The organism is Avibacterium sp. 21-594 (genome assembly GCF_026226815.1).
In the GTDB taxonomy this organism is placed as follows: Bacteria; Pseudomonadota; Gammaproteobacteria; order Enterobacterales; family Pasteurellaceae; genus Avibacterium; species Avibacterium avium.
The window spans coordinates 1,993,469-2,108,811 of the sequence record NZ_JAKKOC010000001.1; the positions used below are offsets into that span (position 1 = coordinate 1,993,469).

General features: G+C 39.8%; 103 protein-coding genes and 2 pseudogenes (2 of these 105 running past the window's edge). 54 read left to right on the plus strand and 51 right to left on the minus strand.

Translation table 11 applies throughout. The features are described from left to right. Positions 1–646 carry the 5' end (the start) of a ribose ABC transporter ATP-binding protein RbsA gene (rbsA, locus tag L5B76_RS09680; protein ID WP_265755242.1) on the minus strand. 842 nt of this gene lie to the left of the window's left edge, so 646 of the gene's 1,488 nt are visible here — the first part of the coding sequence; it begins with the start codon at positions 644–646; the stop codon falls past the left edge of the window. Positions 647–655: 9 nt separating this feature from the next. Beyond that, complete coding sequence (rbsD, locus tag L5B76_RS09685; RefSeq protein WP_103852508.1) at positions 656–1,075, minus strand: D-ribose pyranase; 420 nt, start codon at positions 1,073–1,075, stop codon at positions 656–658. A 179-nt stretch (positions 1,076–1,254) separates the two neighbouring features. Between rbsD and uriH the strand changes: the two genes are divergently transcribed. From uriH to ilvA, 6 genes are all read left to right on the plus strand, one after another. Then, positions 1,255–2,187, plus strand: coding sequence for a uridine-preferring nucleoside hydrolase UriH (gene uriH, locus L5B76_RS09690; protein ID WP_265755243.1), 933 nt, complete (start codon positions 1,255–1,257; stop codon positions 2,185–2,187). Positions 2,188–2,515: 328 nt separating this feature from the next. After that, on the plus strand, positions 2,516–4,162 hold the full coding sequence (gene ilvG, locus L5B76_RS09695) for an acetolactate synthase 2 catalytic subunit (RefSeq protein WP_265755244.1): 1,647 nt from the start codon (positions 2,516–2,518) through the stop codon (positions 4,160–4,162). 22 nt (positions 4,163–4,184) lie between these two features. Then, positions 4,185–4,403: an acetolactate synthase 2 small subunit gene (gene ilvM, locus L5B76_RS09700; protein WP_264244412.1), complete on the plus strand. Its 219-nt coding sequence runs from the start codon at positions 4,185–4,187 to the stop codon at positions 4,401–4,403. A 67-nt stretch (positions 4,404–4,470) separates the two neighbouring features. Next, positions 4,471–6,312 carry a dihydroxy-acid dehydratase gene (gene ilvD / locus L5B76_RS09705; RefSeq protein WP_265755245.1) on the plus strand — a complete coding sequence of 614 codons (1,842 nt, stop codon included), beginning with the start codon at positions 4,471–4,473 and terminating at the stop codon, positions 6,310–6,312. A 93-nt stretch (positions 6,313–6,405) separates the two neighbouring features. Further along, positions 6,406–7,083: a DUF1345 domain-containing protein gene (locus L5B76_RS09710; protein ID WP_265755247.1), complete on the plus strand. Its 678-nt coding sequence runs from the start codon at positions 6,406–6,408 to the stop codon at positions 7,081–7,083. A gap of 10 nt (positions 7,084–7,093) precedes the next feature. Next, a complete protein-coding gene (gene ilvA, locus L5B76_RS09715) occupies positions 7,094–8,641 on the plus strand; it encodes a threonine ammonia-lyase, biosynthetic (RefSeq protein WP_265755249.1) in 1,548 nt (515 codons plus the stop codon). Positions 8,642–8,777: 136 nt separating this feature from the next. On the opposite strand, the gene L5B76_RS09720 is transcribed toward ilvA, so the two are convergent. The 5 genes from L5B76_RS09720 to wbaP form a co-directional block, all read right to left on the minus strand. Then, positions 8,778–9,050 carry an HU family DNA-binding protein gene (locus tag L5B76_RS09720; RefSeq protein WP_115248624.1) on the minus strand — a complete coding sequence of 91 codons (273 nt, stop codon included), beginning with the start codon at positions 9,048–9,050 and terminating at the stop codon, positions 8,778–8,780. 167 nt (positions 9,051–9,217) lie between these two features. Further along, positions 9,218–9,808: a YjaG family protein gene (locus tag L5B76_RS09725; protein ID WP_265755250.1), complete on the minus strand. Its 591-nt coding sequence runs from the start codon at positions 9,806–9,808 to the stop codon at positions 9,218–9,220. Positions 9,809–9,817: 9 nt separating this feature from the next. After that, positions 9,818–10,882 carry a uroporphyrinogen decarboxylase gene (gene hemE / locus L5B76_RS09730; RefSeq protein ID WP_265755251.1) on the minus strand — a complete coding sequence of 355 codons (1,065 nt, stop codon included), beginning with the start codon at positions 10,880–10,882 and terminating at the stop codon, positions 9,818–9,820. Positions 10,883–10,893: 11 nt separating this feature from the next. Beyond that, positions 10,894–11,718: an NAD(+) diphosphatase gene (gene nudC / locus L5B76_RS09735; protein ID WP_265755556.1), complete on the minus strand. Its 825-nt coding sequence runs from the start codon at positions 11,716–11,718 to the stop codon at positions 10,894–10,896. 110 nt (positions 11,719–11,828) lie between these two features. Continuing rightward, positions 11,829–13,268, minus strand: a complete 1,440-nt coding sequence (wbaP, locus tag L5B76_RS09740; protein WP_265755252.1) for an undecaprenyl-phosphate galactose phosphotransferase WbaP — start codon at positions 13,266–13,268, stop codon at positions 11,829–11,831. Positions 13,269–13,402: 134 nt separating this feature from the next. On the opposite strand from wbaP, the gene rfbB reads away from it, so the two are divergent. Genes rfbB through L5B76_RS09790 form a run of 10 tightly spaced genes read left to right on the plus strand, consistent with a single transcriptional unit; the run spans position 13,403 to position 23,336 of the window. Next, on the plus strand, positions 13,403–14,470 hold the full coding sequence (gene rfbB, locus L5B76_RS09745) for a dTDP-glucose 4,6-dehydratase (protein WP_265755253.1): 1,068 nt from the start codon (positions 13,403–13,405) through the stop codon (positions 14,468–14,470). A gap of 11 nt (positions 14,471–14,481) precedes the next feature. Then, positions 14,482–15,351, plus strand: a complete 870-nt coding sequence (gene rfbA, locus L5B76_RS09750; protein WP_265755254.1) for a glucose-1-phosphate thymidylyltransferase RfbA — start codon at positions 14,482–14,484, stop codon at positions 15,349–15,351. Between the two features lie 2 nt (positions 15,352–15,353). Continuing rightward, positions 15,354–16,235, plus strand: coding sequence for a dTDP-4-dehydrorhamnose reductase (gene rfbD, locus L5B76_RS09755; protein ID WP_265755255.1), 882 nt, complete (start codon positions 15,354–15,356; stop codon positions 16,233–16,235). Between the two features lie 15 nt (positions 16,236–16,250). Beyond that, entirely contained in the window at positions 16,251–16,793 is a 543-nt protein-coding gene (gene rfbC / locus L5B76_RS09760) for a dTDP-4-dehydrorhamnose 3,5-epimerase (RefSeq protein WP_265755256.1), read from the plus strand. Between the two features lie 13 nt (positions 16,794–16,806). Beyond that, positions 16,807–17,589: an ABC transporter permease gene (locus L5B76_RS09765; protein ID WP_265755557.1), complete on the plus strand. Its 783-nt coding sequence runs from the start codon at positions 16,807–16,809 to the stop codon at positions 17,587–17,589. A 2-nt stretch (positions 17,590–17,591) separates the two neighbouring features. Next, entirely contained in the window at positions 17,592–18,320 is a 729-nt protein-coding gene (locus L5B76_RS09770; protein WP_265755258.1) for an ABC transporter ATP-binding protein, read from the plus strand. After that, positions 18,310–20,292, plus strand: a complete 1,983-nt coding sequence (locus L5B76_RS09775) for an HAD-IA family hydrolase (RefSeq protein ID WP_265755259.1) — start codon at positions 18,310–18,312, stop codon at positions 20,290–20,292. Before L5B76_RS09770 ends, L5B76_RS09775 begins: the two co-directional genes overlap by 11 nt. A gap of 5 nt (positions 20,293–20,297) precedes the next feature. Continuing rightward, positions 20,298–21,509, plus strand: coding sequence for a glycosyltransferase family 4 protein (locus L5B76_RS09780; RefSeq protein WP_265755261.1), 1,212 nt, complete (start codon positions 20,298–20,300; stop codon positions 21,507–21,509). A 4-nt stretch (positions 21,510–21,513) separates the two neighbouring features. Then, positions 21,514–22,392: a glycosyltransferase family 2 protein gene (locus tag L5B76_RS09785; protein ID WP_265755262.1), complete on the plus strand. Its 879-nt coding sequence runs from the start codon at positions 21,514–21,516 to the stop codon at positions 22,390–22,392. Positions 22,393–22,424: 32 nt separating this feature from the next. Continuing rightward, complete coding sequence (locus tag L5B76_RS09790; RefSeq protein ID WP_265755263.1) at positions 22,425–23,336, plus strand: glycosyltransferase family 2 protein; 912 nt, start codon at positions 22,425–22,427, stop codon at positions 23,334–23,336. A gap of 33 nt (positions 23,337–23,369) precedes the next feature. On the opposite strand, the gene L5B76_RS09795 is transcribed toward L5B76_RS09790, so the two are convergent. From L5B76_RS09795 to L5B76_RS09810, 4 genes are all read right to left on the minus strand, one after another. After that, positions 23,370–23,927, minus strand: a complete 558-nt coding sequence (locus tag L5B76_RS09795; protein ID WP_265755264.1) for an acetate uptake transporter — start codon at positions 23,925–23,927, stop codon at positions 23,370–23,372. 343 nt (positions 23,928–24,270) lie between these two features. Continuing rightward, entirely contained in the window at positions 24,271–28,533 is a 4,263-nt protein-coding gene (gene rpoC, locus L5B76_RS09800; protein ID WP_265755265.1) for a DNA-directed RNA polymerase subunit beta', read from the minus strand. Between the two features lie 98 nt (positions 28,534–28,631). Next, a complete protein-coding gene (gene rpoB / locus L5B76_RS09805; protein ID WP_103854417.1) occupies positions 28,632–32,660 on the minus strand; it encodes a DNA-directed RNA polymerase subunit beta in 4,029 nt (1,342 codons plus the stop codon). A gap of 355 nt (positions 32,661–33,015) precedes the next feature. Next, positions 33,016–34,530 carry a CoA-acylating methylmalonate-semialdehyde dehydrogenase gene (locus L5B76_RS09810; RefSeq protein WP_265755267.1) on the minus strand — a complete coding sequence of 505 codons (1,515 nt, stop codon included), beginning with the start codon at positions 34,528–34,530 and terminating at the stop codon, positions 33,016–33,018. Positions 34,531–34,751: 221 nt separating this feature from the next. On the opposite strand from L5B76_RS09810, the gene iolB reads away from it, so the two are divergent. Continuing rightward, positions 34,752–35,576 carry a 5-deoxy-glucuronate isomerase gene (gene iolB, locus L5B76_RS09815; RefSeq protein WP_265755269.1) on the plus strand — a complete coding sequence of 275 codons (825 nt, stop codon included), beginning with the start codon at positions 34,752–34,754 and terminating at the stop codon, positions 35,574–35,576. 116 nt (positions 35,577–35,692) lie between these two features. On the opposite strand, the gene L5B76_RS09820 is transcribed toward iolB, so the two are convergent. From L5B76_RS09820 to iolD, 7 genes are all read right to left on the minus strand, one after another. After that, positions 35,693–36,649: an ABC transporter permease gene (locus tag L5B76_RS09820; protein ID WP_115248633.1), complete on the minus strand. Its 957-nt coding sequence runs from the start codon at positions 36,647–36,649 to the stop codon at positions 35,693–35,695. Between the two features lie 34 nt (positions 36,650–36,683). Further along, entirely contained in the window at positions 36,684–38,204 is a 1,521-nt protein-coding gene (locus L5B76_RS09825) for a sugar ABC transporter ATP-binding protein (protein WP_265755270.1), read from the minus strand. Positions 38,205–38,268: 64 nt separating this feature from the next. After that, a complete protein-coding gene (locus L5B76_RS09830; RefSeq protein ID WP_265755271.1) occupies positions 38,269–39,207 on the minus strand; it encodes a substrate-binding domain-containing protein in 939 nt (312 codons plus the stop codon). A gap of 390 nt (positions 39,208–39,597) precedes the next feature. Next, a complete protein-coding gene (locus L5B76_RS09835; protein ID WP_115248636.1) occupies positions 39,598–40,740 on the minus strand; it encodes a Gfo/Idh/MocA family protein in 1,143 nt (380 codons plus the stop codon). A gap of 218 nt (positions 40,741–40,958) precedes the next feature. Next, positions 40,959–41,969: an inositol 2-dehydrogenase gene (iolG, locus tag L5B76_RS09840; RefSeq protein WP_265755272.1), complete on the minus strand. Its 1,011-nt coding sequence runs from the start codon at positions 41,967–41,969 to the stop codon at positions 40,959–40,961. 15 nt (positions 41,970–41,984) lie between these two features. Continuing rightward, the gene (iolE, locus tag L5B76_RS09845; protein ID WP_265755273.1) at positions 41,985–42,881 is read right to left on the minus strand and encodes a myo-inosose-2 dehydratase; all 897 of its coding nucleotides are present in this window, start codon (positions 42,879–42,881) and stop codon (positions 41,985–41,987) included. A gap of 32 nt (positions 42,882–42,913) precedes the next feature. Beyond that, entirely contained in the window at positions 42,914–44,848 is a 1,935-nt protein-coding gene (gene iolD, locus L5B76_RS09850) for a 3D-(3,5/4)-trihydroxycyclohexane-1,2-dione acylhydrolase (decyclizing) (RefSeq protein ID WP_265755274.1), read from the minus strand. Positions 44,849–45,169: 321 nt separating this feature from the next. On the opposite strand from iolD, the gene L5B76_RS09855 reads away from it, so the two are divergent. Then, positions 45,170–47,074: a bifunctional 5-dehydro-2-deoxygluconokinase/5-dehydro-2-deoxyphosphogluconate aldolase gene (locus tag L5B76_RS09855; RefSeq protein WP_265755275.1), complete on the plus strand. Its 1,905-nt coding sequence runs from the start codon at positions 45,170–45,172 to the stop codon at positions 47,072–47,074. A gap of 59 nt (positions 47,075–47,133) precedes the next feature. Here L5B76_RS09855 and L5B76_RS09860 read toward each other — a convergent pair whose 3' ends face one another. The 7 genes from L5B76_RS09860 to yejK form a co-directional block, all read right to left on the minus strand. Continuing rightward, entirely contained in the window at positions 47,134–47,961 is an 828-nt protein-coding gene (locus L5B76_RS09860) for a MurR/RpiR family transcriptional regulator (RefSeq protein ID WP_265755276.1), read from the minus strand. 259 nt (positions 47,962–48,220) lie between these two features. Beyond that, the gene (gene rplL, locus L5B76_RS09865) at positions 48,221–48,592 is read right to left on the minus strand and encodes a 50S ribosomal protein L7/L12 (protein WP_103854416.1); all 372 of its coding nucleotides are present in this window, start codon (positions 48,590–48,592) and stop codon (positions 48,221–48,223) included. Between the two features lie 51 nt (positions 48,593–48,643). Continuing rightward, positions 48,644–49,135 (minus strand): 50S ribosomal protein L10, encoded by a 492-nt coding sequence (gene rplJ / locus L5B76_RS09870; RefSeq protein WP_103854415.1) that lies wholly within the window; start codon positions 49,133–49,135, stop codon positions 48,644–48,646. A gap of 296 nt (positions 49,136–49,431) precedes the next feature. Then, the gene (cpxA, locus tag L5B76_RS09875) at positions 49,432–50,832 is read right to left on the minus strand and encodes an envelope stress sensor histidine kinase CpxA (protein ID WP_265755278.1); all 1,401 of its coding nucleotides are present in this window, start codon (positions 50,830–50,832) and stop codon (positions 49,432–49,434) included. 14 nt (positions 50,833–50,846) lie between these two features. Further along, positions 50,847–51,554, minus strand: a complete 708-nt coding sequence (locus tag L5B76_RS09880; RefSeq protein ID WP_265755279.1) for a response regulator — start codon at positions 51,552–51,554, stop codon at positions 50,847–50,849. 43 nt (positions 51,555–51,597) lie between these two features. Continuing rightward, positions 51,598–52,008, minus strand: a complete 411-nt coding sequence (gene bamE, locus L5B76_RS09885; protein ID WP_115248643.1) for an outer membrane protein assembly factor BamE — start codon at positions 52,006–52,008, stop codon at positions 51,598–51,600. A gap of 64 nt (positions 52,009–52,072) precedes the next feature. Then, the gene (yejK, locus tag L5B76_RS09890; RefSeq protein WP_115248644.1) at positions 52,073–53,089 is read right to left on the minus strand and encodes a nucleoid-associated protein YejK; all 1,017 of its coding nucleotides are present in this window, start codon (positions 53,087–53,089) and stop codon (positions 52,073–52,075) included. A 118-nt stretch (positions 53,090–53,207) separates the two neighbouring features. Here yejK and L5B76_RS09895 point away from each other — a divergent pair, with 118 nt between their 5' ends. The 6 genes from L5B76_RS09895 (at position 53,208) to asd (L5B76_RS09920) (ending at position 59,937) form a co-directional block, all read left to right on the plus strand. Then, complete coding sequence (locus L5B76_RS09895; RefSeq protein ID WP_265755280.1) at positions 53,208–53,429, plus strand: YejL family protein; 222 nt, start codon at positions 53,208–53,210, stop codon at positions 53,427–53,429. Positions 53,430–53,433: 4 nt separating this feature from the next. Further along, positions 53,434–55,179: a DUF3413 domain-containing protein gene (locus tag L5B76_RS09900; RefSeq protein ID WP_265755281.1), complete on the plus strand. Its 1,746-nt coding sequence runs from the start codon at positions 53,434–53,436 to the stop codon at positions 55,177–55,179. A 300-nt stretch (positions 55,180–55,479) separates the two neighbouring features. Continuing rightward, positions 55,480–56,469, plus strand: coding sequence for an amidohydrolase family protein (locus L5B76_RS09905; RefSeq protein ID WP_265755282.1), 990 nt, complete (start codon positions 55,480–55,482; stop codon positions 56,467–56,469). 183 nt (positions 56,470–56,652) lie between these two features. Next, positions 56,653–57,303 (plus strand): cell division ATP-binding protein FtsE, encoded by a 651-nt coding sequence (ftsE, locus tag L5B76_RS09910; protein ID WP_265755283.1) that lies wholly within the window; start codon positions 56,653–56,655, stop codon positions 57,301–57,303. Between the two features lie 279 nt (positions 57,304–57,582). Next, entirely contained in the window at positions 57,583–58,497 is a 915-nt protein-coding gene (gene ftsX / locus L5B76_RS09915) for a permease-like cell division protein FtsX (RefSeq protein WP_103854426.1), read from the plus strand. A gap of 324 nt (positions 58,498–58,821) precedes the next feature. Then, the gene (gene asd / locus L5B76_RS09920; RefSeq protein ID WP_265755284.1) at positions 58,822–59,937 is read left to right on the plus strand and encodes an aspartate-semialdehyde dehydrogenase; all 1,116 of its coding nucleotides are present in this window, start codon (positions 58,822–58,824) and stop codon (positions 59,935–59,937) included. Positions 59,938–60,146: 209 nt separating this feature from the next. Here asd (L5B76_RS09920) and purL read toward each other — a convergent pair whose 3' ends face one another. The 19 genes from purL to asd (L5B76_RS10010) form a co-directional block, all read right to left on the minus strand. Next, a complete protein-coding gene (gene purL / locus L5B76_RS09925) occupies positions 60,147–64,040 on the minus strand; it encodes a phosphoribosylformylglycinamidine synthase (RefSeq protein WP_265755285.1) in 3,894 nt (1,297 codons plus the stop codon). Positions 64,041–64,219: 179 nt separating this feature from the next. Then, a complete protein-coding gene (gene fis, locus L5B76_RS09930) occupies positions 64,220–64,519 on the minus strand; it encodes a DNA-binding transcriptional regulator Fis (protein WP_103855173.1) in 300 nt (99 codons plus the stop codon). Continuing rightward, positions 64,500–65,498, minus strand: coding sequence for a tRNA dihydrouridine synthase DusB (gene dusB, locus L5B76_RS09935; protein WP_264244438.1), 999 nt, complete (start codon positions 65,496–65,498; stop codon positions 64,500–64,502). Before dusB ends, fis begins: the two co-directional genes overlap by 20 nt. Positions 65,499–65,813: 315 nt before the next feature. Beyond that, a complete protein-coding gene (locus tag L5B76_RS11645; protein WP_442780795.1) occupies positions 65,814–66,020 on the minus strand; it encodes a hemagglutinin repeat-containing protein in 207 nt (68 codons plus the stop codon). Between the two features lie 30 nt (positions 66,021–66,050). Next, a complete protein-coding gene (locus tag L5B76_RS09940; RefSeq protein WP_265755286.1) occupies positions 66,051–66,704 on the minus strand; it encodes an IS1595 family transposase in 654 nt (217 codons plus the stop codon). Positions 66,705–66,753: 49 nt separating this feature from the next. After that, positions 66,754–67,122 (minus strand): hypothetical protein, encoded by a 369-nt coding sequence (locus tag L5B76_RS09945; protein ID WP_265755288.1) that lies wholly within the window; start codon positions 67,120–67,122, stop codon positions 66,754–66,756. A 181-nt stretch (positions 67,123–67,303) separates the two neighbouring features. Further along, positions 67,304–68,185, minus strand: a complete 882-nt coding sequence (prmA, locus tag L5B76_RS09950; RefSeq protein ID WP_265755289.1) for a 50S ribosomal protein L11 methyltransferase — start codon at positions 68,183–68,185, stop codon at positions 67,304–67,306. A gap of 17 nt (positions 68,186–68,202) precedes the next feature. Continuing rightward, positions 68,203–69,630, minus strand: a complete 1,428-nt coding sequence (gene panF, locus L5B76_RS09955) for a sodium/pantothenate symporter (protein WP_265755290.1) — start codon at positions 69,628–69,630, stop codon at positions 68,203–68,205. A gap of 13 nt (positions 69,631–69,643) precedes the next feature. Further along, a complete protein-coding gene (locus tag L5B76_RS09960) occupies positions 69,644–69,907 on the minus strand; it encodes a YhdT family protein (protein ID WP_265755292.1) in 264 nt (87 codons plus the stop codon). 290 nt (positions 69,908–70,197) lie between these two features. Next, positions 70,198–71,544: an acetyl-CoA carboxylase biotin carboxylase subunit gene (accC, locus tag L5B76_RS09965; RefSeq protein WP_265755293.1), complete on the minus strand. Its 1,347-nt coding sequence runs from the start codon at positions 71,542–71,544 to the stop codon at positions 70,198–70,200. A gap of 57 nt (positions 71,545–71,601) precedes the next feature. Then, positions 71,602–72,063, minus strand: coding sequence for an acetyl-CoA carboxylase biotin carboxyl carrier protein (gene accB / locus L5B76_RS09970; protein ID WP_115248653.1), 462 nt, complete (start codon positions 72,061–72,063; stop codon positions 71,602–71,604). 166 nt (positions 72,064–72,229) lie between these two features. Further along, positions 72,230–72,682 (minus strand): type II 3-dehydroquinate dehydratase, encoded by a 453-nt coding sequence (gene aroQ, locus L5B76_RS09975; RefSeq protein WP_103853692.1) that lies wholly within the window; start codon positions 72,680–72,682, stop codon positions 72,230–72,232. A gap of 89 nt (positions 72,683–72,771) precedes the next feature. Further along, positions 72,772–73,764: an o-succinylbenzoate synthase gene (gene menC / locus L5B76_RS09980; RefSeq protein ID WP_265755295.1), complete on the minus strand. Its 993-nt coding sequence runs from the start codon at positions 73,762–73,764 to the stop codon at positions 72,772–72,774. Between the two features lie 12 nt (positions 73,765–73,776). Continuing rightward, positions 73,777–74,232 (minus strand): hypothetical protein, encoded by a 456-nt coding sequence (locus L5B76_RS09985; RefSeq protein ID WP_115248656.1) that lies wholly within the window; start codon positions 74,230–74,232, stop codon positions 73,777–73,779. Continuing rightward, positions 74,232–74,552 carry a nucleotidyltransferase domain-containing protein gene (locus L5B76_RS09990; RefSeq protein WP_265755296.1) on the minus strand — a complete coding sequence of 107 codons (321 nt, stop codon included), beginning with the start codon at positions 74,550–74,552 and terminating at the stop codon, positions 74,232–74,234. Before L5B76_RS09990 ends, L5B76_RS09985 begins: the two co-directional genes overlap by 1 nt. Further along, entirely contained in the window at positions 74,531–74,944 is a 414-nt protein-coding gene (locus L5B76_RS09995; RefSeq protein WP_265755297.1) for a nucleotidyltransferase substrate binding protein, read from the minus strand. The genes L5B76_RS09990 and L5B76_RS09995 overlap by 22 nt, the downstream gene beginning before the upstream one ends. Before the next feature lie 81 nt (positions 74,945–75,025). Continuing rightward, positions 75,026–75,883 carry a 1,4-dihydroxy-2-naphthoyl-CoA synthase gene (menB, locus tag L5B76_RS10000; RefSeq protein ID WP_103853695.1) on the minus strand — a complete coding sequence of 286 codons (858 nt, stop codon included), beginning with the start codon at positions 75,881–75,883 and terminating at the stop codon, positions 75,026–75,028. A gap of 125 nt (positions 75,884–76,008) precedes the next feature. Then, positions 76,009–76,641 (minus strand): FKBP-type peptidyl-prolyl cis-trans isomerase, encoded by a 633-nt coding sequence (locus tag L5B76_RS10005; RefSeq protein ID WP_265755298.1) that lies wholly within the window; start codon positions 76,639–76,641, stop codon positions 76,009–76,011. Between the two features lie 47 nt (positions 76,642–76,688). Continuing rightward, positions 76,689–77,579, minus strand: a complete 891-nt coding sequence (gene asd, locus L5B76_RS10010; protein WP_265755299.1) for an archaetidylserine decarboxylase — start codon at positions 77,577–77,579, stop codon at positions 76,689–76,691. A gap of 350 nt (positions 77,580–77,929) precedes the next feature. On the opposite strand from asd (L5B76_RS10010), the gene L5B76_RS10015 reads away from it, so the two are divergent. The 15 genes from L5B76_RS10015 (at position 77,930) to L5B76_RS10085 (ending at position 91,002) form a co-directional block, all read left to right on the plus strand. Beyond that, complete coding sequence (locus tag L5B76_RS10015; RefSeq protein ID WP_265753833.1) at positions 77,930–78,877, plus strand: transposase; 948 nt, start codon at positions 77,930–77,932, stop codon at positions 78,875–78,877. Between the two features lie 113 nt (positions 78,878–78,990). Further along, positions 78,991–80,280 (plus strand): adenosylmethionine--8-amino-7-oxononanoate transaminase, encoded by a 1,290-nt coding sequence (bioA, locus tag L5B76_RS10020; protein ID WP_265755301.1) that lies wholly within the window; start codon positions 78,991–78,993, stop codon positions 80,278–80,280. Next, positions 80,273–81,442 carry an 8-amino-7-oxononanoate synthase gene (gene bioF / locus L5B76_RS10025; protein ID WP_265755303.1) on the plus strand — a complete coding sequence of 390 codons (1,170 nt, stop codon included), beginning with the start codon at positions 80,273–80,275 and terminating at the stop codon, positions 81,440–81,442. Before bioA ends, bioF begins: the two co-directional genes overlap by 8 nt. Before the next feature lie 5 nt (positions 81,443–81,447). Further along, positions 81,448–82,152, plus strand: a complete 705-nt coding sequence (locus L5B76_RS10030) for a DUF452 family protein (protein WP_265755304.1) — start codon at positions 81,448–81,450, stop codon at positions 82,150–82,152. After that, on the plus strand, positions 82,152–82,913 hold the full coding sequence (bioC, locus tag L5B76_RS10035) for a malonyl-ACP O-methyltransferase BioC (RefSeq protein WP_265755306.1): 762 nt from the start codon (positions 82,152–82,154) through the stop codon (positions 82,911–82,913). The genes L5B76_RS10030 and bioC overlap by 1 nt, the downstream gene beginning before the upstream one ends. Before the next feature lie 10 nt (positions 82,914–82,923). After that, complete coding sequence (bioD, locus tag L5B76_RS10040; protein WP_265755307.1) at positions 82,924–83,574, plus strand: dethiobiotin synthase; 651 nt, start codon at positions 82,924–82,926, stop codon at positions 83,572–83,574. Positions 83,575–83,654: 80 nt separating this feature from the next. After that, positions 83,655–84,179 carry a 23S rRNA accumulation protein YceD gene (gene yceD, locus L5B76_RS10045; protein WP_250364115.1) on the plus strand — a complete coding sequence of 175 codons (525 nt, stop codon included), beginning with the start codon at positions 83,655–83,657 and terminating at the stop codon, positions 84,177–84,179. A gap of 17 nt (positions 84,180–84,196) precedes the next feature. Beyond that, entirely contained in the window at positions 84,197–84,367 is a 171-nt protein-coding gene (gene rpmF / locus L5B76_RS10050) for a 50S ribosomal protein L32 (RefSeq protein WP_005544470.1), read from the plus strand. A 23-nt stretch (positions 84,368–84,390) separates the two neighbouring features. Next, positions 84,391–85,422 (plus strand): phosphate acyltransferase PlsX, encoded by a 1,032-nt coding sequence (plsX, locus tag L5B76_RS10055; protein WP_265755309.1) that lies wholly within the window; start codon positions 84,391–84,393, stop codon positions 85,420–85,422. Between the two features lie 142 nt (positions 85,423–85,564). Next, positions 85,565–86,515 (plus strand): beta-ketoacyl-ACP synthase III, encoded by a 951-nt coding sequence (locus L5B76_RS10060; RefSeq protein ID WP_265755310.1) that lies wholly within the window; start codon positions 85,565–85,567, stop codon positions 86,513–86,515. 47 nt (positions 86,516–86,562) lie between these two features. After that, positions 86,563–87,507, plus strand: coding sequence for an ACP S-malonyltransferase (gene fabD, locus L5B76_RS10065; protein ID WP_265755312.1), 945 nt, complete (start codon positions 86,563–86,565; stop codon positions 87,505–87,507). 23 nt (positions 87,508–87,530) lie between these two features. Then, positions 87,531–88,259 carry a 3-oxoacyl-ACP reductase FabG gene (gene fabG / locus L5B76_RS10070; protein WP_115248669.1) on the plus strand — a complete coding sequence of 243 codons (729 nt, stop codon included), beginning with the start codon at positions 87,531–87,533 and terminating at the stop codon, positions 88,257–88,259. A 312-nt stretch (positions 88,260–88,571) separates the two neighbouring features. Further along, positions 88,572–88,802 carry an acyl carrier protein gene (gene acpP, locus L5B76_RS10075; protein ID WP_005544465.1) on the plus strand — a complete coding sequence of 77 codons (231 nt, stop codon included), beginning with the start codon at positions 88,572–88,574 and terminating at the stop codon, positions 88,800–88,802. Positions 88,803–88,972: 170 nt separating this feature from the next. Continuing rightward, complete coding sequence (locus tag L5B76_RS10080) at positions 88,973–89,683, plus strand: 7-cyano-7-deazaguanine/7-aminomethyl-7-deazaguanine transporter (protein ID WP_265755314.1); 711 nt, start codon at positions 88,973–88,975, stop codon at positions 89,681–89,683. 14 nt (positions 89,684–89,697) lie between these two features. Beyond that, positions 89,698–91,002, plus strand: coding sequence for an MFS transporter (locus L5B76_RS10085; protein WP_265755315.1), 1,305 nt, complete (start codon positions 89,698–89,700; stop codon positions 91,000–91,002). Between the two features lie 53 nt (positions 91,003–91,055). Here L5B76_RS10085 and trkA read toward each other — a convergent pair whose 3' ends face one another. The 3 genes from trkA to fmt all read right to left on the minus strand — a co-directional run bounded on the left by trkA (position 91,056) and on the right by fmt (position 95,287). Then, on the minus strand, positions 91,056–92,432 hold the full coding sequence (gene trkA, locus L5B76_RS10090; protein ID WP_265755316.1) for a Trk system potassium transporter TrkA: 1,377 nt from the start codon (positions 92,430–92,432) through the stop codon (positions 91,056–91,058). Positions 92,433–92,981: 549 nt separating this feature from the next. Continuing rightward, the gene (gene rsmB, locus L5B76_RS10095) at positions 92,982–94,328 is read right to left on the minus strand and encodes a 16S rRNA (cytosine(967)-C(5))-methyltransferase RsmB (RefSeq protein WP_265755318.1); all 1,347 of its coding nucleotides are present in this window, start codon (positions 94,326–94,328) and stop codon (positions 92,982–92,984) included. Then, complete coding sequence (gene fmt, locus L5B76_RS10100) at positions 94,328–95,287, minus strand: methionyl-tRNA formyltransferase (RefSeq protein WP_265755319.1); 960 nt, start codon at positions 95,285–95,287, stop codon at positions 94,328–94,330. The genes rsmB and fmt overlap by 1 nt, the downstream gene beginning before the upstream one ends. 277 nt (positions 95,288–95,564) lie before the next feature. Between fmt and L5B76_RS11625 the strand changes: the two genes are divergently transcribed. Beyond that, positions 95,565–95,729 (plus strand): hypothetical protein, encoded by a 165-nt coding sequence (locus tag L5B76_RS11625; protein ID WP_326938263.1) that lies wholly within the window; start codon positions 95,565–95,567, stop codon positions 95,727–95,729. A gap of 5 nt (positions 95,730–95,734) precedes the next feature. Here L5B76_RS11625 and L5B76_RS10105 read toward each other — a convergent pair whose 3' ends face one another. Beyond that, positions 95,735–96,334 carry an alpha/beta hydrolase gene (locus tag L5B76_RS10105; RefSeq protein ID WP_265755320.1) on the minus strand — a complete coding sequence of 200 codons (600 nt, stop codon included), beginning with the start codon at positions 96,332–96,334 and terminating at the stop codon, positions 95,735–95,737. Between L5B76_RS10105 and L5B76_RS10110 the strand changes: the two genes are divergently transcribed. Together L5B76_RS10110 and L5B76_RS10115 are read left to right on the plus strand one after the other, a co-directional pair. After that, positions 96,329–96,733 (plus strand): LysR substrate-binding domain-containing protein, encoded by a 405-nt coding sequence (locus tag L5B76_RS10110; protein ID WP_265755322.1) that lies wholly within the window; start codon positions 96,329–96,331, stop codon positions 96,731–96,733. The two genes, L5B76_RS10105 and L5B76_RS10110, sit on opposite strands and share 6 nt — an antisense overlap. Positions 96,734–96,774: 41 nt before the next feature. Beyond that, positions 96,775–96,879: pseudogene (locus L5B76_RS10115) on the plus strand (helix-turn-helix domain-containing protein); the annotation flags it as partial. 182 nt (positions 96,880–97,061) lie between these two features. On the opposite strand, the gene ssb reads toward L5B76_RS10115, so the two are convergent. After that, positions 97,062–97,598, minus strand: a complete 537-nt coding sequence (gene ssb, locus L5B76_RS10120) for a single-stranded DNA-binding protein (RefSeq protein ID WP_265755324.1) — start codon at positions 97,596–97,598, stop codon at positions 97,062–97,064. Between the two features lie 438 nt (positions 97,599–98,036). Here ssb and uvrA point away from each other — a divergent pair, with 438 nt between their 5' ends. From uvrA to mreD, 5 genes and pseudogenes are all read left to right on the plus strand, one after another. Continuing rightward, positions 98,037–100,865 carry an excinuclease ABC subunit UvrA gene (gene uvrA / locus L5B76_RS10125; RefSeq protein ID WP_265755325.1) on the plus strand — a complete coding sequence of 943 codons (2,829 nt, stop codon included), beginning with the start codon at positions 98,037–98,039 and terminating at the stop codon, positions 100,863–100,865. Between the two features lie 62 nt (positions 100,866–100,927). Further along, positions 100,928–101,713 (plus strand): annotated as a pseudogene (locus L5B76_RS10130) (ATP-binding cassette domain-containing protein); the annotation flags it as partial. Positions 101,714–101,861: 148 nt separating this feature from the next. Next, positions 101,862–102,908 carry a rod shape-determining protein gene (locus L5B76_RS10135; protein WP_194750583.1) on the plus strand — a complete coding sequence of 349 codons (1,047 nt, stop codon included), beginning with the start codon at positions 101,862–101,864 and terminating at the stop codon, positions 102,906–102,908. An 83-nt stretch (positions 102,909–102,991) separates the two neighbouring features. After that, complete coding sequence (mreC, locus tag L5B76_RS10140) at positions 102,992–104,035, plus strand: rod shape-determining protein MreC (RefSeq protein WP_115248678.1); 1,044 nt, start codon at positions 102,992–102,994, stop codon at positions 104,033–104,035. Beyond that, positions 104,035–104,523, plus strand: a complete 489-nt coding sequence (gene mreD, locus L5B76_RS10145) for a rod shape-determining protein MreD (RefSeq protein ID WP_265755326.1) — start codon at positions 104,035–104,037, stop codon at positions 104,521–104,523. Before mreC ends, mreD begins: the two co-directional genes overlap by 1 nt. A gap of 453 nt (positions 104,524–104,976) precedes the next feature. On the opposite strand, the gene L5B76_RS10150 is transcribed toward mreD, so the two are convergent. Next, entirely contained in the window at positions 104,977–105,825 is an 849-nt protein-coding gene (locus L5B76_RS10150) for a GntR family transcriptional regulator (protein WP_265755327.1), read from the minus strand. A 215-nt stretch (positions 105,826–106,040) separates the two neighbouring features. Between L5B76_RS10150 and L5B76_RS10155 the strand changes: the two genes are divergently transcribed. The 7 genes from L5B76_RS10155 (at position 106,041) to def (ending at position 113,654) form a co-directional block, all read left to right on the plus strand. Next, positions 106,041–107,048 carry a zinc-binding alcohol dehydrogenase family protein gene (locus L5B76_RS10155; RefSeq protein WP_265755329.1) on the plus strand — a complete coding sequence of 336 codons (1,008 nt, stop codon included), beginning with the start codon at positions 106,041–106,043 and terminating at the stop codon, positions 107,046–107,048. Between the two features lie 40 nt (positions 107,049–107,088). After that, the gene (locus L5B76_RS10160) at positions 107,089–108,075 is read left to right on the plus strand and encodes a C4-dicarboxylate TRAP transporter substrate-binding protein (RefSeq protein WP_265755330.1); all 987 of its coding nucleotides are present in this window, start codon (positions 107,089–107,091) and stop codon (positions 108,073–108,075) included. Positions 108,076–108,134: 59 nt separating this feature from the next. Further along, on the plus strand, positions 108,135–108,623 hold the full coding sequence (locus L5B76_RS10165; RefSeq protein WP_265755331.1) for a TRAP transporter small permease: 489 nt from the start codon (positions 108,135–108,137) through the stop codon (positions 108,621–108,623). 3 nt (positions 108,624–108,626) lie between these two features. Continuing rightward, the gene (locus tag L5B76_RS10170) at positions 108,627–109,919 is read left to right on the plus strand and encodes a TRAP transporter large permease (RefSeq protein ID WP_265755332.1); all 1,293 of its coding nucleotides are present in this window, start codon (positions 108,627–108,629) and stop codon (positions 109,917–109,919) included. Between the two features lie 21 nt (positions 109,920–109,940). Continuing rightward, complete coding sequence (locus tag L5B76_RS10175; RefSeq protein WP_265755333.1) at positions 109,941–111,410, plus strand: tagaturonate reductase; 1,470 nt, start codon at positions 109,941–109,943, stop codon at positions 111,408–111,410. 1 nt (position 111,411) lies between these two features. Next, entirely contained in the window at positions 111,412–112,899 is a 1,488-nt protein-coding gene (locus tag L5B76_RS10180) for a UxaA family hydrolase (RefSeq protein ID WP_265755334.1), read from the plus strand. 248 nt (positions 112,900–113,147) lie between these two features. Beyond that, positions 113,148–113,654 (plus strand): peptide deformylase, encoded by a 507-nt coding sequence (gene def, locus L5B76_RS10185; RefSeq protein ID WP_194750588.1) that lies wholly within the window; start codon positions 113,148–113,150, stop codon positions 113,652–113,654. 961 nt (positions 113,655–114,615) lie between these two features. Here def and L5B76_RS10190 read toward each other — a convergent pair. After that, on the minus strand, positions 114,616–115,343 hold the final stretch of the coding sequence (locus tag L5B76_RS10190; protein ID WP_265755335.1) for a DUF927 domain-containing protein. It continues 1,462 nt past the right edge of the window; only the last 728 of its 2,190 coding nucleotides appear in the window; its start codon lies off the right edge, out of view — the gene reads right to left on this strand; it ends in the stop codon at positions 114,616–114,618.

Here is a 115,343-nt window from a genome sequence, read left to right on the forward strand (position 1 = left end):
CGCGTAAAATAGTAACATCATCACAAATGGTAAAAATATCTTGCATTCGATGAGAGATAAATACGATCCCACAACCTTCCGCCTTCAATTCTCGAATGACGTCAAACAGGGCTTGAGTTTCAGAATCGGTTAAAGCATCAGTTGGCTCGTCCATAATAATCACCTTGGCATCAAAACTTAATGCTTTGGCGATTTCAATCATTTGCAACTCACCTAAGGAAAGTTTTGCGACAGGTGTTGAAGGGTGATGTTTGACTTTCAAACGTTGCAGTAATTTTGCGGATTCTTCCGTCATTTTAGCCCAATCAATACCGCCAAATTTATGGGTAAACTCTCGCCCTAAGAAAATATTTTCGGCAATGGTTAAATTAGGAATAATATTGAGTTCTTGATGAATAATACTGATTCCCGCTAACTGAGAAAATTTCGGATTTTTATACCGCACTTTCTCTCCGTGAAAATAAATCTCTCCGCTATCTTGCTGATAAATCCCGGTGAGAATTTTCATCAAGGTTGATTTGCCTGCGCCATTTTCGCCCATTAATGCCATCACTCGCCCCGCATAAACGGACAGGCTTGCATTATGCAATGCACGCACGCCGGGGAAGGATTTACAAATGTTGTCTAATCTTAAAATGGGTTTCATCACGCCCCCTTAAAATGGTACACCTGAAACAAGAATGATATTGGCATAAGGCGTACATTCGCCCGAACGCACTATAGCTTTGCTCTCTTGGCTCAAGGCTTTAAATTCTTCGTGGGATACATAATCCACTGTAATTTCGTTGTTTTGTTGTCGCGCTAATTGTTCAAGTTTCTGCAATAACGCTTGATGAATGCTCGGATTTTGGCGTTCAATTTCTTTGGCTAAAATCACTCGCTCCACAAAACATTCACCCACTACGGCATCAAAAACCGATAAAAAACTTGGAATCCCGGCACTCAAGGCAAGATCTACGGTTTCCATTCCCATTGGAATGGGTAAGCCTGCATCACAAATTGTTAAAAAATCCGTATGCCCTAGCTGTGCTATTTGTAATGACAGCGGTGCATTCAAAATTCCTGTTTTCTTCATATTGCCTCCCTAAAAACCATATCGAAACGTTTCGATAAAATAAAAATAAAACAACTTAATAAAATTTAAAAGAAAGAATATTTAAATTTGTGAACTAGCTCAAAAAATTTATCTTATCGCCTTAGCAAAACAAGAAAAAATGGAATAATGAATAAAATATTAATGTTAAGGAGAAAAATATGGGCAAAAAAATTATCTTAGATTGCGATCCTGGTCATGATGATGCAATTGCTATGTTATTGGCTTACGGTAATCCCGAGATTGACTTATTAGCCGTTACAACCGTAGTTGGTAATCAAACCTTAGAAAAAGTATCTAATAATGCGCTCGCAATCGCAGAAATTGCAAATATACGAGAAATTCCCTTTGCCAAAGGGGCTGATCGTCCACTTATCCGAGAAGTTGAGATTGCCCCATCAATTCATGGCGAATCTGGATTAGATGGCCCAACTCTCCCTAAACCTAGCCAATCTTTTCATTCTTCACACGCAGTACAACTTATTATTGATTTAGTTATGTCTCACCCCGCTAAAACTATCACGTTAGTGCCCACTGGGGGACTAACCAATATTGCCCTTGCTGCACGTCTTGAGCCTAGAATTATCGAGCGAGTAAAAGAAGTCGTATTAATGGGTGGAGGTTATCACACTGGTAATTGGAGCGCTGTAGCGGAATTTAACATAAAAATTGATCCAGAAGCCGCACACATTGTATTTAGTGCCGGTTGGCCAGTAACCATGGTGGGATTAGATCTGACACACCAAGCACTAGCTACACCAGATATTATTGAGCGTATTGCGCAAATTGGTACTAAACCAGCCCAATTTGTCGTTGAACTATTAGAATTCTTTGGCAAAATGTACAAACAAGCACAGGGCTTTGATGCGCCCCCTGTACACGATCCTTGCGCGGTAGCCTATGTTATTAATCCTAATTTAATTGAAACACAAAAAGTCCCTGTACATATTGAATTGACAGGTACGCATACGTTAGGTATGACAGTCGCAGATTTTCGTTATCCACCTAAACCATGCAATACTCAAGTTGCTACGAAATTAGATCGCGAAGGCTTTTGGGATTTGGTAATTGATGCAATTAGACGCTTAGCCTAATAAAAATAGCAGTATTTTGCACCGCACTTTTCTTTTCCCATGTTTTAAAGAAAACGATTGCGAAATGTAAAAAATTCCTTGATTTCTATTTTGAATGTGGTATCAATAACAGCCTTAAAAGCGGAATGCTTAAATCGGATTCAGACAATGACAAAATTTTATTCTCTTATTGGCATTATTATTAACCTCGTGGTGGTGAACACTGCGGGGTTTTGGCTTGCTAACAAATAGAATAAATTTATAACTCAATTTGTATATAGAAAGCCCCTCGCAGAGCCCCTCGAGAGGCTTTTTTTTATAAGTGATTAATCAATGAAGTAGGTGAAAGATGAATGGTGCAAGATTAGTAACAGAATGTTTGAAAGCCCATAATGTTGATGTGGTGTTTGGCTACCCGGGTGGGGCGATAATGCCTGTTTATGATGCCATTTATGATTCAGGGCTTGAACATATTTTATGTCGTAACGAACAAGGAGCAGCGATGGCAGCGATTGGCTATGCCAGAGCAAGCGGGAAAACGGGGGTGTGCATTGCTACCTCAGGCCCAGGTGCGACTAATTTAATCACAGGATTAGGTGATGCGTTAATGGATTCCATTCCTGTGGTGGCTATCACCGGCCAAGTTGCTTCGCCATTGATTGGTACAGATGCCTTCCAAGAAGCCGATGTTCTGGGCTTATCCCTTGCTTGTACGAAGCATAGTTTTATTGTGCAAAGTATTAATGAATTGCCAGAAATTATTGCTAAAGCTTTCCAAATCGCCCAAAGTGGTCGCCCTGGTCCCGTGTTAATTGATATTCCCAAAGACGTCCAATTTGCTGAAACCGATCTCAAACCCTTCACCATTCCTGTTGAAAAACCGACCGCACTTGATCCTGCTGAATTGGAAAAAGCGGTGGAATTATTGAAAAATGCCAAACGCCCTGTGGTGTATGTTGGCGGCGGCGTGGGAATGGCGAACGCGGTGCCTGCCTTGCGTGAATTTTTGGCTGTGAGCGAAATCCCAAGCATTTCAACGCTAAAAGGCTTGGGGGCGATTTTGCCTGATACGCCTTATTATATGGGAATGGTTGGAATGCACGGCACCAAAGCTGCCAATTTAGCGACACAAGAATCGGATTTATTATTGGTGTTCGGGGCAAGATTTGACGATCGAGTAACAGGGAAATTAGACACCTTTGCCCCAAATGCTAAAGTGATTCATTGTGATATTGATGTGGCAGAATTAGGCAAACTACGCCGTCCTGACGTGGCATTGCGTGGCGATCTCAGCGAAATTTTCCACGCCCTCACGGTGAAGTTGGATCTTGCGGATTGGCATAAGGAAATTAATCAATTAAAACAACAATTTGATTTCCGTTATGCAGAAAATCACGGCAACCAACCAATTAATCCTTGGTGGTTAATCCACAGCGTTTCACAACAGAAAGATAAAAACGCCATTGTTACCACGGACGTGGGGCAACATCAAATGTGGTCGGCTCAGCATATGCAACATTATGCGCCTGAAAATTTCATCACCTCCGCAGGCTTCGGCACAATGGGCTTTGGCTTGCCCGCAGCGATTGGGGCGAAAAAAGCCCGTCCACAAGATGAAGTGATTTTGGTAACGGGCGATGGTTCATTAATGATGAATGTGCAAGAACTCGGCACAATTAAACGAGCGAAAACACCAATCAAAATAATTTTGCTGGATAACCAACGCTTAGGAATGGTGCGTCAGTGGCAAACCCTGTTTTTCCAAGCGCGCCATAGTAATACGATTTTAGATGATAACCCTGATTTCGTTACCCTCGCCTCAGCCTTTGGCATTCAAGGGGAACGCATTGAACGGGGCGAGGAAGTGCAGGCGGCGTTAGACCGTTTGTTCGCGAGCGAAGGGGCGTATTTATTACATATTTGTATCCCTGCAGAAGAAAACGTATGGCCACTTGTGCCACCCAATGCGTGCAATGTGGATATGTTAGAACAATAATGGAATAAAAAGTGGGGAAATTATGCAACAATATCAATTAGTTATTACAGCGAATCGCCGCCCAGAAACCTTAGAGCGTTTATTGCGTGTGGTGCGTCATCGTGGCTTTGAAGTGGTTTCATTACACAGCGAAACGCAAGAAAAAACGCTCCATTTACAGCTCAAGGTGCAAAGTGAAAGAGCGGTTGAATTGCTTATTAATCAATTAGTTAAATTGCCCGACGTGCTAGATTTACACTAAGTTTATTGTTGGGCGGAATGTTCGCCCGCAAACACAAATTATAATATTAATAAAGTTTGGAGAGATTATGCCTAAATTACGTTCCGCGACCAGCACACAAGGTCGCAATATGGCAGGGGCGCGCGCATTGTGGCGTGCCACAGGAATGAAAGAAAATGATTTTGGTAAGCCAATTATCGCCGTAGTCAATTCTTTCACCCAATTTGTACCGGGCCACGTTCACCTAAAAGATATTGGACAATTAGTGGTGCAACAAATTGAGCAAGCCGGCGGTGTAGCGAAAGAATTTAACACCATTGCCGTTGATGATGGTATCGCAATGGGACACGGCGGAATGCTGTATTCCTTGCCTTCTCGCGATTTAATCGCCGACAGTGTGGAATATATGGTAAATGCTCATTGTGCAGACGCAATGGTGTGTATTTCTAACTGCGATAAAATCACCCCGGGAATGTTGATGGCCGCGCTGCGCTTGAACATTCCAACAATTTTTGTTTCTGGCGGCCCGATGGAAGCGGGAAAAACCAAACTTTCTGATCAAATCATCAAGTTAGATTTGGTGGACGCTATGGTGCAAAGTGCGGATAAAAATGTGTCAGATTCTGATGTAGAAGCCATTGAGCGTTCAGCCTGCCCAACTTGTGGTTCTTGTTCAGGAATGTTCACCGCAAACTCAATGAACTGTTTAACTGAAGCCTTAGGCTTAAGCCTGCCGGGTAACGGTTCTTGCTTGGCAACCCACAAAGATCGTAAACAGTTATTCTTAGATGCAGGCAAACAAATTGTTGAACTTTGCCAAAAATATTATCAGCAAGATGATGAATCCGTATTGCCACGTTCCATTGCTACTAAGCCTGCGTTTGAAAATGCAATGAGCTTAGATATTGCAATGGGTGGCTCAACCAATACCGTATTGCATTTATTGGCAGCGGCGCAAGAAGCGGAAGTGGATTTTACTATGGCAGACATTGACAGACTTTCTCGCCGTGTGCCTTGTTTAAGCAAAGTGGCGCCGAACACCGCCAAATATCATATGGAAGATGTACATAGAGCGGGTGGAATTATGGCAATTTTAGGCGAGTTAGATCGTGCAGGATTGCTTGATAACCAAACTCGCACCGTATTAGGGCTAAGTTTGGCTGAGCAAATTGCCAAATACGACATTATGCTCACTCAAGATGAAGCCATTCGTGAATTCTATCGTGCTGGGCCTGCGGGTATTCGCACCACTCAAGCCTTCTCACAAGATTGCCGTTGGGACAGCCTTGATGACGATCGCGAGAACGGTTGTATTCGTAGTAAAGCCTTTGCTTATAGCCAAGACGGCGGATTAGCAATGCTTTCCGGCAATATCGCCTTGGACGGTTGTATTGTAAAAACCGCAGGGGTAGATGAATCTATCTTAAAATTCACCGGCAAAGCCATTGTTTTTGAAAGCCAAGAAGATGCGGTAAACGGTATTCTCGGCGGCAAAGTGCAAGCGGGACACGTTGTGGTTATCCGCTACGAAGGACCAAAAGGTGGGCCGGGTATGCAAGAAATGCTTTACCCAACCAGCTATTTAAAATCAATGGGCCTAGGCAAAGCCTGTGCCTTATTAACGGACGGGCGTTTTTCGGGCGGCACATCGGGGCTTTCCATAGGGCATTGCTCGCCAGAAGCCGCAGCAGGCGGGACAATCGGCTTGGTGAAAGACGGCGATACCATTGAGATCGACATTCCAAATCGTTCAATTCAATTAATGGTGAGTGATGAAGAATTGAGCGTACGCCGAGCAGAGCAAAATGCCAAAGACTGGAAGCCTGTAAATCGTCAGCGTGAAGTGTCTTTCGCACTCAAAATGTACGGCTATTTCGCCACTTCTGCTGATAAAGGTGCAGTGCGAGATCGTTCCAAATTAAGCGACTAAATAAAATGACCGCACGATGCAAATCAAAGTGCGGTCGTTTTTTCGCAGATTTTTATAATTTCTGCCTAACTTTAGGCATACAAGGAAAGCAAAATGCAAAAAATGCTAAAACAGCATATTAAATTTTTCACCAGTTTGATCTTGGTGGTTCTCTCTTTTATGGCATTTTGCCTGCTCTCGCAAGGCGATATTAGTACCGATCTCATTTATTCTTGGGATATGGGAATGAGCTTATATTTATTTTGGACATTTTGGACTATTCGCCAACAACATCGCCACCGTGAACAAATGACCGCGATACTTCAAGAACGTCAAACTGGCACAAAAGCAATGTTTTTAATTGTAAGTGTGATTATTATCGCCTGTATCGTGGCATTGGTTCGCTTAGTGAGCATTGCACAAAATCTCCCGCCAATGGAAAAAGCCTGGCATATCACTTTGGCGATTATTTCCATTTTCCTTTCTTGGTTGGTTATCCATATTCTGTTTGCGATTCGTTACGCCCATTTATTCTATCACGCGAAAGTCAGCGGCGACCCAATGCCACTGCAAATTCCGCAAAGTAACGGGCAAAATGGCTATCAAACCGAGCCAAATTACTATGATTTTATCTACACCGCCTTGATTATCGGCACATCAGCACAAACGGCCGATGTGATGTTTTCTTCAAGAGCGGGGAGAATTTTGGGCGGAATTCACAGCATTGTCGCCTTTATTTTCAACGTAACCGTGCTTTCCTTATTAATTAACATTATTTCTGGTTTTATTTAAGGATAATAAAATGACAACCCTTGCATTTAACAATCCAACCCCAAGCGGAGATGATTATTTAAAAACCATTTTGAAACTGGGATCTGTGGTGTATCAAGCCGCGCAAACAACCCCCTTACAGCCAATGGATAAACTTTCCGCGAGGCTGCACAATCAGGTTTTAATTAAGCGTGAAGATCGCCAGCCTGTGCATAGCTTTAAATTGCGTGGCGCTTATGCAATGATCGCCGCCTTAAATGATGAACAACGCCAAGCTGGCGTGATTGCGGCCTCTGCGGGCAACCACGCGCAGGGCGTGGCGCTATCCGCCAAATTACTGGGCTTGAAAGCATTAATCGTGATGCCACAGAATACACCGAGCATTAAAGTAGATGCCGTGCGCCGTTTTGGGGGCGAAGTGCTACTTTACGGCGCAAACTTTGATGAAGCCAAAGGCAAGGCAATTGAACTTTCTAAAAGTAAAAATATGACGTTTATTCCCCCTTTCGATCACCCTTTAGTGATCGCAGGGCAAGGGACATTGGCGCTTGAATTGTTACAACAATCGTCCAATATCGACCGCGTTTTTGTGCCAGTGGGCGGGGGCGGCTTAGCCGCAGGGGTTGCAGTGCTAATCAAACAATTAATGCCAGAAATTAAAGTAATCGGCGTGGAAAGCAAAGATTCCGCCTGCCTGTATCACGCCTTAAAAGCTGGGCAACCAGTGGATTTAGAGCGAGTGGGGTTATTTGCCGATGGCGTGGCAGTAAAACGTATTGGCGATGAAACTTTCCGCTTATGCCAGCAATATCTTGATGATGTGGTGCTAGTGGACGGCGATGAAATTTGTGCCGCAATGAAAGATATTTTTGAAAATGTACGTGCAATTGCTGAGCCGTCAGGGGCGGTTTCGCTGGCTGGGCTAAAAAAATACGTCAAAGAAAATAATATTCAAGGAGAAACCTTGGTGAATATTTTATCGGGCGCCAACTTGAATTTCCACACATTGCGTTATGTGTCTGAGCGTTGCGAAATTGGTGAAAAACACGAAGCAATGCTTGCGGTAACCATTCCTGAAGAAAAAGGCAGCTTCTTGCGTTTCTGCCATTTGCTTGGCGATCGCGCTGTTACGGAATTTAACTACCGCTATGCAGATCAAGCGCAAGCCTGTATTTTTGTCGGGGTGAGAATTCGCGGTGAAGATGAGAAAAATGAAATCATCGCGCAGTTGCAACAACAGGGCTATTCCGTGATGGATCTGTCTGATGATGATGTGGCAAAAACTCATATTCGCTATATGATCGGCGGACGCTCATCAAGCAAGGCGAAAGAACGTTTATACAGCTTTGAGTTTCCAGAACAAAAAGGTGCGTTACTTAAATTCCTCGAAATGCTTGGCACGCACTGGAACATCTCACTGTTCCACTACCGCGCTCACGGCGCAGACTACGGCAATGTGCTTGCAGGCTTCCAATTAGATGAAAACGATGAAATTCGCTTCAACAGCCATCTCGAAGAACTCGCCTACACCTATCAAGATGTAACAGATAGCCCAGCGTATAAGTATTTTTTAGGGTAAGTTAAAACCCAAAAAGAAAAACCACGGCAACGAAAGTGCGGTGGTTTTTTTATTATTTTTTAATAAAAAATCTGCTCTTTAAAAAACTTAACTTTAAAGAGCAGATTAAAATAGAATATTTAAATCAAACAATAAATTATTTTAACGCGTCTTTTAATGCTTTACCAGCAACGAACGCAGGTACTTTAGATGCTGGGATTTGGATTTCCGCACCAGTTTGTGGGTTACGTCCTGTGCGTGCTTTACGCTCACTTACTTTGAATGTACCGAAGCCGATTAGCTGAACAGCATCACCCGCTTTTAAGCTTGCTTCAATTGCAGCTAGAGTTGCTTCTAACGCTGCTTTAGCTTGTTTTTTGTTTAATTCTGCAGCACTTGCAATTGCATCAATTAAATCCGTTTTGTTCATAAATTAGTACCTTCTTTATTTCAATTACATTAATAAAACTTGAATATTTTTCACTGAAAAGATCCAAGCCCTGACAATAAGAAAACTGCATATACAGCGTGCTTAAGGATAGATCAAGTTGTGCATAAATTAAAGCGATAAATAGCAAAAATGTAATCTAAATCACATTATTGACTAATTTCTATACCAATATTTGAGATTCCTTCTGCGCGAATTTCATTTTTAAGCGCTAAAATCAAGGAAACATCGCGTTCTTCGCACTCTCGCAGCGCACGGTAGATCTGCCATTGCACATCTAATTCTTGTTCAATTTCTTCACTTGCTTTGAGTTCTTGCTCGGATAATTCGCGGTCTAAATTAGTTTCCAATAATCCGATAACGGTTTGCAAAGAAATCAAACTCACTTGCACGGCGTGTTCTAAGGTTTCGCCTGCAATTAGGCTATGCAATAATTCAGAAAGTGCTTCGCACGCTTCAATCGCGGGTACAACGCCGTAAAAATCATAATTGTTCACATCAGGGATAATCGCCTCAAATTTTTCGAGCTGATTATCAAAATTGATGTGGGCATCTTTCACGGTTAAATATTCCCAGGTTAAATTCAGAATATTTTGATAAATTCGGCTTTGCGCGGGTTGTTCCGTAACTTGGCAAAAAAGCTGAAAATTCGGCAACATTCGTTCACATAGGCACGCCATAAAAGTGATATGCTGCCAACTTGCTAAATGTTCTAAGCGTTTATGAATAGGATTACGCATTGTTTGCCCTTATTTATGATAAGACTGAGAATAATGATGAATCGCATCAACGAAAATCTTCGGACTGATTTCAGGTACATCTTGATGAATACCATGACCAAGATTAAAGATATGCCCGCTTCCTTCACCAAAATCCGCCAAAATTGACCGCACTTCTTGTTCAATGCGTTCAGGAGAAGCATAAAGCACGGAAGGATCCATATTACCTTGTAGCGCCACTTTATGCCCGATACGTTTTTTCGCATCTGCAAGATCCACTGTCCAATCTAAGCCAACCGCATCACAGCCTGTATTGGCAATATTTTCTAACCATAAGCCGCCACCTTTGGTAAAGAGGGTCACTGGCACTTTGCGTCCTTCATTATGCCGAATGAGATTTTCCACAATTTTCTGCATATATTGCAGCGAAAACTCAAAGTATTCACGATGAGCTAGCACACCGCCCCAAGTATCAAAAATCATTACCGACTGCGCTCCCGCTTTGATTTGTGCGTTGAGATAAAGAGCGACCGCATCGGCAAGTTTATCTAATAATAAATGCAAAGTTTCTGGCTCGGCATAGAGCATTTTTTTGATTTTGGTGAAGGCTTTGCTGCTCCCACCCTCAACCATATAGGTGGCAAGCGTCCAAGGGCTGCCAGAAAATCCAATTAACGGCACTTCGCCTTTGAGTTCACGGCGAATGGTTCGCACCGCATTCATCACATATTGCAATTCTTGTTCAGGATCAGGAATCGGCAAATTTTCCACCGCACTTCTATTTTCTATTGGATGGGCAAATTTTGGTCCTTCCCCAGCCCCAAAGCTCAAACCTAGCCCCATTGCATCTGGAATAGTGAGAATATCAGAAAACAAAATTGCAGCGTCCAAATTATAACGGCGTAAAGGTTGTAGCGTAACCTCACAAGCCAGCTCGGCATTACGACAAAGGGACATAAAATCCCCTGCTTGCGCACGTGTGGCTTTATATTCTGGTAAATAACGCCCTGCTTGACGCATCATCCATACTGGGGTCATATCCACTGGTTCACGCAGAAGCGCACGTAAATAACGATCATTTTTTAATTCAGACATCTTAACTTCCTTTATTTTTCTACCGCACTTTTATCATCAGCGGCACAAAGTGCCAGTGTGGCATTAATTAACTTCAACGCAATAGTGCCTTGCGGTGGCAAATTTGGCAAGGGTTTATCATAATCAAACCACTGTGCATCTTGAATCTCTGTCTCTTGCACACGAATCTCCCCCGAAACATAATCAGCTAAAAACCCCACCATTTGAGAATTAGGAAATGCCCAAGGCTGGCTACCAAAATAGCGAATATTTTTTACCTTGATTCCCGTTTCTTCAAACACTTCACGTTTTACCGTTTGCTCAAAACTCTCCCCCGCTTCCACAAAGCCCGCCAAGGTAGTGTACATTTTTTCTTGTTGATGACGCTGATGATTAGCGAGCAAAATCTGCCTACCACGGCGAACTGCCACAATAATCGAAGGGCAAATCACGGGATAAGTGCGGTATCCACAGGCAGAATTTTCACACTGTACGGCCAATTCTTCTTTTGTCATTTCCATTTTTGAACCGCACTTCCCACAAAAACGATGGGTTTTCAGAAAATGATTAATCTCCACGCCACGATTAAGCAAATTAAATTGTACTTCTGGCAAATGAAGCTGGCTACGCAATGAAGCATATCCTCGACCATCGTCCTGCTCTGCTCTCTGGTCTTCTTCCCGCTCTGCAACAAGCCAAAGCGGTGCGCCATTCCAACGCCCGATTTCCATCACCAAACGCCCCGTCAATTGGAAATCTTCCGCCTTTCCTTCGGGCAATTTTCCCTCGATAAGAAAAATATTCGATCCTTGGGTTAAAAGCCAAGCACCTTGTGTTGTTGGTTCAACAGGTCGCATTGAAAAACTCATAAAAATTTCACCGCACTTTGGTTTTGGTTGTTTAAGATTTGGGGCCATTTTACAGGGTTACGCTCATTTTGCTATGAAAAATACATTTTCTTACGCAGTTAATAAGCACCTGTTTTTTCAAATACAACTCTTGCTGTTTTAAATAAAATTGTTATGTCATTCCAAATTGACCAATTTCTTACATACCAAGCATCGTAATAAACCCTTGTGGAATAATCAATATTATTTCTTCCACTAATTTGCCATAGCCCCGTCATTCCAGGACGAGTCATCAAATAATAATCTAACTCATCTCTATATCTTATTAATTCTTGGCGAACAATTGGACGAGGGCCAACTAAACTCATATCACCTTTAAGCACATTAAATAACTGTGGCAGCTCATCTAAACTTGTCTTACGCAGAAAATGGCCTATTTTGGTGATTCTAGGATCATTTTTTAATTTAAAATCTTTTTCCCACTCAGCCCTGGCTTCAGGATTGTTTTTTAATAAATTACGCAACACTTCATCAGAATTAAGAACCATTGTTCTAAATTTTAAACAACCAAAAACTTTTTTATTCATTCCAACACGCTTATGCGCATAGATTGCTTTCCCACCATCTTTTGCCACAAGATAATATAACCATAATAAAAAAGGTGAAAGTACAATAACTAAAGATAAGGAAATAAAAATATCCATTGCTCTTTTTAAGATTCTAGAGCTACGTTTAGCTAACCTATTCTGTACACGCAATAACATAACTTCGTGACTAAAAATAAAGGAAATATCCGTGTTATACAACGGCAATCCCTTTAAACTCGGCACAATAGAAATGGCTCGACAATGGTGCTTTGCTAGCAGCCGAACCCAATAATCCAGTTCATCAGCTTGATTTTCTTCCAATGCCAAAATAAATTGGGTAGTATCCTTATCTACCAAAGAAAATAAATTATGTTTATCAGGATATAAAATAGGAATATTTAAATGCTTCAAATACTTATTAAAAGAATCACCAGATGAAGCATTCACATCAATAAAATACTTCACATCAGCCCCTAAGAAAAATTCACTCTTAATAGCTTGATAAGCTTCTACCGCATTTTCTTGCGTACCAATAATAACTGTTTCTTTTCTATACTTCCCATTTTTTATTAAAATAAATTTTACTATAAAACGAACTAGGGGGAATAATAAAAATATACTCCCCCACATCAGCATAAAGAAAGTACGAGAAAAGGTAAGTTTTAAGAATGCAATCAGGGATAATTCAATGATACAAAACAAAAATAATGTATATATTACTTCTCTTAACTCAACCCAGAACGTTTTTCTATAGGTATAATGTCTTAACTTTAGCCAAAACCATAAAATACAGAAAAAAGTAATAAAAAAATGTATAAATGATTGCTTATAAATAGAATAATTAGGAATTAATGAAGTTACATTAGGATAAAAAATGTTTACCAAACACAATACGAGAAAAAAAGGAACAAAAACCGAACAAAAATCAAGCAGCATAAAGGTTGCTTTATAGTAAAAATCTTTTTTTTGCATTAATGGATGCCTCAACTCAAAGAAGTCTGTACGATTATATTATCGCACCACACAAAAAGCAAAGCGCTCTCCTTATTCTTGCTAGACATTTAGAGAAACAGTAGAATAGCTACAAAAAACTAAGAGTGATCGATATGAAAATTTTAGTTACTGGAGGCGCTGGTTTTATTGGTTCAGCGCTTGTTCGCCATGTCATAAAAAACACTTCACATAGCGTTATTAATGTGGATAAACTCACTTATGCTGGGAACCTTGAGTCACTTGATGAGATTTCGGATAATGCTCGCTATGCTTTTGAACAAGTAGATATCTGTGATCTTATCTCATTACAAAAGGTTTTACAAAAGCACCAACCTGATGCAGTAATGCATTTAGCAGCAGAAAGCCATGTTGATCGCTCTATTGACGCTCCAGCCGCCTTTATTGAGACAAATATTGTTGGCACTTACACGCTGTTGGAGGCAGTAAGGCAATACTGGTCAGCAATGCCCGAAAACCAAAAGCAAGATTTTCGTTTTCATCACATTTCTACAGATGAAGTGTATGGAGATTTGCATAATACAGATGAATTATTCACAGAAACAACGCCTTATGCACCAAGTAGTCCATATTCAGCATCAAAAGCCTCAAGTGATCATTTAGTGCGAGCTTGGCATCGCACATTTGGATTGCCTACAATTATAACCAATTGTTCAAATAATTATGGTCCCTACCATTTTCCAGAAAAACTAATTCCTTTGATGATTCTGAATGCCCTAGATGGCAAACCATTACCGGTTTATGGTGATGGTCAACAAATCCGAGATTGGCTGTTTGTTGAAGATCACGCTCGCGCACTCTACAAAGTAGTGACAGAAGGCCAAATTGGAGAAACCTATAATATTGGTGGACATAATGAAAAAACCAATTTAGAGGTTGTTAAAACTATCTGCGAATTATTAGAGGAGCTTGCACCGAATAAACCTGAAGGTGTAACTCATTATTCTGATTTAATTACCTTTGTGACAGATCGACCAGGACATGACTTACGTTATGCTATTGACGCTAGCAAAATAGGAAAAGAACTAGGTTGGTATCCTGAAGAAACTTTCGATACGGGCTTACGTAAAACTGTAAAATGGTATCTCAATAATTCTAAATGGTGGAAAAGAGTCTTAGATGGTTCCTATAATTTAGAACGTTTAGGTTCCAAAAGTTTATAAGGGTAAAATAGATGAAAGGAATTATTTTAGCAGGGGGATCTGGTTCGCGTCTCTACCCTATTACTCGTGGTGTATCGAAACAGTTATTACCTGTTTATGATAAACCAATGATTTATTATCCTCTTTCTGTACTAATGCTAGCAGGAATTAGAGATATTCTAATCATCACGACACCTGAAGATAACGAAAGCTTTAAACGACTTTTAGGTGACGGGGGTGATTTTGGGATAAAGCTTAAATATGCAGTACAACCTAGTCCAGATGGATTGGCACAAGCCTTTCTAATTGGAGAAGAATTTATAGGTAATGATCGCTGTTGCTTAGTTTTGGGTGATAATATCTTCTATGGTCAACATTTCAGTCCACTCCTTTATCAGGCAAGAGAACAGCAATCTGGGGCAACGGTATTCGGCTATCAAGTAAAAGACCCCGAGCGTTTTGGGGTTGTGGAATTTGATGCAAATTTCAAAGCCTTATCAATGGAAGAAAAACCAGAACATCCAAAATCCAATTGGGCAGTAACTGGACTTTATTTTTATGATAATCGTGTTGTGGATTTTGCAAAACAAATTAAGCCTTCTGCGAGAGGGGAATTAGAAATTACTACCTTAAATCAAATGTACTTGGAAGATGGTTCATTAACAGTGCAGCTATTAGGTCGTGGATTCGCTTGGCTAGATACTGGCACATATGAAAGTCTACATGAAGCATCTTCTTTCATTCGTACAATAGAGAATATTCAAGCTCTCCAAATTGCTTGCTTAGAAGAAATCGCTTGGCGTAATGGTTGGCTAACAACAGAACAGTTAATTCAACTTGCCACTCCGATGAAAAAAAATCGCTATGGTCAATATTTATTACATTTAATTGGAGAGCAATAATCATGCCTCGGATTCTAGTTACTGGAAGCAATGGACAAGTAGGTCAATGCTTAGTTGAACGATTGAAAGATAAAGTAGATTTACTTGCCCTTGATCGTGATCAACTAGATATAACCGATATAAAAGCGGTAAATCATACAATTAAACAATTTAGACCGGATGTTGTGATTAATGCAGCTGCATATACTGCAGTAGATAAAGCTGAATCAGATCAAGAAATGGCTAAATTGATCAATGTTAATGGAGTGAAAAATCTAGCCATTGCTTGCGAAGAAATATCTGCTGCTTTATTGCATATTTCTACAGATTATGTTTTTGATGGCAATAAAAATCTTATGTATGCATATACAGAAGAAGATGAGACAAACCCTCAAAGTGTCTATGGGAAAACTAAATTACAAGGTGAAATAGTAGCCCAGAAATATTGCCAAAAAACAATTATTTTACGAACCTCTTGGGTCTTTTGTGAATACGGTAATAACTTTGTTAAGACAATGCTGCGCTTAGCAAAGACGCATAATGAGTTAGGTATTGTGTCCGATCAATTTGGCTCTCCTACATATGCCGGAGATATTGCTAATGCACTAATCAAAATTTCAGATACTATCATTGCCGAAAAAAATATTTCCTACGGAGTTTACCATTTCTCTGGTTATCCTTATGTAAATTGGTTTGAATTTGCTCAAACTATTTTTACTATTGCATCTCAAAAAAATCTATTGCATCATATACCTCAAATAATCCCCATTAGTACTGAAAAGTACTTTACAAAAGCCAAAAGACCAATGAATTCTAAATTGAAGAATAGTAAGATAAAAAAACAATTTGATATACTACCAAGTAACTGGCAAAATGGATTAGAAGATATTCTAAAATACAGTTAATTATAAAAATTTATCATGGAAATTATTAATACAGCCATTGCTGATGTCAAGATCCTAAATCCTAAAGTTTTTAGTGATGATCGTGGTTATTTTATGGAAACCTTTCGGGATCGATGGTTTAAAAAAAATGTATGTAATCGGACTTTTGTTCAGGAAAATCATTCAAAATCAACTAAAGGTGTGCTAAGAGGTCTACATTATCAGACAAAGAACCCCCAAGGAAAGTTAGTAAGAGTTATCGCAGGAGTAATTTTTGATGTTGCTGTAGATCTTCGTAAAAACTCACCAACTTTTGGTAAATGGGTAGGTGAAATTTTATCAGCTGAAAATAAAAGGCAGTTGTGGATACCTGAAGGATTTGCCCATGGTTTTTATGTTTTAAGTGATGAAGCTGAATTTGTGTATAAGTGTACTGACTATTATAATCCTAACGCTGAACACTCCTTAATTTGGAATGACCCTACTATAGGCATTGAATGGCCCATAATTGGAGAACCTAATTTATCAAATAAAGATTTATTAGGTAACTATCTTAATAAAGCAGTTCTATTTGAGTAAAAGTATTTTAAATATGATAAAAAAAGAGATTTCAGAAATCTATCGTTATAGAGAACTATTAAAACAACTAATAATAAAAGATATCAAACTAAAATATAGACGTAGTTATCTTGGCTATATTTGGAGCATTTTAAATCCACTCATGATGATGCTTGTTTTAGTGATTATCTTTTCTAGTTTATTTAGGTTTGATGTCCCAAATTACCCTGTATATTTACTAACTGGTCAAGTGTTATTTAATTTTGTTGCGGAAGCAACAAATATGTCTGTTTCCTCAATTACCGGAAATGGGGCATTGCTCAAAAAAACTTATGTACCTAAAGCAATATTTCCGATAGCTAGAGTAACCAGTTCTCTGGTTAATTTATTGTTTTCTCTACTTGCATTAGCATTAGTCATGCTTATTACCTCTACATCTATATCTTGGCACACGCTATTAATCCCTATAGTCTTTATAGAAGTTTATTTCTTCACTTTAGGGCTTAGCTTATTATTAGCAAGCAGTGCAGTATTTTTTCGAGATATACAATACTTGTGGGGAGTACTAATTTCTATCTGGTTATATATGACCCCAATATTTTACCCTGTATCAATTATTCCTGATGAGTATCAGACACTGTACCAAAACCTAAATCCTATGTATGGTTACTTATTACAATTTAGAGATCTTGTTCTATATGCCAAACCACTACCAATGGGGTGGCTCTATCAAGGTTCAATTACTGCTATTATAATATTAGTAATCGGATTATGGTTTTTCAACCGTAAGAAAAATCAATTTATTTTATATATATAACTATGAATGATATTATTATAGATATACAGAATGCATCTGTTCGCTTTAACAAATCTACTGAAAATATAAGTGGACTAAAAGAATACGTTATAAAACTTCTTAAAGGTCAACTAATGTTTGAAGAGTTTTTTGCTTTAAAAGACATTAATCTGCAAATTAAAAGGGGAGAATCATGGGGACTCATTGGAAAAAATGGTTCTGGTAAATCAACCCTACTTAAATTGATTTGTGGTATTCTTCAACCTTATACAGGAAAAGTATCTGTATCAGGAACAATAGCTCCTTTAATTGAACTTGGTGCTGGCTTTGATTACGAACTTACTGCAAGGGAAAATATCTTTTTAAACGGCGCATTACTTGGTCATAATAAAAAATTTATGCAATCAAAATTTGATGAGATTATTGAGTTTTCCGAATTATCAGATTTTGTTGATGTTCCTCTAAAAAACTATTCTTCTGGAATGTCTGCAAGACTTGGCTTTGCAATTGCTACAATGGTAAAGGCTGATATTTTAATTGTAGATGAAGCCTTAGCTGTGGGAGATAGCGCTTTTCAAGAAAAGTGTAAAATAAGAATGGGAGAACTTCTCACGAATGGTAGTACTCTACTATTTGTTTCCCACTCCATAGAACAAATACAAGAATTATGTGCTCAATCAATTTTATTAGAACAAGGTCATATAAAGAAAATAGGTTATACTACTGATGTGAGAAAAGAATATGAAAAATAAAGATATCAATAGATTAGATTCTATATGTATAAATGAGAAAGTTAAGGTTATATTTACAGATTTTTTTGATACTATCGTATCTAGAAGCTGTCATCCTGAAGAAATCAAATTATTCTGGTCTGCTGAAATTATCGATTATTATAATATTAATTGTAGCACCACTACGCTATATAAATTACGTAATAAATGTGAACAAGAGATTTGTGATATTAACCTTTCTTTAAATGGTGAATCTGAACTCCAATACTCTGACATGATTATTCTTTTATATCAAGCAATATGCGACAAATTTGGATTTAAAAATAATTTAAATGATTTTATTCAAAAGTGTATAGAAATTGAATTAAGAATAGAAAAAAACAAACAATTTGTTAATAAAGATGTGATTAAATTTCTAGTAAAAATGAAGAAATTAAATAAACCAATCTTTATTATTTCTGATTTTTATTTAGGTAAAGATTTTATTTACAATCTTTTGAAACATCATAAACTAGAAAGTTTAATAAATGACATTTATGTATCATCAGATTATATTAAAACCAAAAGAAGCTCTAATCTATATAAATATGTTATCTCTGATTTAAACCTAAATACTGAAAATATATTGATGATTGGAGACAACATTCACAGCGATAAAGACATTCCTGAAAGTCTAGGAATAAATGCTATCCATATACCAAGAGACATGTCTCGTTATGATAACTCATGGAAGAATAATAATCAGAATAGCTTTAAAGTTGCTATAGATGATTTGCTTCGTAAGAAAAAGTTCCCATTTAACTGGTCTGTAATTGGATACTATCTTTTTATTAAAAAATTACAACAAGAGTGTGATATTAATAATATACATAAAATTAACTTTCTTGCTAGAGAAGGGCAATTCCTAAAGAACTTGTTTGACTTATATTTAAAACATACACAAAAATTTAGTAATATTCAAACGGTTTATTTTTATACGTCTAGAAGATGTACCTACCTACCATCTTTATATGAACTGAACATTGATGCATTTGATCAATTATTAAACCAATATCCGAGTATAAGTTTAGAAAATCTATTGGCAAGTATAGGTCTGGAAAAAAACATCAAAAAGTATTATCAAGAAGATCCCACTATTAATTTTTATGGAAAACACCTTAATTTAAAATTAAGTGAAGATTTTAAGAAATTACTAAAAATAGAATCATTTGTCTCTGACTTCTATTCTGAATCAAGCACACAAAGAAGTCTATTAAGAGATTATACTATAAGCAATCTAAATACAGATGGAAAGCTATACCTTGTAGATGTAGGTTGGAAAGGAAGCATACAAGATAACATAAATAGAGCGACAAATATTACTACAGTGGGATATTATATGGGATTACTAAATAATGCCTATATCTCAATGAATAATATAAAATATGGATTATTATACCGTGCTTTTGGAAGAAAAACGACAAAAAGCTGCTTTAATGAGTTTAGAACTTTATTTGAGGTTTTATCCTCTGCGGATCATGGCTCTGTTATAAGATACACTAGTAAAGCTAATAATGTGGATTTAGACTATAACCAGGAAGAGGAAAAAATTTACTTAGAATATATAAAACCATTACAGAAATACATTGAAATTCTGTTTATTGAGATATTAAAAATAGAAAATATTTATGCTCTTTCCTATAAAGAAAAAATGAAAATACTATCATCTATTTATGAAAAAAAATGCTTACTTCCAACATCAGATGAAATAAAACTATTTTATGATATGGAGTTTTATGAAAACTTTGGGCTGCTAGAACATAATAAATTATCCTATAAGAAGAATATTAAAGAGAAAATTATATTCTTAAAAAATCTAATTAAGAAACCTAAGGATACAATATCAAGATCATTCTGGAAACCATTGATGTTTAATGAATACAACTTGGGAATTCTTTCATATATATATTTTTTATACAAAAAGCTATCTATTTCTAAGAAAACAAGAGGGTAAAATACATGAAAATTTGTTTTTTATTATGGAGTCCTGATATTAGTGGAGGAACAAATGTCATCTTTCAACATGCTATTAGGCTACAAGAAAAATACAATCACAACGTATATATTGTCACTCATGAGGAAATAAATCATGAACAGCTAAATTGGTTTCCTGAAGCTAAAAAGTTAAATTGGATTACTTATGATAAATCCTCTGATATTAAATTCGATATTTGTATCGCAACATGGTGGAGAACTGTATTTTATCTAAAATATATAAATTCTACCCACTATGTATACTTCGTACAATCTATTGAATCAAGATTTTATCCGGACAATGAAGTTGTACTAAGAAATCTTATTGAACTTACTTATAGTTTAGATCTTAAGATAATTACTGAAGCTAACTGGATAAAAAATTACCTGAAAAAGAATTATGATAAAGATTGCTATCTAGTGCTAAATGGTATAAATAAAGCTGACTTTTCAAATAACCTAGTACCTTTTAAAGAAAGAGATGAAAGAAAAATTAGAGTGCTAGTAGAAGGCCCACTAGGAGTATCCTTTAAAAATACGGAACTCGCTATTTCTTTAGCTAAAAAATCCTTAGCTGATGAAGTTTGGTTGTTAACATCAACTGATACGATAGCATATCCAGGAATAGATAAACTTTATTCAAAAATTCCTCACGATGAAGTAGGTAAAGTTTACTCATCTTGTGATATTCTTGTCAAACTATCGACTGTTGAAGGAATGTTTGGTCCACCTCTTGAGGCCTTTCATTGTGGAGCAACTAGCATAACTTATGACGTTACTGGGTATGATGAATATATTATCGATAAAAAGAATGCATTAGTATCTTTTTCAAGAACTGATATTGATATAATTGAAAAAATTAATCTATTAGTAAAAAATAAAGCTCTATTGAAGTCTTTAAAAAAAGAAGCTCTAGAAACGGCTCAAAAGTGGCCATCATGGGACGCTAGTTCTGAGCAGTTTAACAAAGTGTGCCATCTAATTCTTAATAGTGGAGAAACACAAAATATAAAATTAATATCAAAAGAGTCTGAACTATTATGGAATATGTATGAAAATCATATAAATGAAATAAATAATATTAATCAAACAATGAAAATATCTTTAAAAAGAACCATTTCATCTAAATTAGCCAAATACCCTAAAATATTTTCTATAACTAGAAAAATTTATCATACGTTAAGAAGCTATATTTAGAATTATGAATAAGTATGATGTTATCATATGTACATATAATGGTCGGAAATATTTGACAGACCAGATGAATAGTATTTTAGCACAATCTACTTCTCCTCAGAATATTATAATCTCGGATGATTATTCTTCTGATGGAACTGTTAGTTGCGTTAGGAAATTATTAGAAGAAAGTAGATATGTCAATTATTGCATAATACAAGGTCCTCAAAAGGGTATTTCATTTAACTTTCTTAAAGCACTAGAACATACAGATAGTGATTATATCTTTCTAGCTGACCAAGATGATATATGGATTTCGAATAAAATAGAGACTTTCTTCTCTTATATTAATAAGTATGGTTTATCTGAGAATATTCCACAACTTTATTTTAGTGATGCAACACTAATTGATGATGTAGGTAGTCATATTGCGAATAGCTTTTTTGATTACCAAGGAATTACTCCTACAGTTTTAAATGATGATTCTATTATTTATAAAAACTGTGTTCAAGGAGCATCTTGTTGCATAAATAAAGCACTAAAAGACCTTATTTTATCTAGCTTAGATCAAGTAAATATAAAAAATCTATATATGCATGATTGGTGGATTGCACTGTTGGCTAAATATTATGGTGAGAGTTACTTTATTGATCAACCAACATTATTATATAGACAGCATCATAATAATCAAATCGGTACATTTAACAAGAAATGGAAATTATTCTATTATTTCAAACATTTAAGAAAATTTATTGCTAATTTCATGTTAGCAATAAAACAAATGAAAGAGTTAGAAAAATTTAACCATGTTATTCCAAGTTCTATTTTGAAGCCTCGTTCTGAGCGAAAATATAGACATGTACCATTTTTGAAAAGATGCATTATCTATTTATTTAGGCTGTAATTAGTTATACCAATTAACCATATAATTATTTTATGAAAATAGCTCTATTTGTTCCCACTTATAATGCTGGTGAACTGTGGAAATCTTGGATTCAATCTTATCAACAGCAGAAATTAAAAGCAGATAAAGTTATTATTATCGACTCATCTTCTCGCGATAAAACAGTTGAATTATCTGAACAAGCTAATTTTGAAATAACCGTTATTCCTACTCGTGAATTTAATCATGGTGGGACTAGAAATTTATCAGCCTCCTTGTCCAAGGATGCTGATATTTTCGTTTTTCTAACACAAGATGCACTTCTCTCATCTCCCTTTAGCCTGCAAAAAATTATTGAACCATTTTCAGATTCTCAAGTAGCTGCGGTGTATGGACGCCAACTTCCACATAAAGATGCAAATCCATTAGCTGCACACGCTCGCTTATTCAACTACCCAGACAAGACAATAATAAAAAACCAAAAAGATATTGCTAGGCTAGGGATAAAAACAGTATTTATCTCTAATTCTTTTGCTGCATATCGAGCTTCTTTATTTAAAGAACTAGGAGGATTTCCCGATAATGTAATTATGGCAGAAGATATGCATTTAGCCGCAAGAATTATTGGAGCTGGATATAAGATTGCTTATTCTACTGAAGCCACTGTATATCACTCTCATAACTACACTCCTTGGCAGGAATTTAAACGTTATTTTGATACGGGTGTCTTTCAAAAACAAGAAAATTGGATACAAGAAAAATTTGGCAAACCAACAGGTGAAGGCCGGCGATTTGTACTATCTGAAATGAAATATCTAACAAAAAATGCTCCTTTTTGGATTCCTAGAGCAATATTCACAACCTTATTCAAATTTGTTGGATATAAATTGGGTGTTTATTACGGTATATTACCGAAAACGTTCATTCGATTCTTCAGTATGCATAAGCAATACTGGAATAAATAATGCAAATAAACATTATTTATTCCATACAACAAACTAAATCGGTAAAACCTCTCTACCGAAATTTTCGTTAATCATTTCTGCTGCAGCGAGGTAGAAAGCGCTGAGTGCGGTGATTAAGCCTAAACAGCCACCCACTTGTACTAAACCGTGAAGCCCGAATCCATCACCAATCGCTAATGCGTAAAAGGTTAAGACTAAGAAGAAAAAGATCGTGCGTAAGGCTTTTGGTTTGCTGAATGAAGCGATGAACATCATTAAGGTAAATGTTCCCCAAGCGGCAAGGTAGCAACCTAAAAATGCAGGGCTGGCTGTTGGCATAAATTGTACGAACAATGCCCAAGACCACCAAAATGATCCGTAGCTGATAAAGGCGGTGAAACCAAAGGTGTTGCCTTTGCGATATTCCATAATGCCTGCGATTAATTGTGCCGTTCCACCAAAAGCGAATGCCATTGCGAGCACGACGGAAATTCCGTCTTGTTTATCAAAGATACCCGCATTAATTAAGCTTAATAAAAATGTGGTTAATGCAAAACCACATAAACCTAACGGACCCGGATTTGCTAATTTTTCAGTTGTTTGCGTTGTCATAATATTCCTCAGAAAGAGATAAAATAAGAACGCGGATTATGCTAGATATTGCCTTGAAAATAAAGCGATTTTATAGAAATCAAGCAGAAAAATTTGGCGAAGATGATTTTTTAAGTGCGGTGGAAAAATTATGAGTTTTTCACTGCGCTTTATGTGCTTTGTTAAACATACAAAACGTTATGTAATACCAAAGCACACGCAATTATCTTCTGTTCTATCCATTATTAAAATCAGTTTATTGCCAAGTGCGGTAGAAAATTTTTGATTTTTTCACCGAACTTATTTATTCGCACAAATAAAAAAGCCCGACACGATGTTCGGGCTTTTGGTTGCTTGTTAGCGATTATTCTGCATCTTCTGCCATATTTAACATTTCAGCAAGACTTGCGGTTGCATCGTCTGCGGTGAATGTAAATTCTGAAGCAATTTCTTCATCAGAAATGGTTGATGCTTTGGTTACTTGCTCAGGTTCAACGATACCTGCGGCACGGTTTTTCTGGCGTTGTTGGTGATACGCAAAACCTGTACCTGCTGGGATCAAACGACCAACGATAACGTTCTCTTTCAAGCCACGTAATTCATCGCGTTTACCTGCCACAGCTGCTTCCGTAAGCACGCGGGTGGTTTCTTGGAATGAGGCGGCTGAGATAAAGGATTCGGTCGCCAATGAGGCTTTGGTGATACCCAATAACTCACGCTCAAACTCAACCAATGGTTTACCTTCCGCTTCACGTTTTTGGTTAACCATTTTCACACGTGCAACTTCCACTTGCTCACCTTCTAAGAATTCAGAGTCATAAGCCTTCGTGATGATGGCTTTACGCAACATTTGGCGAACGATAACTTCGATATGTTTATCGTTAATTTTTACCCCTTGTAAGCGGTAAACTTCTTGCACTTCGTTAACAATGTAATCAGTTACTGCGTGTACACCGCGCAAACGTAGAATATCGTGTGGCGTTTCTGCACCATCAGAAATCAGATCCCCACGCTCTACCATTTCGCCTTCAAATACGTTGAGCTGACGCCATTTTGGAATCATTTCTTCGTACACTTCACCTTCTGTTGGGGTGATAAGTAAGCGGCGTTTACCTTTGGTTTCTTTACCGAAGGAAACAATACCTGAAATTTCTGCTAGGATTGCTGGCTCTTTCGGTTTACGCGCTTCAAAGAGATCCGCTACGCGTGGAAGACCACCGGTAATATCTTTCGTTCCCGCTGATTCTTGTGGAATACGCGCAAGGGAATCCCCCACGTGAACTTCCGCACCATCTTCAAGGGTTACAATCGCTTTACCTGGTAAGGTGTACTGTGCAGGTATATCTGAACCTGCAACAAGAATGTCGTTGCCTTGCGCATCAACAAGTTTAATGGTTGGACGTAAATCCTTACCTGCTGTTGCACGTTCACCCACATCTTGTACTACGATTGAAGATAGACCAGTTAATTCATCAGTTTGACGAGTTACAGTTACACCATCAGTAATATCTACGAATTTCACGAAACCTGATACTTCAGAAACCACTGGCATTGTATGTGGATCCCAGTTCGCTACGGTTTCGCCCGCGTTCACTTCATCGCCATCTGCTTTGTTTAACACTGCACCGTAAGGCACTTTATAATGCTCTTTGGTACGACCAAATGCGTCAATAATGGTTAATTCAGTGTTACGCGAAGTTAAGACCAATTTGCCTTCTTTGTTCGTTACGAATTTCACGTTGGCTAAACGTAACGTACCGTTATTCTTAACTTGAATGCTTGATTCTTTCGCTGCCGCAGATGCCGCACCACCGATATGGAACGTACGCATCGTTAGCTGTGTACCCGGCTCACCGATTGATTGTGCTGCGATAACCCCCACGGCTTCACCTTGGTTGATAAGGTGTCCGCGTGCAAGATCGCGTCCGTAACATTTCGCACACACACCAAAGTTGGTGTCACAGGTTACAACAGAGCGTACCTTGATACTATCTACGGAATTTTCATCAATTAGATCACAAAGTTTTTCATCTAATAAAGTATTACGCGGAATTAAAACTTCGTCTGTCCCCGGTTTTAAGATGTCTTCTGCCGCCACACGACCTAATACACGATCACGCAGAGGTTCTTTTACATCTCCCCCTTCGATTAATGGGGTCATTACGATACCTTCGTAAGTGCCACAGTCATCTTCGATGATCACTAAATCTTGTGCCACATCGACTAAACGGCGGGTTAAGTAACCAGAGTTCGCCGTTTTTAATGCCGTATCCGCCAAACCTTTACGCGCACCGTGGGTTGAAATAAAGTACTGAAGTACGTTCAAGCCTTCACGGAAGTTTGCGGTAATTGGTGTTTCGATAATTGAGCCGTCTGGACGCGCCATCAAACCACGCATACCAGCAAGCTGACGAATCTGTGCGGCAGAACCACGCGCTCCAGAATCTGCCATCATAAAGATGCTGTTAAATGAAGCTTGTTTTTCTAGCTCACCTTCATGGTTTACCACTTCTTCTTGAGAAAGGTTTTCCATCATCGCTTTGGCTACGCGCTCATTCGCCGCCGCCCAAATATCGATTACTTTGTTATAACGCTCACCTGCTGTTACCAAACCTGATTGGAATTGCTCTTGGATTTCTGCGACTTCTTGTTCTGCGGCTGAAATAATTTCATATTTCTTCGCTGGGATCACCATATCATCAATCCCTACTGATGAACCAGAACGTGCAGCGTAAGCAAAACCGGTGTACATAATTTGGTCAGCAAACAATACGCTCGCTTTCAATCCTAAACGGCGATAGCTTTCGTTAATTAATTTTGAAATCGCTTTTTTGCCTAAGGTTTGGTTGAACAAGCTAAATGGCATACCTTTTGGTGCGATCATCCATAAAATGGCGCGACCAATTGTGGTGTCCACAAGGCTAGTTTGCGGTACAAATTCGTTAGAGGCATCTTTCACATATTCTGTGATACGCACTTTCACGCGAGAATGTAATTCCGCTTGACCTGTACGATAAGCTTTCTCCGCTTCGCGTGGATCTTGCAATAACATTCCTTCGCCTTTACCGTTCACTTTATCACGGGTCATATAGTAAAGACCTAATACAACGTCCTGTGATGGTACGATAATCGGCTCACCATTTGCTGGTGAAAGAATGTTGTTGGTTGACATCATCAAAGCACGTGCTTCAAGCTGTGCTTCAAGGGTTAATGGCACGTGAACCGCCATTTGGTCACCATCGAAGTCCGCGTTGAACGCCGCACACACTAATGGGTGTAATTGAATCGCTTTACCTTCAATTAAGATCGGCTCAAAGGCTTGAATACCCAAACGGTGCAAGGTTGGCGCACGGTTCAATAGGATTGGGTGTTCACGAATTACTTCTGCCAAAATATCCCATACGATAGCGTCTTCACGCTCAACCATTTTCTTCGCGGCTTTGATTGTAGTTGCAAAGCCACGGCTTTCTAATTTGGCATAAATAAATGGACGGAATAATTCCAACGCCATTTTTTTCGGTAAACCACATTGATGTAGATGTAAGTATGGCCCTACGGTGATTACAGAACGGCCTGAGTAATCTACACGTTTACCCAATAAGTTTTGACGGAAACGACCTTGTTTACCTTTGATCATATCCGCAAGTGATTTCAATGGACGGCGGTTAGAACCGGTAATTGCACGGCCACGGCGACCATTATCTAATAACGCATCAACAGATTCTTGTAACATACGTTTTTCGTTACGCACGATAATATCTGGCGCGATCAAGTCTAATAAGCGTTTTAAACGGTTATTACGGTTGATCACACGGCGATATAAATCGTTCAAATCTGAAGTGGCAAAACGTCCGCCATCAAGTGGCACTAATGGACGTAAATCTGGTGGTAACACTGGCAATACGGTCATCACCATCCATTCAGGTTTATTGCCTGATTGAATGAAAGATTCTAATAATTTTAAGCGTTTCGTGATTTTTTTGCGTTTAGTTTCTGAATTGGTTTCTTGCAACTCTTCACGCAAGGTTTCACATTCCACTTCTAGATCCATATCACGCAATAACGCTTGGATCGCTTCCGCCCCCATTTTGGCTTCAAATTCATCGCCCCAACGGTCTTCTGCGTCCATATATTGTTCTTCCGTTAATAATTGACCTTTTTCAAGATCAGTCATTCCCGGCTCAGTAACAATGTAAGATTCAAAATAAAGTACACGTTCAATATCACGCAACGGCATATCTAATAATAAGCCGATACGGGACGGTAAAGATTTTAAGAACCAGATATGAGCAACAGGTGAAGCAAGTTCAATATGCCCCATACGTTCACGGCGAACTTTTGCTTGTGTCACTTCTACGCCACATTTTTCACAAATTACCCCACGGTGTTTTAAGCGTTTATATTTTCCGCATAAACATTCGTAGTCTTTTACTGGCCCGAAAATACGCGCACAGAAAAGTCCGTCACGCTCTGGTTTAAACGTACGGTAGTTGATGGTTTCAGGTTTCTTAACTTCACCAAATGACCAAGAACGGATCATATCAGGTGAGGCTAAACCAATTTTGATCACATCAAAATCTTCGCTGGATTTAGATTGTGCTTTTAAAAACTTAACTAAGTCTTTCACAGATTTTGCTCCTGTCGGAGTTAAACTTATCCAAGTGCGGTGTAAAATTTTGAATTTTTTCACCGCACTTGAGCGTACTTTAGCTTTCGCTTATCAGATTATTCTTCGTCTAAGTCGATGTTGATACCGAGTGAACGAATTTCTTTCATAATTACGTTGAAAGATTCTGGTGTACCCGGATCCATTTGTTGGTTACCGCTCACGATGTTTTTGTACATCTTCGTACGGCCGTTCACATCATCGGATTTAACGGTAAGCATTTCTTGTAAGGTGTAAGCGGCACCATAAGCTTCAAGCGCCCAAACCTCCATCTCACCGAAACGCTGACCACCGAACTGTGCTTTACCACCCAATGGTTGCTGCGTAACAAGGCTATAAGAACCTGTTGAACGCGCGTGCATTTTGTCATCAACTAAGTGGTTCAATTTGAGCATATACATATAACCTACGGTTACTGGACGTTCAAATTTCTCACCTGTGCGACCATCGTATAAGGTAATTTGACCTGAAGTTGGCAACCCACCTAGCTCTAATAAGCCTTTAATTTCTTCTTCGTGCGCACCATCAAATACTGGCGTTGCCAATGGTAAACCTTTGCGTAAGTTTTGTGCTAAACGCATCACTTCTTCATCGGTAAAGGTTGAAAGATCCACTTTTTGTGAACCGCCACCTAAGTCATAGGCTTTTTGGATATAACCACGCAATTTCTCAACATCTTGTTTTTGCTTGATCATTGCATTGATTTGATCACCAATTCCTTTCGCCGCTAAACCTAAGTGCGTTTCAAGGATCTGACCGATGTTCATACGTGAAGGTACGCCCAGTGGGTTCAATACGATATCTACTGGCTGACCATTTTCGTCATACGGCATATCTTCAACTGGGTTGATTTTTGAGATAACCCCTTTGTTACCGTGACGACCCGCCATTTTATCCCCTGGTTGGATTTGGCGTTTCACCGCAAGATATACTTTCACCACTTTCAATACGCCCGGTGCAAGATCATCACCTTGAATAATTTTGCCACGTTTTACTTCAAGTTTATGCTCAAAGTCTTTACGAAGTTCTTCATATTGCTCAGCTAATTGCTCTAACTGGCTTTGTTTCGCTTCGTCTGAAAGGGTTTGTTCTAACCATTTGGTGCGTTCTAATTGATCTAATTGCGCAGCGTCAATTCCGCCTGAAATCAATAAGTTGCGAACGCGAGCAAACAAGCCTGCTTCTAAGATCTCTAATTCTTCCACAAGATCTTTTTTCGCTTGTTTTAACTGCATTTCTTCGATTTCTAAAGCGCGTTTATCTTTTTCTACGCCATCACGGGTGAACACTTGAACGTCAATAACTGTACCAGATACGCTGTTTGGTACGCGTAATGAAGAATCTTTTACATCAGACGCTTTTTCACCAAAGATTGCGCGTAATAATTTTTCTTCTGGGGTTAATTGCGTTTCACCTTTTGGTGTTACTTTACCCACAAGAATATCGCCGCCTTTTACTTCTGCACCGATATACACAATCCCTGATTCATCAAGTTTGCTTAATGCCGCTTCACCTACGTTTGGAATATCTGCAGTGATTTCTTCAGAACCAAGTTTGGTATCACGCGCCACACAAGAAAGCTCTTGAATGTGAATAGTGGTGAAACGATCTTCTTGCACCACACGCTCAGACACTAACATTGAGTCTTCGAAGTTATAACCATTCCAAGGCATAAATGCCACGCGCATATTTTGACCAAGGGCAAGTTCACCTAAATCCGTTGAAGGACCATCAGCAAGGATTTCACCACGCTCAATTGGCTCACCTAATTTCACGCAAGGAATTTGGTTAATACAAGTATTTTGGTTAGAGCGGGTATATTTCACAAGGTTGTAAATATCAATACCGGCTTCACCTGCAACGGTTTCATCTTCGTTTACTTTTACAACGATACGCGAAGCATCAACGTATTGGATTGTTCCACCACGTTTTGCTACAACCGCAACACCAGAGTCTAATGCCACCGGTTTTTCCATACCTGTACCGACTAATGGTTTATCCGCACGCAAGGTTGGTACCGCTTGGCGTTGCATGTTCGCCCCCATCAAGGCACGGTTCGCATCATCGTGTTCAAGGAACGGGATAAGCGCCGCTGCCACAGAAACGATTTGCTGTGTAGATACGTCCATATAGTGAATTTCTTCTGGACGATATAAACCAGACTCACCGTGTTCACCACGACAGGTTACGAAAGTATCGGTAAAGCGTAATTCATCATCTAAGTTTGAGTTCGCCTGCGCAATGATATATTTGCCTTCTTCAATAGCAGATAAATATTCAATTTCTTCAGTAACTTGGCCATTTACCACTTTGCGATATGGTGTTTCTAAGAAACCATAATCGTTAGTACGCGCATACACCGCTAAAGAGTTGATCAAACCGATGTTTGGACCTTCAGGGGTTTCGATTGGACACACGCGACCATAGTGAGTTGCGTGAACATCTCGCACCTCAAAGCCTGCACGTTCACGGGTTAAACCACCTGGCCCTAAGGCTGAAATACGGCGTTTATGGGTTACTTCTGAAAGCGGGTTATTTTGATCCATAAACTGGGAAAGTTGTGATGAACCAAAGAATTCTTTCACCGCTGCCGAAATTGGTTTGGCATTGATTAAATCTTGTGGTGTAACTGCTTCAAGATCGCCTAAAGAAAGACGCTCTTTCACCGCACGCTCAACACGCACTAAACCAATACGGAATTGGTTTTCTGCCATTTCACCTACTGAACGAATACGGCGGTTACCTAAGTGGTCAATATCATCTACTTCGCCACGGCCATTACGGATATCGATTAATTTACGCATTACATTAACGATATCTTCTTTGCTTAAAATGCCGCTGCCAGTGGTTTCTTCAATGCCTAAAGAGCGGTTGAATTTCATACGACCTACCGCAGATAAATCATAGCGATCTGGTGAGAAGAACAGGTTATCAAATAAACCTTCTGCCGCTTCTTTTGTTGGCGGCTCACCTGGACGCATCATACGATAGATTTCAACCAATGCACTTAAGCGATCAGTAGTTGGATCTACGCGTAAAGTATCTGAAATATATGGGCCGTAGTCTAAATCGTTAGTAAATAGGGTTTCGATCGTTTTGTAACCTGCTTGAGCAAGTTTCGCTAAAATCTCTAGCGTAATTTCACCATTGGCAGGACAAATCACTTCGCCAGTTTCAAGATCAACATAATCTTTCGCTGCCACTTTACCCACAATGTATTCTGTTGGCACTTCAACCTGAGTCACATTGTCTTTTTCAAGGGCGCGGATATGACGAGCAGTAATACGGCGACCGACTTCAACATAAGTTTTTCCATTTGCCACAATATCGAAAGTTGCCGTTTCACCACGCAATCTTTCTGGCACTAAGGTCATTAATAATTTGTTATCTTCAATTTGGAAAACAACTTTATCGAAGAATAAGTCTAAAATTTCTTCTGTTGTATAGTTTAATGCACGCAAAATAATGGTTGCCGGCAATTTACGGCGGCGGTCAATACGCGCATATAAGTTATCTTTTGGATCAAACTCAAAATCTAACCAAGAACCACGGTAAGGAATAATACGTGCGTTATAAAGCACTTTTCCTGATGAGTGCGTTTTACCTTTGTCGCTATCAAAGAATACGCCTGGGCTACGGTGTAATTGCGAAACGATTACACGCTCAGTACCATTAATCACAAATGTTCCGTTATCTGTCATTAATGGGATTTCACCCATATAAACTTCTTGTTCTTTAATATCTTTAATTGTGCCTGGCGCGGCATCTTTGTCATAGCTAACAAGACGTAATTTCACACGCAATGGTGCAGCATAAGTGGTACCGCGAATTTGACATTCACGCACATCAAATACTGGCTCGCCTAAGCGATAGCTCACATATTGTAATTCCGTATTGCCATTGTTGCTGACAATTGGAAATACAGAACGGAATGCCGCTTCTAAGCCTTGCTGACCATCTGGATCTCTTTGGATAAATTTATCGAAAGAATCAAGTTGAATAGTTAATAAATAAGGTACATTTAAAACTTGCGGACGTTTGCCGAAGTCTTTACGAATACGTTTTTTCTCAGTATAGGAGTAACCCATTGGTTTTCCTCAGTAAATTTTAGTGAGACCGAGTTGATATAAAAGAAAAGTGCGGTGATTTTTTCACGCATTTTTATCATATCAATGATGAATCCGTTTTCAGATACCGCACTCTGAACCTTACTTCTGATGAGCGGGTTGCCATCAAACTACCAGAAAACTAGCCTGATTCACGCAACAAAACGGTGATTATTCAGTATATTTTTAATCCAAAAAGGTTTGTGAATTAAAAATGGCTGAGTATTATATAATATCTCGCAAGATAAAGTCAATTTACATTTCAAATAATTCGGATATATAAAAGCCCGTTTCTGATTGAAACGGGCGTTATACAAATTATCTTGAAAGATAATCGTTACAATGTTGGCATACTAAAAGCAGCGCCACCATCTCTTACTTTATTGTTAGGCCAGCGGCTAGTTACTGTTTTCATTCTTGTATAGAAGCGAACACCGTCAGGTCCATAAGCATTGAGCGGCCCAAAAATAGAAGCTTTCCATCCACCAAAGCAATGGAATGCCATAGGAACTGGAATTGGGATATTAATACCAACCATACCAGCTTTAACATCATGGCTATATTGACGCGCAGCGTCACCATCACTCGTAAATATTGCACTACCATTACCATATTGATGTGCATTGATCAGATTAATTGCTTCTTGGTAATTTTTAGCACGAACAATGGCAAGAACTGGACCAAAAATTTCTTCTTTATAAATAGTCATATCTGGTGTGACATGATCAAACAAACTACCACCGATAAAATAACCATCTTCGTGTCCTGCTACTTTGTAATGTCGACCATCAACAACGAGTTTTGCACCCTCAGTAACTCCTGAATCAACATAACTAGAGACTTTGTTCAAATGTTCTTTAGAAATTAAAGGCCCCATATCATTTTCTTTTTCACCATCAGGTAAAATACCCGGCCCGATACGTAACGCCTCTACTTTAGGTGCTAAATTCTTAACCAAAAGGTCGGCATAATTATCATCAATAGTAACCGCAACGGATAATGCCATGCAACGTTCACCTGCCGCACCAAAAGCAGCCCCTAATAGCGCATTTGCTGTTGTTTCAATATCTGCATCTGGCATAATCAATGCATGATTTTTTGCCCCTCCAAGTGCTTGTACACGTTTTCCATAGGCAGATCCCGTTTCATAGATATATTGGGCGATTGGGGTTGAACCAACGAAACTTACTGCTTGAACTCGAGGATCTTTTAGCAATACATCTACAACTTCTTTATCACCTTGAACAACATTAAATACCCCATCGGGTAATCCCGCTTCTTTTAATAGCTCGGCTAAACGAATAGAAAGTGAAGGATCTTTTTCTGATGGTTTTAAAACAAACGTATTACCACAAGCTAAAGCAATAGGGAACATCCACATTGGAACCATAGCTGGGAAATTAAAGGGTGTAATTCCTGCGACAACACCTAATGGTTGCATAATAGAAAAGCTATCAATCCCTCTTCCAACATTTGCTGAATACTCACCTTTTAATAAGTGTGGAATACCAGTTGCAAATTCAACAACTTCCAACCCTCGGGTTAATTCACCAACAGAATCAGAATAAATCTTTCCATGCTCATTAGTAATTAGGCGAGCCAATTCATCGAAATGTTCTTCTAACAAAGTTTTAAATTTAAATAATACTCTTGCTCTGCGTAATGGTGATTGCTGAGACCAATCATAGAATGCCTCTTGTGCGGCCCCAATAGCTTGTTCCATCTCACTTGTTGTACTTAATTTAACTTGTTTTGTTTGTTCTCCAGTTGCTGGATTATAAACAAACGCTGTTCTTTGGCTATTGCTTTCCACAAGGCGGCCATTGATAAAATTTGGAATAACTGGTTTCATAATTATCCTCACTCAGTTGATATTAATTAAGTTACTAGTATAGGTAAACATACTATTTTGAAATAAAAATTTCAATTTAAACCGAACTTAAAAATTATTTTTTATTTCATTTTGTGATCTAGGCTACATCTTTAACAATACAAAGTTCACTATCCAGCACTTCTAACCTATACTCTAGTCTCTCTATATCTCACATTTCCCACAAAACAAAGAGGTTTGTTATGAGTAAATTATTAGCAAAATCAAAAAATATTACCAATGGGCTTCGCCAACAAATTACTCCAGAAAATGCTAGCTGGGAGTATGTTGGATTTGAATTACTCCACCTGTCCAAGGATATGTCATATCATATTAAAACAGAAGGAACTGAAATCTGTTTCGTTATGGTTTCTGGCTACGCAACTTTCGAGACCGAAAGACAAGTCTTTTCTAGAATAGGGAATAGGGCAACGCCTTTTGAACGAATCCCACCTTATGCGCTTTATGTTCCTCATAACAAAGAAGTTTTCATTAAAGCAGAAACTGAAACAGAAATTGCAATTTGTAGAGCGCCAAGCCAAGGTACTCTTCCAACAAGACTGATTAAACCTGAGGATGTCGGCGTAGAAAAACGTGGATATGGTAATAATAAGCGCCTTGTACACAACATTCTTCCAGAAACTGAAGCAGCCGATGCGTTACTTGTCGTTGAAGTATTTACCGATGAAGGAAACACGAGTTCTTTCCCAAGCCATAAACACGATCAAAAAAACAGTGAAACTGAAACCTATCTAGAAGAAACCTACTACCACCGCTTTGAACCAAGTCAAGGATTTTGTCTTCAACGGGTTTATACAGATGATCGTAGCTTAGATGAATGTATGGCGGTTTACGATGGTGATGTTGTCAAAGTGCCAAAAGGATATCATCCAGTTGCCACAATAGCTGGTTATAATAACTACTATTTAAATGTGATGGCTGGCCCTGTTCGGAAATGGCGTTTTACCTGGGAAAAAGATCATCAGTGGATTAATACTGAAGAATATGCACATAAATTCGAGGCATAGCGCATTTGTCTTTACCAATACAGCCAGCAAAATTGCTGGCTTATATTTTATAAAAAGTATAAAAATGGCTTACTTGATAATACCAATGTAAGCCATTTTCTTTTAAGTCTTTCTCTTTATCTGCCTTTTTTACGTCTTTTTAAGGTGTCAATCAATACGGCGACGACAATAATCAAGCCTTTAACAATCTGTTGCCAGTATGGATCTACTCCCAACATATTTAGACCTTTATTTGTTGTACCAATGATCAATGCTCCAATCACACACATTGGGATAGTTCCAATACCTCCGCTAAGAGAAACACCTCCGATAACTGCTGCAGCAATGGCATCAAGCTCCCACGCCAATCCATATGACGGATTTCCTGCATAAGTACGAGCTGCTAGCATTGCTCCTGCTAATCCTGATAATGCTCCAGCAAGAACATACACCCAAATTAATGTTTTTGTAGTGTTTATCCCACAAATTTTAGCTGCATTTAAATTCCCACCAACGGCATAAACATGACGTCCAAATGTAGATCGACTTAATAAAATATGAGATCCAATTACAACAAGAATATATAGAATCACCAACCCAGGTAACCCAAAGAAACTCACATCAGAAATCCAAGTAAAAGCTTCCGATGAAGCATCTATCGGTCTCCCATCAGAATAAAGTTGAGCCGCACCACGAGCAATGATCATCATTCCAAGAGTGGCGATAAAAGGAGGAATAGAGCCAATAGCTGTTAATCCACCATTAATTGCACCAAGTAACGCCCCCAACAATATAGATAATGCAAAAGCTAAAAATGCTGCACTGACTGCATCTCCACCTGTCACAACTGATGCTGCAACAACAGAAGTAAGAGCAACAATAGAACCCGAAGATAAATCAATCCCTGTGGTAATAATTGCGAATGTTACACCAATGGCAATGATACCAAACATTGAAACTTGTTCTATAATACTCCAAACAGTTCTTGCGGAAAAAAATCCATCTATTGAAACTGATAACGCCAAAAATAAAGCAATTAAGATAAATACCATTCCATAAGTATTTAGCAATTTTTTAATTGTACTACTAGACATAATAAATTCCTCACATATACATACGATAAAAAGACTAGTTATGAGTCAAGCCAGAAGCCATTTCTAAAACTCGTTCTTGAGACAATTCTTGTCGTGGAATGATCCCAACCTGCTTTCCTTCATGCATAACCATTACTCGATCACTCATTGACAATAATTCAAGCATATCTGAGGTAATCATAATGATTGTTTTACCTTGTTTAGCTAACTCAACCATTAATTTATAAAGCTCCGCTTTCGCTCCTACATCAATGCCTTTTGTTGGCTCATCCAGTATTAAAATATCGGGTTCTAACAATAACCAACGCGCTAATAAAACTTTCTGCTGATTTCCTCCTGAAAGATTATTCGTGATAACCTCAACATTAGGGGCTTTGATTTTCAATTTATCTTTTTGCTCAATAACTGTCTCTTGAGCTCTAGTAATTGAGATTAAAAAATTTTCTAAGTAAGGAGACATTTTGGGCATGATCATATTGTCTGTAATGCTCAAATTAAGAAATAATCCCGTTAATTTTCTATCTTCCGTAACAAAACCTATTTTGTACTTCATTGCATCAACTGGATTTTTTATTTCAACTTTATTACCATGAATATAAAATTCTCCACTTTCAGCTGGCTTATAACCAAACAAGGCCTCTACAACCTCAGTTCTTCCTGCACCAACTAATCCAGCAATACCAAAAATTTCACCTTTATGAATTTTAAAATTAATATCTTGATACACACCTGAACGGGTAAGATTTTTAACCTCTAAAATAACTTCATCTGAAATATCTACTCGTTCTCTTTGAAACATTTCGGACATATCGCGTCCAACCATCATTGAAATTAGCTCATCTTTCGTTACTTCTGAAGCTGGTTTAGTCCCAACATATTGCCCATCTCGAATTACTGTAATTTCATCAGAAACTCGGAATACTTCATCTAATTTATGTGAAATAAAAATAACTGAAATACCATGATTCTTAACCGTTTCAATAATTTTATATAGCTGATCGACTTCAGTTTCAGTTAAAGAAGTGGTAGGTTCATCCATAATGATGACTTTCGCATTATTAGAAACTGCTGTTGCAATCGCTACAAGTTGAGCTTTGGCCACCGAAACCTCGGACATTTTAACGGTTACATCCATAGGGATACCTAGCCCATCTAGAATCTTGGCCGCTTTCTCATTCATTTCTTTTTGATCTAAGAAAAATTTTCCCTTAGTTAATTCTCGACCTAAGTAAAAGTTATCTGCAATGGTTAAATTAGCAGCTGGGGAAATTTCTTGCGGAACCATTGTTAATCCTTTACGGATGGCATCAATTGGACGAGATGGATTAAACGGCTTACCGCTCAAAAATATTTCACTTCCAGGATCCGGAGTATAAATTCCATAAAGAATTTTCATTAACGTAGATTTCCCAGCACCATTTTCCCCCATTAAAGCGTGTACACTGCCACGTTTAACTTTTAGGTTAATGCCGTCTAATGCCTTCACACCAGGAAATGTTTTAGAAACATTATTCATTTCTAAAATATAATTTGATGAATTTGTTGAAATATTCATTATTGACACCTAAACGAATTAAAGGAATTTCAGAAAAGGAAGGGAGAATCCCTTCCCAAAAATATTATTTATATTTTGCTTGATATTCTTCTTTTTTATCTGGCGTAACTAATTCAAATGGTACCCATTTGATCTTATCAACTTTTTCTCCCTTAGCGGCACGATAAGCAATTTCAGCACCAGCATACCCTTGTCCTTTCGCAGATTGGAATACTGTTGCATCTAGTCCTTTACCTAAATATTCTAATGCATCTGGAGTAGCATCAAGACCAACGATAATAATATCTTCATCTTTAATACCAAGCTTACGTGAAGCCAATATTGCACCAATAGCCATCTCATCATTATTGCTTACAACAACATTAATTGAGTTTTGGCCCGCAAGTACATTTTCTGCAATAGCAAGACCTCTATCACGTTCCCATTTACCTTCTTGCTCTGCGACAATACTGATGTTTTTATGCGCGCTCAAAATATCTTTATTACCTTGAGTACGTTTTGTCACTGCATCTTGGCCTAAAGGGCCTAATAAAATTAATGCCTCCCCTTTCTTACCATCTAATGTATTAACAACATAATTTCCTTGAATCCTTCCTCCTTCGATTTCATCAGAACCAACAAAACTAGTTACATATTTATCTAAATCATCATCATTTGGACGACGATTAACAATAATCAATGGGATCCCTGCTTTTTTAGCTTTTCTTCCAATTGCTTTTACAATATTAGGATCATTTGGCACAACTAAAAGTGCATCAACATTTTGGTCGATAAATGTTTCTACATCATTTAATTGACGTGCGGAATCAGCATTTGCATCGGAAAGTTTAAATTCAACATCATCGTGTTGCTTGTCAAACTCACGAATAGCATCCTGAAGATATGTTTGCCATTTATCAGCAAAAGAATTCATTGGCGCACCAATTACATAAGTTTTTGCAGAGGCGATCTGAGAGGTTAATAACAAGCTACTACATAATAAGGTTAGTAATGTCTTTTTCATACGATTAGCCTTTTTAAGTTGAGTTAATCACTATGGAAACAACTATATCCCAAGATAGAAGAATATAAATTCCAAACAAAAACCACTTGAAACAAATGATTCAGTTTATGTATATCATTGGATCAATACTTTTACAAATACCAAGTTAATAATTTGTGAAATATGTCTCATTTTTTATAAGTGCGGTAATATTTTTATCTATTTTTTTGATTTCTTACAAAAACATTTGAAAACAAACGATTTTTTTATCCAAATCAAAAAGATACTTATTACATTGTGAAAAATAAAGAGGGACGCGCTGAAGGCTAAAGATAAAGAAATTAGAAAAGAGAAGTTACCAAAGAAAAGTAACTTCCCATTACAGAAATGTGAGTTAAATTATATTAAATCCTAAGCCTTTTGAAGCTCTGAAACATCAATCCAAGATCTTTCAATAGCAGATTTAGCAATAGACTCTAACACACAAGAAATATGATAACCAACATAAAAATCAGGACTGATTAATTTATTATTTAGTACACCTTCGATTAAATCCCTAATTTCTACTGCTTTCTGATCATTGAATCCAATCCCATGACCTGAACTTATACAAAATGCTTCATAATCGGGATGCTCTGGTCCAGTAAGTAAAGTCTTAAAGCCTTGACGATTAGAAGCATCATTATGTAAATATAATTTTAATTCAGCCATTCTTTCCTGTGTAAAGCTAAGCGTACCTTTTGTTCCAGTAACTACATAGGTTAAACCCATTTTACGCCCACAAGCAATGCGCGATGTTTCCAACGTTCCCATTGCGCCATTTTTAAATCTAACTAGTGCGCTAGCCTGATCCTCGTTTTCAACACGACGCAACAAATTATTATCTTTAGGATCTGGACGTTGTGAGATGACTGTCTGCATATCTCCACAAACTTTTTCAATTTCAGAACCTAATAGATATTCAGCCATATGAACTATATGCGCCCCTAAATCGCCTAGCGCTCCTAACCCAGCCAAATGCTTATAGCAATGCCAATCTATAGGAGTACTTGGGTTTGCTAAATAATCCTCATTGTGAGTACCATAGAAATGGATCACTTCACCAATTTCACCGTTAGCAATGATCTCTCTCGCTAATTGGCTAGTTGGATTTTTAGCGTAATTAAATCCCATTAATGTCTTAACCCCTGCCTTTTTAGCTGCTAAATACATCTCTTCAGCTTCCGATGCAGTTAAAGCTAAAGGTTTTTCAGAGTACACTATTTTTCCATGTTTAATCGCTTCCAGAGCAATATCTTTATGTAAAAAGTTTGGAGTACAAATATCAACAACATCTACGCTAGGATCAGATACTAAACTTCTCCAATCCCCGGTTGAACGCCGAAAGCCAAACTCTTTAGCTCTTTTATCGGCCAATTCTGAATTTACTTCAGCCAAATATTCAAGTTCAATTTTATCTTGCAAATTAAAAACCGTAGGTAATTGCGCATAAGCAATTGCATGACAACGCCCTATGTATCCAGTACCAACTAAACCAATTCGTACTTTATCCATCTTAGACTCCTAAAAATCAACAATATTAATCTCTTGAAAACATACCCTCTAAAAGAGAACTTTTCAATCAAATAAATAAAAAATGAATTTTTTATTTCAAAAATGTGATCTATGTTGCATTTTGCAGAAAAATACCGTATTTACCCATAAAAACAGAAAAGGCATCATAAAAAATATGATGCCTTATTTATCCTTATACACGAAAAATATAGGTGAAATTAAGATACTTCAGTTATTTTAACAGGACGTCCTTCTTCTAGAGATTTTTTGGCCGCCAATGCAATTAATACAGGCTGCAACCCATCATTACCATTAACCAAAGTTGGTTTATCATGAACAATAGCCTCAACAAAAGATCTAATTTCTTCTGCAAAAGATTGCATATATCGCTCTAAGAAAAAGTATTTTGGTTTCTCAGATATTACACCTAACTCACAAGAGTAAACAGCGGTTGAATCTGTGTCATTACTTGTTTGAACCGCACCTTTTGAACCAAAAACTTCCGCTCTCTGATCATATCCATAAACTGCTTTACGGCTATTATCGATAACACCAATCGCGCCATTTGCAAGTTTTAATGTAATTACCGCAGTATCAATGTCTCCGGCTTTGCCAATTTCTGGATTCACCAAAACGCCTCCTGCGGCATACACTTCAACGACTTCACTGCCAGAAAGATAACGAATCATATCGAAATCATGAATGGTCATATCAAAAAATAAACCGCCAGACACTTTGACATATTCAATCGGTGGCGCATCAGGATCGCGAGAAGTTACACGGATAAGATGTGGCTCACCAATATCACCAGCCACAACACGATCGCGAATTGCTTTAAAATTATGATCAAATCGGCGATTGAAACCCACTTGGAATTTAACTCCTGCTTTTTCCACTTCAGCTAATACTTCACGAATTTTATCTTTGTTAGGATCAACTGGTTTTTCGCAGAAAATATGTTTACCTGCTCGTGCCGCCTCAATAGAAATAGGAGCATGCGTATCAGTAGAAGAACAAACTAAAACAGCGTCAATCTCAGGATCGTTAAGGATCTTAGTATAATCATCATAGACGTTTGGAATGCCCATATTATCTGCCCATGTGATTAATTCATCCGTAACTCTAATATCTGAAATAGCTTTAATTTCAGCACCTTTTACATATTTGCTAATACTTTCTGAATGCACTCGCCCAATACGACCTGCACCAATAATACCTACTTTAATCATAACGTCTCCTCATTATTAAATACCAGCAACTTGTTTGATATATTGACGACCTTTCACGGCATATTCAAAGGGATTAGCAACCGAAGGATCTTGCTCTGCTTCTACAACCATCCAGCCTTTATAATTATGTTTATCTAAAATTTCAAAAATAGGTCTGAAATCTATCACGCCATCCCCAGGAACAGTAAACGTGCCTTTTTTTACGCCCTCTAAGAAACTCAGATCATTCTTTCTCACATCTTCAACAATGTCATCACGAACATCTTTTAAATGAACATGCACAATACGATCAATATATTTGCTTAGTACATCAAGCATTGCCTGTTGAGAACCTTCCGAATAATAAAGATGCCCCGAATCGAATAAAAGATATACATCATCATTTGTTATATTCATATATTTATCAATTTCTTCAGGTGTCTGAATACCTGTTCCCATATGATGATGCAAACATACTTTCATGCCCTTCTCAGCAGCTAAACGAGCTAACTCATTATAACCTTCAGCCAACAATTTCCATTCAGAATCACTAAATATCGTTTTTTCCTTAAAAATAGATTTTTCTAAACCTTGGATACTACGACTTTGCTCAGAACATCCTATGACTTTCGCTCCCATGGCATATAAGAAATCACGATGTTTAATAAACTCTTGAATAGTTTCTTCTTTTTTTCCATCAACGAAAAAAGTACTAAACCAAGCATTGCAAATCTGAATTCCTCTCGCATCTAACTTATGTTTCAACACCTCAATATCACGAGGATATTTATTTCCCACTTCGCAACCTTGATAACCTGCCAGAGCCATCTCACTGATACATTGTTCAAATGTATTCTCTTTACCTAATTCAGGTAGATCATCATTTGTCCAACCAATAGGTGCAATTCCAAGTTTTATATTTTCTGCTTTCATTTGTTTCCCCTTTTAGGAAGTGTAAGTTTAAATTAATAACGTCTTGCCTGTTTAATATTTAGTTGAGCTTTTTCATAAGCTTGCTTAACTCGCTCTTTCGTTGAGACTTCAGCAACTCCGACATGCCACCAACTTCCATAACCATGAACCATTGTTTTTGGCAATACTTTAATATCAATAAGTGTTGAGATAGTCTGTTTTTTAGCATCAGCTAAAGCTACTACGAGTTCCTCCTCACTACGAACCGTGTACGTTTTACAACCAAAAGATGCAGCATTCATAGCAAAATCAATCGGAATAAAACCACCATCTAATTTTTGACTCTTAGGATTTCGGAAACGGAATTCCGTACAAAAACTATCCATTCCATTACCTACTTGTAGATTATTAATACAGCCATTGGTCATATTATCAAATAACACAACATTAATTTTTCTATTCTCTTGAATCGCGGTAACCAATTCAGTATGTAGCATTAAATAAGAACCGTCTCCTAATAAGGTATAAACCTCTTTCTCAGGTTCCGCAAGCTTGACTCCAAGAGATGCAGCAATCTCATATCCCATACAAGAATAGCCATATTCTAAATGGTAGCTGTTTTCACCTTTTGATTGCCAAATTCGTTGTAAATCTCCTGGCAAGCTTCCGGCAGCTGCAACGATAACATCATTTTCACCGAATTGTTGATTCAAGATCCCTAGCACTCGACTTTGAGTTAAACAAGATCCTGTTATATTAATAAATTCATTAAAAATGCTTTGTCTATTTGGTAAAGCATCATCAACTTCAGGAGCAAAATTTTCTGTATAAGTAACCTGCGTGACTCGTTGTAATTCTTGCATCATTTTCTGTTTGCTTAATGCAATTTTATCTCTCCAACTATTTTGATAACCTGATAAAAGTGGCTGTAATTGTTGCAATGCTTTTTTCGCATCCGCTGTAATTTGTACGCCATCTAACTTATATGCATCAAACCGTGAGACATTAATATTCAAAAAGCTGACATCTTGATTTTGGAAAATCCATTTAGAGGAAGTTGTAAAATCAGTATATCTTGTCCCAATGCCGATAATTAAATCTGCCTCTTTCGCTAATAAATTAGCCGCTAGACACCCTGTTTCACCAACACCTCCAACATTTAAAGGATGGTCTGAAATAATTGCACTTTTCCCTGCTTGAGTTTCAGCAAACGGAATATTATAAGTTTCAGCAAATGCCTTTAATTCCTGTGCAGCTTCTGAATAGCGAACCCCTCCGCCACAAATAATGAGAGGTTTTTTCTTAGATTTAATCAACATTACAGCTTGTTGCAACATATCTTCTGTGGCTGGCGTTCTTTCGATCCGATGAATTCGTTTAACAAAAAAGCTTTCTGGATAATCATAGGCTTCAGCTTGTACATCTTGCGGTAATGCCAAGGTCACAGCGCCAGTTTCAGCTGGATCGGTTAACACTCTCATCGCATTAATACAAGCGCTCATTAATTGCTCTGGCCGACTAATTCTATCCCAATATTTACTTACCGCTCTAAAAGCATCATTTGTGCTAATACTTAAATCATAAGGTTGCTCTATTTGCTGTAATACAGGGTCTGGTTGTCTCGTTGCAAATACATCGCCAGGCAACAATAATAATGGAATACGATTTGCTGTGGCAGTCGCAGCTGCAGTGAGCATATTAGCTGCACCTGGACCAACGGAAGAAGTGCAAGCATAAATTTGCTTTCTCAACATTTGTTTAGCAAAACCCGTAGCAATATGCGCCATGCCCTGTTCATTACGCCCTTGATGTACGACCAGTTCACCACTGTCTTGCTCCAAAGCCTGTCCTAATCCAAGCACATTTCCGTGTCCAAATATACCGAACACTCCCTTGACAAATTTAGTTACATTTCCATCTACTTCAACATATTGATTATCAAGAAACTTTACTAAAGCCTGAGCCACGGTTAAACGCTGTACCTTCATTCTTACTCTCCTTTGCAAACTAAAAAACCGCTAAGAAAATATTTTTATTTATTCTACTCAAAAACTTTTTCAACAAAACAAAATATGAAATATAAATTTCATTTTTGAGAGCTAGATCAACATTTTTTAAAAAAATTAGCAAAAACCAACCGCACTTTACTAGAAAAAAGACTTACACATACATAAAAAAGATGAAATTTTGAGATCTAGATCTCAAAAAAGTATATTAGCAATTCAAAAATGAAATTTTTGTTCTAAAATAAAATTATCAAATCTCTTTTTTCATTTAGACTTAACATTACTGATTTCAGGAGGCATAAGATGTCTAAAACATTGGATGTGATTTGTTTGGGACGAGTTGCAGTAGATCTCTATGCGCAACAAATAGGTTCACGACTAGAAGATGCAAGCAGTTTTGCTAAATATTTAGGTGGCTCATCAGGTAACGTGGCCTATGGCACAGCAATTCAAGGACTAAAATCATCAATGCTTGCTAGAGTTGGTGATGAACATATGGGACGTTTTCTACGTGAGGAGCTACAAAGTGTTGGAGTGGACACCAGTCATTTAATTACAGATAAAGAGCGTCTCACTGCACTTGTTATCTTGGGCATAAAAGATAGTGAAACATTCCCTCTCATTTTTTATCGTGATAATTGTGCAGATATGGCAATTACTGCAGATGATTTTGATGAAAAATACATTGCTTCAGCTAAAGCATTAGCGATCACCGGGACACATCTTTCTCACCCTAAAACTCGTCACGCGGTTTTAACTGCCCTAGAATATGCTGGTCGAAATGGAACAAAACGTCTATTAGATATTGATTATCGACCAGTTCTATGGGGGCTGACTTCATTAGGGGACGGTGAAACCCGCTATATTGACTCTGAAGCAGTAACACGCTCATTGCAAGAAGTGATACACCATTTTGATGTGCTAGTTGGAACTGAGGAAGAATTTCATATTGCAGGTGGTTCAACCGATACACTTACCGCATTAAAAAATGTACGACAATATAGTCAAGCAACCTTGGTTTGCAAAAGAGGAGCATTAGGTTGTTCTGTTTTTGAGGGAGAAATTCCAGATAATATTGATGGTGGATTAAATGTCTATGGCGTGCGTGTAGCAGTTCTAAATGTCCTTGGCGCAGGAGATGCGTTTATGTCTGGGTTATTAAGAGGTTATGTTAACGAAGAGGGGTGGGAGCAAGCTTGTCGTTATGCTAATGCTTGTGGTGCCTTAGTAGTGTCTCGCCACGGCTGCGCACCTGCAATGCCAACTAAAGCGGAGTTGGATGATTACCTATCACGAGCAGAAAATGTTCCTCGCCCTGATCTTGATGAAACCTTAAACCATTTACATCGTGTAACTACACGAAAACAAGAATGGAATAATATTTGTATTTTTGCTTTTGATCATCGATTGCAGCTTGAAGAGATGGCTAAAAAGTGCGGTGCAAATTTAGAACAAATTCCAAAATTAAAAAAATTATTATTACAAGCTGCAGAGCAAACTGCTAAAGAAGAAGGAATCACTAATGGCAATGCTGGTATCCTAGCTGATACTACTTATGGTCAAGATGCATTAAATGAAATTACTGGTAAAAAATGGTGGATCGGTCGTCCAATCGAAAAACCAGCCTCTCGCCCATTATGTCTAGAATATGGAGATTTAGGAAGCCAACTTATTTCTTGGCCAAAAGAGCATATTGTAAAATGCCTAGCATTTTATCATCCTAATGATGATGAAAAAATGAAAGCTAGCCAAGATAAAACTCTATCTGAAGTATATCAAGCTTGCTGTAGAACTGGGCATGAATTACTACTAGAAATAATTCTACCTAGTTCAATGGAACAAAAAGAAAGCTATTATCTTGATGTAATCAGACATTTATATCAATTAGGCATAAAACCAGATTGGTGGAAACTACCAGGTCTAAGCGCGTCAACCTGGGAACAACTAACATCAATTATCGAAAGCGAAGATCCTCATTGTCGCGGAATTTTGATACTGGGATTAGATGCACCTGAAAGCGTGTTTGATAACACATTTAGCGAGGCTGCAAATTCCCCAATGATTAAAGGGTTTGCTGTTGGTCGAACTATCTTTGGAGAACCTTCCGCAAAATGGCTTGCTAATGAGATCAACGATCAGCAACTAATAAATGAAGTTAGTGAAAAATATCGTAACTTGATACATCTATGGAAAAAATATAGAGGATAAAATTTTCTTAATCTAACTGCACTAATGGCTAATAATGCTAAATTATTAGCCATTTTCTATTATGTTTTCTGCTTAAATGCTAAAGAAATGGCTAAACTCTGGACCAAATTCATCGTACAGCATTGAGATCTGAAACCATTAATGTGCGCTTCTTTAATAATAAAAGATACATCACTAAAGCTAACTAATGGACTTAATTGACTATCAGTAATAGCAATTTGTTTAACGCCATCTTGAGCAACAGAATTAAGAATATTCAATGTTTCTTTCGCGTAAGGAGAAAAACTTATCGCAACAACAACATCACCTGGTTGAATAGCATTTAGCTGCTCCTCAAACATTCCCCCTAAACCATCAATAATAAAAGAACGATAATTTAGATGATGCAACGCATAATTTAAGTAACAAGCAACACTATAAGATCGCTTTAATCCAATAATAAAAATATTATTTGCCTTATCAAGCAAATCCACAGTTTCATTCAATTTCTGGCTATCAATAGATTTTAAAGACTGCGTCAATGCAACGGCATTAGCCTGAGAAAAAATTGACAAAATATTTTCTGGACAATTTTTCTCGAGAGAAGCATCATCAATCTTATGAAATAACTCAGCTCTTTCACGATAATCAACTGTGGATTCCATCAAACTTTCTTTAAAAACCTGTTTCATCTCATTAAAGCCATTAAAACCAAAAACATTAGCAAAGCGAATTAATGTTGATGGCGGAACCTCCGAATGCTCAGCAATAATCGCAACAGTATCAAAGACAATACTATTCGGATTATCTAAAATATATCTAGCAACCTGCTTTAGACGTTTACTGAGACTATCATAGCGCTCTCTAATTTGATTCTCTAGTTTCTCAACTTTAATAGACTTATTCATAATTATGCAACTCGAAAGGAAAGTAACCTATTCTAGATCAGATTACCTAAAATTGAAAAGCCGTTTTGATTCAATAAAAATAAAGATTAGAACTATGACCTATCTTCTTTAAATATTCTATAACAAATACTTAATTTCATTGTATATAATGCAATTTTAAAATTGTCATCTATTTTAAAAACTCATTTCCCATATACAAAAAACCCCGATATCGCTATCGGGGTTTTTAGAACCAGAATTGGTCGCGGAAAAATCAAAATTATTTGATTTCTACTTGTGCGCCAGCTTCTTCTAATTCTTTCTTAAGTGCTTCAGCTTCAGCTTTTGCTACACCTTCTTTTAAGGTTGCTGGAGCAGATTCAACTAAGTCTTTAGCTTCTTTTAAGCCTAAGCCAGTTGCACCACGTACTGCTTTGATAACTGCTACTTTGTTAGCGCCTGCTGCTGCAAGAACTACATCGAATTCAGTTTTTTCTTCTGCTGCACCAGCGTCACCGCCAGCTGCTACTGCTACTGCAGCCGCTGCTGCTGAAACACCGAATTTTTCTTCCATCGCAGAGATTAATTCTACGATTTCAGTTACTGATTTAGAAGCGATCGCTTCAATAATTTGTTCGTTAGTTAATGACATAACAATCAATTCCTAAAGTAAATAAGTTAAACCTGGTAAGAAACGCTTGGATTAAGCTGCTTCTTGTAATTTGTCGCGTAATGCTGCAAGAGTGCGAACAAGTTTGCCTGCCGCAGCTTCTTTCATTGTACCCATTAAACGTGCAATTGCTTCTTCGTAAGTCGGTAATGTTGCTAAGAATTCAACATCTTGGATCTTACCTTCAAAGGCTGCACCTTTAATTTCAAACTTATCATTTGCTTTTGCAAAATCTTTGAACAAACGTGCTGCTGCACCTGGGTGTTCAGTAGAGAATGCGATAAGTGTTGGACCTACAAACGCATCTTTTAAGCATTCGTAATCAGTGCCTTCAACTGCACGGCGTAATAAAGTGTTACGCACAACACGCATTGAAACACCAGCTTCACGAGCTGCTTTACGTAATTCAGTCATTTTATCAACGGTTACACCACGAGAATCCGCGATAACTGCTGATAGGGCACCTTTGGCTGCTTCATTTACTTCAGCAACAATTGCTTGTTTGTCTTGAAGATTTAATGCCATTGGCTGTTAGCTCCTGATACACTCCGCCTAAGCGGAACTTCTAAAAAATCTCAAAAAATCCACCGCACTTTTACTGCAAGGCAATTTCTTTTTTGAGGCTAAGGTGTCCAGAAGCAGAAAATTCTGTCTGTCCACCATCTACGCAGGCGTTAAAATTAAGAAATGATTCGCATCATTTCGCCTACGGTCTTGGACGGGGCTTGATTGGTAAGCACCATCATAATTTGTGCAATGCACAAAATAGGTTGCATATTATAGGCAATATTTAATCGAAGTAAAGCAAAAATTAGTGCAATTTATTGAAAAATCCACAGTGGTAAGGAAAGCTTGACCCGTAAGCCACCTAGCTCACTACGCGTAGCTATCACATAGCCTTGATGTTCATTCACGACATTGGCCACAATCGCAAGGCCTAAACCCGTGCCACCTGTTTCTCGCGTTCTTGCTTCATCAATGCGGTAGAACGGTTTGAAGATATTCGTGTATTCTTCATCGGGAATACCATCGCCATCGTCATCAATAGCAATCACTAACATTTCAGCTTCGATAAAAATAGTAGTTTCAATTTTTGATTTAGTGTATTTCAGCGCATTTCTGAGAATATTTTCCACCGCACTGCAAAGTAATGCTTTGTTTCCATTGATATAATGTTTAGATGGGTGAACAATTAATTGATGAACCTTAAATGCTAATTGGCGCTGTTCTGCTTCAAACTGGCTATCTTTAATAATATCCTGCCAGATTTCTGTGATCGGAAAAATTTCACGTAAAATATGGCTATTAAGTTGTTGGCGCGAGAGTAACAATAAATCGTTAATCATTTCATCTAGCCGTATGGCTTCTTTTTCAATGCGTTCAATTTCTGCATTATTGTTAATTCGCCGTCTTAACAACGCTAAGGCTAATTGTAATCGTGTAAGCGGGGTACGAAGCTCGTGAGAAATGGAAGACAACAATGTTTGTTGATTTGATAACAGATCTTCAAGGGCAATGGTCATTCGATTAAAACTCTGCCCTACTTGGCGTAACTCCAAACTGCCCTGCGTTTCTAAGCTGCGATCCACTTTAAAGTTCCCTAACGCCACTGCATTAGCGGCTTCTTGTAAATGGCGCAGTGGACGCCCAATACTGCTTGATAACCACCATAATAGGGGTGTGGAAATAATCATTACAAATAAAATAATGATGTAAGGGCGGTCAAAAATATAGGAAATTATTTCTTTTTGTGGATTTACCCTACTCAGGAAATAAAGTTTGTATTGCGTGTCTTTTTTATCTAATTCTAAATGAACGGTAAAAGGGCCAACCACTTGTAAATCATAGAAATTTTTTTTCAGCGGCTTAGATACCACTGTGGTGTGATACATAAATTGTTGCACCGCTGAAATTTCTGTTTTTTTCCTTGCGCCAAAAATATTGCCTTCTTGGTCTGCGAGAACAGGGTGCATTCCATCAAGATCATCAAAGGCAGTTACGGGCAGTCCCGATAAAATATGCCTAAGCTGATTCGTGCGAATCGCTGCGCTGATCTCAGCGTTATAACTGGAAATTTCGCTGTTATCTAAATTTGAATAAATCCGTGAATCAAAATAAGGCAGGACAAAAATTAAGGCGAAAAGCAAAACAAAAGCCAACCAGAATAAGGCAAAAATCCGAATGGATAACGTGTTAAGAAAGGTTGGCTTGCTCAATTCCATTGCTGAAAACCCGACTATTTTTTACCCACAAAGAAATAGCCTTTTCCACGCAATGTTTTGAACCAAGGGAGATCATCTTGTCGTTCAGGGAGTTTGCGGCGTAAGTTTGACATATGCATATCAATGGAACGATCAAAAGGCGTCAAAGATTTGCCTAATACGGTCAAACTTAAATGATCACGCGATAAAATCTGTCCCGGATTAGACATCAAACTTTGTAACAAAGCAAACTCTGTGCCTGTGAGTTCTAAATCCTTATCTTGATACATAGCTTGCTGACGTTTTGGATATAACACCAAGCCCTCAAACTCAAGGAATGGACTCTGCTCTTTTTTCCCATTTTCTTCATTGAGCGGATAATGAGATTCTGTACGGCGCAAAATGGCTTTAATACGCGCGACTAATTCTCGATCGTTAAAGGGCTTAGGTAAATAATCATCTGCACCTAATTCTAGCCCTAAAACGCGATCAATCTCATCACCGCGCGCTGTCAACATCATCACTGGTGTGGTATAGTTTTGACGAATTTTCTTTAACGTTTCAATGCCGTTTAGCACGGGCATCATTACGTCTAATAAAACTAATTGATAACTCGCATCGAGTTTCTCTAAACACGCCTTACCATTGACAGCGGTTTCTACTTCAAAGCCTTCGATGCGAAGAAGTTCAGCCAATAGTTCAAGCAATTCAACGTCATCATCAACTAATAATAGTTTCGCCATACCCAATCCTTACAAAAGAAAATGGTTAAACCAGATCAGATAATTATTTCCAGAACTGCCACCAGCGTTTTTCTACAGGTTCAGCATTAATAATGGCATTATTGACTTCTTTTTTACCTGAATCTGGCAATGGTTTATCTAAATCTGTATGGGTAACGATGCCGCGATTATCAAAATTCACCACAAAGGTATGTTGATCTGGGGTTTGATACGCTTTTTGAATTAAGAATACATAGTACCAAGTATCGTTACTAAACGGATCAACGAGTACAGGCGTGCCTAATAAATATTGCACTTGTTGCTTATTCATTCCCACTTTTACTTGATCCACCGTGGCAGCTTCAAGATAGTTACCCTGCGGAACATCAATACGATACACCACTTTGCTTACGGTTGAACAAGCCGTTACACTTAGCGCTAACATTGCTGCTGTAATAAGAGTTTTTAACTGCATATTGGTTACCTTTATATTCTCTAAAATCGGGGTGATGATACCTAAACTTAAGCAAATTGCCAAATTAATTCTTGTCTTTTAACCAACGTTGTAATTGATCGCGCAAATTTGGTGGTAAACCTTTAATCGTGAGCGTATCGCCCATTTCGTCCCAAATCACACGTTGGTTAATTAGCTCCGCATCAAAACTGATGGTTACCCCTTTGCCAGAACCAGAAAACTTGGTTAAGCCTTTCAACGCTGAACGCACCGGCGGAATATGCTCTTCCAAGCCATAATCTTGCGTTTGGGTAAAATCTGCAAAAGACTGCTCGTTTAGCGTGGGCAAGCTATCGGAAAGTTCCCGCAATTCAATTTCTTCCCCAGCACTCATTTGCCCTTTGCAATATTCAAACACTTGCTTTTTCACCGCTTGCGATTGCTCATTATTTAATTCGCCTTGTTCGCAATAATCGCTCACCGCTTGCAATAAGCATTGGTTTTGCACTTGCGGATTTAAGCCCTCTTCGGCTTGTAGAAAATCCATAAAAAAGTCGGCAATTTTACGCCCCACTTTTCCTTTAATAAAAGTAAGATAACGGTTGGAATTGGCGTCCACTTGCAAATCCGTCAGGTTAATGCGTGCGGCAATGTCAAATTGGGTGAGATCCAAATATTGCGTACGATGAATTTCTAAATTTTCGTCCACCAACATACTGGCTCGGCTATCAAGCAAGGCAATAAATAAATAATCGGTGGCTAAAAAATTATATTGGCACAGCACGAATGTTCCGCTATCAGCGAAGCTATATTTACCTAACTCTTGGGCGAGTTTTTGCGCTGATTGGTGGCTAAACGGCAGGAAATCTAATTCATTTTCAAGAAAACGGTTAAGATTTTGCGCAAACTCTGAAGCCTCCTCAAACACACCATAGGCTTTGGCTTTATTTTGATAACCTTGGTGTAAATGCAACATCATTTGTTCCACTTCAGGGCTAATGGGCAACAGCTCATTGCGCAGCTGCACATCAAGCTGAATGGCCTCTTCTTGCTGGTGTTTGACCAATTGGTGTAACACAATTTGCTTAACCGTAATACTCATTTTTTAATCCATATTTATAAAAACAAATTTGTGCGATATTATAACCGCACTTTAGGCGAAAATATGCTAGCATACGCAAAATTATTCTCAGCCTTCAAATTTAACAACAATATTCATTATGGCGAAACAATCAAAATTTCAAGATAAACAAGTCGATACCTTATTAAATGAACTCATTGCCGTGTTTGAAAAACATCAAACGCCGGTGGATTTATCTTTAGTGGTGTTGGGCAATATGGTTACCAATGTCCTCAAAAATAATATGGGGCAACAGCAACGTATCGCCCTTGCTCAGGCCTTTTCTGATGCGTTAATGAATTCCTTAAAAGAGAAACCATAATCAAATGTTTGGAATTAAAACAAGCAAACAATATCGTGAAAACACCTCGCGAAAAATCGCTTGGGGGCATTGGTTTGCTTTTTTTAATATCCTTTGGGCGATTGTCATTGGCGCACGTTACGCCTTTTTGATCGATTGGCCAGACACGCTGTTTGGCAAGCTCTATTTTTTCATCAGCCTACTCGGGCATTTTAGTTTTATTGTTTTTGCCCTGTATTTACTGATTATTTTTCCGCTCAGTTTTATCGTAAAAAACAACCGCACTTTCCGTGGGCTGAGTGTGATTCTCACCACCATTGGGGCAACCCTATTATTAGTGGATACAGAAGTTTTTGCGCGCTTTAATTTTCACCTTTCTTCACTCGTGTGGAATTTATTGGTAAATCCAGACAATGGTGAGCTTTCCCGCAACTGGCAACTGTTCTTTGTGCCAATGCCGATTATTCTGCTGATTCAAATGCTATTTTCTCGTTGGTCGTGGGAAAAATTGCGTAGCCTTGAACGACAAAAATGGCTCAAGGGCGTGGGCGTATTCTTTGTTTGCACCTTTATTGCCACCCACTTAATTTATGCTTGGGCAGATGCGTTTATCTATCGTCCGATCACGATGCAAAAATCTAATTTTCCGCTTTCTTACCCGATGACTGCACGCTCTTTCTTAGAAAAGCACGGTTTCTTAGATAAAAATCAATATAGTCAAACCTTAGAACAAGAGGGGCGACCTGAAGCCTTAAAGATCGATTATCCTAAATCGCCATTGCGCTTTGCCCCAGTTAATCCAAGCAATCTTCTGATCATTACCGTATCTGGACTGCGTTATGATGCCGTCAGTGCAGACAAAATGCCAAAACTCAGCGCTTTTGCCGAGCAAGCTACGCAGTATCTCAATCATTACAGCACGGGCAATAACAACAATACCGCCTTAACTGGCTTGTTCTACGGATTAACGGCGAACTACACCGATAGCCTATTAAGCAACAAAACGCCATCAGTACTCATTAACGCGCTCAAACAAGAGAAATCCGCTTATCAGCTGGGATTATTTGCCAGCGATGGATTTCACGCCAGCTTGTTAAGCCAGAATGTATTTAGTCAGCAAAAATTAGATCACAAAGTGCGCAGCAATCAAGCCAGCGTGCAACAGTGGCAAAATTGGTATGCGAAACGCCATAGCGAAAAGCCTTATTTCAGCTATTTAAGTTTGGCCATTCCAAAAGACTTGAATGAAACAGGCTATGCCCTTCAACTAAATGAATTGGACGGCTTGCTAGATAGCGTATTAAGCCAAGTGGATCGTCAAAACACGTTAATTTTGATCACCGCCGAAGAGGGCTATCACTTCAAGCCATTAAGTGAAAAACAACAAAGCAACTATTTTGCGCCAGAACAAATTCAGGTTCCGCTGATTATTGCGTGGCAAGGGCTAGCGCAAGGTCAAGTGGAAAAACTCACCAGCCACACAGACATTTTGCCTGCCTTAATGAAACATTTATTTGGCGTGCAAAATCCAGCTTCCGATTACGCGCAGGGCGTGGATTTATTTAACCCTGAATTACGCCGCACTTGGGTGCAAGCTGGCAATTATCGCTGGAATGTAATCATCACCACCAACGGCACGCAATACCATCTTGATCGGCGCGGAAATTACCAAAAATATGACCGCACTTATGAAAAAGCCTCCTCACGCACGCCACCGCTGGGCTTGTTCTTAGAAGTGTTTAATCAAGATAGTGCCTTTTTTGAAAAATAAAACGAATAGAATTCAGGCAACCAATAGTTAAAACCAATTATATTTTTACTATTGAACCGCTTATACTATCGCCCCAGCAAAGGCATTTCGCCTGTTTTATTATTCAAATTAATCTGGACAAGATAGAATGTTATTAAGTAAAAATCTGCGAATTTTTCATAACATTACACAACACACCAATCAAGACGCTCACCGCTTGAGTGCAAAGCTATTTTCTCTTAATAACAAGATCCCACTTTATTGGGATTTTTTCATATCTAGCCTATTGTCCGCCTCGCTTTCATTATTACGGAGAAAATTATGCGTAATCACGTTCGTAGCTTTAAAACCTATATCAGAGATGAAATTATCAAGAAAGGCGGTTGGGTAAACTCACACGCTCACGCTGACCGTGCGTTTACGATGACGCCGGAAAAAATCGGCATTTATCATACGAGCAACTTGCAACAAAAATGGGATTTAGTGGACGAAGTCAAACGCACTTCCACTGTAGATGACTATTACGCGCGATTTTGCCAAGCTATTGAATTAATGATCTCACAAGGGGTAACCGCCTTTGGCACTTTTGTGGATATTGATCCCATTTGTGAAGATCGCGCCATCATCGCCGCCCACAAAGCCCGCGATGTGTATAAACACGACATCACCCTTAAATTCGCCAATCAAACCCTGAAAGGCGTAATTGAGCCCACCGCGAAAAAATGGTTCGATATTGGCTCAGAAATGGTGGATATGATCGGCGGTCTTCCTTATCGTGATGAATTGGACTACGGACGCGGTTTAGACGCAATGGATATTTTGCTCGATAAAGCCAAATCCCTCGGCATTATGTGCCACGTTCACGTTGATCAATTCAACACACCAAAAGAAAAAGAAACAGAACAACTGTGCGATAAAACCATTGAACACGGAATGGAAGGACGCGTAGTGGCTATTCACGGCATTTCCATCGGCGCGCATTCCCGTGAATATCGTTACAAACTGTACGAAAAAATGCGCCAAGCGCAAATGATGATGATCGCCTGCCCAATGGCGTGGATCGACAGTAACCGTAAAGAAGATTTAATGCCGTTTCATAATGCCCTCACCCCCGTTGATGAAATGATCCCAGAAAACATTACCGTTGCCATTGGCACAGACAACATCTGCGATTATATGGTGCCACTATGTGAAGGGGATATGTGGCAAGAACTCAGCCTACTCGCTGCAGGCTGCCGCTTCCCAGATTTAGACGCAATGGTAAACATCGCCAGTATCAACGGACGAAAAGTGCTGGGCTTGGACGTTTAATAGTCCAATTCCACACGAAATAAAAAAGTGCGGTGAAAATTTACCGATTTTCTACCGCACTTTATGCCTTATCCGCACACTAAAATTGATAAAATTCTAGCATCACACCAAATTTTCTGCTCAAAAAATAAGAATATCCGTTATAATCATTCGCTTAACATAAAAAGAAAAGAGATAACAACGATGATACGCTTTGAAAACGTCAGCAAGGCTTATTTAGGTGGCAAGCCAGCCTTGCAGGGATTAAACTTTCATCTTCCTGCAGGAAGTATGACTTATGTACTCGGGCATTCTGGCGCGGGGAAAAGTACCCTATTGAAACTTATTATGGGTATGGAACGTGCCAATGGCGGGCAAATTTGGTTTAACGGGCACGATATTACACGCCTGTCTAAACACGAATTGCCCTTCTTACGCCGTCAAATTGGTATGGTGCATCAAGATTATCGCCTACTTGCCGATCGTTGTATTGTGGATAATGTGGCGTTGCCGCTTATCATTGCAGGGATTCACCCAAAAGAAGCGCAAAGCCGAGCCTTAGCGGCGTTAGATCGCGTTGGCTTGCGTGATCGTGCTAATCACTTACCAATCCATTTATCTGGCGGTGAACAACAACGTGTCGATATTGCCCGTGCCATTGTGCATAAACCACAATTATTGCTCGCTGATGAGCCAACAGGCAATTTAGATAACGCCCTTTCGCTGGATATTTTTAATTTATTTGAAGAGTTTAATCGTCTTGGAATGACCGTGTTAATTGCCACGCACGATATTAATATTGTTCAACAAAAACCAAAACCTTGTTTAATTTTAGAACAAGGCCATTTACGTTAGGGTTTGTTGATAATTCATTGTGCATTTGAGTTATCGTTTAAAATTAGCGCAATCGCAGCGCCGTTTAAAACTAAGAGTGGTTCTCTTAGTGAGAACGGTAACAAAGAGTGCGCTAATTTTAAACCTAACCCGAAGGGCTGAGGCTATTTTTCGTGATAGCAATGTTGAATGTGATTCGTTTAGCCTAACTAAACGTCCGCGCGTTTGCCTTGTTCTCACAAAAAATAGCCATCAGCTCAAATGTACAATGAATTATTAACAAACCCCAAGGAAAGCCCAATGAGTTCTCGTCCAATCAATGCTTCTTGGTGGGTACAAACCCATTATGTGCTAAGAGCCGTGCTGGCAGATCTAATTAAGAAAAAATATGCGACCTTATTAACTATTCTTGTTATTGCCGTTTCACTGACTGTGCCAACGGTGAGCTATTTATTGTGGAAAAATATTCATCAGGCCACCACGCAGTTTTATCCTGAAAGTGAACTGACGGTTTATTTGCATAAAAATCTTACGGAAGCCGATGCCAATTTAGTGGTGGAAAAAATTCGCCAACAAGCAGGAGTGGAAAGCCTGAATTATGTTTCTCGCCAAGAAAGCCTTAATGAGTTCAAAAATTGGTCTGGCTTCACTGAGGGCTTGGATATTTTAGATGATAATCCACTGCCTGCCGTGGTGATTATTAAACCAGCCAAAGACTATAACGAAAGTCAAAAACGCAATGAATTGCGGGAAAATCTTGCCAAAATTAAAGGCGTGCAAGAAGTGCGTTTAGACAATAATTTAATGGAAAAACTCACCGCACTTTCGTGGCTTATCGCCCATATCGCAGTGGTTTGCACCATTTTGATGACCATTTCTGTTTTCCTTGTGATTGGCAATAGTATTCGTTCTGATGTGTACAGTAATAAAGCCAATATTGAAGTAATGAAATTGCTTGGTGCAACGGATCAATTTATCCTACGCCCTTTCCTTTATACAGGCATAATTTATGCCGTGCTGGGCGGATTATTCGCCTGTATTTTCAGTGCCATTGTGATTGGTTATTTCACCAGTGCGGTGAAATATGTAACAGACATTTTCGCCGTAAACTTTGAGCTACACGGCATAATGATTGGTGAGTTGCTCTTTTTGCTCGCAATGTGCGCGCTGGTGGGCTACACCGCAGCTTGGTTATCGGCGAAAAAATACAGCTAATCTTTACACTTGCTTTGCGCTTTCTTTTAATCCCCTTTGCTCTATGACAAAGGGGATTTTTCTTTTCCTTTCTAGTTTCTTTCCGATTTTTTCAATGAACGGTCAGTGAAATTAAAAATTCTTTGTTGAAAGATCAATTATTCGCAACTTTTTTTAGAAAAACGCTTGCTTTTGTTTACGCTATCTTGTACGTTTTTTTGCACGGTTTAACGTAATTAATTTCCCGTGAATTAAAGCTGAATGGTTATTTCTTTTACCCCTTTTTCTGTGCATAATTCACTCAGATTTTATTTTCAACACAACATTACTTATAAGGAAAATTTTATGCAAAACGTTGGTTTTATCGGTTGGCGTGGCATGGTGGGTTCCGTACTAATGGATCGTATGCAGCAAGAAAATGATTTCGCGAATATCAACCCTATTTTTTTTACTACTTCACAAGCCGGTCAAAAAGCCCCTGTTTTCGCGGGTAAAGAGGCCGGTGTGTTAAAAGATGCGTTTGACATCGCGGAATTACAAAAATTAGACATTATCGTTACCTGTCAAGGTGGTGATTACACCAACGAAGTGTATCCAAAATTAAAAGCAACAGGCTGGAACGGCTATTGGATTGACGCTGCTTCTGCATTGCGTATGGACAAAGATGCAATCATCGTGCTTGATCCAGTAAACCAAAACGTGATCAGCGAAGGGCTAAAAAATGGCGTGAAAACCTTTGTTGGCGGAAACTGTACAGTAAGTTTAATGTTAATGGCGCTAGGCGGTTTATTTGAGCGTGATTTAGTGGAATGGGTATCCGTTGCCACTTACCAAGCCGCGTCTGGTGCGGGTGCGAAAAATATGCGTGAATTATTGGTGCAAATGGGTGAGTTAGAAGATTCTGTTAAAGCAGAATTAGCCGATCCCGCTTCATCAATTTTAGACATTGAACGCAAAGTAACAGCCAAAATGCGTGATTCGTCATTCCCGATTGATAACTTCGGCGCACCGCTTGCAGGCAGCTTAATTCCTTGGATCGACAAATTATTGCCAGAAACAGGACAAACTAAAGAAGAATGGAAAGGCTATGCAGAAACCAACAAAATTTTAGGTTTAAGCGACAATCCAATTCCAGTGGACGGTTTATGCGTGCGTATCGGCGCATTACGCTGCCACAGCCAAGCCTTTACCATTAAGCTGAAAAAAGATTTACCATTAGACGAAATCGAGCAAATTTTGGCTTCTCACAACGAATGGGTGAAAGTGATTCCAAACGACAAAGAAACCACCTTGCGTGAATTAACGCCTGCTAAAGTAACAGGTACATTAAGCGTACCAGTAGGACGTTTACGCAAATTGGCAATGGGGCCTGAATATCTTGCTGCTTTCACTGTTGGTGACCAATTATTATGGGGCGCCGCAGAACCTGTTCGCCGTATTTTAAAACAGTTAGTGGCTTAATTTTTAACTAACAAAACTCATAGAGAAGCACCGCACGGCTGAAAATAAAGTGCGGTGCTTTTTTTGTGATTTTGTAAATTTTTATCGCTAGAATATCCTCTTTTTTATTCCAGTGAAGGCATCTACTACTCACCATTGAATAACAAATAACATTTAATACAATGAAAAAACACCGCACTTTATTTCCTAAGTGCGGTGTTTTTTTATGGTTATCCTAATGCCACTCTCGCATTTCTGAATAATCGCATCCACGCGCCGTCTTCTGTCCAGTCTTCTGGATACCACGAGTTAGAAACTGCACGGTAAACACGCTCTGGGTGTGGCATCATAATGGCAACCCGTCCATTGCGGTTAGTGAGTGCGGTAATGCCGTCCACTGAGCCATTTGGGTTGGCTGGGTATTGAGTGGTTGGCTTGAGATCATTATCAATATATTGCGCGATAATCAAATTTTGCTCACGCAACATTGTAAGTTGTTGATCGTTTTTGAACTCAACACATCCTTCTCCATGCGAAACCGCGATTGGCATATGAGAACCTGCCATTCCGTTAAACCATAAAGACGCTGTATCATTAATACGAACCATTGCAGCACGCGCTTCAAAACGCTCTGATTGGTTACGCACAAAACGTGGCCAGGCTTCTGTTCCCGGGATAATTTCAGCCAAATTCGCCAACATTTGGCAGCCATTACATACCCCTAAAGCAAGGGTGTTTTCACGCTCAAAGAAGGTGGCAAATTGATCACGAAGTGCGGTGTTAAATAGGATAGATTTTGCCCAGCCGCCACCAGCACCTAACACATCACCATAAGAGAAACCGCCACAAGCAACAAGGGCTTGGAAGTCTTTTAAGTGATGACGTTGCTGTTGTAAATCGCTCATATGCACGTCAATAGCATCAAAACCTGCGCGGTCAAAGGCGGCTGCCATTTCATAATGGCTGTTCACCCCTTGCTCACGCAAAATGGCAATGCGTGGACGCACACCTTTAGCAATATAAGGGGCGGCAATGTCTTCATTCACATCATAAGTTAAAGACACGGAGAAGCCTTTGTCATTTGGATTTTTCTTCGCAGTAAATTCTTGATCGGCACATTCTGGATTATCACGCAATGCCTGCATTTTGTGGGTCAATTCCGCCCAAATGCCACGCAATTCAGAACGAGTTTCTTTTAATAACACTTTTGTGCCACGGGTGATTTCAAATTGGTCGTCTTGGCTTACTGTGCCGAGTTCTTTCAACAGCGGTAGCACGCCATTTTGTTCAAAAATGTGGCGAACTGCGTTGAGATCGCTTTCTTTCACTTGGATCACTGCACCTAATTCTTCATTAAACAGCACGGCTAGATCATTATCGCCCAACGCACTAATATCCACAGAAACACCACAATGCCCTGCAAAGGCCATTTCAGCAAGGGTGATGATCAAGCCGCCGTCTGAACGGTCGTGGTAAGCCAGCAATTTTTGTTCATTCACAAGTTGTTGCATTGCATTGAAGAAGCCTTTCAGGCTTTCCACATTCACCACATCTGCAGGTTTATCACCTAATTGTTTATAAACCTGCGCCAATGCCGTTGCACCTAAGCGATTTTTGCCCTCACCTAAATCAATTAATAATAAACGGCTGCTGCCTTTATCTGTGCGTAATTGTGGCGTAACGGTTTTGCGCACATCTTCCACGCGCGCAAAGGCACTGATAACTAAGGAAAGCGGTGCGGTAACGGATTTTTGTTCGCCATTTTCCTGCCAAGTGGTTTTCATTGACATTGAATCTTTCCCCACTGGAATGGTCAAGCCTAATTGCGGGCAAAGTTCTTCCCCCACAGCTTTCACAGCTTCATAAAACCCAGCATCTTCACCCGTATGCCCTGCGGCAGACATCCAGTTAGCAGAAAGTTTAATGCGTTTAATATCACCAATATCTGTTGCGGCAATATTGGTTAGGCTTTCTGCCACGGCTAAACGTGCAGAAGCAGCGAAATCTAACAATGCCACAGGCGCGCGTTCGCCCATTGCCATCGCTTCACCGTGGTAACTATCTAAGGCGGTGGTGGTTACTGCACAGTCAGCCACTGGCACTTGCCACGGGCCAACCATTTGATCGCGTACCACCATACCCGTTACGGAGCGATCCCCAATAGTAATTAGGAAAGTTTTCTCTGCTACCACAGGTAAGCGTAATACACGGTGTAGCGCTTCTTTTAATTCAATTGTTGATTGATCAAGTGGTGGATTATGCACGTGTTTAGAGGCAACATCGCGCGTCATTTTTGGTGTTTTACCAAGCAATACATTCATTGGTAAATCAATCGGATCATTATGGAAATGATCATCGTGCAAGGTGAGATGTTCTTGTTCTGTGGCTTCACCAATCACGGCAAATGGTGCGCGTTCACGCTGACAGAGTTGTTCAAATAAGGCCAATTTATCTGGTGCAACAGCCAGCACATAGCGTTCTTGCGATTCGTTACACCAAATTTCTAACGGCGACATTCCTTTTTCATCACATAAAATATCACGCAATTCAAAGCGTCCGCCACGCCCACCATCATGAACTAACTCTGGCATTGCGTTAGATAAACCACCTGCGCCCACATCGTGGATAAACAGAATTGGGTTATCCTCGCCCATTTGCCAACAGCGGTCGATCACTTCTTGGCAACGGCGTTCCATTTCAGGGTTATCACGCTGTACAGAAGCAAAATCCAAATCTTCTTTCGATTTTCCTGATGCCATTGAAGAAGCCGCGCCGCCGCCTAAGCCGATATTCATTGCAGGGCCACCAAGCACGATCAATTTCGCGCCCACAGGGATTTCACCTTTTTGCACGTGTTCTGCACGGATATTCCCGATACCGCCTGCGAGCATAATTGGCTTGTGATAGCCGCGCACTTCTTCGCCGTTAAAGCTGTTTACTTTTTCTTCATAAGTACGGAAATAACCCAGCAAAGCAGGACGACCAAATTCATTGTTAAATGCCGCACCACCTAATGGGGCTTCAAGCATAATGTCGAGTGCGGAGGCAATGCGATTAGGTTTTGATAGCGGAGCTTCCCAAGGTTGTTCAAAGTCAGGAATGATAAGGTTCGACACCGAAAAGCCCACCAAACCCGCTTTCGGTTTTGCTCCCCGCCCTGTTGCCCCTTCATCACGGATTTCCCCGCCTGAACCTGTGGCAGCCCCCGGGAAAGGTGAAATGGCGGTTGGGTGGTTGTGCGTTTCCACTTTCATTAAAATGTGAGCGTCTTCTTGATGATAGCGATATTGTCCATCTTGATCAGGGAAAAAACGTCCAACTTTCGAGCCTTCCATTACCGCCGCGTTATCTTTATAAGCAGAAAGCACATAATCAGGGGTTTTCTCAAAGGTATTTTTGATCATTTTGAACAGGGATTTTTCTTGTTTTTCGCCGTCAATGATCCAATCTGCATTAAAAATTTTGTGGCGACAATGCTCTGAATTGGCTTGTGCGAACATATAAAGTTCCACATCCGTTGGATTGCGTCCAAGTGCGGTGAAATTTTCCACTAAATAATCAATTTCATCTTCTGCCAATGCCAAGCCAAGTTCCACATTTGCTTGCTCCAACGCGCTACGTCCACCAGCTAAAATATCCACTCGGGTAAATGCTTTTGGCGGCTGTTGTTGGAATAGCACTTCCGCTTCTTGTGGTGTGCGGATCACCGTTTCCATCATTCGGTCATAAATATGGCTAATGAGTTGAGCCTGTTCTTGCTCATTTAACGCACGTTCTAACTCAAAATAAAACGCCACCCCACGCTCTAAACGCACCACTTTATTTAAACCGCAGTTGTGTGCAATATCAGTAGCTTTTGATGACCAAGAAGAAATAGTACCAACGCGTGGGATCACGATAAAACATTCCCCTTGCGGTTCGTGTTGCGCCAAGGTTGGGCCATAATGCAATAACTGGGTTAATTCTTGCTCTTCAAGCGCATTCAGCGCTTCGCTGAGTTCTGCAAAATGCACATATTCTGCATAACAAGATTTCACTGGAAGCTGGGCTTGCTGAAAGCGTTGAGCGAGTTGATTTAAACGGAAAGGCGAAAGGGCTGGAGAGCCACGAAAAATCTGCAACATAGACTTTACCATTAGTTAGATGAATAAAAAACTCGCCTATTATAAAAGAATTTCGCACAAAACGAAAACGTTTGCGTAAAAGATTGGGTAACAAGAATAGGGAAAATTTCCACAAAAAAACACCGCACTTAAAAAGCGCGGTGTCATTTTATTCATTTATTCAGAAGATAGCTGGAAGATCAGCCCATACCGTATTTTTTTAATTTTTTGCGTAATGTGCCACGGTTAATGCCAAGCATTGTTGCTGCACGAGTTTGATTACCGCGAGTGTATTGCATAATCATATCGAGCATAGGGTGTTCAACTTCCGATAAAACTAATTCATAAAGATCGTCCACATCTTGACCATCTAATTGAGCTAAATAATTTCTGATCGCTTGTTTCACAGAATCACGAAGTGGTTTGTTTGTTACTTGAGATTGTGAATTTAATACTGAAACAGTCAGAGCTTCAGCTGGATTACGTTGTTGTTCTAACATTGTTGTCTTTATCCAATAAAATCAAATTAAAAAATTCTTCCAATGCCGTTATTTGCGCTTTCGCATTGGTAATGGCATTAAAAGTCTGTCTAAAACTGGAATTAGGTTGAATTCCCTGTAAATACCAAGCAACGTGCTTGCGTGCAATGCGATACCCTTTTTCTTCGCCATAAAATTGATGAAGTTCTTGAATATGTCGCAAAATAACACCGCACTTTTCTTTTAAACTTGGTGTTAAAGTTGTTGAGCCGTTTTCCACTAGCCCTGCCACAGATTGAAAAATCCACGGCTGGCCTAGCGCACCACGCCCAATCATTATTGCATCAGCACCGGTGTAATCAAGCACCGCTTGGGCTTTTTGTGCCGATGTAATATCGCCATTGGCAATCACTGGAATAGAAACCCGTTGTTTCACCGCTTTAATGTTGTCGTACTCGGCTTCGCCCTCAAATAAACATTCACGAGTTCGCCCGTGAATGGTAAGCGCTTGTACACCTGCTTGTTCGGCAATTTTCGCGATTTCCACGCAGTTTCGATTTTGTCGATCCCAGCCTGTTCTAATTTTTAGTGTTACAGGCACGTCCACAGCACGTACCACTGCTTCAAGAATTTGTTGCACTAAATCGGGATATTGCAAAAGGGCAGAACCTGCCAATTTACGATTTACCTTCTTTGCAGGGCAGCCCATATTGATGTCAATAATTTCTGCCCCATAGCCCACATTCACTTGCGCAGCTTGTGCCATTTCCTGCGGATCAGATCCAGCAATTTGCACAGCGTTAATGCCTACATCTTGATGATAAGCAAGACGTTGTTTCGATTTTTCTGTATGCCATACGCGCGGATTGCTTGCCATCATTTCTGAAAAGGTCAATCCTGCCCCATAGTTCGCACAAAGGCGTCTAAAAGGTTGGTCGGTAATCCCTGCCATTGGCGCAAGCAAAATACGGTTTTTTAATTGATAATCACCAATTCGCACTGCGCTACCCCTAACAAGTTACTACCTTTAACACACAATCTATCGCCAGCCCCAACGGGCAAGGCGTGCTATAATACGCACTTTTCACCCATTTGAAAAGCATATTTTTTGAACAAAATCTATTTTTTTCGCTTTCTTTGACTTTTATTCAAAATAATCCATTTTCCAGATAAAAAAATGCCCCGCGCTCTTGACAAGTGCGGGGCAAAATTTGCAGATTTTTTGATAAAACCTTGGCTTATGCCGATAAATAGGTCGCCAATAATTTCTCATCAAAAAGTAGCTGATTTGGCAGTGCCTGTATTTCGCTATTGTCTAACCTACAGTAACCTGTCCTGATACCTGCATTTGTTTATCTTTGTAGCTGGCTTTTTCTTGTAAGCTTTCGATTGTCAGATTTTCACTGTTAAGCTCTACGCGTTTCCCTTTCAGTTGGCTACCAATCAACGCCGCATCGCCCCCTGCCGTTAAGGTAGTGAGACTATGTTTATCGCCAATATAACTGCTTGCATAATTGTTTATAAAAGAAAATGGGGCTGTAGTAGATTAGCCCTAAATTTCACACCATTTTCGCAATATTTTTAACTGCTCTTTTGGTGTCCCAAAGTTAAACCGAAATTCACATTCCTTCAAGAATAAAGGAAAGTTTTTTCGGTTAATTCCATTATATTTTCGCAGTATCCGCTTCGCCTGATTCCAAAAATTTTCAATGCCATTAATATGATTTTGTTTCACCGCAAATAGCTCGGAATGATTGATTCGTTCGTGGTGAAATTCACTCACATCAAGCGCATCATCACTGCGATAAGTGTCCGTATAAACCCAGCTATCAGGCTTGATTTTTCTTTTAATAACAGGGAGTAATGTTTCACCCTTGGTGTTTTCAACCACAACAGTAAATACCTTTCCTTGTCGTTTTAGTAACCCAAAAACAGCAACTTTTCCAGCCGCTCCTCGTCCTCGTTTTCCCTTTCGATGACCACCAAAATAGCTTTCGTCTAGTTCAATTTCCCCCTCAAAAATCTCGTTAACTTCAAGGGATAAATGATAGCCAATCACAAGCCTGATTTTATGGTAGAACAAAGCGGCTGTATTCGGTTGAATATCTAGCAAATTTGCTGCTGTTCTTGCAGTAACTTCTGCAACAAAAAACTCAAGCAGTTTTTTCTGTATGGATTTCTTTAATTTACAATATGTTATCTTCATTTTTGTAGTATAGCATTGTTGCTAATCTACTACAGCCCCAAGAAAATTATCAATTTCTATATTTCATATTTTCTATACAAGTTTTAGTATTATCTCCATCTTGGGCTAAGCACCATCTTAAAGGTGGTCTAAACCGATAGCCAGCATCATATAAGCATTGATCAACTAAAGCATCTTTTCTTCTATAAAGCTTCATAAACTCATCATCTTCTCTTTTATCAGAAGTTGAATTATAAAATTTATTTTCCAAATAAAAATAACGACTACTCATTTTTGATCTTGAAAAATCATCACAATATTTAAAGTGTTTATATGGTGCTTTTTCCCCATCTTTAACCCAATAATTAAGTGAGTCTGGTGAACCATTAGCCAAATAGCATCCTGATAACAACAAGAGAGAAAATAATAATATAGACATTCTCATTATTTTTTCTCCTCTTGATTATTTAAAATGATACCATTACTAAAATTAATATGTTTTGTTTTTGGTCCAATTTGTCCCCATATAGTATTTTGATATTTTTTAAATTGATCTACTTTCTCTTGTTTTACTTTACCATCTTTATCTGTATCCGAATAGGCTAATCTTATTTTAAAGCTTATTTTGCCACACCTGTAATACGACACCACTCTTCGCGGATTGCCACGGGATCAAGGGAAAATTGCTCTTGATAGGCTTCGCAGACAGATTGTGCTTGGCTTTCTAAAATGCCTGATAACCCGAGTTTACCTTGTGTTTTTACGAGCTGGCTGATGGTTGGTGCGAGCTCTTTTAATGGCCCTGCTAAGATATTGGCCACCACCACATCGGCTTGCAGATCTTGCGGTGCGTCTTTGGCTAAAAAGAGTTGTAGACGGTCGCTCACGCCATTTTGTTCTGCGTTGTTGCGGCTGGCTAAAATGGCTTGCGGATCAATATCAATGCCGATGGCATTTTTTGCCCCTAATTTCAACGCAGCGATCGCTAAAATTCCCGAGCCACAACCAAAATCGATGATTGTTTTGCCATTCAGGTCTAGGCTATCGAGCCATTCTAAACAGAGTGCGGTGGTTGGGTGCGTGCCAGTTCCAAAAGCCAAGCCGGGATCGAGCATCACGTTCACGGCATTTTCATCAGGCACTTCACGCCAGCTTGGGCAAATCCATAAGCGTTTGCCAAACTGCATTGGGTGGAAATTATCCATCCATTCACGTTCCCAATCTTTATCTTCAATTTGTTCAATTTTATAAGCGGTTTCTTCGCTTAAATGCCCCGCACTTTTCAGCAAGCTGACAATCTGTTGCATATCGGTTTCAGCATCAAATAAGGCGATAACATCGGTATTGCCCCACAGACGGGTTTCCCCAGGGAGCGGTTCAAAAATCGGGGTGTCTTGGCTATCCATAAAGGTTACCGAAACCGAACCGATTTCTTCTAAATAATCACTAATCGTTTCCGCTTGTTGATTAGTACTATTAATGCGGATTTGAACCCAAGCCATAATTTTTCCTTCTTAATTTATTTTGTTGCGTTTTCGCCAAACTTGTTGCCGATCAAAAAGGCAATTAAGCCAAACAATAAAGACGGCACAATGGCGTGAAAATCAAACAGTTTAATACTTGCGGCCGTTAAGCCTACATAACAGCCCAAGCCCACCACCATTGAGCAAATTGCGCCAACAGCATTGGCTTTTTGCCAATATAGCCCCAGCACGATTACCCATAAAAAGGCGGCTTCCAAGCCCCCAAAGGCGAAAAGGTTGAGCCAGATGATCATTTGAGGTGGATTTAACGCAGCCAAGATCAAAAGTGTGGTCAAAATTAGCGTGATTATTGAAGAAATCCAGCTAATTTTTTTCTGATTTTGTGCCATTTCTGGCTTGGTACTGAGATATAAATCCTTCACAAAAATTGATGATGATTGAATCAGTTGCGCGTCAATGGTGGACATAATGGCAGACATTGGCGCAGCAAGGAAAATCCCTGCCACAATCGGCGGTAGCACTTGCAACATTAAGGTTGGGATCACCTGATCTGGCACCTCTAAGGTAGGCAGAATAGCACGCCCTAGCGCTCCCGAAAGGTGCATTCCTAGCATCACTAAAGCCAGCACCACCGTGCCGATTAACATTCCGTTATGCAAGGCTTTGCTGTCTTTGAACGCCATACAACGCACCGCAGTGTGTGGCAAGCCTACCACGCCAAAGCAGACTAAAATCCAGAAAGAGGCCATAAACTGAAAGCCGAGCATATCATTTGGCCCATAAGGGCTGGTTAAGTGCGGGTCAATTTCGTTAAGTTTTTGCACCGCACTTTCTACTCCGCCTGCAGCATAAATGGTCGCGCCGAGCAAAATGATCGTGCCAAGAATCATCACCGTTCCTTGAATGGTATCGGTTAGCACTACGGCGCGAAATCCGCCAATAAAGGTGTAAAGCCCCACGGTAACAGCAAAAATCAGTAGCGCATTGGTATAGCTAATGCCAATGGTGGTTTCTAACAAGCGCGCACCACCGATAAATTGCACGGTCATTGCGGCAAAAAAGGCGATGAGCAAGGCGATACAAGAAATCCAAACCAAATATTTATTTTTATAACGATAAAGCAATAAGTCATTGATCGTTAAGGCTTTACTTTCACGCGAGAGCAAGGCGAACTTTTTCCCGAGCGCGCCTAATGCCAGCCATACCGCAGGCACTTGAATCATTGCAAGCAACACCCAGCCTAAGCCAAATTTATACGCCGCACCCGGGCCGCCCACAAAAGAGCTGGCACTGGCATAGGTGGACGCGGTGGTCATCGCGAGTACAAAGCCGGTCATTGAGCGATTACCCACATAATATTCTGTTAAAAAATCCCCTTTGGAACGTTTTGTATAAGCATAAATCGCCGCGCCAAACACAAAGGCAAGGTAAATCACTAGGGGGAAAATAATGCCAAGATTCATTGTTCTTATATCCTTATTTAACGTCCTTATTTTCTTGCTCAATATTTTCTAAATCAATCTCTTGATAGACGATTTTTACCACCCAATAAGCCACTACAATAAATAGCACGGGCAAATAAATACAGGCTAGTTCAAACCAAAGCGGAAAGCCCAAAGGCCCTTGCTGCCCTTTTGGCAAATAAGCACATAAACACCAGCCCAGCACATAAAGCAAAGTCAAGCCAAATGCCCAACGCGCTTCTTTTGTCGCTTGCTGATAACGAGAATGTTGTTTCATAGTGTGAGTTGCACTCCTGTATTTTTCACCTTTATTGCTAGCAAAATCGAGGGCGAACCTCGTTGTTCGCCCACGTCTAATCTTAGCAAAATATATCGACAAAAATCACCTTAAATATGTTGAAAATTGTCGGTTAATCGTTATTGCTTTTGAGCAAGAAAAGAGATTGCTAGGAATATTTCTCGCCAAAATAATTTCACAATTTTGCACCGCTCTTTTATACAAAATAAAGAAAAAATGCCGCAATAAAAAAGGCGTTATCTAAAACGCCTTTCGATCAAATAATGCAATTAATCGTGCATTCCTAATTTCTTCTCCAAATAGTGGATATTTGTGCCACCGTTTTGAAAATTTTCATCGGATAGGATCAATTCGTGCAGTGGAATATTGGTTTTAATTCCGCTGATAATGGTTTCTGCCAAGGCATTTTGCATACGGCGAATGGCCACTTCACGGGTATCCCCATAGGTGATTAATTTTGCAATCATTGAATCATAATGCGGTGGCACGCTGTATCCTGTATAAATATGCGAATCCCAACGCACGCCTAGGCCACCCGGTGCGTGTAAATGATCGATTTTACCTGGTGAAGGTAAGAAGCTCTTCGGATCTTCCGCATTGATACGACATTCAATGGCATGGCCGTGCACTTTAATGTCTTCTTGTTTGATAGAAAGCGGTAGACCTGAAGCGATTAATAATTGCTCTTTCACCAAATCCACGCCGGTAATCATCTCAGTTACAGGGTGTTCTACCTGAATACGAGTATTCATTTCGATGAAGTAAAACTCACCGTTTTCATATAAGAATTCAAATGTCCCTGCACCACGGTAGCCAATTTCCACACAGGCTTTAGCACAGCGTGAACCAATATCACGGCGCATTTCTTCAGTAATACCTGGTGCTGGCGCTTCTTCCACCACTTTTTGATGACGGCGCTGCATTGAACAATCACGCTCTGCTAAATAAACCGCATTGCCGTGCGTATCTGCTAACACTTGGATTTCAATATGGCGTGGATTTTCTAAATATTTTTCCATATATACCATATCGTTGTTGAACGCGGCTTTTGCTTCGGCTTTAGTCATTGCAATAGATTCTTCCAAAGAATGTTCATCACGCACCACACGCATACCACGACCGCCACCGCCACCAGAGGCTTTGATGATCACAGGATACCCAATGCGTTTAGCGATTTCTTTGTTTTTCTTCATATCGCTGCCAACAGGGCCATCAGAACCCGGTACACAAGGCACGCCGGCTTTTTTCATTGCGTTAATGGCAGACACTTTATCCCCCATTAAACGGATTACGTCCGCAGTAGGGCCAATAAAGGTGAAGCCTGAGCGTTCCACTTGCTCGGCAAAATCAGCATTTTCAGACAAAAAGCCATAACCGGGGTGAATTGCGTCTGCGCCTGTAACTTCTGCTGCAGCAATAATCGCAGGGATATTCAAATAACTTTTGGTTGAAGGCGCAGGGCCAATACAAACGGTTTGATCTGCCAATAAAACGTGTTTGAGATCGCGATCAGCGGTGGAATGTACCGCCACAGTTTTAATGCCTAGCTCTTTACAAGCACGCAAAATGCGTAACGCAATTTCTCCACGATTGGCAATAACAACTTTTTCTAGCATAAGAATTATCTCTTAGAATTGTAAGGCGAAGCCACGCTCCGCCTAGATAGAAATGAATTATTCGATAACGATTAACGGCTCGTCAAACTCAACCGGTTCGCCGTCATTAATTAAGATCGCTTTTACCACACCTGCTTTGTCAGCTTCAATGCGGTTCATCATTTTCATTGCTTCAACAATACAAAGGGCATCGCCCACTTTCACAGTTTGTCCCACTTCAACAAATGGTTTGGCATCTGGGCTTGGGCTGCGGTAGAACGTTCCCACCATTGGTGAACGCACTTGATGACCTGATACTTCCGTAACCGCTGGCACTTCTGCTACTGGGGTAGGCTGTGTAACTGCTGGGGTTGCAGGCTGTGCAACAGGGGCAACACTTGGTACGGTATATTGCACCGCAGTGGCTGAAGGTGAACCACGATTAATGCGAACAGATTCCTCGCCTTCAGAAATTTCAAGCTCCATAATGCCTGATTCTTCAACTAATTCGATGAGTTTTTTAATTTTACGAATATCCATAGTTTTTTCCTAAAATGTGAATATTTTTCACCGCACTTTATGGACAACACAAAATGAGTAACACAAAGTGCGGTGGTTTTTAAACTTAAATTTCCGTGGCAAAGATTACCTGAAAACGATCCTTTTTGCGACAAAATTCTGTCAATTTCGCGAAATTTTCGGCAAATTATGCCTTATTTGCTAAATATTGTCGCGCATAATGGAAAGCAAATTCATAGCCTTGCGCACCTAATCCGCAAATCACGCCTTCTGCCACATCACTAAAATAAGAATGATGACGGAACGGCTCGCGTTTATGCACATTAGACAAATGCACTTCCACAAAAGGAATAGCGACAGCAAGCAAGGCATCACGCAGCGCAACACTGGTGTGCGTATAAGCCGCGGGATTAATAATAATAAAATCCACCTGTTGGAAACTTTGATGAATTTTATCGATCAATTTTTCTTCGCTGTTCGCTTGAAAGCAGGTTAATTCAATTTGATGTGCGGCTGCAAGATCCTGCATTCGTTGCTCAATGGCGGGCAAAGAAAGACTGCCATAATGCTTTGGCTCACGTTTGCCTAGCATATTCAAATTCGGGCCATTAAGTAACAAAATTCGTGCAGATGCTGACATAATTAATCCTTTTCCCTTTAACTTGTTGCATTATAATGATTTTTCTAAAAATTGCCGTTGCCTTATGGCTGGTCGAACCAATGCGAATTTTAATCCATATTTACTTTGACGATATTTTCGCTGTTCAGTTCCAATAATGGTAACGTTGAGCCTTGCCACGGGCGAACAATCTGATATTGCATAAGATCTAGCGTATCCAAGCCCGGCGTGGTATCTGGCGTGTAACGCTGTGCAATGCGAGCCAACTGAGTTAAAGCAAAACTGCTTTCTAATGAAGAACTGATCACTGCCATTAAACCTTGCTGATGTGCTTGTTTGATAAGTTCAACGCAACGCTCAAGGCTGCCGACCAAAGTAGGCTTGATGATGATCGCCGCTAAGTGCGGTTCTTTTTTCACTTGAAAATTTGGCTCGCGTACACTTTCGTCCCACGCAATGGCAATGCCCGTTTCTTGGGCGAACTGGCGGCTTTCTTCTTGCGTTTTGCAAGGTTCTTCCAAAAATTGAATACGCCCACGATGTTCAGGCTTAATATATTTGGCAAACAGCTGCGCTTTCGCAGGCGTCCAAGCTCGGTTCGCATCTAAACGTAATTTAAGATCAGGAATGGCTTCCAAAAACATATCAGCAATTAAGCCATCGCGATTGGCTTCGTATAAGCCTACTTTGATTTTCGCTACTTTTTCCCCTTCGAGCTGATCTAGCTCTGCATAAAGCTCATCAGGATCGCCATAGCAAAGAGGCGCAGTGCGGTAATTCCCTTGCTCTGGCAATTCGCCTTTCATTTCTGCCAAGGCACAACTTAGCCCAAACGCCACCGAAGGATACAACCCGTCCAAGGACAATTTTCGATTTTGGCTGCGTGCCACGTCCCAATCTTTTAGCCACTGCTTAGCTTGGGCTTCTGCCTGTTCAAGGGTTTCTTGGCTAAATTCAGGCAGTGGAGCAATTTCCCCCCAACCCTCGTGTTCGCCACAACGAATTTGCACCAACAACCCCTCACGCAATTTCAAAAAGCGATTACGCAGCACCACTTGGGAATCCATCGGGATTTGATAACGATAAAGTTGATAAGAACGCATATTTTCTCCTTTTTATTCCTTAACTTTGTGCGCTGACTTCGCAATCCAAAAACAAATTAAACAAATGATCCCTAGCATTACAGACAAGAACGTCCCCGTAAGCAAGGTCGCAAGCAAACTGTGCAAAAAGAGCGATATATTTCTGCCAAATAAAACTTCCAATAAACTCAATGCAAAAAAGCCACAGAAGAACTCGATAGAAAAATGCAACAAAATCGAAATTTGAAAACATCCCCGAATAATGCCACTTTGTCGCAACGCATTACGCCATAAATGTTTATGCATTGCCCACAATTTGTAATCAATAAAGCTATAAAAGGCAATGAAGAAGCCAATGCCCACGATCATTCCTAATATAGAAAGAACATTACTGGACACCATTAGTCCAAAGGCAAAACATAACGCCGCATTAAATAACACCACCGCCGTCCAAAATAGAATGATTTTTTTGAGAGAGATTTCTTGCATTATTTTTTCACCTGTTTTTGATAAAGCACTTGCCCCACTTGCTGAATATGTTTGAGCAACTCTGGGTGGGTAAGTTGTGAATAAATGGATAAATCTACCAAATAAGGAATATCTGAATCTTGTAATTCGCCAAATAAACGATTCAAGGTTTCTGGGCTAATTTGTTCGCCCACCAAGGTTAAATCAATATCAGAACCTGCGCGATGCGTGCCTTTTGCTCTTGAGCCATAAATAATCACTTGCTCAATTTCAGGATAAGCTTGAAATAATGCCGTCAAACGAGATAGTGTTCGCTCGGTTAAGCCAAATTTTCCTGACATAGCGCTACCATTTTTCCTTCAAATTGACCAAAGAGCGGATAATAAGTGCGGTAAATTTTTTCAATAATTTGATTAACCGTGCTTTCGTTATAGCTATGCACCGATAAAATGCGATCGTCCACCATATCCAACCACGCTTGCCCATCATCAATTAACCCAATATTAAAGGCTTTACGAATGGTATCGCGACTGCCTTGAATATCACTTACGCCTTGATAATTGAGATAATCTTTCATCACTCGCCAAGCTAGCTCGTAATTATATTCAAAGCACTGCACTAAACCTTGCTGTTCAAACTTGTTTAGCTTAGGTTGTTGGACAAATTCTGTAAGCTGAGTAAAGGCGCGTTGATAATTCTGTAACCGTTGTTGCCAGCGAATTTCCTGTTTCATTTAATTTCCTTGCCTACTACGGCTAATTAAAGAAAAACAAAGTGCGGTGAAAATTTTGAGATTTTTCACCGCACTTGATGATTATGGATTGCGTTTAAATTTGCTGAAATCTGGCGCACGCTTTTCATTGAAGGCATTTCGCCCTTCTTGCCCTTCTTCTGTCATATAGAACAGCATTGTAGCGTTGCCTGCTAGCTCTTGTAAGCCAGCCTGTCCATCACAATCTGCGTTTAATGCGGCTTTTAAGCAACGTAACGCAATTGGGCTGTTACGCAACATTTCACGACACCAGCGCACGGTTTCTTTTTCTAACTCTGCATAAGGCACAACCGTGTTCACTAAGCCCATATCCAAGGCTTCTTGCGCATTATATTGACGGCATAAGAACCAAATTTCACGCGCTTTTTTCTGCCCTACAATGCGAGCCATATAACTTGCGCCCCAGCCGCCATCGAACGATCCCACTTTCGGGCCTGTTTGACCGAAAATGGCATTTTCCGCCGCAATCGTCAGATCGCAAAGCATATGTAAAACGTGGCCACCACCGATAGCATAGCCTGCCACCATTGCCACCACAGGTTTCGGACAGCTACGAATATCACGCTGAAAATCCAACACATTTAGGTGATGTACGCCCGCGTCATCTTTATAACCACCGTAATCACCACGCACTTTTTGATCGCCACCTGAGCAGAACGCTTTTTCCCCTTGCCCGGTTAGCACGATCACCCCCACATTTTCATCAAAACGTGCATCTGAAAACGCGTGGATCATTTCTTTCACGGTCTGCGGACGGAAAGCGTTACGCACTTCTGGGCGGTTAATGGTGATTTTGGCAATGCCATCGGTGGATTTGTGATAAAGAATATCCGTATAGCCTTCGCTATGATCAACCCACTCAACAGGGGCATAAAGCACATCATCTTTTGGATTTTGCATAATTAATTCCTTCGCTAAATAAATGTGGCTGGCATTATAGCTTAATCTGAGAATGACTAAAAGATCGGGGAAGTTTGTACAAAAAAGCTGGGAATAACCCAGCTTTAGTAAAATGAAATGAATAATTAAAGAATATCCAACAATTCCACTTCAAACACTAATGTGCTAAATGGTGGAATTGCTGCACCTGCGCCGCGCTCGCCGTAGGCAAGGTTATGTGGAATGGTGAGTTTCCATTTTGAGCCAACTGGCATCATTGAAAGAGCTTCAACCCACCCCGGGATTACGCCGCTTACAGGGAATTCAGCAGGTTGGCCACGTTGTACGGAGCTGTCGAATACCGTGCCGTCTGGCAATGTTCCTGTGTAGTGGACGCGTACTTGATCTTGTTTGCTTGGGATTTTGCCGTTGCCTTCCACTAACACTTCATATTGTAAGCCTGAGTCTGTTACTTTCACGCCCTCTTTTTTCGCATTTTCTGCAAGATAGGCTTTGCCTTCTTCTTCAATTTTTTTGAATTGTGCTTGCGCTGCTTCTGCGGCTTGTTGTTGCAGTTGTTGTAAGGCTTGGCTCACTTCGTTTAAGTCAATTGCTGGCGCATTTTGATTTAACGCATCAAAGATCCCTTTAGCCACGGCATCTGCTTTTACTGCTAATTTGCTATCAACTAATTGCTGACCGATTTGTAAACCGATACCGTAACTGCCTTTGGCAGAAACATCATCTAAAGCGACTTGGTTAAAAAATTGTTCTGACATTGTTTTTTCCTTCTATTAAAAATAAATGTGTTTGATTAAGCGATTTATTACATCGTGTTTTTATAAGCTAACACTTCGCCCATATGCACTGGCACATCAACTGCCAACTGTTCTGCCAATTTCACTTGATTTGGCTGGAATAGATTGATTACCGTAGAACCAAGCTGGAACGCGCCCATTTCTTGACCTTTGCGTAATTTCACGGCATTTTCACCGCTATATGTCCAGACTTTCACCTCTTTGCTGCGCGGTGGATTAATCACACCAGCCCATTGGGTGCTGATACTTGCTGTGATGGTTGCGCCTACTAAAATTTGTACCATTTCCCCAAATTCCGTATCAAACACGCAAATCACGCGTTCGTTGCGAGCAAATAAATTGGGAACGTGTTCTGCCAAAAATGGATTAACTGAAAACAGTTCGCCCGGTACATAAATCATTTTGCGTAATGTGCCATCACAAGGCATATGGACACGATGATAATCTCTCGGTGAAAGGTATATTGTGGCGAATTCACCATTTTTAAAGGCCTCGACCAATTCTTTATCATTGGCCAGCAGATCGGCAAGGCTAAAATCGTGTCCTTTGGCTTGTAATAAACGATCTTCATCAATATGCCCAAGCTGGCTCACACGGCCGTCTGCGGGTAAACAAAGTGCGGTAGGATTTTCATCAATTTTTCTCGCCCCTTCCGCTAAAGGACGGATAAAAAATTCATTAAAGGTCGCATAATCATTAAAATTTGGTTTAAGCGCTTCTTGCATATTGACTTGGTATTTTTTCGCAAATAATTTAATCACTAAATGGGTTAGCGCGCCCCAACGTTGCTTTGCAAACCAACCTGCAAGCTGGGTTAAATAAAGTTGCGGCATTACATATTGAAAGGCCACTTTTACACGTTGCCAATACGTTAAAGGCATTTGCGTTTTTAATGTCATAAGGTTTTCCTTTGTTAAAATGGAAGGGCGATTATATCAACTTATCCTACTTGTGCAACGATATGCGGATTTTGCCTTGATTTATCACAGGAATGGGGGTAGTGTTCGTTTTCGATTGTATTGATGTAGGGGGCACCTATGTGTGTGCCCAAAAATTAATGATTATTACGGACGGACACACAGGTCCGTCCCTTGTATATTAAAATTAATATAAAATAGCAACAAAACCCCGTTATCTGCATCTCGAGTCCGCCCCAGGCAACAAACCGAGTTGTAGCAATGAGAGCAGATAACATTTCACCAAAAAACCGAACAGTTGCCAGACTTAAACCCGAATGCAAGGCAGGTTAATGATGAATGAACAAACTTATTGTGGTATTGATGTTGCTAAACGTCATTTCGTTATTGGGCTTTCTAACCAAAAACGAACAAAGACCGAAACCAACAACCCGAAAGGGATTGCGCATACCATTGAGTATTTACGTCGTTTCAGTGTGGACTTAATTGTCCTTGAAAGCACCGGTGGGCTTGAACTTCCATTAGCTAAAGCACTCCACCGCGCAGGCTTTCGTGTGGTGATTGCCAACCCGCGACAAACCAATCAGTTTGCGATGTCGCAGTCACTAGCAAAAACCGACAATAAAGACGCCAAAATGTTGGCTTTTTACGCCCAGATGCTCGCAATGCGTGATAATGTAGCGCAACAGCTTTACATACCACCGACTCCCGAGCAAGAACAGCTTGAAGCCCTTGTTTCACGCCGTAATCAGCTTGTTGAAATGCGTTCCGCGGAGAAAAACCGCCTTGAACAAGTCCATTCCACACAACGACTCAGTGTTGAGCAGCATATCGACTATCTCTGTCTGCGTATTGATGAGCTGGATAGTGAAATCGAACAGCATCTCAAACATTTTGACGATACAATAAAAAAGTTTAAAGACATCAAAGGGTTAGGCACACAAACGATAGCCGTTTTGATGTCAATGTTGCCTGAGTTAGGTCAATATACACATAAACAAATTGCTTCGCTTGTTGGCGTTGCGCCACATCCGAAAGAAAGCGGTGACACCAAATGGAAAAGCCGCTGTTCAGGTGGTCGCAAAGCCGTGCGAAATGCACTGTATATGGCCACATTTGTTTGCGTGCGTTTTGAGCCTAAACTCAAACAATTTTACGAACGTTTACGCGCTAATGGTAAGGCGTTCAAAGTGGCGATTAACGCCTGTATGCGTAAGCTTCTAACCATTTTAAATGCGATTGTCCGCGATGGCTCGCAATGGGACGCTCACGCGCTTTAATTAACGAATTTGTATTTTTGCTTTTTAGCGGAATACAGTTGCTACAAAAAATGATATGAGAGACGAGTGGATACATCGTTCTCCCTAAAGTTTGCTGGAATAACAGGTTAAAAATGCAAGAACAATCCCTCCTTAATATCGATAAAAACCACATCTGGCACCCTTATTCACGCATTAACAGTGATGCGCCGATGTTTGCCGTGGAACGTGCAGACGGGGTGGAAATCACGTTGAAAAATGGCAAGCGGCTGATTGATGGAATGTCTTCTTGGTGGGCAGCGTTACACGGTTATAATCACCCGAAATTGAACCAAGCGGCGAAAGAACAGTTAGAGAAAATGAGCCATATTATGTTCGGTGGATTTACCCACGATCCCGCTGGCGAATTGGCGCAGCGTTTGGTGCGATTATTACCTGTGGGCTTAGATAAAATTTTCTTTGCCGATAGTGGCTCGGTGGCGGTGGAAGTGGCGATGAAAATGGCGGTGCAATATCAGCAAGCCAAAGGTGAAAGCCAGCGTTACAAATTCGTCACCATTCGCTCAGGCTATCACGGCGACACTTGGCACGCGATGTCCGTGTGCGATCCGATTACCGGAATGCACAGCCTGTTTGCCAAAGGCCTGCCCGTGCAATATTTTTTACCGCAACCGAAAACTACCTTTGACGGACAATGGCAAGAGACCGATATTCAGCCGCTCCAAGATTTACTGGCAGAAAAGAGTGGTGAAATTGCTGCCTTAATTTTAGAGCCGATTGTGCAAGGTGCGGGGGGAATGTATTTTTATTCGCCGACCTATTTAGAAAAAGCGCGCGCCTTGTGTGATGAATATGGCGTCTTGCTGATTTTTGATGAAATCGCCACGGGATTTGGGCGTACGGGCAAACTGTTTGCCACAGAATATACCAACATTAAGCCTGATATTATGTGCTTAGGCAAAGCCTTAACGGGCGGCTATTTAACCCTTTCCGCCACTGTAACCACCGCACATATTGCCGAAACCATTTGCGATGGCGAAGCAAAATGTTTTATGCACGGGCCAACCTTTATGGGCAATCCGCTCGCTTGCGCCATTGCCAGTGCATCCATTGATTTATTATTAGAAAGTGATTGGCAAGGCAAGGTTAAAGCCATTGAACAACAATTAAAAACAGAGCTTGCGGTAGCGAAAGATTTTCAATCGGTGAAAGACGTTCGTGTATTAGGGGCCATTGGGGTGTTAGAAATGAAATCCCCTGTGGATTTAGCCGTATTACAGCCAAAATTTGTTGAAAAAGGCATTTGGTTACGTCCTTTTGGGCATTTGGTGTATATTATGCCACCTTTTATTATTTCGCCAACGCAACTTAGCCAGCTCACGCAAGGCTTATTGTCTGTACTTAAAGAGGTTTACAATGAATAATCATCTCGCTGATTTTGCACAAACCTTGGCTGAACTCAAGGCGGTTGGGCAGTTTCGTCAGCTTCCGCAGTTAGATCATCAAGGCAAAATGATCGAAAAAGATGGGCGCTTAATGCTCAATATGTCTTCTAATGATTATTTAGGTCTTGCCAATGATGAGGCATTAAAAACCGAATTTTTACAAAAATACGGCGAAAAATTACCGCACTTTACTTCTTCATCTTCCCGTTTATTAACGGGATCTTTTGCGGTTTATCAACAATTAGAAAGTCTAATGGCGCAACGTTTTGGGCGAGAGGCGTGCTTATTGTTTAATAGTGGCTATCACGCTAACATCGGCATTTTGCCTGCGGTGGCGAATAAAAAAACATTAATTCTAGCCGATAAACTGGTTCACGCCAGTATTATTGATGGCATTCGTTTGAGTGAAGCGGATTTTGTACGCTATCGACATAATGATTTTACCCATTTAGAAACCCTATTAAGTAAGCATCAGAACCAATATCAACGAATGATCATTGTTACCGAAAGTGTATTTAGTATGGACGGTGATGTGGTGGATTTGCCTCTGCTCGTGGCTCTCAAGCAACGCTTTGGCAATGTCTTATTATATGTGGATGAAGCCCACGCTATTGGTGCTTACGGCAAAACAGGGCTAGGTATCGCTGAACAGCAAAGCTGTATTCAAGAGATTGATTTTTTAGTTGGCACTTTTGGTAAGGCTTTAGCTTCAATGGGCGCTTATGTGGTATGCGATGAATTGATTAAAGCATATTTAATAAATAAAATGCGACCATTGATTTTTTCTACTGCTCTGCCTCCGCTGTGTGTGGCGTGGACGACATTTTTATTTGAAAAACTTCCGCACTTTACCCAACGACGCCAGCATTTACAAAAGTTAAGTGAAAAAGTGCGGTCGTTTTTTGAGCAGAATTTGGCCCAGTCTCTTGTTAGTGAAAGCTGTATCATTCCTTATATTATTGGCGATAATGAAAAAACAGTGGTAACGGCACTTGCGTTACAAGAACAAGGCTATTATTGTTTGCCAATCCGACCACCTACAGTGCCTAAAGGCACATCGCGTATTCGCTTATCTTTAACCGCAGATATGACAGAACAAGACGTGGACGCTTTTCTCACAACCTTAGTAAAATTTGAGTAACAACAATGCAAACAGAATTGATCAAAGGCGCAGAACATAGCCCGAATTTAATCCTCTATTTTGCTGGTTGGGGAACACCAGCCAGCGCCGTATCTCACTTGGCGTTACCAGAAAAAACGGATTTATTACTGTGCTATGACTATCAAGATCTGAATTTTCATTTTGATCTTTCTCATTATGCACAGATCCGCGTCGTAGCTTGGTCAATGGGCGTGTGGGTGGCAAATCAAGTGCTAGGACAAATGCCTCTTACGAGTGCTACCGCAATAAACGGCACAGGCAAACCTTGTGATGATACAATGGGCATTCCGCAAGCCGTATTTATCGGTACACTGGAACAGCTAGATGAACGCCATTTAGTGAAATTTCAACGCAGAATGTGCGGTGATAGCGCTACATTTGAGCAATATTGTCAATTAGAAGGACAACGTGATTGGCAACAAGTGCGGTCAGAATTAGGCGAACTTTATCAATATATTCAACAGGATAAGGGAGACACTATTGATTGGACACGCGCCATTATTGGTGAGAAAGATCGCATTTTTCCTAGTCCGAATCAGCGCGCTTATTGGCAAACTTATATGAGTGAAAAGACAGGTAATATCCCACAACCGAGTGCGGTGCAAAATTCCACAGAATTTGTCTTGCAAACAATGCCATTGCCTCACTATCCCTTTGCACAATTTCATACTTGGGCTGAGTTATTTTAATGAACGTGGTGGATAAATCTCGTGTTGCACAATGCTTTAGCCAAGCCTTACCCAGCTATGACAGTCAAGCTAAAGCACAACAGCAAATTAATCAACAACTGTTGCAACTTTTATTGCAAACGGGGCGCACTACGTTTTCACAGGTGTTAGAAATTGGTTGTGGAACAGGGTATTTTAGCCAACTTTTGGCACAACATTTACAAGTAAAATCTTGGGCGTTTAACGATTTATGTGATGTAAAAAATCAACTTGATACATTATTCCCACAAGATAATTTTGTTTTTTATCAAGGAGATGGAGAAATTTATCCCTTTCCTACCGATTATGATCTGATCGCTTCAGCATCAGCAGTACAGTGGTTTGCCGATCCGCAAGCGTTCGTCAATAAATGTGCCGATTTATTACGTGAAAAAGGCATTTTACTTATTAGCACTTTTGCACCGAAAAATTTAGCAGAAATTCGTGCTTTGACGGGAATTGGTTTGGACTATCCTGATCTATCGCAGTGGCAACAATGGTTGAGTGCTAGATTTGAAATCAAAGCGCTGTTTGAGCAAGCGATTCCGCTTTATTTTGCTAGTCCGTTGGCGGTCTTGCAACATCTCAAAGTGACTGGTGTAACAGCAACAGGACAAGGGGGCTGGACAAAAGGGCGCTTACAACAATTTATTGCAGATTACAACGCGCAATATCAAAATACGCAAGGGCAAGTGCGGTTGAATTATCAGCCACTTTTTATTTTGGCAGAAAAATTAACGTAAGAGGAATAAAATGGCAGGGCAAGTATTATTCATCTCTGGGATTGATACGGATGTGGGCAAAACCATTGCTACAGGTTGGTATGCGAAAAAGCTCGCTGACCAAGGGGCTTCGGTGATTACGCAGAAAATGATTCAAACGGGCTGCGAAGACATTTCAGAAGACATCATACAGCATCGTAAATTACAAGGCATAGACTTATTGCCAGAAGATAAGCAAGGGCTGACTTGTCCTTATTTATTTTCTTACCCTTGTTCGCCGCATTTAGCAGCACAGCTAGAAAATCGAAAAATTTCTACCGCACTTATCCGTCAAGCCACAGATGAACTGGCAAGCCGTTATGATTATGTTTTACTGGAAGGTGCTGGGGGCTTGTGTGTGCCTTATGATGATCAACATACCACATTGGATTATATTGCCCAGCAACAATATCCCCTTATCCTTGTTACTTCAGGGAAATTAGGTAGCATTAATCACACCTTACTCAGCTTGTTAGCCTGTAAACAGTATCATATTGAAGTAAAAGGATTAATTTATAATCGCTATCCATTAGGTGATGAAATGATTAACAAGGAAACGGCACAATATTTGCAAAATTATTTGCAAAAACATTTTCCGCAAGCGGAATTTCTCTCTTTAGAAAAATTAACGTCAATCTGCTAAAAAGGAAATTTGGCTTTTTCACATAAAAAATTATAATTTCCTTTGACTATTTGCACATCAAAAGGTAATATTCACGCCCTATGCAAAAGGTAAAATTACCCCTTACAACTGATCCAGTAAGAGATGCGCAACGTAGGTTGGATTATGATGGTTATTATGCGATCAAGCAACTTTGCCGTCTGGCTGAATCAGTAGATAAAGTGCTCAGCGATGCACAGGTAACATTATCATTTTTCATTGATCCACAAAAATTAGTTGTTATGAAAGGCAACGCACGCGTTGAGGTGGCACTTACTTGTCAGCGCTGTGGAGAACCTTTTAATCAGCTTTTAGAAACTGAATTTGCATATAGCCCTGTTTCTCATTTGGATCAAGCTGATGCGTTACCAGACATTTATGAACCAATAGAACTTAACGAATTTGGTGAAATAGATTTATTGGCAACGATTGAAGATGAACTTATGTTATGTCTGCCGATTGTGCCGATGCATTCATCTGAACACTGTGAAGTGTCCGTGGCTGAACAGGTTTTTGGAACATTGCCCGAAGAGTTGGCAAAAAAACCGAACCCGTTCGCTGTATTAGCTAGTTTAAAGCAAAAGTAAATTTAGGAGTATAGCCAATGGCTGTTCAACAAAATAAAAAATCTCGTTCACGTCGTGATATGCGTCGTTCACACGATGCCTTAACTACTGCTGCAGTATCAGTAGATAAAGCAAGTGGCGAAACTCATTTACGTCATCACGTTACCGCTGACGGTTATTACCGTGGCCGTAAAGTGATCAACAAGTAATTCCTTTTCTATAAGGTATTGACTTGAGCCGTCTAACCCTTGCGTTAGATGTGATGGGCGGGGACATTGGTCCCCGTGTTACTATCCCCGCATCAATAAAAGCGTTGGAGCAAGATCCAATGCTTTCTGTTTTATTATTTGGCGATAGCCAACAAATTCTTCCTTTATTAGAAAACGCCTCTTCATCTTTACAAGAACGAATTAAAGTTTGCCACTGCACTAAGGTGATTGATAATAGCCAAGATTTATCTTATGCCTTGCGTCATAGTAAAGGGACGTCAATGCGTTTAGCCATTGAGGCCGTGCAGAAAGGTGAGGCACAAGCTTGTGTCAGTGCAGGGAATACTGGGGCATTAATGGGCTTAGCAAAAATTTTATTGCAACCGCTTAAAGGGATCGAACGCCCAGCACTTGTTTCACTTATTCCTACGATTAATGGCGATCGCAGTGTGATGTTAGATTTAGGGGCAAATATTGATTGTTCTGCTCAGAATCTTTATCAGTTTGCCTTAATGGGCGCAATTTTTGCGGAAAGTTGTCTTGGATTGGTTTATCCCCGTATTGCGTTATTGAATATTGGTATTGAAGAAATTAAAGGGCATAAGTCTATTCGTGAGGCTGCCACCCTGCTGAAGCAAAATCCGGCGTTAAATTATATCGGATTTATTGAGGGGGATTTATTACTTAATGGTAAAGCAGATGTTATCGTAAATGATGGTTTTGCGGGTAATATTGCGCTCAAAACCTTAGAGGGTGCAGCGAAGAATGTGATTTCTTTATTCAAAGGACATTCAACATTGAATAAAACAAATCATATTTGTAAATTTATTGGGCGTTGGTTCGTCAAAACTTTTTTATTAAAAGGAAGTTTTCAGCGATTAAGACAAATTAATCCTGATCAATATAACGGTGCAACCTTAATCGGTTTAACTGCAGTGGTTGTAAAAAGCCACGGTAGTGCAAATATTGATGGTTTTGCTTATGCAATCCTTGATGCCACACAGCAAGCAAGGTACAACCTTCCAGAAAAAATTTTGGCAGGGTTAGAAAAGTAATCTCGGAGATGATTATTCTGTCAAGCTGATAGGATAAACGGTGTTTTAGTAAAAATGTGCAAAAAACAGACCGCACTTTTAATACACTTTCTTTTTTCAGCGGGCTTTCCTCGTTAGTGAACATTAATTATTTGAAATTATTATGTATAGTAGAATTTTAGCCACTGGTAGCTATGCACCAGAGCAAGTGAGAACAAATGCGGATTTAGAAAAAATGGTGGATACCTCGGACGAATGGATTACGACTCGTTCAGGTATTAAAGAACGTCGCATAGCTGGTGAGAATGAAACCGTTGCAACAATGGGCGCAGCAGCAGCAAAAAATGCTTTGGCAATGGCAAATATTGATCCACAAGAAATTGATCTGATTGTGGTGGGGACAACGACAAATTCTCATTCTTATCCAAGTGCCGCCTGTCAAATACAAGGCTTATTAGGAATTAAAGATGCGATTGCATTTGATGTCGCAGCAGCTTGTACAGGCTTTATTTATGCGCTTTCTGTTGCTGATCAATTTGTGCGTAACGGACAGGTAAAAAAAGCCTTGGTGCTTGGTGCAGATCTAAATTCTCGCCATCTTGATGAAACAGATCGCAGTACAGTAGTGTTATTTGGTGATGGTGCAGGTGCGGTGATTTTAGAAACCGATGAAAATACAGGGATTATTTCAACCCACTTACACGCTTCGCCTGATACCGATAATATGCTCGTGTTACCACAGGCTGAACCTAAGGATACCCATTCTGGTTATATCTCAATGCAAGGCAATGCCACCTTCAAATTGGCGGTGAGCCAATTATCAGAGGTGGTGGAAGAAACTCTTGCTTTCAATAAGCTAGATAAAAAAGATATTGACTGGTTAGTGCCCCATCAAGCGAACTTACGCATTATCAGTGCCACCGCAAAAAAACTAGAAATGGATATGTCGCAAGTGGTGATCACCCTTGATCGCTATGGCAATACCAGTGCCGCCACCGTGCCAACTGCTCTTGATGAAGCGGTGCGTGATGGACGTATTCAGCGTGGTCAATTAGTCTTATTAGAAGCCTTTGGCGGTGGTTGGACTTGGGGCGCAGCCTTAGTTCGTTTTTAAATTTATCTGCTAGAATAGCAACTCAAAATCGAAAATAGGATATAAGAATGAAAAAATTTGCAATGGTTTTCCCAGGACAAGGATCTCAAGCAGTGGGAATGTTAGCGGATTTAGCTAATCAATTTCCCGTTGTAGAACAAACTTTTAAGCAAGCCTCTGAAGTACTTGGTTATGATTTATGGCAACTCGTACAACAAGGCCCCGCGGAAGAATTAAACAAAACTTGGCAAACTCAGCCCGCACTTTTAGCTGCTTCCGTAGCAATTTATCGTGTTTGGCAACAACAATATCCAGATTTAAAACCAAGTGTAATGGCAGGCCATAGCCTTGGCGAATATTCTGCCTTAGTTTGCGCAGGTGTCATTAATTTCCAAGATGCCATTAAATTAGTGGAATTACGCGGAAAATTAATGCAACAAGCCGTGCCAGAAGGCACCGGCGCAATGTATGCCATTATTGGTTTAGATAACGAATCAATCATCAAAGCTTGTAAAGATGCCGAGCAAGGCGAAGTGGTTTCAGCGGTGAATTTTAACTCACCAGGGCAAGTGGTGATTGCAGGCGCAAAAGCTGCCGTAGAACGTGCCGCAGCAGCCTGTAAAGAAGCTGGCGCAAAACGTGCCTTACCTTTAGCGGTGAGCGTGCCTTCTCACTGTGCCTTAATGAAACCAGCAGCAGATCAACTTGCCGTATCGTTAGAAAGCATTGCCATTAAAGCCCCTGAAGTTGCTGTGATTAATAATGTTGATGTGAAAGCAGAAGAAAAAAGTGATGAAATTCGCACCGCACTTATTCGCCAGCTATACAGCCCTGTACGCTGGACTGAAACCGTAGAAAAAATGGCACAAAATGGCATTGAAGTGTTAGTAGAAATTGGCCCAAATAAAGTACTTACCGGTTTAACAAGCCGTATTGTGAAAGAATTAACCGCTGTTGCCGTCAATGATGTAGCATCGCTAGAAAAAGCGCACGCGGTATTAACCGAAGCCTAAAAAAGACAATTAGGAGAACAATTATGCAAGGTAAAATTGCGTTAGTAACAGGGGCAACCCGTGGAATTGGACGCGCGATTGCAGAAGAATTAAGTGCAAAAGGCGCATTTGTGATCGGCACAGCCACTTCTGAAAAAGGGGCTGAAAGCATTTCAGCTTACTTAGGTGAAAAAGGCAAAGGCCTTGTGTTGAATGTTGCAGACGCACAATCTATTGATGCGGTTCTTGCACAAATCAAAGCCGATTTCGGCGATATTGATATTCTTGTTAATAACGCAGGGATCACCCGTGATAACCTATTAATGCGAATGAAAGATGAAGAATGGTTTGATATTTTACAAACTAATCTCACGTCGGTATTCCATCTTTCCAAAGCAATGTTACGTTCAATGATGAAAAAACGCTTTGGACGCATTATCACCATTGGCTCGGTGGTTGGCTCAATGGGTAACCCCGGACAAGCGAACTATTGCGCGGCAAAAGCAGGTTTAATTGGGTTCAGCAAAGCCCTTGCCAAAGAAGTGGCTTCGCGCGGAATCACGGTAAACGTGGTTGCCCCCGGCTTTATTGCCACAGATATGACAGACGCATTAACGGAAGAACAAAAAGCGGCAACCTTGGCTAACGTGCCTGCGGGCCGTTTAGGTGAACCAAAAGATATTGCTAAAGCGGTGGCCTTTTTAGCCTCTGATGATGCAGGTTACATTACCGGTTCTACCCTACACGTTAATGGTGGAATGTATATGGCGTAATGCCATAACCCTAAGATTTAAAAGGAAAATTTATTCCATAGTGGAAAAGATTTTCTGTTTAATCTTTGATTTAAAACAATTTCTTGCACGAAAACATAGCCAAGCGGGGGGGCTTAATGCTAAAATCGCCCCCAGCGATGTAAATTGTTTACGTTGGCTGTTGCGTTAGCAAAGTAACGTAACTTATTTTTAGCGAATGTATTTTTGTTAGTTGATTTGTGGTTTGACCTTGCAAAAATAGGTTGCAACTTAGCTAAAAATACATACACTATAAAACCATTATTTTATGGCTAACTATAATAGGAAAAGCAAATGAGCATTGAAGAACGCGTAAAAAAAATCATTGTTGAACAATTAGGTGTTAAAGAAGAAGATGTTAAACCAGAAGCTTCTTTCGTTGAAGATTTAGGTGCAGACTCTTTAGACACTGTTGAATTAGTGATGGCTTTAGAAGAAGAATTCGATATCGAAATTCCTGATGAAGAAGCAGAAAAAATCACTACTGTTCAATCAGCAATTGACTACGTTCAAAACAACCAATAATCACATTAAGGCGGTGTAAAAACCGCCTTAATTTTTGCCCGCACTTTTTACCTATCTCTTGAATTCTTGCTAAAAATCCGTATCATCTCGCATTCCTTATTTTAAAGGACACAATCAATTGATTAATTTGGGTTCCCTCACCCCAACAGATTTAACAAAAAGGTACACAAATGAAAACAAACTTACCGATCTTTAATGATCAACAGAAAAAAAACGCCTTAATTATTCTCAGCTTTTTCCATATCCTGATTATTGCCGCAAGCAATTATTTGGTGCAAATCCCTTTTGAAGTTCACTTGCCGCTCGATCTATTTGGTGCAGCGGATTTTTCTTTCCATAGCACTTGGGGAACGCTGACGTTTCCGTTTATTTTTCTTGCCACCGATCTGACCGTACGAATTTTTGGAGCAAAGGAAGCACGCTGGATTATTTTTGTCGTGATGTTCCCTGCACTGATTATTAGCTATGTGATTTCCACATTGTTTTCTGATAGCCAATATCAAGGCCTTGATGCACTACTTACATTTAATAGCTTCGTGTTTCGCATTGCCATTGCCAGTTTTGTCGCCTATGTATTTGGTCAGCTGCTAGATGTCTTAGTATTCAATCGCTTACGCCAGCTAAAAACATGGTGGATCGCGCCAAGTAGCTCAATGACCTTTGGTTCAATGGCGGATACCTTTCTCTTTTTCTTTGTGGCATTTTACGCCAGCAGCGATCCTTTTATGGCTGAACATTGGTTTGAATTAGGTTTTGTCGATTATCTATTTAAACTTTTTGTTGGCATTGTTCTTTTTGTTCCAGCCTATGGCGTGGCTTTAACGATGATCTTACGCAGCTTACAAAAAATCTCACAAGAAAATTACCGCACTTCAGCATAAGGAAATTAATATTAATGCATTTAACACAACAAATCGCTCAGCGCCCAATGGGTCTTTACCAATGGGCTATCGTGCTAATGGCTACCTTGCTCAATCTGCTTGATGGCTTTGATGTCTTAGCGTTAGCTTTCACCGCCAGTGGTATCCGTAGTGAATTCGCCCTAAGCAATAGCGAATTAGGCTATCTGCTCAGCGCTGGCGTATTTGGAATGGCAGCTGGTTCGCTTTTTCTTGCCCCTATTGCAGATAAAATTGGCCGCCGCCCTTTATTATTAATTAGCGTGTTGCTTTCTGCGCTCGGAATGTTCGGCTCTTATCTGGCTAACAATGCTGATATTTTAGCCATTTGGCGCGTTATCACAGGCTTAGGCGTTGGTGGGATTTTAGTGGGAACAAATGTCTTAACCAGTGAATACTCATCAAAAAAATGGCGCAGCCTCGCCATTAGCATTTATGCAGCAGGATTTGGTATCGGTGCAATGCTAGGTGGACTTTTTGCCGTACAATTACAAGCCGAATATGGTTGGCGTTCCGTTTTCCTTGTAGGAGCGGCACTCACGGCCTTATGTTGGGTATGCTTAATTATCTGGTTACCTGAATCCATTGATTATTTACTCAATAAACAACCTAAAAATGCCCAAGTGCGGTTAAATCGTATCTTGAAAAAAATGGGAATTACTGAAACTTATCCGCTCACGCCACAAACTCAGCGTACACAAAAAACCTTGCCATTAACGCAAATATTCAATGCACAGTATTTAACATCAACCCTCGCCATTTGGTTAGCTTTTTTCACCATTATGGCGAGCTTTTATTTCATTAGCTCGTGGACGCCAGCACTACTGAAAGAAAACGGTATGAGTACGGAGCAAAGTGTCATTATCGGGATTATGATTTCGCTTGGTGGCACGGGTGGCGCGCTATTATATGGCTTACTCGCAAGCTATTGGAAAGCACATAAAGTACTGATTTTCTTTACCTTAATTTCTGCCGTTGTCGTGATTGCCTTTATTTTATCTTCTGCTTTACTATGGCTTGCAATGTTATTGGGAGTGCTAGTTGGCGCATTAATCAATGGCTGTATCAGTGGGCTTTATACCTTAAATCCAAGCATTTATGCGAGTGATATTCGTAGCACCGGAGTTGGCTGGTCAATTGGCGTAGGGCGCATTGGCGCAATCCTTTCGCCAATCGCCGCGGGCTTTTTACTGGATCAAGGTTGGGAAAAGCAAAATCTCTATATCGGTGCAGCAATAATGCTGTTAATTGCAGCCCTTGCGCTCAGCTTACTCAAACCCTCTTCCGCCAATCACGCATAAAAAACAGGGCAGATAAAAATCTGCCCTTTTTTACACCGCGCTTTTGTCTATGACTAAATAAAAAACGCACTTGGCTGGAATAATTTTTCCACTTCAGGAATATGTTTTTTATCACTCACATACACCACAATGTGATCATCTTCTTCAATCACTAAACTTTTTCGTGCAATCATCACATCATCGCCACGCAACACTGCGCCAATAATTGCCCCCGCAGGTAACTTGATGTCAGATACTTGTCGCCCAATCACATTAGAAGATTCCGCTTCACCGTGTACCACAATTTCTAAGGCTTCGGCGATACCGTGACGTAATGACACCACACTGCCCACATCACCTTTACGAATATGCCCAAGCAAGGCAGAAATGGTCGCCTGCTGTGGCGAAACCACAATATCCAGCGTTCCCCCTTGCAATAAATTGATATATGCCATTCGTTGGATCAGCACCATCGCCTTTTTCGCCCCTAAGCGTTTAGCGAGCAAGGCAGACATAATGTTCGCTTCATCATCACTGGTAAGCGAAAGAAAAACATCAATATTTTCAATATGTTCTTCAAATAACAAGGATTGATCAGAAGCATCACCGCAAAAAACTAACGTCTTTGACAAACGCTCTGCCAACGCAGTGGCACGTTCAGGATTACGTTCAATCAATTTTACTGAACATTGCTCTTCCAAACGTTTCGCCACGCCGCTACCAATATTACCGCCACCAATAATCATTATGCGTTTATAAGGTTTCTCCAAGCGCTGTAATTCGCTCATAATGGCTTTAATATGAATCGTATCGCAAATGAACGTTACTTCATCGCCTGCTTCAATAATGGTTGAACCTTGCGGACGAATCACCTTATCCTGACGCAAAATTGACACCACACGGCAATCAATATGGGGCAGATGCTCTTTAAGCGCCGATAACGCATAGCCCACCAAAGGGCCACCATAATAAGCTTTCACCACCACAATACTAATTCGCCCATTGGCAAAATGCGAAACCTGCAACGCCCCAGGGTAATCAATCAAGCGAACGATTTCATCGGTAACCAATTTTTCTGGCGAAATAATATGATCAATGGGGATCACATCAGGCTGAAAAAGTTTATTTTTCTCACGCAAATAATCCGCACTACGAATACGCGCGATCTTAGTTGGCGTGTTAAATAAGGTATAAGCCACTTGGCAAGCGATCATATTGGTTTCGTCTGAATTGGTTACTGCCACCACTAAATCCGCATCAGCAGCCCCAGCCTCACGCAACACTTTCGGTGAAGATGCCACGCCATTCACCACCCGCAAATCGTGCTTATCTTGCAAAGCAAGCAGGCGATCCGCTTGGTTATCCACAAGGGTGATGTCGTTATCCTCACTCACTAAATTTTCCGCAAGGGTCGTGCCAACTTGGCCAGCGCCTAGAATGATGATTTTCATTGTTGTGATCTCTTTGTTTGTGGCATTTAATTTTTATTTGGGTTTTAGCCATTTGGCTAATTGACTTTTTCTTTGTTTCTATAACGAGTTTCGCACGTTGTGCGACTTACTTTCTTTTGCTTATCCAAAAGGAACGTAAGCAAAGAAAATGTCCCCTACCATCGCTAAATTTCTTTTACTTCCATACGGCGTTGTTTTGCCATTTAGCTAATTGCGTTTTTCTTTGTAGTTATAACGAGTTTCGCTCGTTGAGCGACTTACTTTCTTTTGCTTATCCAAAAGAAAGTAAGCAAAGAAAACGATACCCCTACTAAATTGCTTTTCCTTATTTCAATAAAATTTTCTTTACGAAAAATCAGCCTGATGTTCGCTTCGCTCTCGCTCGGCGTGATTTTTCTAAAAATTTTATTTCCATTCGGGCAATTTACAAGGGGATTGTCCGATATTTCACGCTCAATTTTAAATTTAAAGTGCGGTGAGATTTTTTTAAAGTTTTTTGAAAATATGACCGCACTTTTATTTTTCTATCATAAACACAATTTGTGAATTTTACGCTTTTTTCCGCAATTTTGCGTAATAAAATCCATCACCGCGATTTTCTTGGGGGAAGAATTGATGGCCGACCTGCTCTTGTTCGGGGAATGGCAGGGGCATTAATTCTGCCTCGGGGTGTTGTTGTAAAAATTCGCTGATTTGTTGGCAGTTTTCTTCTGGCAATAACGAGCAAGTGGCGTAGAGCAAGACGCCATTTGGTTTTAAGCATTGCCATAACGCGGTTAAAATGGCTTTTTGTAAGGCCACTAAAGGGGCGATGTCGCTTTCTTTGCGCAGCCATTTTATATCGGGGTGACGGCGGATAACACCGGTGGCGGAGCAAGGGGCATCAAGCAAAATTCGGTCAAATTGCACCGCACTTTCGCCAAACTGCTGTTGAATTTGGGCAAACCATTGATCTGGCTGGCTGGCATCACCACAAATAACAAGGGCGTTTTGTCCCATTCGTGCGAGATTTTCTTCCACCCGTTTCAATCGATGCGGTTCCACATCTAATGCCACCACCTTGGCTTGTTGCGCAAGTTCCAAAATATGCGTGGTTTTTCCACCGGGTGCAGCGCAGGCATCTAAAATCAATTCGCCATTTTGCGGCTCAAGCAATAAGCCCGACCATTGTGCGTGCAAATCTTGCACGGTGAGCCAACCTTCGGAGAAATGCGGCAATTGCGCGACATTTTTCGCCTGAGCCAAGCGGATTGCCTGTGGGTGATCCGCACTTGCCGCTTCAATATCAATCTCTTGCAACAAGGTTAAATACCCGTTCACATTGCTATGTTGCGGGTTCACGCGCAACCACATCGGTGGCCGTTGGTTATTCGCTTCCACAATCTCACGCCAATTTGGATAGGCTTCTTTCAGCTTATTCACAAGCCATTCAAGGTGCAAGGTTTGCCAATGCTTATCCACTTTCGCCAAAATGCCCTCTTGCTCGCGTAAGAAACGGCGTAGCACGCCATTCACCAAGCCTTTGAAACTGTCTAATTTTAGGCTTCGTGCGGCTTTTACCATTTCATCTACCACCGCGTGATCGGGCGTGCGTAAATATAATAATTGATACAATCCCACCAACAATAAACAATGCACAAGACGCGTTTTGCCTTTCAATGGCTTATCCACCAAATACTGAATAATTTGCTCTAAGCGTGGCAACACGCGACACACGCCAAAGCAAATTTCTTGTAATAGAGAGAGATCTTGCTCTTTCAGCGCAGGATTTTTTTCCGCCAACAAGGTGGAAAGCGATTGCCCCTTATCCAACACTTGCAGAATATATTGAGCCGCCACGGCACGCGCAGAAAGTGCGGTGCTTTTTTTGTGCGTTTTTGCCTTTACCTGTTTCATTATGCCAACACCTTACCCACGCTGAACCAATCTGCCCGTCCATTGAGTAAATCCTGTGCTGACATTGGCTTTTTACCTGCAGGTTGCAGCTGCGTGAGATTTAACACGCCATCTGCGGTGGCAATTTGAATACCATTTTTATCCGCTTGTAAAATCGTGCCTGCTGGCTGATTTTGATGTGGTAGTACCGTGGCTTGATACACTTTCAAAGTCTGTGTGTTGCCGTCTTTATCCGTGGTAACAAAATAGCTAATCGGCCAAGGATTAAACGCGCGAATACAACGCTCAAGCTGTGCCGCTGAAAGTTGCCAATCCAATTTTGCTTCTTGTTTAGAAAGTTTATCGGCATAGTTGGCAAGGGCATCATCTTGCGCTTCAGGCGTAAACTCCCCTGCTTCCAAGCCATTTAACACATCAAGCAACGCATTTGGCGCAATCTGTTCCAACTTATGATAAAGGCTTAGAGAAGTGTCTTCAGGGCTGATGTCGCAATACACTTTATGCAGCATATCGCCCGTATCCAAGCCTTCATTCATTTGCATAATAGTCACGCCAGTTTGCGCATCGCCCGCCCAAATCGCACGCTGAATCGGCGCTGCCCCACGCCAACGGGGCAAAATTGAGCCGTGTACATTCAGGCAGCCTAATCTTGGCGCGTCCAACACTGCTTTCGGCAAAATTAAGCCATAAGCTACCACCACCATCACATCAGCATTCAGTGCTGACAGCTCCTGCTGCGCTTCCGTTTTGCGTAGGGATTTAGGCTGATAAACAGGGATCTGATGCTGCTCCGCCAATTGTTTCACCGCACTGGCTTGCAGTTTCTTACCCCGTCCAGCTGGCTTGTCTGGCTGCGTATAAACCGCAATCACCTTATGTTCTGAATTCAACAGCGCCGCTAAATGCTGCGCGGCAAATTCTGGCGTCCCCGCAAAAATAATATTTAAAGGTTTTGTCATCGCATTTCTCTTGATTATGCAAGGTTGGAATTGGCGTTAAGTATAATGTATTTTTGACTTGGGGTGAAAAGAATGCTGAAAGAAAGGCGGATTAAAAATAAAGTGCGGTGAAAAATTTGTGAGAATTTCACCGCACTTTGTCATCATTATCATAATTCGTAGGCAATTGGGAATATCTATTCTCTTATATACAAAAATCTTAAAAATTTGTGTACGTCTTGAAAACGCACACAAGAAATGCAAAAATTTGTGCGCGTCTTGCAAAGATTCACAATTAATGCAGCAACATAAACAAATAATCCGTAGTCAATCACCGAAAATATATAGCCACGAATTACTGAATAATCTCTATAAACACCCTTACACAAAAATTGAGTTTATATCACAAGATTGCCAAATTCATCGGAACACAGCTGCCAAACGATTATCCGACTGTTTGTAAATATATTAACGTTGCTGTTGCCAAAATTTAATAGCCTGTTTTTCCCATCCTTCTGCCGTTGTTTCATTGCCTAATGCGAAACCGTGCCCAAGATTTTTATAAAGATGAAATTCTGTTGGCACCCCCATTTCGTTGAGTTTTTCAAGACGGCGTTTCATCACATTTGGTGATGCGATGCCGTCTTGTTCGCCGATAGCAACAAAGGTTGCTGGTTCGCCTTGGCGGTTGTAATCGTTGTGTCCTGTGTAGAGCATAATCACGCTGTTGGGCTTGGAGTTTTGTGTTGTGCCAAACGCTTGTGTGCCGTATGAGCCGATATAGGCTGCCATTCTTGCCCCAGCAGATGCTCCCCATACGGAATAGTTGTTAGGATCGACTTGTAACATTTTGGCATTTTTACGGACGAATTCAATGGCTTGAGCCATATCTTCGGTGGCGATTTGTCCGCCCATTCCAGCCCGATATTTCACGACAAAGGCGTTATAGCCTTGTTCGGCAATAGATTGCGCAATCGGAAAGCCCTCATGCAGTGAACCAACGTAAGCAAAACCACCGCCTGGGGCAATCATCGCAAAGGGCGCATTCGGATTTCCGATGATATGCAAATGGCACTAATGGCGACCCCGCAATATTTAGAAAAAAATGGTACGCCTCAAACAATTAGCGATTTAGTTAAACATAAATGTTTATGTGTACGTATGCCGACTTCTGAGGGCATTTTTGTTTGGGAATTTCGTTCCCCTGAAACGAAAGAGGCCATCAAATTTACTCCTTCGGGAAGATTAGTGGTCAATAATAATTTTCTGGCGAAAAAAGCCTGTCTGTCTCATTTAGGTTTGGCGTTAATGCCGAAAGATAGAATGGCAAAAGAGCTAGAACGTGGGGAAGTAGTAGAAGTCTTAAATGACTATGCAATGAGTTATGAAGGCTATCATCTTTACTATCCAAGCCGCCGTCAAAACACACCTCTGTTTAAGGCGTTAGTAGAGGTACTGAAAGGGTAAAAGTGCGGTTATTTTAGAACGTATCTTTATTGAGATAAATTATGTTTAGTTTTGTGAAAGCAGGACAGCTATTGGGAATTTCTTCCTCAGCCTTAAGCCACAGCATGAAAAATTTAGAAATGCGGCTAGAGGAAAACATTCTCCATTTGAAAAAAGGACTGTTTCTAGTCTATACATATCTATATTAATTTACAAAAATTTCATATATAAATATGATCAAATTAAAGATGTTGTATCAAAATTAATGTAAAAAAAAGAGAAACCTTGTTTTGTAAGGTTTCTCTCTGATCTTTATGATGTATTTTTACAGAATTTATGTATATGGAATTCAGAAAGGAATATCATCATCTAATGGCACGTCATCAATCACTGGCTGCGGCGCGGGTGTTGGTTGTGGTGCAGCTTTTGGTGCTTGATATGCAGGCTGTGTAGGTTGAGCATATTGATTGCCCCCTTGTTGAGCTGCATAGCCACCACCTTGTTGGGCATATCCCCCGCCTTGCGGTGCATAGCCGCCTTGACCACGTTCTGCGCGGCTGTCTAGCATTTGTAGCACATCACCTTGGATTTCTGTAGTGTAGCGATCTTGGCCATTTTGATCTTGCCATTTGCGCGTTCTTAAACGCCCTTCAACATACACTTTTGAGCCTTTGCGCAAATATTCGCCTGCCACTTCTGCTTGACGGCGATAGAGCACAATGCGGTGCCATTCGGTAATTTCGCGGGGTTCACCGGTATTTTTATCTTTCCAGCTTTCACTGGTTGCTACGCTAATGTTCGCCACGGCTTCACCATTTGGCATTGTGCGAATTTCAGGGTCATTTCCTAGGTTTCCTACGATAATAACTTTGTTTACTCCAGCCATAAATTCCTCTGTCTGTTAGGGTCTGTTGATAACTCATTGTACATTTGAGCTGGCGGCTATTTTTGGTGAGAACAAGGCGAATGTGGTGAAGTTTAGCCACTCTAAATAAACCACATTCAACACAGTTATCACAAAAAATAGCCCCAGCCCTTCGGGTTATGTTTAAAATTAGCACACTCTTTGTTGCCGTTCTCACCAAGAGAACCACTCTTGATTTCGAACAGCGCCGCGATTGCGCTAATTTTAAACGATAACTCAAATGTACAATGAGTTATCAACAGACCCTAAAGTGTGGTAAAAATTTTTGTTATTTTGCCCTAAAAAAAGAGAAAAAGCTATTAATTCCAGACAAATTAACTGGATATTTGCACAGTCATTTCAGATTATGCGATAATGATCGCAAAATAACCTTAAATTGCTTGAACAGACGAAAAGATTATGGAAAAAATAGAAGTGCGTGGGGCGAGAACCCATAATTTAAAAAATATTAATCTGACGATTCCGCGTGATAAATTGATTGTGATTACAGGGCTTTCTGGCTCGGGGAAATCTTCACTGGCCTTTGATACCCTTTATGCCGAAGGGCAACGCCGTTATGTAGAATCTCTTTCTGCGTATGCGCGCCAGTTTTTATCGTTAATGGAAAAGCCAGATGTGGATCATATTGAAGGGCTATCCCCTGCGATTTCCATTGAACAGAAATCCACCTCGCACAATCCACGTTCTACGGTGGGGACGATCACGGAAATTCACGACTATTTGCGTTTGCTATTTGCTCGAGTAGGCGAACCACGCTGCCCAAATCATCATATTCCGTTGGCGGCGCAAACCATTAGTCAGATGGTGGATAAGGTGCTGGCATTGCCAGAAGAAAGCAGAATGATGCTGCTTGCCCCAGTGGTGAAAGATCGCAAAGGGGAACATATTAAAATTTTAGAACATATTGCTGCGCAAGGTTATATCCGCGCTAGAATTGATGGGGAAATTTGCGATCTTTCTGATCCACCAAAATTAGAATTACAGAAAAAGCACACCATTGAAGTGGTGGTGGATCGCTTTAAAGTGCGTCCAGATTTGGCAACCCGTTTAGCGGAATCCTTTGAAACTGCGTTAGAACTTTCTGGTGGCACGGCAGTGGTGGCGAATATGGACGACCCGAAAGCGGAAGAATTGCTGTTTTCTGCGAATTTTGCTTGTCCGCATTGTGGTTATTCCGTGCCTGAACTTGAGCCGCGCTTGTTTTCCTTTAATAACCCTGCAGGGGCTTGCCCAACTTGTGATGGTTTGGGGGTTCAGCAATATTTTGATGAAAAACGCGTGGTGCAAAATCCAAGCATTTCCTTAGCAGGTGGGGCGATTAAAGGTTGGGATCGGCGTAATTTCTATTATTACCAGATGCTGGCTTCTCTCGCCAAACATTATGGCTTTGATGTGGAAAGCCCGTTTGAAGATTTACCGAAAAAAATTCAGCACATTATTTTACACGGTTCAGGCAAAGAAGAAATTGAATTCCAATATATGAATGACCGTGGCGATGTGGTGCTACGCCGCCATAGTTTTGAAGGCATTCTCAATAATATGGCGCGCCGTTATAAAGAAACAGAATCAATGTCTGTGCGTGAGGAGTTGGCGAAAAATATCAGTACGCGTCCTTGTAAGGATTGCGGTGGCTCGCGTTTACGCCCTGAAGCGCGCAATGTTTTTATTGGAGAAACAAATCTGCCTGAGGTTTCCGAAAAGAGCATCGGTGAAGCCTTTAATTTTGTGGATAACCTTACCCTAAGCGGACAGCGCGCACAAATTGCCGATAAAATTCTCAAAGAAATCAAAGAACGCTTGCAATTTTTGGTCAATGTGGGGCTGAATTATCTTTCTCTTTCTCGTTCTGCCGAAACCCTTTCTGGTGGTGAAGCGCAACGTATTCGTCTAGCTAGCCAAATTGGCGCGGGTTTGGTTGGCGTGATGTATGTGCTTGATGAACCTTCTATTGGCTTGCATCAACGAGATAATGAGCGCTTACTTAACACCTTGATTCACCTAAGAAATTTAGGTAACACGGTGATTGTGGTGGAACACGATGAAGATGCCATTTTGAGCGCGGATCACATTATTGATATTGGCCCAGGTGCTGGTGTGCACGGCGGTAGCGTGGTGGCGCAAGGTACAGCGCAAGAAATTATGCAAAATCCAAACTCACTGACGGGGAAATTCTTATCAGGCAAAGAAAAAATAGAAATTCCAAAAAAACGCACCGCACTTGATAAAGAGAAAATCTTAAAACTCAAAGGTGCTTCAGGCAATAATCTGAAAAATGTCAATTTAGAAATCCCTGTGGGCTTGTTTACTTGTGTTACAGGAGTTTCAGGGTCGGGCAAATCTACGCTGATTAACGATACCCTATTCCCACTGGCGCAGAGTGCTTTAAACCGTGCGGAAAATGCGCAAGCCGCACCGCATAAATCCATTCAAGGATTAGAATTTTTTGACAAAGTGATCGATATTGATCAAAGCCCGATTGGACGTACACCGCGTTCCAATCCTGCCACTTACACGGGCTTATTCACACCAATTCGCGAATTATTCGCAGGCGTGCCAGAATCCCGTGCGCGTGGCTATAACCCTGGGCGCTTTAGTTTCAATGTGCGTGGCGGACGTTGCGAAGCCTGTCAAGGGGACGGGGTGATCAAAGTAGAAATGCACTTCCTACCCGATGTGTATGTGCCTTGCGACCAGTGTAAAGGCAAACGCTACAATCGTGAAACTTTGGAAATTCGCTACAAAGGCAAAACCATTAATCAAGTGTTGGATATGACGGTGGAAGAAGCGCGTGAATTTTTCGATGCCATTCCACAAATTGCACGCAAATTGCAAACCCTGATGGACGTGGGGCTATCCTATATTCGCCTAGGACAATCTTCCACTACCTTGTCTGGCGGTGAGGCGCAACGGGTGAAATTGGCGACCGAGTTGTCAAAACGTGATACAGGAAAAACCTTGTATATTCTTGATGAACCCACAACTGGCTTGCATTTTGCGGATATTAAACAGCTTCTTGAAGTGCTGCACCGCTTGCGTGATCAGGGTAACACCATTGTGGTGATTGAGCATAATTTAGATGTGATTAAAACCGCGGATTGGATTGTGGATCTTGGCCCTGAAGGGGGAAGTGGCGGGGGTGAAATCATTGCCACTGGAACACCAGAGCAAGTGGCGAAAGTGAAAGGTTCGCACACCGCACGGTTTTTAAAACAAATTCTTGCAAAGTAAAACGGGATAAAACAAAAGTGCGGTAATTTTTTCAGCAGATTTGATAAAAAATTTCTGTTATTTTTGACAAGGTAATCGATATTGATCAAAGCCCAATTGGACGCACGCCGCGCTCCAATCCTGCTACTTACACAGGATTATTCACGCCAATTCGCGAATTATTCGCAGGCGTGCCAGAATCCCGTGCGCGTGGTTATAACCCAGGGCGCTTTAGTTTCAACGTGCGTGGCGGACGTTGCGAAGCCTGCCAAGGGGACGGGGTGATCAAAGTCGAAATGCACTTCTTGCCCGATGTGTATGTGCCTTGCGATCAGTGTAAAGGCAAACGCTACAATCGTGAAACCTTGGAAATTCGTTACAAAGGCAAAACCATTAATCAAGTGTTGGATATGACGGTGGAAGAAGCGCGTGAATTTTTCGATGCCATTCCACAAATTGCGCGCAAATTGCAAACCTTGATGGACGTGGGGCTATCCTATATTCGCCTAGGACAATCTTCCACCACCCTATCTGGCGGTGAAGCACAACGAGTGAAATTGGCGACCGAGTTATCAAAACGTGATACAGGAAAAACCTTGTATATTCTTGATGAACCGACAACAGGCTTACATTTTGCGGACATTAAACAGCTCCTTGAAGTGCTGCACCGCTTGCGTGATCAGGGTAACACCATTGTGGTGATTGAGCATAATTTAGATGTGATTAAAACTGCAGACTGGATTGTGGATCTTGGCCCTGAAGGGGGAAGTGGCGGCGGTGAAATTATTGCCACAGGAACACCAGAGCAAGTGGCGAAAGTGAAAGGTTCGCACACCGCACGATTTTTAAAACAAATTCTTGCAAAGTAAAACGGGATAAAACAAAAGTGCGGTAATTTTTTCAGCAGATTTGATAAAAAATTTCTGTCATCAATGCTGATTTTTTGATACATTTAGCGCAATTTTTCTCACACTTACGCGTGAGTGTTTTTTATACAGTTACTTTAACGGAATTCTTATGTTATTTAAAAAAATTCGTGGTTTATTCTCAAACGATCTTTCTATTGATTTAGGTACAGCGAACACATTAATTTATGTGAAAGGGCAAGGAATCGTGCTAAATGAACCTTCTGTGGTGGCAATTCGTCAAGGCCGTGCAGGATCGATGAAAAGCATTGCGGCAGTAGGAAAAGAAGCAAAATTAATGCTCGGCCGTACACCGAAAAGCATTTTAGCCATTCGCCCAATGAAAGATGGCGTTATCGCGGATTTCTCGGTAACCGAAAAAATGTTGCAATACTTCATTAAACAAGTACATAGCGGCAACTTTATGCGCCCAAGTCCACGGGTTTTAGTCTGCGTACCAGCAGGCGCAACCCAAGTGGAACGCCGTGCAATTAAAGAATCTGCCTTAGGTGCAGGCGCGCGCGAAGTGTACTTAATTGAAGAGCCAATGGCTGCGGCAATCGGGGCAAAATTGCCTGTTTCCACCGCAACAGGATCAATGGTGATTGATATCGGTGGCGGTACAACTGAAGTCGCGGTGATTTCTTTAAATGGTATTGTTTATTCTTCTTCTGTGCGTATTGGTGGCGACCGTTTTGATGAAGCCATTATCGCCTATGTGCGCCGCACTTTTGGTTCTATCATTGGCGAACCAACCGCAGAGCGCATCAAAGAAGAAATTGGTACAGCCTATATTCAAGAAGGTGATGAAATTAAAGAGCTAGAAGTTCACGGCCACAACCTTGCAGAGGGTGCGCCAAGAACCTTTACCTTAAATTCACGCGATGTGTTGGAAGCTATTCAACAGCCATTAAACGGCATTGTTACCGCAGTGCGTACTGCGCTCGAAGAATGCCAACCAGAACACGCTGCGGATATTTTTGAACGCGGTATCGTGCTAACGGGTGGTGGTGCGTTATTGCGTAATATTGATATTTTATTATCGAAAGAAACCGGCGTACCTGTGATTGTTGCTGATGATCCACTGACCTGTGTTGCTCGTGGCGGTGGCGAAGCATTAGATATGCACGGTGCTGATATCTTTAGTGATGATTTCTAATTTTCATTGCGAATAAAAGTGCGGTCAAAAATTTCAACTTTTTTGACCGCACTTCTTGCTAAGCGATATTCTGAGCAATATTAATGAAACCAATCTTTGGAAAAGCCCCTTACCTTGGCATTCGACTCGCTTTCGCATTGATCGCCTCGATTGCATTGATTTTATCTGACGGGCGAACCAATACGATGATCAAAGTACGCAGCGTGATGGAAACTGCCATCGGCAGCGTTTATTATCTTGCCAACACACCAAGAACCGTCTTAGACGGCGTGTCTTACAATCTTGTTGATACCAACAAATTACAAATCGAAAACAAAGTCCTAAGAGAGCAATTGCGTGAAAAAAATGCCGACTTATTGTTATTGGATCAACTGAAAGTAGAAAACCAACGGTTACGCTTATTGCTAAACTCGCCATTGCGTACAGATGAATACAAAAAAATCGCTGAAGTTTTAACCGCAGAAACCGATGTTTACCGCCAGCAAGTGGTCATTAACCAAGGGGAAAATGACGGTGCTTATGTGGGGCAACCGGTTATTGATGAAAAAGGTGTAGTTGGGCAGATTATTTCTGTAGGAAGCAACACTAGTCGCGTGCTGTTACTAACGGACGTTACCCATTCCATTCCTGTGCAAGTATTGCGTAATGATGTGCGTGTGATCGCCAGTGGCACGGGACACAGTGATGAGCTCACCCTAGACAACGTGCCACGCTCAGTGGATATTGTGAAAGGGGATTTACTGGTTACATCAGGGCTAGGTGGGCGTTTCCTTGAAGGCTACCCTGTCGCCATTGTGGAAAATGTATCGCGTGATGGTAAAAATTATTTCGCTACTATCACGGCAAAACCGCTTGCTTCAATGGAACGCTTACGCTATGTTTTATTGCTCTGGCCAAACAGTGAAGATATCCGAAAAGGCACGATTAGCCCTGAAGATGTACGAAAAACCGTGCGTCAACGCCTAGCGACACAAACACAGGAAAAACTACCCAAAACGCCTGTAACGGAAGAAAGTGAGGCTGATCAGCCAACAAAAGACACACAAGAATCACATATTGATCAACCTTTAGATCTCCCTTCTGAACCTGTTGATCCTGAATTACAACCTTATCGAGAGGAAGACTAATGCAAGGCAGATTAATTTTGCAGATTTTTTCCGTATTACTGATTTGCTTAATCGCAATGGTTTTAGAAATTATCCCTTGGCCAGCAAGCCTACATAACTTCAAGCCAGCTTGGATCATTTTAGTTCTCACCTACTGGGTGCTTGCCTTACCGTCCAAAGTTAATGTCGGCACCGCCTTTGTTCTTGGCGTTGCGTGGGATTTAGTTCTCGGCTCGGTTCTCGGTGTTCACGCTCTAGTACTTTCCATATATGCCTATTTGCTCGCGAAAAATCACATAATGATTCGCAATTTATCCCTATGGATGCAAGGCGTTGTGGTTATTCTCTCCGTCATCGCTATCCGCATTGGTATTTTTATTATCGAACTATTCCTGCATAGTGCTGATTTCAACTGGCAAGAAGCCTTCGGCGCCATTGTCAGCGGCATATTATGGCCTTGGATGTTTTTACTATTGCGAAGAATTACCAGACAATTGGGTATTGTTTAAGAAGACTATTCTGTAGCAAATTTAGTAAAATCTGTTTTCTTAGTTTATTATAAGATTAGATAGATAATTTGCTATCATTTACTTATACAATATCAATGAAGTTTTTGTAGTTGAAATAAACTTGGTGAAACTATTTTGGTAGGGTTCAAAATGCCTAACATTAGGCTAATGCAAGGACTAAAAAATAAGTCAAAATACCTTTTGACTTTATTTTTGAAAAAAACTTTCTAACAAAATATTTACAACGTTCATGTAACATACCCTAGATGAGCTCTAACAATGTTAGTCACTATAACTGCCTTCATAAAAGAGAAAAAGAACAAATTTAGAGAGCTCCCTTCTCATATAGTATATTATTAATACTAACAAGAGAATAAAATATCCAATAATATGTATTGTCACATAATATTCTGAAAAATTGCAAAAGCTCTACTAAACGTACACTATTTTTCACTATAAATTGGATATGCCAGCCATTAGTGTTTTATTCGCGGTTTGTAAATGCCTTTTAAGTGCTTGTGTCGCCGCGACATAATCTTTTGCCAGAATGGGGCCTAGAATTGCTAAATGTTCAGATACAGCAAGAATATTACGAGTCTGTAAGTTTTTATTATCCCATTGATAATGGAAATGAAATATCATTGAAATTAGCTCAATAAAATCATTAATAAACGGATTATCCGCAGCGGATAATAAGAGGGAATGAAATTTATGATCTAACACACCAAAATCTGTATAACGACTAACAATATCTTTATTTAGTAACTTGTGTTCTTCATATAGGTATTTCATTTCAACCCAGCGAATGTCATTTTCAGGTAAATCAATAAAACATTTTAGCGCATGGCACTCCAACATTTCTCTTAACTCAAAAAGTTTATCCGCATAATGTCGGGTAAACTCAAGTAATTTCCACTGTCCACGCCCGAGTTTTTCCACTAAATGAAAACGAGAAAATTGAGTAAGGTATGCTCTGACTGTTTGAATATCAACTTGAGCAGTTTTTGCCAACTCTAACTCAGTGAAAATATCTCTCGGATTAATTTGCTTTTTTTGCACCGCACTTTGCAGGTAACTTTCAAATACGAGAAAATTATTGTCACTATTTTTAGCAATTCGTATATAAGATTTCTTATCTTTATCTGAAGGCTTTCTTATTATAATTAGCCGATGCTTTTCAGCTTTTAATACTCCGATATCAAGTAAATAATCTACAGCGTGTTTTATGGTCGTTCTGCTAACATTATAAATTGCGGCAAGACTAGCCTGTGATGGTAAGCAATCTTTGAATTGCTCTGTCATACAAGCATCTATTAGCTGATTAATAATATCAATCCGTATATTCAAATTCTTCGCCATTGCGCATTCTCTAAAAATAAGCTTACAGAAATAAAAAGCAGATAAAAAGCATAAAAATCGTTTAATTATCACAATTATACAATGAAAAAAAGATTTTTCGATTCATCTTCATAATAATGCTTATACAGAAGTTACTAAATCATATTTGAGGGATGAAAATGAGAACTTTAGTTTGTAAGCAACCATTTAAACTTGTTTACGAAGAGCGAGATATACCAAAAGCTAAAGAAAATAGCGTAGTAATGAAAGTCTCGGCTATTGGTATTTGCGGGACAGATATTCACGCTTATTGCGGTAATCAGCCGTTCTTTGAATATCCACGTATATTAGGTCATGAGGCAAGCGGTAAGATTGTAGAAATTGGACAAAATGTTACTAATTTTAAAGTTGGTCAACGTGTCGCATTAATTCCTTATGTTGCTTGTGGCAAATGTGGGGCTTGTTTAAGTGGTAAAACAAATTGCTGTGAAAATATTTCTGTCATTGGGGTTCATGAGGATGGTGCATTTAGTGAATATATGACAGTACCAGCGACCAACCTCATTCCTATTGCAGATAATGTTGATGATGCTGCAGGTGCTTTAATTGAACCATTTGCAATTAGTGCGCATGCGGTGCGTCGTGCTCAAGTTAGTAAGGGAACAGATGTACTTGTTGTGGGAGCTGGTCCCATTGGTCTTGGCGCAGCAGCAATTGCATATGCTGACAAGGCAAATGTTGTCATTGCGGACACTAGTGCTGAACGCCGAGCGCACATTAATGATCATATGCCTATGCTACCAACCTTTGATCCTATTAATGAGAAAATAGAAGATTATTTCAATGGTATGAAACCTGAAGTTGTTATTGATGCAACAGGTAACCAAAAAGCAATGAATAATACTGTGTACTTAATTCGCCACGGTGGTCGCATTGTTTTTGTTGGTTTACATAAAGGTACAATTGAATTTAATGATCCTGATTTCCACAAAAAAGAAACTACTTTAATGGGAAGTCGTAATGCAACCTTAGAAGATTTTGAAAAAGTTCAGCAATTAATGGCTGAAGACAAAATCTCTGCCAATATGATGTTAACTCATACATTCAGATATGATGAGTTAGCTGATATTTATGAGGAAAAAATTATCAAGAATAAAGCGCTAATTAAAAGCGTGATTCTTCGCTAATCGTTAATAACCCTGCTTAATTCAATTATGTGAGGACATTATGAAACTACTATCTAAGTCATTTAAAACCGTTCTGTCAGTAAGTTTATTAAGTCTCTCTGTTAATGCTCTAGCTAAAACAGAGATTATGATTGCTTATGGTAACCAACCTGGGGAACCTATCGATAAAGCGATGCACTTCTGGGCAGATAAAGTTAAAGAAAAATCTAATGGCGACATTATTTTCAAATTATTTCCTTCTAGCCAATTGGGTAGCGAAACAGAAGTAATGGAACAAGCGAAGTTTGGTTCTAATATCATTACAATTAGCGATTATGGCGCATTAATGGATCTTGTCCCAGATCTTGGTGTTATTAATGCGCCTTATATCAGCCAATCTTTCGAGAAAAAATCTAAATTACTTCATTCTGATTGGTTTAAAGATCTCAGTGCAAAATTAGATAAATATGAAGTTCATATCATTGTTCCTGATGTGGTTTATGGTACTCGTCACTTATTAACGAAAAAACAAGTTACAAAACCTGAAGATCTAAAAGGGGTGAAAGTTCGTGTTCAACACTCGCGTTTATTCTTTGAAACCATCAAAGCAATGGGTGGGGTTCCAACGCCAATGTCATTATCTGATGTTTACCCCGGCTTATCCGAAGGTATTGTTGATGGCTTAGAAAACCCCGCTGTCGTTTTATTTGGCGGTAAATTCTATGAAGTAGCTAAAAACCTCAGCTTAACTGCACATACTAAACATATGTCTCCGTTTGTAGCGGGTACACCATTTTGGAAAAGTTTAACTCCTGAACAACAAAAAATCATTATTGATACTAGTCGTGAAATGGTGGCTTATGGTGCTGAATTAATTAATGATGCTGAAAAAGAAGCATTAAATAAACTAAAAACGGCAGGCGTAACTATTAATGAAGTTGATTTAGCGGCATTTGAAAAATCTGTAACTGATGTAATTTCAACTGGTTTTCCTGAGTGGTCACCTAACTTATACAAAAATGTTCAAGAAAAATTAGCACAATTCTAATTTCTCTATAATTAGGTATCTGTTCCGGCAGATACCTTCTTCTCTCAAGAGGTTCTAGTATGAATATGCCAATTAACGAAAAGAAATTTTGGCTAAGTGATATTGATGAAATACTTGCATCATTTTTCTTAGCATTAATTGTCCTGCTTTCTGGCTATGGTGTTGTAATGAGATATTTCTTAAATACACCTAGTGCTTGGGTTGAGGAAATCTGTATTGTATTTTTTATTTGGTTTACATTCTTAGCCTCCAGCGCATTATGTAAAAATAACGAATTAATTCGTATTGATTATCTATTAACTAAAATTCCATCCAAAGTTGCAAATTTCATTGACGGAGTTCTTCAGCCATTAATTATGATTTTCTGCTTAGGTTTTATGATTTATTTAGGCTTCAAATTACTGCCTATGTCAAAGATGCGTTTTACACCAGCATTGCAATTTTCTTATGTGTACATATACGCCATTATTCCAATTAGTGCATTATTTATGTTCTATTATGAATTAAGAAAAATCGTATATTACTTAAAAATTAATGCAGGGGATTAAATTATGGACGTTATTATTCCAATTTCAATTTTATTAATTCTCTTTGTTATTGGCACACCTGTTGCATTCTGTATTTTCTGTTCAACGTTAACTTATTTCTTAATGAGCCATCAGCCAATGGTTATTCTCATTCAACGCTTAGCTGGTGGTCTAGAGAGTGTCACTTTACTTGCAATACCCTTTTTTATTATGGCTGGTGTCTTTATGAACCATACGGGAATTAGTGAGCGGCTATTAAAGTTCTGCGAAGTGCTTACTGGTCATATGAATGGTGGGCTGGCGCAAGTAAACGTTGCCTTAAGTACATTAATGGGCGGTTTATCAGGTTCAAATATTGCAGATGCCGCGATGAACTCTAAATTACTTGTACCGCAAATGGTCGCCCGTGGTTATAGTGCCTCATTTTCTGCTGCTGTAACTGCAGCTGGTTCATTAATCACACCAATTATTCCACCTGGCATTGCTATGATTATTTACGGTTATGTAAATAATGTCTCTATTGGTCGATTATTTTTAGCTGGTATTATGCCTGGTATTATGCTCTGTATCTTAATGATGTTCTTAGTATCAATTATTTCTAAAAAACGTGGCTACTTACCAATTCGAGAAAAACGTGCAAGCTGTAAAGAAATTGCCATATCAGCCAAAGATGCTGTATTAGCACTTTTATTACCAATCATTATTATTGGCGGCATTCGTATGGGAGTATTTACACCTACGGAAGCTGGTGCTGTTGCAGTGATTTATGCACTTATTCTTGGTATGTTCATTTATCGAAATATGGATGCCAAAAAATTATGGCTAGCAACGCGGGAATCTGCATTAGGTGCTGCAAATGTACTATTGATCATTTGTGTCGCCGTTTCATTCTCTAAATTTTTAACTTGGGAACGCGTTCCGCAAGCATTAGCCGCTTGGATGACAACAGTTGTAGATAGTCCGATCGCATTCTTAATGTTAGTGAATGTTTCCTTATTAATTTTAGGTATGTTCCTAGAAGGTAATGCCATTATGATTGTATTAGCTCCATTGCTTGCACCAATAGCACATTCATACGGTATCGATCCGATTCATTTTGGTATTGTATTTATCTTCAATGGCGCTATTGGCACAATTACTCCGCCATTAGGCACGGTAATGTTTACAACTTGTTCTATCACAGAAGTACCCATTGAGAAATTTATTAAAGACGTTATTCCATTCTGGAGCTTGCTCTTATTAGAGCTTGTTCTTCTAACCTACATTCCGGCGATTACAACATGGTTACCGAATCTAGTCTATGGTGTAGCACAATAATAAAACTGAAGGATAAATAAAATGAAACAATTAAATAGAACTGATTTTCCTGGTCGGCAGCACCCAACAAAAATTATTCAATTTGGTGAAGGTAACTTCCTGCGCGCTTTTATTGATTGGCAAATTGATCTTTTAAATGAGAAAACAGATTTAAATGCAGGGGTAACAATTATTCGCCCAATCAATACAGATTTTCCCCCTTTACTTAATACCCAAGATGGGCTGTACACCACGATTATTCGAGGTTTAGATAATGCTGGCAATCAAGCAGAAGAAAGTCGTATCATTCGCTCAGTTAACAATGAAATTAATATTTATCAAAGTTATGATGAGTATTTAAATCTAGCCCATAACCTGGATATAAAATTTATTTTCTCAAATACTACTGAAGCTGGAGTTAGTTATTATGCAGGTGATAAATTTGATGACCGTCCACAAGTGAGCTATCCAGCTAAATTAACGCGTTTATTATATGAACGATTTACAGTAGTAAAGGGAAACAAGGACAATGGTTTTATTTTATTCCCCTGCGAATTAATTGATTACAACGGCGAACAATTAAAAGATCTTGTTTTTCAATATGCTAAAGAATGGAATTTATCTGCTGAATTTATTGAATGGTTAGAAACAGCTAATACATTTTGTTCAACTTTAGTTGATAGAATAGTAACGGGTTACCCACGTAATGAAGCTGAAAAGATTGAAGCAGAATTAGGTTATAAAGATAGATTTTTAGATACAGCAGAATTCTTTTATTTATTTGTAATCCAAGGACCTAAATCATTAGAAAAGCTATTACATTTGGATCAAATTGATCTGAATGTATTAATTGTTGATGATATTAAACCTTACAAAGAACGCAAAGTCGCTATTTTAAATGGAGCACATACCGCTCTTGTTCCAGTTGCATATTTATGCGATGTGAACACTGTCGGAGAAGCAATGAATGACAATGCGCTTTGCCAATTTGTTAAAAACACAATAGATACAGAAATTATCCCCGTATTGTCATTACCTAAAGATGAATTACAACAATTTGCTGATGCCGTAATTAAACGTTTCCAAAATCCATTTATTCAACATCAGTTGTTATCTATTTCCTTGAATAGTATGACAAAATACCGCACACGTAATTTACCACAATTAAATGCTTATGTAGAAAAATTTGGCAAATTACCACCGCACTTAACTTTTGCATTAGCGGCATTAATTGCTTTCTATCGTGGTGAGCGCAATGGACAAGAAATTCCATTACAAGATGATGAATATTGGTTAATGAATTTTAAAATATGGTGGCTACAAGTTGCTACTGGTGAGTTAACCTTACGTCAACTCGTTTCCAATGTGTTAAAACAAGAGGAACATTGGGAACAAGATTTAACAAAAGTTACTGGCTTGGTAGAAACGATTACAAACCAACTTGAAACTATTTTGGAAAAAGGAATGCGCCACGCATTACGCCAATATTGTACAAACTCAGCAGGAATTTGATATGAAGCAGTTTATCAAAATTCATAATAAAGATAATGTTGCTGTTGCATTACAAGATCTAAAGGCTGGTACATTACTTAATGTTGAAGGGCAACAAATTATCTTAAAAACAGATATTAACCGTGGACATAAATTTGCTTTAACTGATATTTTAGCCTATCAAAATGTGGTGAAATACGGCTACCCAATTGGTCATACATTATTAAATATTACTGCCGGTGAACATATTCACGTACATAATGTGAAAACTAATTTAAGTGATATTAATGATTATAAATATTTGCCAGAATTGACTACACTTTCGAAGCAACCCCCTGATCGCGATGTACAAATTTATCGTCGTAAGAACGGAGATATTGCTATTCGTAATGAACTCTGGATTATTCCAACTGTAGGTTGCGTTGTAGGAATTGCAAATCAAATCAGGAAGCGATTTATACAGCAGAATAATTTGAGTGACATTGATGGTGTATTTACCTTTAACCATAGCTATGGTTGTTCACAACTTGGTGATGATCATGAGAACACAAAAATGATGTTACAAAATATGGTGAAACATCCCAATGCAGGGGCTGTGTTGGTCATCGGCTTGGGTTGTGAAAATAACCAAGTGGCGGATTTTGAAAAAACACTTGGAGAATATGATCAAAACCGTGTGAAATTTATGATTTCGCAACATTTTGATGACGAGATTGAAACGGGGATAAAGTTATTGCAACAACTTTACCAAGAGATGCGCCAAGATCATCGCCAAGCTGGCAAATTAAGTGAGGTAAAATTTGGTTTAGAATGTGGTGGTTCAGATGGTTTTTCAGGTATTACTGCAAACCCAATGTTAGGTAATTTCTCCGATTATTTGCTCAGCCACGGCGGCACAACGGTTCTTACAGAAGTACCAGAAATGTTTGGCGCTGAACACATTTTAATGAGCCATTGCCAAAACGAAAAAATCTTTCATAAGACTGTCGAAATGGTGAATAACTTTAAACAATATTTCATTCAACACAATCAACCAATTTATGAAAATCCCTCACCCGGAAATAAAGCCGGCGGCATCACCACATTAGAAGATAAATCCCTAGGTTGTACCCAAAAGGCAGGGCATAGCCAAGTGATTGATGTGTTGAAGTATAACGAACGTTTAAAAACTAAAGGATTAAATTTATTAAGCGCCCCAGGCAATGATGCTGTTGCAACCAGTGCTTTAGCTGGTGCAGGCTGTCATATGGTGTTATTCACAACTGGTCGCGGCACACCTTATGGTGGCTTCGTTCCAACGATGAAAATTGCTACAAACAGCGAACTCGCTCAGAAGAAAAAGCATTGGATTGATTTTGATGCAGGTCGTTTAGTCCATAATATGACTATGAATGAGTTACTCAATGACTTCATTGATTTAGTTGTTAATATTGTAAATGGTCAACCCACTAAAAATGAAATTAATGAGTTCAGAGAATTGGCTATTTTCAAAAGTGGTGTAACACTCTAATGGGGTTAAAACTTCTAGCGAGACTAAGAAGATATAATGGATCCAATAAAAAATCTCTTATGTTATTATAAATAATAACCACGTTAATTTAAAAAGCGCTTATTCTTCCTAATATTTTCCTAATAATTGTTCTTAGCCTCGCCCAAAAGCGAGGCTTTTTCCTTGGTACACAGTACCTTTCTATTGGCGTTTTAGTGGGAAAATCGTTACACTATGCCGACAATTTTAATAGAGGAAAAAATAAGCTTATGGCATTACTAGATGTTTTAATTTATCCCGATGAGCGTTTGAAGATCGTGGCTTCGCCTGTGGAAAAATTTGATGATGAATTGCATACGTTAATTGATAATATGTTCGAAACAATGTATCACGAACAAGGTATCGGGCTTGCTGCAACACAAATTGATGTACATAAACGATTAATTGTTATTGATATTGAAGGTAACAAAGAAAATCAAATCGTTCTTATCAATCCTGAAATTATTGAAAGCTCAGGTGAAACAGGTATTGAAGAAGGTTGTCTTTCATTGCCGGGAATGAACGGCTTTGTGCCTCGCAAAGAGAAGCTGAAAGTCCGTGCCTTAGACAAAAACGGCAAAGAGTTTATTCTTGATGCTGACGGGCTATTGGCGATTTGTATTCAGCACGAAATCGATCATTTAAATGGTATCGTATTTGCAGACTATTTATCTCCCCTGAAACGCCAACGAATGAAAGATAAGCTGCTCAAATTAAAAAAACAATTAGCCAAATAATTCTTGCTAAATAACTACCGCACTTTATAGTGCGGTTTTTTATTCTTACTAGAAGCTCGTAGTTCTTTTTCTGATGAATATGATTAATAGTGAATAAAATGCGTAATATCACGAACTGAGAGATTATTTAAAAGATAGAATGTCTCATCACGAGCCAATTTTTAATAAAAGCAAAATCGAGCTGATCAGAGTATTTAATAAGATAACAACATCATTACTGGCAATTGATATGCACAAAGAAATCTATCATCACATAATATAATTAATCTCACCATTCTTTATAGAAAAACATTTGGCGAACGTGGGCAACTCCATTTTTTAACGCTAATTCTTTGAATTTTATATCTATTTTATTTTTTCTTGTTTGCCGCAGGGATCTAAACAGGGATCTAAAACCCTTGCTTGAGTATAAAGCAGGAATAGAAAAGGCGGCAAGGCTGGGGATTTTTACAGTGGGGAAAATGGTTTTTAGGTAAATGGGTAAAATACTTTTTCTAGCAGCATAAAAAAATTTTTTTTGTCTGAGTGTAGAAAACAATTGGGAAAGTGGGAAATTGGGAAAAATAGCCGTTTTTATATGATTATTCAATGAGTTACAATAAAAATCAATTTGGGATTTTCAAGGGAAATTTTGGGATTTTTTACCCCAAAAATTGGGATTTTTCTAAATGTGCCTATTTTTTATTCATTTTCGTGTAAAAATACAGCTTTTTCCAATTTGGGAATAAAAAGCCTGTTTTTGGGAATATTTTCTTTATTTTGGGAAAGAGTGGGAAAATTATTTTTCTATAACTTATTGATTTTAATATAATAATATATCAATTTAATACTATTTTCCCACTTTCCCAATTTATTTTATCTATTCTAGTAAAATTTTATTTTATAGTTTACTTGGCGTTGTAAGATGTTGAGCAAAAAAAAGCCAACTTGTAAAAGCTGGCTTATTGAGTAAGTGCGGTGATTATTCTTCGGTTTTTTCCGTTTCTTCGATTAAGGCAGGATAGACGATAAAAAAGCGTTTTCCCTTGCTGTTGATATACCGTTCTAATTTTGTAGGTACTTTGTGCTGATAGGGCCTTTGCTTTTGTTCCGTTCCCGTTCTAATCATTTTGTGCTTTTCCATTGCTTCATAAACCAGCTTGCGCGGGAATTCACTCTCTTTAATCACGTCTTTAAAGGCTTTAGGGTGAATATAAAAGTGTTCTGGTTCGCCGTTAAATACTTCTAAAACACGATAGCCCAAGATTTTCTGAATAATCCGTTGCGTGGCGGGTTCAGGAACTTGAATAAACCCGCTTTCTGCATTTTCATCAAGCCAGCCGTTGAAGAATTCTATGATTTTTTCTTCTTCCCGTTCGCCTGTGCCGTAATCGATGTGCCAATCATTGAACGATTGAATTAAGCATTCCCGATTATCCGCTTCCGCCCATAAGGTTAAATGCCGTGCGGTCTGTAGAGCGGTTTCTAATATGGCAAAATTGCTTGCTACCCGTTGCACCTGTGCGGCGGTGTTATTGGCTAGGCGTTCCGCCCATTCGGTTTTATAGCGTTGATATTCTGCTTTGATAAAGGCTTTATTTTCGGCTATGTATTTAATCCATTCCCGCCCCACTACGCCATAATGATTAAGGCTTGCTTCGTTTAGGTGGTCGGCGTGGGCTTTATTATTGGCGAAGCCGTGAAGATGAT

Excerpts from the sequence above, each read along its gene's own strand:
- mreC (WP_115248678.1), top strand. The coding sequence starts at position 102,992 with ATGAAACCAATCTTTGGAAAAGCCCCTTACCTTGGCATTCGACTCGCT.
- fabD (WP_265755312.1), top strand. The coding sequence starts at position 86,563 with ATGAAAAAATTTGCAATGGTTTTCCCAGGACAAGGATCTCAAGCAGTG.
- L5B76_RS11625 (WP_326938263.1), top strand. The coding sequence starts at position 95,565 with ATGCAGCAACATAAACAAATAATCCGTAGTCAATCACCGAAAATATAT.
- yceD (WP_250364115.1), top strand. The coding sequence starts at position 83,655 with ATGCAAAAGGTAAAATTACCCCTTACAACTGATCCAGTAAGAGATGCG.
- L5B76_RS10160 (WP_265755330.1), top strand. The coding sequence starts at position 107,089 with ATGAAACTACTATCTAAGTCATTTAAAACCGTTCTGTCAGTAAGTTTA.
- L5B76_RS09895 (WP_265755280.1), top strand. The coding sequence starts at position 53,208 with ATGGCGAAACAATCAAAATTTCAAGATAAACAAGTCGATACCTTATTA.
- L5B76_RS09940 (WP_265755286.1), bottom strand. The coding sequence starts at position 66,704 with ATGAAGATAACATATTGTAAATTAAAGAAATCCATACAGAAAAAACTG.
- rbsD (WP_103852508.1), bottom strand. The coding sequence starts at position 1,075 with ATGAAGAAAACAGGAATTTTGAATGCACCGCTGTCATTACAAATAGCA.
- def (WP_194750588.1), top strand. The coding sequence starts at position 113,148 with ATGGCATTACTAGATGTTTTAATTTATCCCGATGAGCGTTTGAAGATC.
- L5B76_RS09945 (WP_265755288.1), bottom strand. The coding sequence starts at position 67,122 with ATGTCTATATTATTATTTTCTCTCTTGTTGTTATCAGGATGCTATTTG.
- L5B76_RS09725 (WP_265755250.1), bottom strand. The coding sequence starts at position 9,808 with ATGCGTAATCCTATTCATAAACGCTTAGAACATTTAGCAAGTTGGCAG.
- L5B76_RS09855 (WP_265755275.1), top strand. The coding sequence starts at position 45,170 with ATGTCTAAAACATTGGATGTGATTTGTTTGGGACGAGTTGCAGTAGAT.
- L5B76_RS09810 (WP_265755267.1), bottom strand. The coding sequence starts at position 34,530 with ATGAAACCAGTTATTCCAAATTTTATCAATGGCCGCCTTGTGGAAAGC.
- L5B76_RS09785 (WP_265755262.1), top strand. The coding sequence starts at position 21,514 with ATGAATAAGTATGATGTTATCATATGTACATATAATGGTCGGAAATAT.
- L5B76_RS10155 (WP_265755329.1), top strand. The coding sequence starts at position 106,041 with ATGAGAACTTTAGTTTGTAAGCAACCATTTAAACTTGTTTACGAAGAG.
- rfbA (WP_265755254.1), top strand. The coding sequence starts at position 14,482 with ATGAAAGGAATTATTTTAGCAGGGGGATCTGGTTCGCGTCTCTACCCT.
- trkA (WP_265755316.1), bottom strand. The coding sequence starts at position 92,432 with ATGAAAATCATCATTCTAGGCGCTGGCCAAGTTGGCACGACCCTTGCG.
- L5B76_RS10180 (WP_265755334.1), top strand. The coding sequence starts at position 111,412 with ATGAAGCAGTTTATCAAAATTCATAATAAAGATAATGTTGCTGTTGCA.
- rpoB (WP_103854417.1), bottom strand. The coding sequence starts at position 32,660 with ATGGGTTACTCCTATACTGAGAAAAAACGTATTCGTAAAGACTTCGGC.
- wbaP (WP_265755252.1), bottom strand. The coding sequence starts at position 13,268 with ATGCAAAAAAAAGATTTTTACTATAAAGCAACCTTTATGCTGCTTGAT.
- iolB (WP_265755269.1), top strand. The coding sequence starts at position 34,752 with ATGAGTAAATTATTAGCAAAATCAAAAAATATTACCAATGGGCTTCGC.
- L5B76_RS09825 (WP_265755270.1), bottom strand. The coding sequence starts at position 38,204 with ATGAATATTTCAACAAATTCATCAAATTATATTTTAGAAATGAATAAT.
- L5B76_RS09990 (WP_265755296.1), bottom strand. The coding sequence starts at position 74,552 with ATGTCAGGAAAATTTGGCTTAACCGAGCGAACACTATCTCGTTTGACG.
- L5B76_RS09780 (WP_265755261.1), top strand. The coding sequence starts at position 20,298 with ATGAAAATTTGTTTTTTATTATGGAGTCCTGATATTAGTGGAGGAACA.
- L5B76_RS10165 (WP_265755331.1), top strand. The coding sequence starts at position 108,135 with ATGAATATGCCAATTAACGAAAAGAAATTTTGGCTAAGTGATATTGAT.
- uriH (WP_265755243.1), top strand. The coding sequence starts at position 1,255 with ATGGGCAAAAAAATTATCTTAGATTGCGATCCTGGTCATGATGATGCA.
- fis (WP_103855173.1), bottom strand. The coding sequence starts at position 64,519 with ATGTTAGAACAACAACGTAATCCAGCTGAAGCTCTGACTGTTTCAGTA.
- ftsX (WP_103854426.1), top strand. The coding sequence starts at position 57,583 with ATGAGTTCTCGTCCAATCAATGCTTCTTGGTGGGTACAAACCCATTAT.
- L5B76_RS09710 (WP_265755247.1), top strand. The coding sequence starts at position 6,406 with ATGCAAAAAATGCTAAAACAGCATATTAAATTTTTCACCAGTTTGATC.
- rfbB (WP_265755253.1), top strand. The coding sequence starts at position 13,403 with ATGAAAATTTTAGTTACTGGAGGCGCTGGTTTTATTGGTTCAGCGCTT.
- L5B76_RS09775 (WP_265755259.1), top strand. The coding sequence starts at position 18,310 with ATGAAAAATAAAGATATCAATAGATTAGATTCTATATGTATAAATGAG.
- L5B76_RS09830 (WP_265755271.1), bottom strand. The coding sequence starts at position 39,207 with ATGAAAAAGACATTACTAACCTTATTATGTAGTAGCTTGTTATTAACC.
- L5B76_RS10005 (WP_265755298.1), bottom strand. The coding sequence starts at position 76,641 with ATGTCAGAACAATTTTTTAACCAAGTCGCTTTAGATGATGTTTCTGCC.
- L5B76_RS09720 (WP_115248624.1), bottom strand. The coding sequence starts at position 9,050 with ATGAACAAAACGGATTTAATTGATGCAATTGCAAGTGCTGCAGAATTA.
- L5B76_RS09820 (WP_115248633.1), bottom strand. The coding sequence starts at position 36,649 with ATGTCTAGTAGTACAATTAAAAAATTGCTAAATACTTATGGAATGGTA.
- L5B76_RS10110 (WP_265755322.1), top strand. The coding sequence starts at position 96,329 with ATGCAAATGGCACTAATGGCGACCCCGCAATATTTAGAAAAAAATGGT.
- menC (WP_265755295.1), bottom strand. The coding sequence starts at position 73,764 with ATGCGTTCTTATCAACTTTATCGTTATCAAATCCCGATGGATTCCCAA.
- panF (WP_265755290.1), bottom strand. The coding sequence starts at position 69,630 with ATGAATCTTGGCATTATTTTCCCCCTAGTGATTTACCTTGCCTTTGTG.
- bioD (WP_265755307.1), top strand. The coding sequence starts at position 82,924 with ATGGCAGGGCAAGTATTATTCATCTCTGGGATTGATACGGATGTGGGC.
- prmA (WP_265755289.1), bottom strand. The coding sequence starts at position 68,185 with ATGGCTTGGGTTCAAATCCGCATTAATAGTACTAATCAACAAGCGGAA.
- bioF (WP_265755303.1), top strand. The coding sequence starts at position 80,273 with ATGAATAATCATCTCGCTGATTTTGCACAAACCTTGGCTGAACTCAAG.
- purL (WP_265755285.1), bottom strand. The coding sequence starts at position 64,040 with ATGTTGCAGATTTTTCGTGGCTCTCCAGCCCTTTCGCCTTTCCGTTTA.
- cpxA (WP_265755278.1), bottom strand. The coding sequence starts at position 50,832 with ATGGAATTGAGCAAGCCAACCTTTCTTAACACGTTATCCATTCGGATT.
- rsmB (WP_265755318.1), bottom strand. The coding sequence starts at position 94,328 with ATGAAACAGGTAAAGGCAAAAACGCACAAAAAAAGCACCGCACTTTCT.
- bamE (WP_115248643.1), bottom strand. The coding sequence starts at position 52,008 with ATGCAGTTAAAAACTCTTATTACAGCAGCAATGTTAGCGCTAAGTGTA.
- L5B76_RS10170 (WP_265755332.1), top strand. The coding sequence starts at position 108,627 with ATGGACGTTATTATTCCAATTTCAATTTTATTAATTCTCTTTGTTATT.
- rplJ (WP_103854415.1), bottom strand. The coding sequence starts at position 49,135 with ATGGCATTAAATCTTCAAGACAAACAAGCAATTGTTGCTGAAGTAAAT.
- accB (WP_115248653.1), bottom strand. The coding sequence starts at position 72,063 with ATGGATATTCGTAAAATTAAAAAACTCATCGAATTAGTTGAAGAATCA.
- fmt (WP_265755319.1), bottom strand. The coding sequence starts at position 95,287 with ATGACAAAACCTTTAAATATTATTTTTGCGGGGACGCCAGAATTTGCC.
- iolG (WP_265755272.1), bottom strand. The coding sequence starts at position 41,969 with ATGATTAAAGTAGGTATTATTGGTGCAGGTCGTATTGGGCGAGTGCAT.
- bioC (WP_265755306.1), top strand. The coding sequence starts at position 82,152 with ATGAACGTGGTGGATAAATCTCGTGTTGCACAATGCTTTAGCCAAGCC.
- L5B76_RS10150 (WP_265755327.1), bottom strand. The coding sequence starts at position 105,825 with ATGACAGAGCAATTCAAAGATTGCTTACCATCACAGGCTAGTCTTGCC.
- hemE (WP_265755251.1), bottom strand. The coding sequence starts at position 10,882 with ATGTCTGAATTAAAAAATGATCGTTATTTACGTGCGCTTCTGCGTGAA.
- nudC (WP_265755556.1), bottom strand. The coding sequence starts at position 11,718 with ATGCGACCTGTTGAACCAACAACACAAGGTGCTTGGCTTTTAACCCAA.
- L5B76_RS09900 (WP_265755281.1), top strand. The coding sequence starts at position 53,434 with ATGTTTGGAATTAAAACAAGCAAACAATATCGTGAAAACACCTCGCGA.
- L5B76_RS09985 (WP_115248656.1), bottom strand. The coding sequence starts at position 74,232 with ATGCAAGAAATCTCTCTCAAAAAAATCATTCTATTTTGGACGGCGGTG.
- iolD (WP_265755274.1), bottom strand. The coding sequence starts at position 44,848 with ATGAAGGTACAGCGTTTAACCGTGGCTCAGGCTTTAGTAAAGTTTCTT.
- L5B76_RS10135 (WP_194750583.1), top strand. The coding sequence starts at position 101,862 with ATGTTATTTAAAAAAATTCGTGGTTTATTCTCAAACGATCTTTCTATT.
- L5B76_RS10060 (WP_265755310.1), top strand. The coding sequence starts at position 85,565 with ATGTATAGTAGAATTTTAGCCACTGGTAGCTATGCACCAGAGCAAGTG.
- acpP (WP_005544465.1), top strand. The coding sequence starts at position 88,572 with ATGAGCATTGAAGAACGCGTAAAAAAAATCATTGTTGAACAATTAGGT.
- L5B76_RS10015 (WP_265753833.1), top strand. The coding sequence starts at position 77,930 with ATGATGAATGAACAAACTTATTGTGGTATTGATGTTGCTAAACGTCAT.
- ssb (WP_265755324.1), bottom strand. The coding sequence starts at position 97,598 with ATGGCTGGAGTAAACAAAGTTATTATCGTAGGAAACCTAGGAAATGAC.
- fabG (WP_115248669.1), top strand. The coding sequence starts at position 87,531 with ATGCAAGGTAAAATTGCGTTAGTAACAGGGGCAACCCGTGGAATTGGA.
- L5B76_RS09770 (WP_265755258.1), top strand. The coding sequence starts at position 17,592 with ATGAATGATATTATTATAGATATACAGAATGCATCTGTTCGCTTTAAC.
- L5B76_RS09765 (WP_265755557.1), top strand. The coding sequence starts at position 16,807 with ATGATAAAAAAAGAGATTTCAGAAATCTATCGTTATAGAGAACTATTA.
- menB (WP_103853695.1), bottom strand. The coding sequence starts at position 75,883 with ATGCAAAATCCAAAAGATGATGTGCTTTATGCCCCTGTTGAGTGGGTT.
- mreD (WP_265755326.1), top strand. The coding sequence starts at position 104,035 with ATGCAAGGCAGATTAATTTTGCAGATTTTTTCCGTATTACTGATTTGC.
- uvrA (WP_265755325.1), top strand. The coding sequence starts at position 98,037 with ATGGAAAAAATAGAAGTGCGTGGGGCGAGAACCCATAATTTAAAAAAT.
- bioA (WP_265755301.1), top strand. The coding sequence starts at position 78,991 with ATGCAAGAACAATCCCTCCTTAATATCGATAAAAACCACATCTGGCAC.
- L5B76_RS10085 (WP_265755315.1), top strand. The coding sequence starts at position 89,698 with ATGCATTTAACACAACAAATCGCTCAGCGCCCAATGGGTCTTTACCAA.
- accC (WP_265755293.1), bottom strand. The coding sequence starts at position 71,544 with ATGCTAGAAAAAGTTGTTATTGCCAATCGTGGAGAAATTGCGTTACGC.
- L5B76_RS09995 (WP_265755297.1), bottom strand. The coding sequence starts at position 74,944 with ATGAAACAGGAAATTCGCTGGCAACAACGGTTACAGAATTATCAACGC.
- ilvA (WP_265755249.1), top strand. The coding sequence starts at position 7,094 with ATGACAACCCTTGCATTTAACAATCCAACCCCAAGCGGAGATGATTAT.
- asd (WP_265755299.1), bottom strand. The coding sequence starts at position 77,579 with ATGACATTAAAAACGCAAATGCCTTTAACGTATTGGCAACGTGTAAAA.
- L5B76_RS09790 (WP_265755263.1), top strand. The coding sequence starts at position 22,425 with ATGAAAATAGCTCTATTTGTTCCCACTTATAATGCTGGTGAACTGTGG.
- ilvD (WP_265755245.1), top strand. The coding sequence starts at position 4,471 with ATGCCTAAATTACGTTCCGCGACCAGCACACAAGGTCGCAATATGGCA.
- ilvG (WP_265755244.1), top strand. The coding sequence starts at position 2,516 with ATGAATGGTGCAAGATTAGTAACAGAATGTTTGAAAGCCCATAATGTT.
- L5B76_RS09795 (WP_265755264.1), bottom strand. The coding sequence starts at position 23,927 with ATGACAACGCAAACAACTGAAAAATTAGCAAATCCGGGTCCGTTAGGT.
- ilvM (WP_264244412.1), top strand. The coding sequence starts at position 4,185 with ATGCAACAATATCAATTAGTTATTACAGCGAATCGCCGCCCAGAAACC.
- ftsE (WP_265755283.1), top strand. The coding sequence starts at position 56,653 with ATGATACGCTTTGAAAACGTCAGCAAGGCTTATTTAGGTGGCAAGCCA.
- L5B76_RS09860 (WP_265755276.1), bottom strand. The coding sequence starts at position 47,961 with ATGAATAAGTCTATTAAAGTTGAGAAACTAGAGAATCAAATTAGAGAG.
- rpmF (WP_005544470.1), top strand. The coding sequence starts at position 84,197 with ATGGCTGTTCAACAAAATAAAAAATCTCGTTCACGTCGTGATATGCGT.
- rplL (WP_103854416.1), bottom strand. The coding sequence starts at position 48,592 with ATGTCATTAACTAACGAACAAATTATTGAAGCGATCGCTTCTAAATCA.
- L5B76_RS09960 (WP_265755292.1), bottom strand. The coding sequence starts at position 69,907 with ATGAAACAACATTCTCGTTATCAGCAAGCGACAAAAGAAGCGCGTTGG.
- L5B76_RS10175 (WP_265755333.1), top strand. The coding sequence starts at position 109,941 with ATGAAACAATTAAATAGAACTGATTTTCCTGGTCGGCAGCACCCAACA.
- aroQ (WP_103853692.1), bottom strand. The coding sequence starts at position 72,682 with ATGTCAGCATCTGCACGAATTTTGTTACTTAATGGCCCGAATTTGAAT.
- yejK (WP_115248644.1), bottom strand. The coding sequence starts at position 53,089 with ATGAGTATTACGGTTAAGCAAATTGTGTTACACCAATTGGTCAAACAC.
- iolE (WP_265755273.1), bottom strand. The coding sequence starts at position 42,881 with ATGAAAGCAGAAAATATAAAACTTGGAATTGCACCTATTGGTTGGACA.
- L5B76_RS10030 (WP_265755304.1), top strand. The coding sequence starts at position 81,448 with ATGCAAACAGAATTGATCAAAGGCGCAGAACATAGCCCGAATTTAATC.
- L5B76_RS09835 (WP_115248636.1), bottom strand. The coding sequence starts at position 40,740 with ATGGATAAAGTACGAATTGGTTTAGTTGGTACTGGATACATAGGGCGT.
- asd (WP_265755284.1), top strand. The coding sequence starts at position 58,822 with ATGCAAAACGTTGGTTTTATCGGTTGGCGTGGCATGGTGGGTTCCGTA.
- L5B76_RS09880 (WP_265755279.1), bottom strand. The coding sequence starts at position 51,554 with ATGGCGAAACTATTATTAGTTGATGATGACGTTGAATTGCTTGAACTA.
- rfbC (WP_265755256.1), top strand. The coding sequence starts at position 16,251 with ATGGAAATTATTAATACAGCCATTGCTGATGTCAAGATCCTAAATCCT.
- L5B76_RS10080 (WP_265755314.1), top strand. The coding sequence starts at position 88,973 with ATGAAAACAAACTTACCGATCTTTAATGATCAACAGAAAAAAAACGCC.
- rfbD (WP_265755255.1), top strand. The coding sequence starts at position 15,354 with ATGCCTCGGATTCTAGTTACTGGAAGCAATGGACAAGTAGGTCAATGC.
- L5B76_RS09905 (WP_265755282.1), top strand. The coding sequence starts at position 55,480 with ATGCGTAATCACGTTCGTAGCTTTAAAACCTATATCAGAGATGAAATT.